Below are 95574 nucleotides of genomic sequence, written 5' to 3'. Positions count from 1 at the left end.
TTGGCAGCGTTGCAGTCCAACACAGCGGACTAACCCTGTAGGAGCGAGCTTGCCTCGCGATCTTTTCTCGCGATCTTTTGATCTTTTTAAAAAGATCGCGAGGCAAGCTCGCTCCTACAGAAGGGCATTAACTCAGCGGTATTCGCACAGGTAAGCCGTTTCTACTGCGACCTCAAGCTGAAACTTGCTGTTGGCCGGTACGTTGAACTGGCTGCCAGTCTTGAACGTTTCAAACTCGCTGCTGCCCGGCAGCTTGACCTTCAGTTCGCCCGAGACGACGTGCATGATTTCACGCTCAGCGGTGCCGAACTCGTATTTACCCGGGGCCATGACGCCAATAGTGGCTTTGCCTTCAGCTTGTGTGAACGCAATCGACTTGACGGTGCCGTCGAAGTATTCGTTGACTTTAAACATGGCGATTCCTCGGAATGGGTTAAAAAGGCTGGCCAGTATGCAGAAGCCGTTTTATCCCGTCACGCCCTTTTGTAGAGGCTCGGCGCTGCACTAAACCCGCAGCACCAAGGGCAATAAACGGGCTGTATTGCGCGCATCTTCCAGGGCGCGGTGCTGCTGCCCGCTGAACTGCATGCCGGCCAGTTGCAAGGCACTGTTAAGGCCCAGGGGCTGTTTTAGCTGGCGGACCTGGGCAAATTGTTGCTTGAGGTTCATATGCGGCAAACGTGCCAGGGCGCTGTCCAGCTGCTTTTGTTGCCATTCCTGTTCCAGTTGCTTGCGGTCGTACTCACCCCAACTGGCCCAACCTTCCAGTTTGGGCAGATGCTGGCCCAGCCAGCGCTCGAACTGCTCCCAAACCTGTCCGGTCGGGCTGGCGTTATCAATATTGGCTTGGGTGATATGGGTTAATTGACGGCAAAAAGCGGTCAGCAGCGGGCGCCGTTGCGGCCGTACAAAACGCTGAAAGTGGTCTATTTCGCGTCCGGCACGCGTGACCACGCTGGCACCGATTTCGATGACTTCCATTTCTTCCAGAGGCCAGCCGCCGTCATCGGTGGTGGCTTCCAAGTCAATTACCAGCCAGTGAGGCATGTGCAGCTTTCCTTAAACAACATCGGCATTGAGGATGCAGCGTAGCTAATGCGCAGCCACGGGGCACTTAATTTGTAGTGGGCCACACCACGTTTGCTTGCTAGTCTAAGCGCGCTTAAATTACGGTCGTACTCGATCTCAGGTCCTGTACCCATTAATAAGTTCCAGTCGCGGGCGTCCCCGATGTGCATAGCGTTTAAGTGTTTGCCAATGTGGATGGTCCGCAGTGTGTTGCTGGCGCTGAGTGTCACCTTGATGTCGCCGGTGTGGGCCGCGCAGGAAATTCGCGTCGGTGCGGCGCATTTTCCGCCGTATATCGTGCGCCCGGAACGCGGTTCCGACACGGGCTTGCTGCAAAAATTGCTGAGCGCGATGAATGAGTTGCAGAGCGATTATAAATTCACCGCCGTCCCCACTTCGCTGGCGCGGCGGGTGCGTGACTTTGATCAAGGGCGCGTTGACCTGATCCTCTTTGAAAGCTCCAACTGGGGCTGGCAGGGGGTCGATTACGATTCTGTCGACCTTGGCCTTGTTGACTCGGAAGTGTTTATTGCCAAGCAACAGCCGGGGCGTGACCAGTCTTACTTTGATGATTTAAAGGGGAAACGGCTGGCGCTTTTTTCCGGTTATCACTACGCCTTTGCAGACTTCAATCCTGCCCCCAGCTACTTGCTTAACCACTTTGACGCGACCTTGACCTACTCCCACGAAAGCAACCTGCAGATGGTTTTACGCGGGCGGGTAGACATGACCTTGATGACCCGGTCGAACCTCAATGACATGCTCAGACACAATCCGCAGTATAAATCTCGCGTGCTGATATCTGACCGTGCCGACCAGCGCTACCATCACTACGCCTTCATTCGGCCCCATGGCCCGATCAAAGCCGAAGAAGTGACCAAGCTGATCAAAACGCTCAAGGACAATGGCCAGTTAAAAGCGATTTTTGCCCCTTACAATATTGAACTCGTCGAGACCGAGTCCTAAATTTTGCCCCGCGGCCAACGTCACACAGCCTAACTGTTGACGATAATCGTGAGTCCAAAATGACTGCTTCCGTTTCGCACCCGCAGCGCCCGGCCAAACCCCAGGGCGAAGTTTATCGGCGCTTCGACCCACAGCTTGGTGCCTGGATCTCCTTGCGTACGCTGGACATCGAGCTTGACCTCGAACGCTTCAACCGCTGGCAAAACACCCCGCGAGTGTTGGCCTTCTGGGATGAAGGGGGCAGCCTTGAGGACCATCGCCAGTACCTCGAAAAACTGGCCAACGACCCGCACACCCTGACCTTGATCGGTTGCTTTGACGACCAGCCGTTTGCCTATTTCGAAGCCTATTGGGCTAAAGAAGATCGCATCGCTCCCTTTTATGACGCAGGCGACTACGACCGTGGCATTCATATGCTGGTGGGGGAGCAGGCCCATCGCGGGCCGCATAAGGTTGCCAGTTGGTTATCCGCCTTGACCGACTACCTGTTGCAGGATGACCCGCGCACCCGGCGCATCGTGGCCGAGCCCCGCGCCGACAACGCCAAAATGATTGGTTACATGCAGTCGCAAGGCTATAAGCGGATCAAGGAATTCGACTTCCCGCACAAACGGGCGGCCTTGATGGTGCTGGAAAGGACAATCGAAAACCAACGCTAAAGCGACGTTCATTTTGTAGGAGCGAGCTCGCCTCGCGATCTTTTGATCTTCTCTAGATCTTCAAAGATCGCGAGCCCTCTCACAAAGAAGCTGATTTCAGCGGCGACTAAAGGTATCTGGCTGGCTGCCCGAAACCTTGCGGCAGTGAATCAGCGCGTCGCGAATCATGAAGTTGACCAGTGTCGGCGACACCCCCAACTCTTTGGCGATGTCCTTTTGCTGCACACCGTGCAAGCGGTACATCTCAAACGCATAACGGGTGCGGCTTGGCAGCTCGGTCAGCGCGTCGGCGATGTTTTCCAGGGTCGAAAAATTGATATGCGAGGTTTCTGGCGAGGCGCCATTGATCACCACATTCAAGCCTTCCTCTTCTGTGCCCGAGTATTTCTGCTCCAGTGCCTGCTTGCGGTAGTGATCAATCGCCAGGTTGCGCACGATCTGGAACAGATAGCTCAGCTGCGCCTTGAATGATGAAGTGATCTGCGGCGCGGACTGCAAACGGAAGAAAGCGTCCTGCACCACGTCTTCGGCCCGAGATCGGCAGCCGGTGATCCGCGCTGCAATTTTGACCAGGATTAATCGGTTGTCGACAAAGGCTTGAAGTAAGGGTGAGTCACACCTGCTTGTGGACATTTGTTCCGTCATGGAGATCACCTGTGGCTAGTGAAAACGTGCGGGCCATTGCTCGGTTGGCGCCGTCACAGTGCGAAACAAACTAGGCTTAATGATAATGATTGTCAATTGAGAAAGGTAATTAATACCGATCCCTTCAAGAGATTGAGAAAAGCCTCACATCCCGTGCAGTTCGCTACAAATGGCCACTACCGGAAGGGCTAATTATTTGCCTAGGTCAACCGTTCACAAGGGGCGAAGGTCTGTGTTGCAGACCTGCGATGAACGGTTAACACAGGAGGGTGATATGGCGTTTGCATGTGTACGGGCGGCGTTTTACGGCGGTGGTGCAGACCATGACTGAAGTCATCCAGCTGCGCTTGTTTTGCCTGCCTTACTCCGGCGCCAGCGCCATGGCTTACAGCCGTTGGCGCCGCTTGCTGCCCACTTGGCTGCAGGTGCGCCCGCTGGAATTACCGGGGCGCGGGATGCGTATGGACGAGCCCTTGCAGAGCGATATTCGCGCATTGGCCGGCCAGTTGGCCGACGAAATCAGCCCGGAACTGGACCGCCCTTACGCGTTGTTCGGCCACAGCCTGGGCGGTCTGTTGGCCTTTGAACTGGCCCACGCCCTGCGTGAGCGCGGGCTGCCCGAGCCGCTGGCCTTGTTTGCATCTGCCACGGCCGGTCCGGCCCGCCGAGATGTCAGCGAGTACGCGGTGGCCAAGACCAACGCGCAACTGATCGAACGCTTGCGCGAACTCAACGGCACCCCTGAAGAGGTGCTGGCCAATGCCGAGCTGATGCACCTGATGCTGCCGATACTGCGCGCCGACTTCCTCTTGTGCGGCAGTTTCAGGCACGACCGGCGGGCGCCGTTGTCGCTGCCGATTCACGTGTTTGGTGGCAAGCAAGACAGCGTGCGCGCCGAGCAACTGCTCGATTGGCAGGCCGACACCAGCCGCGCGTTTTCCCTGGACATGTTTGAAGGCCATCACTTTTTTCTGCACCAGCAAGAAACCGCCTTGTTGCGTTGCCTGCGCCGCTACGCCGAAGAACACCTGCTGCGCCAGCGTCAGCAACAGGCTCGGCGGGTGCCCGGCTAAAGCGGCGCCGTGCTTTCTCGTCTCTCAAATACACCGAATTTATGCAAAGCCGACTTCAGGCAGGAAATCCCATGATGGACGCGTTCGAACTCCCTGGCACCTTGGCCCAAGCCCTGCAACAACGTGCAGCCCAGACCCCGGATCGACTGGCATTACGCTTTTTGAGCGATGACCAGAGTGCCAGCCAGGTGCTGACCTATGCTGACCTGGACTTACGTGCGCGGACTTTTGCCGCAGCCTTGCAGGCCAATGCAGCGGTGGGTGATCGCGCGGTCTTGCTGTTGCCCAGCGGCCCGGACTACGTCGCGGCATTTTTTGCCTGCCTGTATGCCGGAGTGATCGCCGTTCCGGCGTATCCGCCGGAGTCGTCGCGCCGCCATCATCAGGAGCGTTTGCTGTCGATCCTGAGCGACGCCGAACCGCGCGTACTCCTGACCAGCAGCCATTTGCGCGAGTCCTTGCTGGCCCTGCCCGAACTCACCTGCGCCGAGGCGCCCGCGTTGCTGTGTGTCGACAGCCTTGAACCGAGTCTGGCGCAAGGCTGGCAGCCGGTGGTGTTGCAGGCCGAAGACATCGCCTTTTTGCAATACACCTCAGGCTCCACCGCCATGCCCAAGGGCGTGCAAGTCACCCACGGCAATCTGGTGGCTAACGAGTTGCTGATTCGCCGTGGATTTGGCATCGACCTCAACCCCGACGACGTGATTGTCAGCTGGTTGCCGCTGTACCACGACATGGGCTTGATCGGCGGCCTGCTGCAACCGATTTTCAGCGGTGTGCCGTGCATCCTGATGTCGCCCGCGTACTTTTTGACCCGCCCGCTGCGTTGGCTCGAAGCCATCAGCGAATACGGTGGGACCATCAGCGGCGGGCCGGATTTTGCCTATCGGCTGTGCAGCGAGCGGGTCAGTGAAAACGCACTGGCCGGGCTGGACTTAAGCCGCTGGCGCGTGGCCTATTCAGGTTCTGAGCCGATCCGCCAGGACACCCTGGATCGTTTTGCCGAAAAATTTGCCCCGTGCGGTTTTGACTCCGCCAGCTATTTCGCCTCTTACGGGCTGGCCGAGGCTACGTTGTTTGTCGCCGGCGGGCAGCGCGGGCAGGGCATCCCGGCCCTGAACCTGAATGAGCTGGAACTGGCCAACAACCGCATCGTGCCGGGCGACGGCAGTGCGGTGATCAGCTGTGGCACTCAGCAGCCGCAACATGCGGTGCAAATCGTCGACCCGCACTCGTTCGAGCCCTTGGCGGATAACCGCGTCGGTGAAGTCTGGGCCTGCGGGCCAAGCATCGCCCACGGCTACTGGCGCAACCCGCACGCCAGCGCCCAGACGTTTGTTGCGCATCAGGGCGCCACATGGCTGCGCACCGGCGATCTGGGTTTTATCCATGAAGGCCAGCTGTACATCACCGGGCGCTTGAAAGACCTGCTGATCGTGCGCGGGCATAACCTCTACCCTCAAGACATTGAAGCCACCATCGAGCGTGAAGTCGAAGTGGTACGCAAAGGCCGTGTGGCGGCGTTCGCGGTCAATGTCAAAGGCGAGGAGGGAATCGGCATTGCCGCCGAAATCAGCCGCAGCGTGCAAAAAATCATGTCTGCGAACGCCCTGATCACGGCCATTCGCCAGGCCGTGGCCGAAGCCTGCCAACAAGCACCGAGCGTGGTCGTACTGCTCAATCCTGGGGCGCTGCCAAAAACCTCCAGCGGCAAACTGCAACGCTCGGCCTGCCGCAGCCGTCTGGCCGATGGCAGCCTCGACAGCTACGCGCAGTTTCCGTCAGACGACGCTCAGCCGGCCAACCATGATCTGGCGCAGCCAGCCCATCACTTGGAGGCGCTGATCGCGTGGATCTGGTGCGAGCATTTGCAGGTCGAGCAAGTGGCCGCTGATGATCATTTCTTCCTGTTGGGCGGCAACTCGATTCTGGCCACGCAAACCATCGCCCGCCTGCGTGAAGAACTGAAACTGGAACTTAACCTGCGCCTGTTGTTCGAGGCGCCGACCTTGAGCGCCTTCACGGCTCGGGTCGCGGCGTTGCAGCAGGATGGTGGTCTGGCCCAAGGCAGCATCGTCGGCTTGAGCCGCGATGAGGCGCTGCCACAATCGCTGGCGCAAAACCGTTTGTGGTTTATGTGGCAGCTCGACCCGCAGAGCAGCGCCTACACCATTCCCGGCGCCTTGCGCTTGCGCGGCGAGTTGAACGAAACCGCGCTGTGCAGCATCTTCGCGCACTTGGTCGAACGCCACGAAGCCCTGCGCACGCGCTTTTATGAGCGCGATGGCCAAGCCTGGCAGCGGGTTGAGGCCGCCGCAGATTTTGACTTGCAGGTCATCGACATCAGCGACTTGCCCGCCGCCGAACGAGAAGCGCGGGCGCAACAGATCCGCGAAGACGAAGCCCGCACCCAGTTCGACTTGAGCAACGGCCCGCTGTTTTGGGTCACCTTGGTCAAGCTCGATGACGAAGAGCACCAACTGCTGCTGACCTTGCACCACATCATCGCGGACGGCTGGTCGCTCAACCTGCTCATCGACGAGTTCTCGCGGCTATATGCGGCGGCCTGCCTGGAGCAACCGTTAGCGCTGGCGCCGCTGGCTTTGCAGTACGCCGACTACGGCAGTTGGCAGCGCCAATGGCTGGCCCAGGGCGAAGCCGAGCGCCAGCTCCGTTACTGGAAACAACAGCTGGGCGACGAGCAGCCGACCTTGCAACTGGCCACCGATTACCCGCGTTCGGCCACGCAGCAACACAGCGCGTCGCGCTACAGCGTGCGCCTGGAGGCACCGCTTGCCGAGGCGTTACGTGAGACGGCGAAGGCCCATGACAGCACGCCATTTATGCTGCTGTTGGCGACGTTCCAGACCTTGTTGTATCGCTATACCGGCCAGCGCGATATTCGCATTGGCGTGCCGAGCGCCAACCGTCCGCGTCAGGAAACCCATGGCCTGATCGGCTTTTTCATCAATACCCTGGTGTTGCGTGCGCAACTGGACGGGCGCCTGCCGTTTGCCCAATTGCTCCAGCAAACCCGCCTTGCCACGCTGGATGCCCAAGCGCATCAGGACCTGCCTTTTGAGCAGTTGCTGGAAGCCTTCCCGCAGGCCCGCGAACACGGCCTGTTCCAGGTGTTGTTCAATCATCAGCAACGCGACCTGAGTGCTTTACGGCGTTTGCCGGGCTTGCTCGCCGAAGAGCTGGAATGGCACAGCCGCGAAGCCAAATTCGACCTGCAGTTGCACAGCGAAGAAGACCGTCAGGGCCGCCTGAAACTGTCGTTCGACTACGCCGATGAGCGGTTTGAGGCCAGCACCATTGCGCAACTGGCCGAGCATTTTGTCAGCCTCTTGCGCCAAGTCTGCGCCGACAGCCATAAGGCCCTGGCTGACCTGCACCTGCTTAGCCCGCAGCAGTTGCTTGAACAGGCGCGCTGGAGCGAAGCGCCATGTGCTCCCGCGCAGCAATGGCTGCCCCAGCAGCTTGAACAGCAAGCACAGCTCACCCCGGACCACATCGCCCTGCTGTGGGACGGCGGCAGCCTCGATTACGCCCATCTGCATGGGCAGGCCAACCGCCTGGCCAACTACCTGCGTGACAAAGGCGTGGGCCCGGATGTGCCGGTGGCGATTGCCGTTGAACGCTCGCCGCAACTGCTGATCGGCCTGCTGGCGATTCTCAAGGCGGGCGGCGCCTATGTGCCGCTCGACCCGGACTACCCGCCCGAGCGTCTGGCCTACATGCTGCAGGATTGCGGTGCGGCACTGTTGCTGACCCAAAGCCATCTGCTGCCGCGTTTGCCCAATGTCGAAGCCCTTAGTGTGATCGCCATGGACGGCCTCAATCTCGACAGCTGGTCCGCCCATGCGCCGGGGCTGCACCTGCACGGCGACAACCTGGCCTACGTGATTTACACCTCGGGCTCGACCGGCCAGCCCAAAGGCGTCGGCAACACCCATGCGGCCCTGAGTGAGCGTTTGCAGTGGATGCAAGCCACCTACGGCCTGGGCGCCGACGATGTGCTGATGCAAAAGGCCCCGATCAGTTTTGACGTGTCCGTGTGGGAGTGCTTCTGGCCGTTGATCACCGGTTGCCGTCTGGTGCTGGCCGGGCCGGGAGAGCACCGCGACCCGCAGCGCATCGCGCAGTTGGTGCAGCAGTTCGGGGTGACCACCTTGCACTTTGTGCCGCCGCTGTTGCGCCTGTTTGTCGATGAACCGCAGGCCTTGCAGTGTCGCACGTTGCGTCGGCTTTTCAGTGGCGGCGAAGCCTTGCCCGCCGAGCTGCGCAATCGTGTGCTGCAACAATTACCCGACGTGCAGTTGCATAACCGCTACGGCCCGACGGAGACCGCGATCAACGTCACCCACTGGCAGTGTGCTCTTGATGACGGCGAGCGTTCGCCCATTGGCCGACCCTTGGGCAACGTGGTGTGCCGGGTACTCGACAGCGAATTGAACCCGCTGCCGGTGGGTGTGCCGGGGGAATTGTGCATCGGCGGCATTGGCCTGGCGCGGGGCTATCTGGAGCGTCCGGGGCTGACGGCTGAGCGCTTTATTGCCGACCCGCAGGGCGAGCCGGGTGCACGGCTGTACCGCACCGGTGATCAGGTGCGCTGGAACCGCGATGGCGCTCTCGACTACCTCGGGCGGCTGGATCAGCAGGTCAAACTGCGCGGTTTTCGCGTCGAGCCGCAAGAGATCGAAGCGCGCTTGCTGGCCCAGCCTGAGGTGGCGCAGGCGGCGGTATTGATTCGCGACACCCAGGCCGGGCCGCAACTGATCGGTTACTACACGGCGCTCGACGGGGCGCTGCCCGAGGCCGAGCACAGCATGCAACTCAAAGCCGCACTGGCCGCCGAACTGCCGGATTACATGGTCCCCGCGCAGTTGTTGCGTCTTGAGCGCATGCCCCTGAGCCCGAGTGGCAAGCTGGATCGCCGGGCGTTGCCGGAGCCCGTGTGGCACGTGCGCGAGCATGTCGAGCCACAGACTGAACTGCAACAACGCATCGCCGCAATCTGGCGCGAAGTGCTGGGGCAGGCCCGAATTGGCCTCAATGATGACTTCTTCGCCCTGGGCGGGCACTCGCTGCTGGCTACACAAATCGTTGCCCGGGTGCGTCAGGCCTGTGACGTTGAACTGGCCTTGAGAATCCTGTTTGAAGCCAGCGAGCTGGGCACATTTGTCGAGCAGGTAGAGCGAATCCAGGACAGCGGCCAGCGCAACACGCAACTGCCGATTCAGTTGGTGGATCGCAGCCAGCCAGTGGCGCTGTCGTACTCTCAGCAGCGCATGTGGTTCCTCTGGCAGATGGAGCCCGACAGCCCGGCCTACAACGTCGGCGGCATGGCGCGTTTGACCGGCTTGCTGGACGTCGAGCGATTCGAGGCGGCATTGCAGGCATTGCTAATGCGCCACGAAACCCTGCGCACCACGTTCCCCAGCGTCAATGGCGTGCCTTGCCAACAGGTGCACCGCGACACGCGCCTGAGTATGGGCTGGCTGGACCTCAGCACCCTCGACGACGGCGCCCGTGAGCAGCGTTTGCAGGCCCTGGCCGACAGCGAGGCGCATCAGCCGTTTGACCTGGAGCGCGGGCCGTTGCTGCGCGCCCACATGGTCAAGGCCGCCGCCCGCGAGCACTACTTTGTCCTGACCTTGCATCACATCGTCACTGAAGGTTGGGCGATGGATATTTTTGCCCGCGAACTGGGCGAGTTGTACGAAGCGTTTGTGGATGATCGCGCCTCGCCATTGTTGCCGCTGGCCGTGCAATACCTTGACTACAGCGTGTGGCAACGCCAGTGGCTAGAGTCGGGCGAGCGTCAGCGCCAGCTCGATTACTGGACCACCAAACTCGGCACCGAGCATCCGCTGCTCGAACTGCCCGGCGACCGGCCTCGACCTGCGGTGCAAAGCCATCAGGGCGGGTTGTACCGCTTTGACCTCAGCGACGAGTTGGCCGCGAAGCTGCGTGGGTTCAATGCCGAACACGGCCTGACCCTGTTCATGACCATGACCGCCACTCTGGCGCTGCTGCTCTACCGCTACAGCGGCCAGACCGACCTGCGCATCGGCGCGCCGGTGGCCAACCGCATCCGCCCCGAAAGCGAAGGGCTGATCGGGGCTTTCCTCAACACCCAGGTACTGCGCTGTGAGCTGGATGGCCACATGCGCGTGGCGCAATTGCTGGAGCAGGTGCGCCAGACCGTCATCGAAGGCCAGTCGCACCAGGACTTGCCGTTTGATCATCTGGTCGAAGCTCTGCAACCTCCGCGCAGCGCCGCTTACAACCCGCTCTTTCAAGTGATGTGCAACGTGCAGCGCTGGGAGTTCCAGCAAAGCCGGACACTGGCAGGCATGACCGTGGAGTTTTTGCCCAACGATGCGCGGGCGACCAAGTTCGACCTCAACCTGGAAGTCACTGACCTCGACCACCGCTTTGGCTGCTGCCTCACCTACAGCACTGAATTGTTTGATGAGCCGCGCATCGCCAGCATGGCCGAGCACTGGCGCAATCTGCTGCACGCGCTGCTGGCCGACCCGCAACAACGGCTGAGCGAGTTGCCGCTGTTGGATGGCGCTGAACAACAGCGCTTGCTTAACGGGCTGGCCCCTGCGGCGGGTGAGCAGCGTCTCGATCACTGCGTGCATGTTCTGTTTGCCGAGCAAGCCCGTATGCGCCCTGAGGCCATCGCCTTGACCTTCGCCGGGCAACACGTGAGCTACGCCGAACTTGAAGGTCGCGCCAATCAGTTGGCCTGGAAGCTGCGCGAGCTGGGCGTAGGCCCGCAGTTGCGGGTGGGGCTGGCACTGGAACGCTCGCTGGACATGGTCGTCGGCCTGCTGGCGATCCTCAAGGCGGGCGGCGCCTACGTGCCGCTCGACCCGGAATACCCGCTGGAACGCTTGCAGTACATGATCGAAGACAGCGGCATCAGCGTGTTGTTGAGCCATCACAGCCTGTTTGCCGCGCTGGGTGAATTGCCCTCAAGCGTCGTGCGCTGGAGTCTCGAAGACGACGGCCCGGAACTGGCCGCGTACCCGTCCAGCGAACTGCCGTTTATCAACCTGGCGCAGCATCAGGCGTATTTGATTTACACCTCAGGCTCCACCGGCCAGCCCAAAGGCGTGGTGGTGTCCCACGGCGAGATCGCCATGCATTGCCAGGCGGTGATTGAGCGGTTTGGCATGCGGGCGGATGACTGTGAACTGCACTTTTATTCGATTAACTTCGACGCCGCCACCGAGCGTTTGCTGGTGCCGCTGCTCAGTGGTGCGCGGCTAGTGCTGAGGGCGCAAGGGCAGTGGGACGCCGAAGCGATCTGCCAGCTGATCCGTGAGCAACAGGTCAGCATTCTGGGTTTCACTCCCAGCTACGGCAGCCAATTGGCCCAGTGGCTGGCCAGCCGTGTGCAGACATTGCCGGTGCGCATGTGCATCACTGGCGGCGAAGCACTGACCGGCGAGCACTTGCAGCGCATCCGTTCGGCCTTCCAGCCGAGCGTGTTTTTCAATGCCTACGGCCCGACCGAAACCGTGGTCATGCCGCTGGCCAGCCTGGCCCCGGAACAGCTGGCCGATGGTGCCGCCACTGTGCCAATCGGTGAGGTCATCGGTGCGCGGGTGGCCTACATTCTCGACAGCCATCTGGCGCTGGTGCCCCAAGGCGCCACCGGCGAACTGTACATTGGCGGCGCCGGGCTGGCGCAGGGTTATCACCAGCGTCCGGGGCTGACGGCCGAACGCTTTGTGGCAGACCCGTTTGCGCGCAATGGCGGGCGCTTGTACCGCACTGGCGATCTGGTGCGCCAACGCGCTGACGGTCTGGTGGAATACCTGGGACGGGTCGATCATCAGGTCAAAATCCGGGGTTTCCGCATCGAACTGGGCGAGATCGAAAGCCATTTGCTCGGGCATCCGGCGGTACGCGAAGCCGTGGTGCTGGCGCTGGACATGCCGGGTGGCAAGCAACTGGCGGCCTGGCTGGTGTGTGATGAACAGGCCGAGGCGGGTGCGTTGCGCGGAGCGCTCAAGGTCCGGCTCAAGGCGCAACTGCCGGATTACATGGTGCCCGCGCACTTGATGCTGCTGGACAGCATGCCGCTGACCGCCAACGGCAAACTCGACCGCCGCGCCTTGCCGGCGCCCGATGTTGAGCTCAATCGCCAGCATTACGTGGCCCCGCGCAATGCGCTGCAAGCCAGTTTGGCCAAGGTGTGGGGCGAGGTGCTGAACCTTGAACATGTCGGCCTCAATGACAACTTTTTCGAGCTGGGCGGCGACTCGATCCTGTCGATTCAAGTGGTCAGCCGCGCCCGGCAATTGGGGATTCACTTCAGCCCCCGTGACCTGTTCCAGCATCAAACCGTGCAAGCGTTGGCGAGCGTTGCGACCCAGACCGAGCAACTGACCGCCGAGCAGGGCGTACTCACTGGCGAATCGGCACTGACGCCGATTCAGCAGTGGTTCTTTGATACCGACATGCCGCAACGCGGGCACTGGAACCAGTGCGTGCTGCTGCAACCTGCCGAACCTCTTGAGCCTGCCTTGCTGGAGCGGGCGCTGCTGGCCCTGGTGATGCATCACGACGCCTTGCGCTTGAGCTTTGAGCAACGCAACGGGCAATGGCAGGCGCAGTACCTGGGCGCTGCGCCGCAACCGTTGCTGTGGCAAGCCTGCGTGGCGGACCTGCAAGACTGCGCCGGGCTGTTTAACGACGCGCAACGCAGCCTCGATTTGCACGCAGGGCCTCTGCTGCGCGCGGTACTCGTCGATGGCCCGCACGGGGAGCAACGCCTGTTGCTGGCGGTTCACCATCTGGCCGTCGACGGGGTGTCCTGGCGGGTCTTGCTGGAAGACTTGCAGGCGCTGTATCGCCAGCAGCCACTGCCCGCGAAAACCAGCGCATTCAGGGCGTGGACCAATCGTTTGCACGCTTATGCCAGCAGTGATTCGCTGCGTGAAGAGCTGGGCGTGTGGCAAGAGCACCTCAAGTGGCCAGCGGTGGAGCTACCGGGCGTTAACCGCCATGGCGGGCGGCAACATCTGCACGGGCAAACGCTCAGTGTGCGCCTCGACGAGACGCGCACCCGGCAACTGCTGCAACAGGTGCCCAGCGCCTATCGCACGCAGATCAACGATGTGCTGCTGACCGCGCTGGCGCGGGTGATCTGCCGCTGGACCGGCCAACCGTCGACCCTGGTGCAACTTGAAGGTCACGGCCGCGAAACCCTGTTCGATGACATCGACTTGAGCCGCACTGTTGGCTGGTTCACTAGCGCTTATCCGCTGCGCCTGACGCCTAACAGCAACCAAGGGCAGGGCGCTTCGATCAAGGCCATCAAGGAGCAACTGCGACGCGTGCCGCACAAAGGCCTGGGTTACGGCGTGTTGCGCTACCTGAGCGAGCCGGCCACGGGGCAAGCCCTGGCCGCGCTGCCCGAGGCGCCGATCACCTTTAACTACCTTGGCCAGTTTGACCAGAGCTTTGCCAGCGATGCACTGTTCCACCCGCTGGACGAGCCGACCGGCGCAGCCCACGATCCGCAGGCACCATTGCCCAACGAGTTGAGCATCGACAGCCAGGTGTATGGCGGCGAATTGGTTTTGCGTTGGACCTTCAGCGCCGAGCGCTATCAGCCCCAAGCCATTGAAGCGCTGACCCGGGACTACCTCGCGGAGCTTGAAAGCCTGATTGCCCACTGCCTGAGCAGCGATGCGGGCGGCTTGACGCCATCGGACTTCCCGCTGGCCAAGCTCAGCCAGGCGCAACTCGACAGCTTGCCGGTGGCAGCAGGCCAGATTGAAGACGTGTACCCCATGACCCCGATGCAAGAGGGCATGTTGCTGCACACCTTGCTCGAACCGGGCACCGGGCTGTACTACATGCAGGACCGCTACCGGATTGACAGCGCCCTCGACCCGCAACGTTTCGCCCAGGCCTGGCAAGCGGTGGTGGCGCGGCATGAGGCCTTGCGTGCGTCGTTCTGCTGGAACGCGGGCGAAGGCATGCTGCAAATCATCCATCGTCCCGGCAACACCGAAGTTGATTACCTCGACTGGAGCCGCGAGCCGCAAGAGAGCCATGAAGAGCGTCTGCAGGCGCTGCTCAAGCGCGAGCGCGAAGCCGGTTTTGATCTGCTCAATCAGGCGCCATTCCACCTGCGCCTGATCCGTGTGGGTGAGGCGCGTTACTGGTTCATGATGAGCAATCACCACATCCTCATTGATGCCTGGTGCCGTTCGCTGTTGATGAGCGACTTTTTTGAAATCTACAGCGCGCTGGGCGAAGGTCGCGCCCCGCAACTGGCCACGCCACCGCGCTATCGCGAGTACATCGGCTGGCTGCAACAGCAAGACCTGCAGCAGGCCAATGCCTGGTGGCAGCGCAACCTGCAAGGCTTTGAAAGGACCACTTACATCCCCAGCGACCGGCCTTTGCTGCGTGAACATGCGGGCGCTAGCGGCGGCATGCTGGTGGGCGACTGCTACACCCGGCTGGAGGTCAGGGATGGCGTGCGGTTGCGTGAACTGGCGCAGCAGCACCAATTGACCATCAACACCTTTGCCCAGGCGGCATGGGCGTTGCTGCTGCGGCGCGTGAGCGGTGAGCGTGACGTGGTGTTTGGCGTTACCGTGGCCGGGCGCCCGGTGCAATTGCCGCAGATGCAGCAGACGGTCGGGCTGTTTATCAACAGCGTGGCGCTGCGTGTGCAGATGCCCGAAGACGGTCAGGTGCTGAGCGTTCGGCAATGGTTGAGCACCTTGCTGGAACACAATATGGAGTTGCGCGAGTACGAGTACTTGCCGCTGGTGACGATTCAGGAGCGCAGCGAACTGCCCAAAGGCCAGCCGCTGTTCGACAGCCTGTTTGTGTTCGAGAACGCGCCGGTCGATATGTCGGTGCTGGACCGGGCCCAGAGCCTGAACGCCACCTCGGATTCGGGCCGTACCCACACCAACTTCCCGCTCACCGCCGTGTGCTACCCCGGCGATGACCTGGGCTTGCACCTGTCTTACGACCAGCGCTTTTTTGAGCGCAGCAGCGTTGAGCGCCTGCTCAGTGAGTTCAAGCGCTTGTTGCTGGCCTTGATGGACGGCATTAATGGCGACATGGCCGACTTGCCCTTGTTGGGCGAGGCCGAGCAGCAGTTCCTTATCGAAGGCTGCAACCAAAGCCAGAGCGAGTACCCGTTGCAGCACAGCTATGCCGAACTGTTCGAAGCCCAAGTGGCAGCGCATCCGCAGCGAATCGCGGCCGCTTGCCTGGAGCAGCAGTGGAGTTACCACGAACTGAACCAGCGCAGTAACCGCCTGGGCCATGCCTTGATCGCAGGCGGTGTGAGTATGGATCAACCGGTGGCGCTGCTGGCGGAGCGCGGGCTGGATTTGCTGGGCATGATCATCGGCAGCTTCAAGGCCGGTGCGGGCTATTTGCCGCTGGATCCGGCGCTGCCGGGGCCGCGTCTGAGCCGCATCTTGGAATTAAGCCGTACGCCGTTGCTGGTCTGCACCCAGGCCTGTCGCGAGCAGGCGCAAGCCTTGCTCGATGAGTCAGGTTGCGCCGTGCGTCCACGGCTACTGGTATGTGAAGACGTGCAAGCCGGGGAGTGGGCGGATCATAACCCGCAGGTCTACAGCGGCCCGGATAACCTCGCTTACGTCATCTACACCTCGGGTTCCACCGGGTTGCCCAAAGGCGTGATGGTCGAGCAACGCGGCATGCTCAACAACCAGTTGAGCAAAGTGCCGTACCTGCAACTGAGCAAGGATGATGTGATCGCGCAGACTGCTTCGCAAAGCTTCGATATTTCGGTGTGGCAGTTCCTCGCCGCACCCTTGTTCGGTGCGCGGGTCGAGATCGTTCCGAATACCATCGCCCACGACCCGCAAGCCCTGCTGGCGCAGGTCAATGCCCAAGGCATCAGCGTGCTGGAAAGCGTGCCGTCGCTGATTCAAGGCATGCTGACCGATGCCCCTGTTGAACTGAACGGCTTGCGCTGGATGCTGCCCACCGGTGAGGCCATGCCGCCAGAACTGGCGCAGCAATGGCTGTTGCGTTACCCCGAGATAGGCCTGGTCAATGCTTATGGCCCGGCCGAATGTTCGGATGACGTGGCGTTCTTCCGCGTTGATCATGGGGCGACTCAAGGCAGCTACTTGCCGATTGGCACGCCGACCGACAACAACCGTCTGTACCTGCTCGACGACGCGCTGCAACTGGTCGCACTCGGCGCGGTGGGTGAGTTGTGCGTGGCAGGCACCGGCGTGGGCCGGGGTTATGTCAGCGACCCGCTGCGCACCGCGCTGGCCTTTGTGCCGAACCCGTTCGGCGCACCGGGTGAGCGTTTGTACCGCACCGGCGACCTGGCGCGGCGGCGCAGCGACGGGGTGCTGGAGTACGTCGGGCGCATCGACCATCAAGTGAAAATTCGCGGTTATCGGATCGAACTGGGCGAAATCGAAGCGCGCCTGCATGAACAACCAGAACTGCGTGATGCGGCGGTCAGTGTGCAGGAAGGGCCCAATGGCAAATACCTTGTCGGCTATCTGGTGGCCGCGCAAACGGCCCTCGGCCTGAGCGAGCGGCTGGATCGGATCAAACAGCGCCTGCGCGCTGAACTGCCGGACTACATGGTGCCGTTGCATTGGCTATGGCTGGAGCGACTGCCCCTCAACGCCAACGGCAAACTCGACCGCAAGGCGCTGCCGGCGATAGACATCGGCCAGTTGCAGCGTGAGGACTACCTGGCGCCACGCACAGATCTGGAACATACCTTGGCGGGCATCTGGAGTGAAGTCCTGAGTGTCGAGCGGGTAGGGGTCAACGACAACTTCTTCGAGCTGGGCGGCCACTCCTTGCTGGCGACACAAATCGCCTCGCGGGTACAGAAAGTACTGCAACGCAACGTGCCGTTACGGGCGATGTTTGAATGCAGTTGCGTGGCCGAGTTGGCGGTGTACATCGAAGGGCTGGAAAGCAGCGAAATCAACGAGGAAAAAGTCGATCGCCTGAACGATCTGATGGCCGAACTCGAAGGGCTGTAACAACACCCCCTGTAGGAGCCGAGCTTGCCTCGCGATCTGTTGATTTTGAACATCAACAGATCGCAGCCTGCGGCAGCTTCAGTGTGAACTGCACGTTGAAAGTTGCTCGCTTCTCGCTACGCTTGGCATCTTTACAGCAAGCCAACGGAATTGTGCATGGAACACACTCATTACAGTGGCGGATGCGTTTGTGGCTCGATCCGGTATGAAGCCTTGGGCCCTGCAGAAAACGCTCATACCTGCTCATGCAAAACCTGCCAGCGGCATACAGGCTCACCGACCGTCGTGTGGGTTGAGTTTGCGCAAGAACGGGTCAAGTGGGTAGGGGCTGGGGGGGCTCCTTCGGTCTTCAGAACCTCGGATTACTCCAGCAGGGCCTTTTGCCCAACGTGCGGAAGTTCGATTGGCGCAATCGATGATGAGCCAACGATTGCATTGCTGATTGGCGGCTTTGATGACAATAACGGCGCCGAGCTGGCGCCGTTGTACCACTCGTTCGACGACATCCGACCACGCTGGTGGTGTTTGACGCCATTAACCCCGTAGTCGCTGCCGAGGTACGAGGCTGCGATAGTTACTTGGGCCCCAAAATCTGCACCAGCTTGTCTGGCGACGGCGCACCTTGCTGTTGTTGCAGGTTGCCTTGGTCGTCCAGATAGAAAATTGCCGGGGTTGCGGACAGTTCCAAGTCGTTCATGAGCTGGGCGTTGGCATCGAGCTTGGCCTGTACGTCAGCCGGGATTTTGCTCAGAGCCTTGAGGGTGCTGGCCTTGCCGGCTTTTTCGTGAGCCTGCAGGGCTTGCTGCGGGTCTTTGGCGGACAACAGGGCGGCAGACTTGCCCGGGCTGTCTTCGCGGATAATGCCCACCATGATGTGGCGCAATTGCACTTTGCCAGAGTCTACCCACGGGCGGGCCTGCTCCCAGAACATGTTGCAGTACGGGCAGTTCGGGTCGCTGAACAGGTAAACGGTGCGCGGCGCATCCTTTTTACCATCCTGGATCCAGTTGCTCTTCTCCATGTTGGCCCAGACCTCTTTGGCCATCGGCGCATAGACCAGCTTTTGCAGCGGCGCCAGGCTCAGGTCTTTGCCGTCGGCGTCATACAGGTTGCCGACCAGCACATTGCCGTCGGCGGTCAGGTACAAGGCCATGCCACGGTTCTGGTACTGCGCGGCATAGCCTTTCAAGCCGCTTGGGGCATCAAAGCTGCCGACGATTTTCGCGCCTTTGGCTTCGATTTTCTTGATGGCTGGAGGCAGTTCTTCAGCCTGCAACACAGGCGACTGCAGCAGGGCAGCGCCAATCAGAGAGGTCAGGCTAAGGGTTAACAGTTTGCGGTTAAGCATGTTTGCGTATTCCTTGCAGGGTCGACCTGTTGGGCCGACTTTGAATGTTCTTTGGTAAAACCTTGCATGGCCTGCGCCAGGCTGGCATCGGACAGTTCGCCCAGATGGCTGCGCAGCAAACGCCCGTCAGCGCTGTAGAAGAGCGTAGTCGGCAGCGCCATGGAGCCGACTTTCTGGGCCAGTTGCCCGCTGCTGTCGAACAGGATGTTGCTCAGGCTCAGACCCTGGGTTTCGAGGAACGTACTGACGCTCTGCATGCTTTCGCCCTGATTGACGAATAAGAACGTCACGTCTTGATGCTGCTTTTGCGCGTTCTGCAGCACCGGCATTTCCCGGCGGCACGGCGGGCACCACGTGGCCCACAAGTTGATGACCAGCGGGCCGCCCTGGTAACTGCTCAGTTGCACCGATTCGCCATTGGCTGTGCGCAAGGTGAGTTCAGGCAGGCGCGAACCCTGCTCATAGAGGCTGGAAGACAGGCTGGCCAAAATCCAGAAGGTCAGGCCGGTACTCAACCCCCAGGCCAATGGGCGGCGCAAGCCCGCACGGCGCCAACCCCAGAGCACCGCACCCGCCACCACGGCCACCAGGCCGGGCCAGACCATAAAACCGCCGTCACGCAAATCGAGCATTTTCAACGGGCTGTTCTGGAAGTGGGGCCAGAAGGCGAGCACAAAACCGATACGCGCCACGAGCAAGCCCAGCAAAAACAGGGCAAACAACACTGACTCAGGGTTCTCGCCGCCACGTTTGGCCACCCGCCAACCGACCAGCGTCGCCAGGGCGAGGGCCAGGATCAGCAGCAGGTGGTTAATTGCCAAGGCAAACGAACCGATGGTCAGGGTGAGCATTTATGGGGTTTCCCGAGTGGCATTCCAGTTTTTCAAAAAAGTCTCGGCGTTGACTTCGCCGGTGATCCGCTGCCCACGACGCTCAACCCCATTGGGCCCTATCCAGACAAAACTGGGCGGGCCGGGTACCTGGTAACGGCTGAGCAATTCGCGGCTGGCGACATTATCGGCGGTCACATCAAGACGCAACAGTCGTACGCCCTGCAAAGCCGATTGCACCTCTGGTTTGGCGAACACCTGTTTTTCCATGACTTTGCACGACACGCACCAGTCGGCGTAGTAGTCGAGCAACACCCATTGCCCCTCGGCCTTCGCGCTGGCCAGTTCACGGTCGAGACTAGCCGGGTCGTTGAGGGTAATGAAGTCGCCATGGTCATTGCTGACCGTGGTGCCGATCACGGTTTTAACGGTGTACACCTGCAACGGTTGCCCCAGGTCGGTGCCGCCACCGGCGGCCCCTATCAGCATCAAACCACCCCAAATCCCGGCCAGCAGGCTCAAGGGATTAAACAGCGGCTTGGCGCGGGCGAAGTGTTGCGCTTGTTGCCACAGGCTGCTGGCAAAAATAATCAGCAACACGCCCCACAGCCCCAACCACAGGGTTTCACTGACCACCGGGCGCAGCAACAGCAGGGCCGTAGCGAGGAACAGGAAGCCAAACAGCCCTTTGGTCAGATCCATCCAGGCGCCCGGCTTGGGCAAAAAGCGGCTGCCCACCGTCACCAGCAACAACAGCGGCATGCCAATCCCGACACCCATCACAAACAGCACGAGGCCACCTTCAACCGCATTGCCGCTCTGCGCGATGTACAGCAGGGCGCCTGCCAGCGGGGCCGTCATGCACGGGCCCACCAGCAAACCCGACAAGGCGCCGAGGATGCCTGCACCCAGCAGGCTGCCGCCTTTACGGCCACGGCCGGCGTTTTCGAGGCGGTCGCGTAAGGCGGCCGGTACTTGCAGTTCAAAAAAGCCGAACATCGGCAGCGCCAGTACCACGAACAGGGCGGCAAAGCTTGCGAGCAACCAGGGTTGTTGCAGTAGGGCCTGCAAGTTGGCGCCCAGCAGGGCGGCCAAAACACCCAGGCCTGCATACACCAGCGCCATGCTCACTACGTAACTGCTGGCGACGGCGAAACCGCGCCCGGCGCTGGCACCGCTGCCCACCACCAGCCCGGCCAGAATCGGCAGCATGGGCAATGAGCACGGAGTAAAGGCCAGCAACAAGCCCAGGCCGAAGAACAGCAACAAGCTCCAGCCCAACGAACGCTGCTGCAAGCTGGCCGCCAGTGACTGGTCCTGGGCCTGGCCTTGAGCGGCGACAGGTTGTGCGCCGCCCAGATCAACCACCTGGCTTTGCGGCGGGTAGCACAGACCGGCATCAGCGCAGCCTTGCCAGCTCACTTTGACCTGGCCGCTGGCACCCGCCGGGATCAGCACGTCGACCTGATTGCGATAGACCTGGCTGGCACCAAAAAACTCGTCATTGTGCTCCTCACCCTGGGGCAAGGCGGGGGTATGCGCAGCGTCCAGACCGTCAAACTTGAAGCGTTTTTGATACAAATAGTAGTTGTTGGCAATCTGCCAGCTCAGCCGGGTTTCGCCCGATGGCAACACTTCGCTGCTGAAGGCGAATGCCTTGGCCACCGGCAAGAAGTCGACTTTCTGGGCAAAAGGATCATTACTGGCTTGCGCCTGGCTGAAGCCCGTCAGCAGTAGAAACAAAAAAATAAACAAACGGTGCATACGCCCAGCCTTGGTCTTTATGAATAGGCAACACCTTGGCGACACATGATTAACCGAGTGTTAATAGGGTCGCGAAACTGACAAGCGCTTTAAACAAAGCAGGTGCACTACATTTATAGGGTGGATAATCCGCCCTTAATCCCATGATTTTTTAATCAGCCTATTTACGCGGGTATGAGCATGCACGTACTGGTTTGCGAAGACGATGAACTGATTGCCAGCGGCATTGTGGCCGGGCTGACGGCGCAGGGGCTGACGGTTGAACATGTCGGCACCGCCAGCGCAGCCAAAGCCATGCTCAAGGCCGCAGAGTTTGATGTGATGGTGCTTGACCTGGGGTTGCCTGACGAAGACGGCCTCAAGCTGTTGCAGCAACTGCGTCATCAAGGCTATGCACTGCCCGTGCTGGTGCTGACCGCCCGTGACTCGGTCACCGACCGGGTGGACGGCCTGCAAGCCGGGGCCGATGACTATTTGCTAAAGCCCTTTGACCTGCGTGAACTGGCTGCCCGCCTGCACACCTTGTTGCGCCGGGTGGCCGGGCGCAGCGTCAATTTGATCGAGCACGGGCAATTGAGCTACGACCCCAGCCGCCGCATTACCTTACTGGGCGGTCAGCCGGTCGACCTGTCGCGACGTGAGCAGGCGCTGCTGCAAGCTTTGCTGCATAACCGTGGGCGCGTGTTGTCGGCCGAGCAGCTCAAAGACAGCATCTACGGCTTTGGCGACGAACTGGAGAGCAATGCCCTGAACGTTCATATCCATCACCTGCGCTCCAAACTGGGCAAAGGTATCGTCGAAACCGTGCGCGGCCTCGGTTATCGTCTGGGCACTGCCGACGGTGCCGAGCGACCATGATGAGCATGCGTCTGCGTTTGAGCCTGACCATTGGCTCGGCGTTTGTGTTGATCTGGGCGCTGGCGGCGGCCTGGATGCTCAGTGACTTGCGTCAGCAAATGATGTTCTCCCTGGACCAGCGTCTGGTGGCGTCCGCGCGCATGGTGGCGGGGCTGCTTGAGCAATTGCCGCAGTTGCCGGTGAAGGGCGAGGGTACTCATTTCAGCGCGGAACAACTGACCATCCCGGGCGGTATGGCGTGCCAGGTGAGTTCGTTGCGCGGTGAAGTGCTGGCCCGCAGCCACAATAACCCTGACCAGCCGATGCACTCCGAGTCGGCGGGTTTTCATGACCAGACCATTGATGGCGCTGCCTGGCGCACGTTCACCCTCGACCGGGGCGATGTGCGCATTACCACCGCCGACCGCCAAGTCGAGCGCGAAGCCCTGAACCTTTCTGTGCTGCTCGCCGCCTCGGTGCCGGTGGGCATGGCCTTGATCGTGTGCTTGCTGCTGTTGTGGCTGGGCCTCGGCCAAGGGTTGGCGCCGCTCAATCGTATGCGTGATGCCCTGATGCGCCGCGATGCCGACTCGCTGCAACCACTGCAAATCAGCCCGCTGCCCAGCGAATTAAAGCCGTTGCTGGACTCCCAGAACCAGTTGCTGGCACGAATAGCCAAAGCCATCGAACGTGAGCGGCGCCTGACCGGTGATGCCGCCCATGAACTGCGCAGCCCGCTGACCGCTATCAAAACCCACCTGCAAGTGGCGCGCATGACCGATGGCGCGGCGCGCGAACAGTCCCTGGCCCACGCCGAAGCCGGGGCAGACCGTTTGCACCGGACCCTTGAGCAGTTACTGCTGCTGGCGCGGGTTGAAGGCAGCTTGTCGTTTGATGACGGCGTAGAGTGTTCGGCTGAACAAGTGGCGCGTCTGGCCATCAACGACGCGGCCAGCGGCGCGGCTGACCGTGTGCATTTGCAACTGGCCGATGACCTCCCGGACACCCGTCTGCACGTGCCTTCGGTACTGGCAATCGCCGCTTTGCGCAATCTGCTCGACAACGCCTTGCGCCATACCCCGGCGGACACCCAAGTGCAATTGAAGGTGCATGCCGAGGGCAGCCACGTCGTGTTCGTGGTGCGTGACCACGGCCCCGGCCTCGCGTCTGAGACCTTGCAACACATGACCCAACGTTTCTGGCGCAACGGCAACAGCAACGGTTGCGGCTTGGGCCTGGCGATTGTGCAGGCCATTGTTGAACGGTGTGCAGGCGAGCTGAATTTCGACAGCCAGGCCGATGGCTTGCGGGTTGAACTGCGCATGCCGTTGCAGACGGTTTGAACACCTCGATCCTTGTAGCCGCTGCCGAAGGCTGCGATGGGGCGCGAAGCGGCCCTGTTCTATGGGGTGAAGGTCTTTCGGCCCTTATCGCAGCCTGCGGCAGCGGCTACAGAAACCGGGAAACTTCGGGGCTTGGCTAAATCCTCACCACGCTGATGCGTTTTCAAAACAGGAATGTTTTGGTCAATCTCATCGGCGTATTGAGGGTCCCAGGAATGTCAGTCGCTACCAGCCTTGCTGAAAATCATCCGGTTGAAACGCTGTACGAGTTTGAAGAGTCTCCGTTGCTGGCCCGTCAAAGCCGCCAGGAGTCCAATGCGCGCAGTTACCCGCGGCGCCTGCCGCTGGCCCTCAAGCGTGCCAAGGGCTTGTACGTTGAAGACGTTGAGGGCCGCCGCTTTATCGATTGCCTGGCCGGTGCCGGGACTCTGGCGCTGGGGCACAACCACCCGGTCGTGATCGCCGCCATCCAGCAGGTGCTGAGTGACGAACTGCCCCTGCATACTCTCGACCTCACCACTCCGGTCAAAGATCAGTTTGTTCAAGACCTGTTCGGCCTGCTGCCCGGTGCTTTGGCCAGCGAAGCGAAGATTCAGTTCTGCGGCCCGACCGGCACCGATGCCGTCGAAGCCGCGCTGAAACTGGTGCGCACCGCCACCGGGCGCAACACCGTGGTGTCGTTTACCGGCGGGTATCACGGCATGAGCCAGGGCGCCTTGAGCCTGATGGGCAGCCTGGGACCGAAAAAGCCGTTGGCCGCCTTGCTCAGCAATGGCGTGCAATTCATGCCGTACCCCTACGATTACCGCTGCCCGTTCGGGCTGGGCGGCAAGCAGGGCGTGCAGGCCAATTTGCATTACCTCGAAAACCTCTTCAGCGACCCGGAAGCTGGTGTGCAGCTACCGGCGGCGGTGATTGTCGAAGTGGTGCAGGGCGAGGGCGGCGTTATTGCGGCAGATCTCGACTGGCTGCGCGGGTTGCGCCGGATTACCGAGCAAGCGGGCGTGGCGCTGATCGTCGATGAAATCCAGAGCGGCTTTGCCCGCACCGGCAAAATGTTCGCCTTTGAGCACGCCGGTATCATCCCGGACGTAGTAGTGCTGTCCAAAGCCATTGGCGGCAGCTTGCCGTTGGCGGTGGTGGTGTATCGCGAGTGGCTCGACACCTGGCTGCCGGGTGCCCATGCCGGGACGTTCCGTGGCAATCAGATGGCCATGGCCGCAGGTTCGGCGGTGATGCGCTACCTCAAGCAAAACAACGTCGCCGCGCACGCCACCGCCATGGGCGAGCGCCTCAGCGAGCACCTGCACATCCTCCAGCGCGACTTCCCGCAGTTGGGCGATATTCGCGGTCGCGGCCTGATGCTGGGGGTTGAACTGGTTGACCCCAACGGCAGCCCCGACGCCTTGGGCCACCCGCCAGCCTTTGCCCGGCTGGCGCCGCTGGTGCAGCGTGAATGCTTGAAGCGCGGCTTGATTCTGGAATTGGGCGGGCGCCAGGGCAGCGTGGTGCGCTTCTTGCCGCCGCTGATCATCACCGCCAGTGAAATCGACCAGGTCGCGGCCATCTTTGGCAATGCCATGGCCGCAGCGATCACCCGGCTCTAATTTCTGCCCGTGATCACTCGTTAGATTCATATCTTTTACAGCGACGGAGACCCGCACATGAGTTCAGTATTTGACCGCGACGACATCCTCTTCCAAGTGGTGGTGAACCATGAGGAGCAGTATTCGATATGGCCGGACTACAAGGCCATCCCCAACGGCTGGCGCGCCGTGGGCAAAAGCGGCCTCAAGCCTGAGTGCCTGGCGTATATCGAAGAAGTCTGGACCGACATGCGGCCCTTGAGCCTGCGCCAGAAGATGGATGCAGTGGCCACGCACTAAGCGCAATCACTGTAGGAGCGAGCTTGCCTCGCGATCTTTTGACCTTGAAAAGATCGCGAGCAACCGCGTTACAAGGCTTTTACAATCGCATCAATATTGCTCTGCAACTGCGCCACCGGATCTGCGCCGTCAGCGCCGATCACCACCAGTTGGCTGCCGCCTTCGGTAATCGCTGCCTTCAACTCGGGTGAAGGTTCGCGATGGTCCAGCACCAGCGCCACCTCGTTGTCCTTGAGGGTTTGCGTCAGCGCCTTGAGGGCTTGCGGTGTCCATGGGTCTTCACTGTTATGGGCCACGTCAACGCGTTCCAGATTCAGCCCGCTGATCAAGTAATCCAGCCGGTCTGACACACTCACGACGCTTAAATTATCGGCCTTGGCCAAGCGTGACTCGCTCTCGGCGCTGAGTTTGAGCAGGCGCTGTTTCAGCTCGGCCAGGTTGGCTTCGATCTTGGGTTTGGCTGCGGGGGCCAAACGTACCAGGTCCGCCGCAATCACGTCGGCCATACGCCCCATGTTGTTGCTGGACAGCCACGGCTGGCTATTCAGGCCATCGCTGTGTACGCCAGGTTGCACGGCAATGCCCGGTAAGCTGCCGTCCACCGGGCGTGCGGCGTCTACTTCGACGATGCGGATATTACTGCGTCGGGCCATCGGGTACAGCGGGTCGTCGCTCCACAGCGAGCGCAGGCCGACCACCGCATCGGCATTTTCTGCAAGCTTTTGCAGGGCCGGGGCGCCGCGACCACTGAAGTAGGCGCTTTGCCGACTGCCGGGCAGGTTGGCCGCCGCAGCGCGTTCAAGGGTCACGCCGCTGTCCTTGAGCAGCAGCTCGCTCAAGCCATAGGTAATCGGCAAGCTGGCGAGAATGCGCACCGGTTGCGGTGCCGGGGTGGCGGCCAGCAGCGGGGTGCTAAGAAGGCCGGTGATGGCAATTGCCAGAGTGAGTTTGCGCAGCGTGAACATTTATCCAATATTCCCTTTAAGGCTTGGCACCACGCCACGAGCAATGGCGGCCAGGGCGAAGGCGATACCGGCCACCAGAATGATCGCGGCGCCGGACGGAATCGGTAGGTCAAGAACGATAGGCAGCAAAATCCCGCACAAGGTACTGACCGTGGCGATCAGCACCGAAATCCAGAAAAAGCCCTTCAACGACTGGCTGAGCAAGCGCGCTGCAGCGGCCGGAATCACCAGCAGGGCGCCCACCAGAATCGCTCCGATCACCTTGACCGCCGCCACGGTGATCAGCGTTACCAGTATCACAAACAGGTAATCCAGGGATTTCACTGCCACCCCGCGCACGGCGGCCAGTTGCGGGTTGAAACTGGCCAGCATGATGCGGTTGTACAGCGGCAGGCTCAGGCCCAGCACCAGCGCACCGACCACCGCCAGCACCAACAGATCGTTGCCGTTGACGGTCAGCACCGAGCCAAACAGTACGTTCTCAAGGATGTGGATGTTGATCTTGCCCGCGAGAATCAGCAGCAGGCTGGCGCCCAGCGCCAATGACACCGAGAGGAAGACCCCGATCAGCGTGTCTGGGGCCAGGCCTGTGCGATTGCGCAGGTAATTGAGCGAAATGCCAAACAGCAGGCAATAGCCGAACAGGCTGCCATAAGGCCCGGTGTAGGGTTCGCCGAGCAGGATGCCGATGGCCACCCCGGTCAGCGCTGCGTGGCCCACGGCTTCGGAAAAGAACGCGAAGCGCTTGACTACCACCAGGGTGCCGAGCCCGCCCAGCACGGGGCCGATGAGTAAACCGGCGAGCAGCGCATTGACCACAAAACCGTAGGCCAGCACCTCAGGCAAATACCCGGCGGTGGCCCAACCTTGAATCATCAAACGGAAGGCTTCATAGCTCATGGCTGGGCGCTCCCGAAGGCTTTAGGGTGGGTTGAAAACAGGCTCAACAGGCGCTCAGGGCTAAGGGTTTGCGCAGGCGGGCCGTCGAACAGCACCTGGCGATTAAGCCCGGTGACGCGATCCGCCAGACGTTTGACGGCCGCCAGATCGTGCTCGATCCACACCACCGTGACGCCTGATTGCTGCCAGTCGTTGAGCAAACGTTCAAACACCTGCGCACCGGCTTCGTCCAGCGCCGACATCGGCTCATCCAGCACCAGCAATTGCGGAGCCGGGATCAGCCCCTGGGCCAGCAGCACCCGTTGCCGTTCACCGCCCGACAAGGCGCCCATGCGGCGCTTGCGTTTGTGTTGCATGCCCACCCGTTCCAGCGCATCGCCAATGGCCGGGGCAACCTTGCGCGACAAGCCCATAAAGGCCGGGCGCCGCTGGCACATGGCGGCCATGAAGTCGTCGACGGTCATGGGCAAGCCACGGTCAAATTCCAGCGCCTGGGGCACATAACCGATCAACCCCGGCTCGCCGTTCCAGCTCAGGCGCAACTCGCCTTGATGCGGCATTTGCCCGAGCAGGGTTTTGATCAGCGAGCTTTTACCGCCGCCATTGGGGCCTACCAGCGCATGCACGCTGCCCGCCTGAATGTTGAAACTGACGCGGTCCAGAATCGGCGTGCTGCCCAAGGTCAGCGATACCTGATCAAATTCCACACCCGGCCCGCGGGCCCGCACCGCAAGAGGTTCAGCCGCCGTCATGCCCCGGACTCCTGAATCGCCTTGACCACGGTATTGAGGTTGTTGTTCATCTCTTTTTCGTACTTGTCGGCGGTGTACTCGCCATAGGAAATATGCGACAGCGGGTACAGCTTGACCCCGGATTCGCGCTGGATGGTCTCAACGTACGTCGACGGGAAGTCCATCTCGGAGAAGATCACCTTCACATCCAGCTCGCGCAGTTGGTCGATGGTCTTTTTCAGCTGGCTGGGGCTCGGCTCAATACCGTGGGCGGGTTCAACCACGGCGGTTACTTCCAGGCCAAATTCGCGCAACAAGTAGTCATAGGCGGCGTGCACGGTGGCGACCCGCAAATCCGCGTTGGGGGCTTCGGTGAGTTTGGCCAGGGCGTCGGCGCGCATCTGGCGCAGGCGCTTGCCGTAAGCGCGGGCATTGGCGGTATAGGTTTTGGCGTTGGCCGGGTCGAGCTTGCCCAGTTCCCGGGCGATGTTGTTGACCTGGGCAATCGAGGCGCTGATCGACAAGAAGGTGTGCGGGTTGACCACCTTGCCAGCGCCCCGCGCGGCGGTGCCGGTGGCAGCCAGCAGCGGTACGTTCTGGTTGGCCTCGATGACCGGGATGTCCGGTTTTTCACTGGCTTCGATCATCTTGTCGGCGAAATCATCATGGCCTACGCCATTGAGCACGATCACGTCCAGCGTGCCGATGCGCTTGATGTCGTCAGCGCGGGGTTCATAGGCGTGCGGGTTAAAACCGGCCGGAATCAACGGCACCACTTCAGCCTTGTCGCCAACAATGTTTTTCACGTAGCTGTAATACGGGTGCAAGGTGATGCCAATGCGCAACGGTTTGGCCAGCGGCGCCGGGGCGGCGGTTTCAGCGTGCGTCAGAGGTGAAAGGCAGAGGGCCAGGAGGCCGGCCAGCAACAAGGTGCGGCGTCGAAACACAGATGAAATGGACATGGCGAGCAGTCTTCTCTCAGGTAAAGCGGTGGGTTCAGTGCCGATGCTGGCGAGTCACCCCGGCATCGAATTGGGCGATCACTTGCTTCCAGCCGTTCTGGAGCAAGGCGCCATCGCTGAAGTCGGTGGGGGCGCTGACGTTACTGTTGCGGTTGAGCCACACATCGGGCTGCTCGCTGATGCGCATCAAGAACGAGCCGGCCACCTCAGGGTTGGGGCTCACGCCCAAGTAGGCCTGGTCGCCCAGCAATTGCCAGGCATGGTTGCCACGGCTTTCCGAGCTGGCGTCGCTGGCAAAAGGCGCGAAGCCCTCTTCGGCCAACTGCGCGGGTTGGGGCAGGGCGCCGGTTTCTTCGTGCAGCAGGTTGATCTCGTCCAGGGTGACCCGCAGATCAGCGTAGATTCCTTGCTCGGCGGCATTCAGATCGAGCCGGGCATCCAGCTGGTGGGCCGCCACTGAGGTTGCCTCATGGGACTCGTGACGCCAGGCCACAACCGACCCCGCGACGCACAGAATCAACAGGCACAACAGCAGCACATAAAGGGTTTCATGCCCGGCACCGGCCGGGCGCACGACGTGAGTATTCATTCGATATCGGCTTGGTCGATTTCAACAATGTGGCCGGGGCCTGCGTCAAACAGCACGTAGAACTCGCCATCCGGGCGTTTGAAGGTCAGGGTCGAATCGCTGCCCAACTTGCCGGGCACCAGAATGGTTTCGTCATAACCGATCACATCCAGCGTCACCCCCGGTGCGCCACTGCCATCAGAAAACCCACCAGTGCAGCGGATCTGGTCGTCGCCCAGGCTTTTGCACTCACACATCGGGTTGTGCGCCAGGGCCTGGCCGCTGAACCCCAGCAAGGCCACAAAACCCGCGGCCATGACACGGCGTGCGGGGTGTTTGAACAGGTGCGAACTCATCGTTTACCTCCTTGCTGAGCCAGCCAGGCCATGGTTGCCGGTGAGGCCTCGCTCAGGGGGATGGATGCCTGATGCATTGAGCCGTCCCAGCCCTCAAGGGTGATCCACAACTCAGCATCGTCTTTGGTACGTTCCGGGATCGGCAAGGTGGCGCCCATACGGTACGGCGTGCCGAAAAAAATCACCCCGGCAGCGCGCAAGCTCCGCGGTTTGCCGATGCGTAAATAAGCCGCCTTGACCTGGTCGATGCAGGTGTCGCACAGGGCAGCAGTGAAGCTTTTCATATAGCCAGCGGGGCCATCAGGGCGTGGGCCCTCATTGCGCATTTCTGCCAGTCGCAGGCTCCAGGGGCCAACCTGCACCGTGCCGATTTCGCGCTCGCCCAGGCCGCTGTCACCCCGAAACAGTGACGCCTCATGAAAATATTTGGGCATAAAGCCCAGCGGGATCAGCAACAACAGAATGTTGATGTGAAACCGCCATTTGAGCCACCAGCGACCCAGTGCAGAAGAGGGCGCTACCGCCGCTGCCTTACTCATACATTGGCCTCCTCGGGCTGTGCGCTGCGCGCGGTGACGGTTTGCCTGCCGGTCGGTACACGGGCGGGTTTATGGCTGCGTTTAAGCGCGTTGGCGGTGGCCAGTGCGGTGCGTTTGGTCCAGATCAGCAGGCCGCTCAACACCATCATGCTCAGCACCAGACCGAAGAAGAACCAGATCAGCTTGACCCACAGCCCACCGAAATCACCGGTGTGCAGCGGGCGCATGGACTCGGTCACCAGCTCCAGCCCGGAGCGGTCGGCGATCATCCGCGAACCTTCGATGACGCCGTTGTACGGGTTGATGTCGGCGGTCTGGAACAGCAGCGGGTACCAGCCCGGGCCGCCCACTTCGATATGGCCGTAGGCGTTGCTTGGCAAGCTGACAAAGCTCGCTTCAAGGCCGGGAATGCTCTCGGCGGCAATCCTCACGGCCTGATCGAGGTTGATCATCGGCGCCGGTTGGCCGTCCGGCATGATCGGCACATCCTGACGCGCCACGACCGGCGGGTTGCCCGCAGTCGAGATTGAAATCTGGTTATCGAACATAAAGGCCTGAATTAAAAACCACACGCCAGTGATGGAAATCACCGCGATAAACCAGATCGACCAGATCCCGCACAGCCGATGGAAGTCGCCCCAAAAGATTCGCGCGCCGTGTTTTAACCGCAGCGTGGGTTTGAGGAAACCTTTCCAGAATTTTTTGTACACCACCAGCCCGGTAATCAGCGACGCCAGCAACGGCAGGCCGAGGAAAGACACCAAGTACCAGCCCCAGCTATATCCGTTGGTGAACGGCACCAGCCACCAGCCGTGCAGGGCGCGGGTGAACTGGCGGAAGTCAAAGCTAGAACTCTCGCCCTGAATGGCTCCTGTATACGGGTTGATGTACAGCGCCGGCGAGCGCCCGTCCGGGTACACCACGCTGGCGACCAGGGCAAAATGCGACTCATCCGGGCGGCTGATCGACTGCACCGCCAGCGCCGGTTCAGCCTTGTGAATGGCGCTCAACACCTGCTCATAAGTGAGCAACGGAGCATCGCTTGAAGGCTGTGTGGCACGGGCTTCAGGGGTCGCCAGCCAGACAATCTCCTGGCTGACCACCGCCAATGTGCCGGTGACACACACAATCAATACAAAGAACCAGATCGGCAGCGTTAACCAGCTGTGGACCAGGAACCAGACCTTGGAGCGGGATTTTTTGGACATGGGGAACGGCAGACTCACGGCTGAGCATGTTTAATCGCAACTGAGAATGCGATTGCTATCCATGTAGGACGTATGAGATGTCGAAAACCCGAAGGTAGAGTTGTAAAAAAGTGTTTCGGTATTCGGCGGGGCTGGCCAGGAACGCTCACAGGCAGAAATCAGGAAGTGTGAGCGCAATGCCCACTGCTGCTTCTGATAGACGTTGAGAACCGTTTGAAATTTACCCGGGACCGGTCGCAGCGGAGCTGTTTGTCGAAAGGCCACTGGCTAAACCTGCGAGCAATACGCGTGAGCGGTTTAGCCAGAGTGCGCGTTACTGAAACTGGCCTGCCTTGATGCAGTAGGTCAACAACGCCTGATCGCTTTCTACCGCCAATTTGCGCATGGCTGATACCTTTTGCGCGCTGACGGTCTTGACGCTGCGTTTAAGCAAGCGCGCCACTTCGCTGACGCTGTAGCCGGCAACAAAGATGCGCAGCACCTCCACTTCACGCGGGGAAAGGCTGGCAAAGCGCTCATCGACCTCCTGTTTATTCATGAGCACAGAGGTCGGCGCCGGAGCCGGGCTTTGATAGTTGCGGTTGGCAGCAACGGCCGCCAGGGCATTGAGGATTTCCTCGTGCAGGTGATTTTTCTGGATAACGCCCGCCACGCCCAACTCATGCAAACGCGACAAAATCAGGTTATTGGAGATCATGGTCAAGACCACGACCTGAATGTGGGGAAACTTGCGAATGATGTAGTCGATCAGCTTGAGCCCGTCGCCATAGGTCGCATCGCCCGGCATATTGAAATCGGTAATCACAACGTCCGGCTGGTATTGCTCAAGCTGAGCAATTAACTGGCTTGAATTGGTGGCCTCGGCAACGAGTTTGAACCGGGGGTCTCGCATGATGATTTCGCGTACACCAAACAGCACGATGGGGTGGTCATCAGCGATCACGACTTTGATTTCTAGCATGAGCTTCCTGTCATTCAATGAAACTCTTAAGTGATAAGGTCTTCGCTCAGGATGAGCAGAGCAGCGCGAAGTCGCGACATAAAAGCCACTAGCTCGCGCCGGGTATCGTCAGTAAGAGGGTGGCTGTGCAAGGTAAATTCCAAATGATTGCAGGCGGCGCAAAGGGCCTGGGCGCGAACCGAAGCCAGCGATCCATTCATCCTGTGCAAGTGGCGCACCAGACCCTGTACATCCTTGGCATGCAACGCCCGCTCGGTGTTGAGCAAGTCTTCGTTCATGGTGTCGATGAACAATTGGCGCATCTGGGCAGACAACGTAATCCAGTTGTCCATGTCGCCGGGTTGCAGTGCTGACGGGGCTTGCGCGGTCGCAGCATCAGTCGGGCACCAGGTGGTCAGGGTCTCGCGCAGTTGCTTGAGCGTGAGGGGCTTGACCACCCAGGCATTCATGCCGGCGGCCAGGCAAAGCTTGCCCTCTTCACGGAAGGCATTGGCCGTGACGCCGAGAATAGGGATGTCCGCGCCTTGCTGACGCAGCGCCTGGGCCAACTCATAACCATTCATGAACGGCATGTTCACATCGGTAATCACCAGATCAAAATCCAGCGCATTCCACAGTTTAAAGGCCTGTTCGCCATTGTCGGCGGTGGTGACTTCGGCCCCCAGCGCCTCCAGCTGTTCGCGAAGAATGGCCTGGTTGATGGGGTTGTCTTCTGCCACCAGAATGCGCAAGCCGATACGTACCGGGGCCAATGGGTGTTCAAGCCGTTTAGTGGGTCTGGCCCCCTGAAAAATCAAGGTAAGGCCGCGACCGATTGCCCGAATGTCATAGCTGTTGATCTCCAGGATCTGGGGGCTGTTGCCGTCTTTATCAGGCGAAGCCCCGCGGATGATCACCCGCTCACTGTGCGCAACAGCGCCCGTTGCCTGGGTTGTGACTTCCAGAAGGGTAAGGGTCGGGTCGTCCACGGCTTCCTGTGTGGCTGGCAAGGCGTAGGCTCCCCAGCGATTGAGCCAGTCGATCAGGCTTTGCTCCAGCTCCTTGAGCGGCGCCAGCACGCGCACCGGCATGCCCTGAATGTCGATATCGCGGCAGTCTGGCAGCTCTCCCGGGATGATCGGTAAACGTATGTTCAGTGAAAAACTGCTACCAAGCCCCGGTTCGCTGACCACGCGCAGGCTCGCGCCCATCAATTCGCTCAGGCGCGAGCAGATCGACAGCCCCAGCCCGGCACCGCCAGCAATGTTGTTTGCGGACAGTTGATTGAACGGCGTGAACAGGTTTGCCAGTGCTTTCTCGCTGATGCCGACACCGGTGTCGGACACTTGCCACTGCAGCGAGGCGTATGTGTCGTCTTGCTCGACGACCTTGACCCGCAACACGATTTGCCCTGATTCAGTGAATTTGATCGCATTGCTCAGCAGGTTGTTGATGATCTGCCGGATTCGCCCGGGGTCACCCAGCATCAAGGCGGGCAACGTGCCGTCAGCGCAGGCGTAAATCTTCAAGCCTTTATTGGTCGCCGCCGCCGAGTATGCGCGGATGCAATCTTCGAACAGATCCAGCGGGCAGAAAGTGACCGACTCGACAGACATCTGGCCGGACTCGATCCTGGAGACGTCGAGCACATCGCTGATCAACTGAAACAGCACCGAGGACGATCGTTCAATCGTGCTCAGGTAGTCACGCTGGCGCTTGTTGAGGTCGGTCAAACCCAGCAATTCAAGGTTGCCCAGCAAACCGTACAAGGGGGTGCGTATCTCGTGGCTCATGGTGGCCAGAAACAGGGTCTTGGCCTGGCTGGCCTCGTCAGCCGAGCGCCGCGCCTTGTTTAACAGGTTGGTCTGGTCAATGTGACGGGTAATGTCGTTAAAGCCACAGAGCACCACGTCCTCGCCTTTATAGCGGGTTGAGACAAAACACACTTGCAGATAGCGGCCGGCGACTTCCATGTGCATTTCGCCCTGAATATTGGTGCGACGATCGAGTTTGAGCACGTTGATCATTTCGGCCGTGCACTGCCATTCCATGGCACGCTGGTTTTCGATCAGTACCTGGTTGTTGTTGCGTTGCACCACACACAGCGCCACAGGGGCGTTTTCCAGAATGACCCGGTTAAACGCCTCGCTTTCAATCAAGGATTGGTTGGCCCGTTCTGCCGGTTCAACAATGCGGGTACGAAACCAGCGCGTAATACGCCAGCCCACCATCAACAACAGGCTGAACAACCCTATTACGCCCAGCAGCGGCCATAGCGCGTAACGAAAGAAGTTCTCATAGCTGATGCTGTACAGGCCCACCCACGGGTTGTCACCCGCGGATTTGAGCTTGAAGCACAGGCCATAACGATCGAGGCTGAAGCCATCGCTCACGTCCTCCACTCGGCTTGGCTCACCCAGCAACACATCGCCTTCGGGCGAAATCAGGGTGAAACGGTTGTTGATCGGGCGGACCAATAAACGTTCAAGCTCATTGATTTCACTGGCATCGAGCAAGGCGGTCAGGATCGACAACCCTTGATCTTTCCCCGAGGGCATCACCTCATTGGTCAGGTCGATGCCAATGTAGCCAACAATTGTTTTGGTGTCCTGGAACAGGCCATGTGGTGCGCGCATCCAGCCCACATGGGTTTCGCTGAGTTTATTGCGCTCAGCCGCAAGCTTTGTGTAAAGGCTTTGCGTCACCTCGAAAAAATTGCTTTTCTCCAGCAGGAGCTGGCGGCGTGAACTGCCCACGCCGGGAATGGCGACATTGAATTGTGGCGAAGGCGAGAACATGAACAATTGCGGCGATGAGTAAAACGAACTCGCCCAGAATGAACTGTAGAAGTCAGTGAGTTGCACCCCCCACGAGAGCGCCCCGCGCATGGCCTCATCCGAGTATTCGTTACGCTTGGCCAGCGTAAAGGGAATGGACATGGCCAGCCCCTTCACCTGATAGACCTCTTCATCGTCCCCCAGCATGATCAGCTTGTTGGAGAAGGGCTGCACATACGTGACCACATTCTGATGGGCACGGCTGTACCCCTGTGCTGCCAGCTTCAAGAAAGACTCGTGCTCATGAATGCTTTCGATGAGACGCGCAAAATGAAAGTCGACCTTGTCGCTTTCTTCTTCAAATACCCGGCCTACGGCCCAATAGCTCATGCTCACCAGCAACAGGGCGAGACTGGTCAGCAGCAACAACATTTTGTTGAGCCGCTGTGAGCTGGTGGCCAATGCTCGAAGGCGCGAGCTTTCATACTTCATGGTTCACACCGTAGAGGCTTAAGTAAAAGGTGCTTTAGGGAAGGCGCTAACAGCCGATTAAACCCGACAGGATAGCGCTTGAGAGGTGCAACTGAATGAATAGACAGCAGTGATTCAGGTAAGTGCTGGCTTAGGGCTATCTTCGAGTAACAATTCAATGAAATCGTCGGAGCGTATGGCGGCACAGATGATGAAGCCCTGAGCGAGGTCACACTCGATACGGCGCAGGAACTCCAGCTCTTCCTGGGTTTCAACGCCTTCTGCCGTGACAATCAGGCCAAGCTTGTGGCTCAGATCGACAATACTTTCCAGGGCGAGCGCCAGGCTTTCTCGCTCCAGACAGCCGTGAACCAGTGAGCGGTCGATTTTCAGTTCACTGAACGGCGTGGACACCAGGTTGAAATACGAGCTGTAGCCTTTGCCGAAATCATCCTGAGCCAAGCCAAAACCCATCATCCGCAGGCGACAGGCGCCAGCATAAAAGTTGCTGATTTTCTCGGTGGTCGAGCTTTCCATCAGTTCAAAGCAGATCGATTGCGGTTCGGCACCCGCGTCCAGTACCTTCTGGTAAAGGCGATCAGCCAGATCATTGCTGTCGAGCAAATGGGTGGGGAGGTTGACTGAAACGGGCACATCAAACCCTTCGCTGCGCCAGAGAGCCTGGGCCTTGAGGCTTTGCTCCAACATCAAACCGACAAGGGCGTCCTCCAGGTTGAACTGAGCGATAGCGCCCAAAAAATCACTGGGCGGCAGTACGCCCAGAGTGGGATGGCACCATCTGACCAAGGCTTCGGCGCTGCAGATCTTGCCGGTGCGCAGGGACTTTTTAGGTTGAAACCACGCTTGTATCTGCCCATTGCTCATGGCTTGAAGCAGGGTATTGCGCTCCAGGCTCAGAGAAATCGTTGCGTACTCTTGAGCTTGACTGGCCAGCGCATCGAGGCGCGAGCGCAGCTGGATCACCGCATTGGGCACGACCGGTTTGGAGATCAGGCCGACAACTTTCAACCCCAGGTTTTTCGCCGAAAGCCCGGCACTGACCAACAGGCGCCGCGAAGCAACGCTCATCAGGGCAATGGCCGGGCGTTTTTTAAGTGAAGTGATTTTCTGGAACAGTTGCACGCCATCCATCTCCGGCATGAACAGGTCGCTGACCATCAGATCGTATTCATAGCGTTGCAGCAGGTTCAAAGCGCTAGAGCCGCTCCAGGCAGAGTCCACTTCAAACCCGCCGTCGTTACGGAACAGTTTGAGCAAATACTCATGTTGAAACGGGTGGTCCTCAACAATGAGTACCTTATAGGGCTTCATCAGCGTTCCTCTTGTAGGCCAGCAGGCAGGTGTAAAGCGCGCGCATTGAAAAAGGTTTGATCAGGCACTGGTTCATGCCGGCTGCCCGACAGCGATCAGCCTCTTCGAGCATGGCGTTGGCCGTGGCGCCAATAATTGGAATCGAGCTGTTCAGTTCACGCAGCCGGGCAGCCAGTTCGTAACCATTCATACGGGGCATGTTGACGTCAGTGAGGACCAGGTCGAAGGGCGTTGTGCGCCATAACGCCAGGGCCTCCTGGCCGTCACCCGCCAGTTCGACTGTACAACCGAGGTCTTCGAGCTGATCGCGCAAAATCAGTTGGTTGATGACGTTGTCTTCGGCCACCAGAACATGAATACCCAGATGCCCATCCAGGCGATTTTCAGTGAGTGCGTTGATCTGAACCATGGATTGCCCCTGGGCCTCGCTGACGGCGTGATGCACGTCGGACAAGTTGTTGAGATTGACGTGGCGATGGTTGCTGGACGACTCCGTGCAGACATAGTCCTCCGTTCCGGCGATGACTTTTTGGCCCTGCCAGCCCGGAACCAGGGCATATTTAAACGCCCCGACATGCAACTCCAGCAACACTGCGCCGGGGGTGTAGGCGAGCAGGCCAGGGCGTCGCACTTCAGCGCGCGCGCCCCAACGGTTCAACCAGCCGCAGAAGTTTTCTGCCAATTCGCGCACGGTGGCGACCACGTAGACCGTTTCGGCCAGCAGAGGCTGGCAGCCAGGGTCTGTGGGCTGCGCATTCAACTGCTCAAGCGGCAGTTGCAAGGTGAAGCTGCTGCCGAGCCCGGGCTCGCTGACGACGCGCATCGAACCATTCATCAAATGCATCAAGCGCTTGCAAATGGACAACCCCAGGCCGGTGCCCGCGACCACATTGGTGGAGCCGCTGGCCTGATAGAAGGGCTCAAACAGAAACCGCTGGTTTTCCAGGCTGATGCCTTTGCCGGTATCGCTGACTTGCCAGTTCAGGGTGACGCGTTCGTCGTCACGGCTATCGAGCTTGAGGCGCAAGATGATCCGTCCATGATCGGTGAACTTCAGGGCGTTATTGAGCAAGTTGTTGAGAATCTGGCGAATGCGCGAGGCATCACCGTTCAGCCAGTCCGGCACTTTGGGGTCAATGCAGGCAAACAGTTGCACACCTTTGGCATGCGCTGCGCCGGCATAGCTCTGGACCACACCCTGAATCAGTTCCACGGGCGAAAAACGGTTGAGGGTCAGTGACAATTGGCCGGCTTCGATTTTTGAAACGTCCAGCACATCGCAAATCAATTGCAATAAATTGGCCGACGAACCTTCGATAGCTTGCAAGTAATTCTGTTGCTGGCGATTCAACTCAGTGCGGCCCAGCAGCTCCAAAGTACCCAGCACCCCATACAGCGGCGTGCGTATTTCATGGCTCATGGTGGCCAGAAACAGGCTTTTGGCTTCATTGGCGCTGTCTGCTGATTGCCGCGCCTGTTCAAGTGCCAGCTCGACCTGTTTGTGGGCGCTGATGTCGCTGAAGGCGCAAATCAGTACATCCTCACGCTTGTAGCGTGTGGGGGCAAAACTGAGGTACAGGTGTCGGCCATCGGCCATTTCGAATTCATCGGTGGTGTTTTGCTCTACATCTTCAAAGGCTCGTTTGATCCAGTCCCGACTTAACTGATTGCGTTCGTGACCGGCTCCCAGCCATTGCTGCGCGAGTGAGTTTTCCAGGACTACGCTGCCATCCACGCGACGCAGGACACACAGGGCCACGGGAGCGATATGAATAACCGTACGACTGAAGGCCTCACTTTCGATCAACCCTTCGATGCGGTCATTGGCCGGAGTAATCAGGCGCCGGTCTATGCGCCGAACAAGGCACAGCATGAGCCAGGCGAACAGGCTGCAGAGCAGGGTGGAGATCAACAGCGGACCTGCAAGCACCGGTAACAGCGATTTGATATTAAGGGCATAGACAATTTGCCAGTCGGAGTAATCCATGCGTTTGCGTATGGCCAGTTTTTCAGGGAACAGCCCGGTCCCTATAAAGCCAAATGAACGAATCGCTTGCAGTTGATGACGCAGATTGCCCACGGGTTCGTCTGAACTGCTGAACAGGACATTGCCGCGCCCGTCCAGCAACATGAAGTCACCAGCACCTTCGTGATGCAGAGCAGCCACCATGTCCGGGACCTGAACTTCCAGGCCGAGCCAGCCCGAGCCCAGCACCCGGTCGTCCAGCCGCGAAAAGGCATACAAGGGCGAATCGGTGAGCGAGGCATCCCGCAACCACACATCGTCGCGCAACGAGAAATCACCCTGGGTCTGAGCCATAAGCTGACGCAGTACAACGTCGGGAACCTTGTCCGGTGATGAGGTGACATTGAATAAGCGTGTGACTGTCGGCTGGCCTTTGTCCGAGACGTACAACAGATTGACCTGATGCTGGCGCAGGTAGTCGCGCATTCGGTTGGTCAGCCACAGGCTCCAGTTATGGCGGCTGTCACCCAAAACGATGTGCACCTCTTCGGTGCGTACTTCATTGCTGTTCGGGGTCGGCTGGGTGACGTTGCTGACCGCCGACAACACCAGGCTTTTCAGGAGCATTTCACGGCTGACAAAAAACAGCTGCGCTTCGGCAACGCCTTGGTTCATGTCACTGCGGCGTGCGGAAATTTCATCATTCAGCGTGGTGCGCACATAACTGAATGCAATGGCAATGACACCGCCCGTGAGGGCGATGGCAAACAGGTGAAGGAGTTTTCTGGCCGCTTTGGGAGTCGAGAATGAGGCGTCGAAAGGGCGGATAAATTGTTTTAGTTTCATCCGGGGGAAAGTAATCAATCCCCCTGTTTTGGGTAATAAGACGATTCCTAAACGTCACCGTCTTTTACCTTGTGTTCAGCGTATGGGCGCCTGACTGACGCCGTCTTGATAATGGCCACCGTCATCGATCAGCGTGTAATTCACCCCGACCGAGGTCATCGCACCTGCGTTGAATCCGTCCAGGGCGTAGACCTTGTCGCTGAGCGGCGGCGCCATCATGTCCAGGGTCTTGGACACCGGCAACTCGCGGCCTTGAACGCTCAGGCGCAGCGATGAGAATGACGCGTGAAAGGGCGTCGGGTTGTGGCACAACAGTACCCAGCCATCCCCGCGACGCTCGATGCTGAAAGTCAGCGCCGCCGCCATTTTTTCCGGGGATCCGGGCAAGTTGGCCGGGCGATAGAACACTTTCATCTGGGTGTTCATGGCCACGGCCACCTGAGTGGTGGCAAGCGGCACCTCGGTCTTGGTCGGGGGGATTTCGTAAATATTCAGCCAACTCACCGACTCGCGGTCCTTGGGTTGCGGGCTACCGTCGTAAACAATCCGCAAGCCCTGCACGGCGCCCGGTTGCATGCGAAATACCGAGGGCAGGGCGAGCATGGCGTTGCTGGCGTTTTCGGGGGCCTGAGTCCCTTCACCGTTGTCGATCCAGGTTTGCACCACCACCGGGTAGGAGTTGGTATTGGCCAGCATCAATGAGCGTTGTGAATCGCCTTCATGAATGATCAGGCGGGTCTGCTCGGGCATGATCCCGGCCTGGACACAATGCGCCGTGCCCAGCCCGAGGGCGGCAACGATGAGCATAATGACGAACATGAACCGGCTCATTGCACTTTCACCAGCACGTACGCGGTGGCATCGACTTTGCCGGGTGTGGCGCGCTTGCCCGGCAAGGTGCCGAGGGTCGCGGTGATGGTCTGCGAGTAGCTGGTGTACCCCGAAAGGTTGCTGCCCGTGGTGCTGGCCCCCGCCAGTACCGGGTACCAGCCACCGGTCGCGCCGGTCCCGGTGTTCGACCAGCCAAGAAAGTTCATCGCCGTACCATTGCTGGCATTGTTCAAGCTGATCCCCACCCCGGTGGCCACTGACGGGTCAGTCCCGTAACCGTTGGACACCAGGTAACTGACGCCGCCACCACTGGTCAGCAACCCCAGAGATTGCGCCTGGGCATAGGCGTTGTAGGCCACCTGAATGCCCAGCGCCGTTTGATTGGTCGCCGTGCCGGAGCGTGCATCGTTGCTGCACTCAAGGTTGATGGTGAAGTTGCTGCTGCGGGTGATGCCTTGATTCAGCTCTGAAGCCGTAATGGGCATGAAACTCACGACGGGCGTCACGTTTCGCGCTACACAGGTTGCGGTGTAACTGATGGATGAGGCCGAGCGCATGCCAAGAGCAATACCGTTGTATTGCCCCCAAAAAGCAATCGCTGTGTTGGCGTCTGACCCAATAGGGTCTGAATAAATGCCGCCCCCTCGGAAGACCACATAGCCGTTGGGCTGGGTGCAGTTGTAGGTGTAAACGCCACTGCCTGATGTAGCCGCGTTGTCCCAGCAGTAGTTACTGCCCGAGCCCGAGTTTGGCGGGCGGCTAGACACGCGGGCCAGGTCAGCCTGGATCATGCTGAGGTGTTTGGCCTTGATCTGGATTTTGTTGCCTACGGTGTCGTACTGGGTAATTTTTGATTGCTGCCAGTAACGGGTGAATACGCGCCCCGAGTTCAAGTGAGTCAGCTTGACCCCGACATAGGGGAACCAGGTGGCGTAGTAACCGGGCAAGCCATCGTTGACCGTAGTGCCGGCACCGTTGCCAATTTCCCAGTAGCCGCCCACACGGTCATCGCCATTGGTGGCAAACACTTCATAGATATCGTTGGCATCGCTGAGGTCGCATTGCCACAGCACAGTTTCGCTGTTGAGCCCCGGTGCCGAGGCGGGGGAGACCACCACCGACCCCAAGGGCGTACCCACGGGTTGAAGGTAGGTGGAGGTCAGGTTGACCCGGCCGAAGGGCAGCTGTGCCGAGTTGCCATCCAAAACCTGGACGCCGCTGTAGATGCGGGTGCAAGTGGCTTGAGCCACCGGCACCACTGCCGCACTCAATGTCAGCAACAGCAGAGACAGCAAGGGGCGAGATAGAGTCATGATTCGCTCGTCTGGAGAAGAAGTCTTGAGGGAAGTGCGCGGCATCATGGGATGCGGCACGCACTGTTGACCTTGATCAGGGCCTGGCTGACATCCTGCTGGGCAAGGTCAAAGTTCATGGTGCAGCGCTCGTCAGGGCCATCACCCCAGCGCACGGTCAGTGCACCTTTGAGCTTCTCGGTGCGCAGGTACGCCTGGCTGCCTTGGCCAACCATGCCAATGACACTGTTGCTGTCATCCAGAACGTCGGCACCCATCGGCACGGCCTGACCGTCACTGCGTTGCGCCTTGACCAGAATCGCATTACCGAGCCGGGTCTTGAACGCCACTTTGACCGCTGCCCCGGCGAACGGCGCGACACGGCGTTGGCCGTCATCAAGTTCGGCTTTTTCATTCATGCCTTCCGGGTTGATGGCCACGGTGTTGTAACGGTAGGGCGTTAGTGCCGGCACCAGGGCATAGCCGTTGCTGTCAATTTTGGAGCCCAGGCCGTTCATCACGGTTGCGCCGCTGGCGCCCTTGGCTTCGATCAAGGCAAAGGTATCGCCCAGATACGGCCCGAACGTGACACCACCGCTGTGAATGGCCAGGGCGCCCCGGGCGCTGCCGGAGGCTTGCCAGTAATCCTGGCCTTTGGACGCGCTGGCACTGAGCGATGTGTTGGGGAGGTACTTTTGAACGTTGCCGCTCCACACGTTCTGTTTTTGTTGCGCGTCATGGGACACGTCCATGCTGTAACTCAGCGATTGGTCATCCCCCTGTGTCCCGGACAGGGAGGTTTGGTACTGATTGCCCGAGTTGGTGCTGTGTGTCACCGACGTGCTCAGGGTCGGCACGTTGGCTTTGGCCGGGCTGCCGAGCGGGAACGACACCGACAGCATGGTCACGGTCTCGTTGCTGCCAGGGCTGCGCGTTGTGCCCACGCCGTTGTTGGGTACCGAGTTGCCCAGTTGGTCGTTGAAGCCGCCACTCTGGCGGTTCAAGTAACTGCCGGTCTGCTGTCTGGAGACCGACAGGTTGAGGTTGACGTTGTTGCTCAAGGTGTTGGCCCAGCCCATTTGTAACTGGGTGTCGCGCTCACGTCCGCTGCGGTAGTCTTGGGTCGAGCCCGAGACAAACAGGCTGCCATACTGGTTGAGGCTTTGATTGATCGACACTTCGAAGCGCGAGCGTTGCATGTAGCTCGTCGATTCCCAGGTCTCGTTATTGCGCAACGCTTCGCGAACCCCGAGCACGTCCCCGAGGTCTCGGTAACCTTCGGTGGAGTAACGGTAGCCGGCAATCGAAAGCGTAGTATTGGTCGGTTGGAAGGTACGGCTATAGGACAGACGCGCCATCCAGCCATCCAGCTTGCCTTCTCTAGGCAGGTCAGCTTTTGAATAGGTTGTGTCCAGGCCGAATGCGCCAATGCTGCTGGCATAGACACCGCCGACCACGAACGCCTGATAGCCCTCGGCAACCCGCAGGCCGCTGTTGGCGGTGATGCTGTTGGTCAGACCGTACTGATAGGTCATTTCACCGAACGGGTCGTGGTCGCCCAGGTCCCGGGTGCGGCCCACCGCCACGCTGTAGCGGGAGAGGCCGGGGCGTAGTGATTCTGGAATCGCCGAAAACGGCACGGTGAACGTACTGACGGTGCCGTCAGCTTCAATGACCGACACTTGCAAGTCGCCGTTGTAGCTGGTCGAGTACAGATCGCTGATCTCGAAGGGACCTGGCGCCACGGTGGTCTGATAGATGTCGTTGCCGTTCTGGCGCACGATCACCTGGGCGTTGGTCTTGGCAATGCCGCGCACCGTGGGCGCATACCCGCGCATGGACTCGGGCAGCATGCGATCGTCGGAGGCAACCTCCACGCCGGTATAGCTCAGGCCCGAAAAGAATCGGCCCGAGGTAAAGCCCTGGCCAGCGGTCATGTCGCCTTTAATATCCGGCAGAGCCCGCTGCACATACGTGCGCGTGGTGTTCCAGTGTTTACCGGCGTCGGTGTCGTAACGCAGGTTGCCTTGCTGGCGAAAACGCCACATACCGACGTTCAGGCCGCTGTTGAGCGCCAGGTAAGAAGAGTCGGAGTGGCCGCCATAGCTGCCGGTGCGGGTGACGTGGTATTGGCTGGCGCTGTAATTGACGAAGCCGATAGTGCTGCCTGAATCCAGGTTTTGCGGGGCCACGTAACCACGCGGAGTATTGAGCATCAAGCTCTGCGGAACGCTCAGGTCGAGGCGCATTTGGCCAAAGTCGAACGCCGTGGTGCCACCTTTCACGACCTTGGATAACACCAGGCATTGGCTGTTGTCGGCATCATCAATCGAGCTGGCGAGAACGCCTGAACTCTCCAGCAATGAAGCGGGCAGGCAAGGTTCAACGTCGCCCTGGCCCTGATCGGCAAATTTAAGCTCGACACGGTCGACAAAATGGCCGTTGAGAAAAAGGTCAACCTTGTATTGCCCAGGCTCCATGGCATTGACCTTGTTGAACCGCGACAGTGAACCACCACCAAACAGCATGTTGTCGTCAAACACATAAGGGTCATTCGAAGCCAGGCTGTCTGTCTGAGCCTGCGCCAGCTCGCTAAACAGCAGGCTGGCGGTTGCGAGCGTCACTATCTCAGCGAAACCGCGAACATGGCGGAGTTTCGTAACCCTGAGGTCCTTCTTGAGTTTTGAAACGTGATACGCAGTCATGACGTTCGTCCTGGGGTATCAATGCAGAGGCAAAACTGTGGTTACATCGGCACCAAAGTCATTCACCAAGGTCAGTTGCAGCGAGTCGCCCGCGCGAGCGCTGGTGCCAGCTGGCAGCGTCCATTGCGCCTGGCTAAGCGGGGCCACGATTTCAGCAGTTTTCAGCGGCTGTTTTTTGCCTTGGCTGACCACCTGTGCGTTGCGCACGATGGCGAAGTAGCCACTGTTGTTTGTGGTGATGATGGATTGGCCCTGTACTTTGAAATCCAGAGACTTGCTCAGGTTCTCGGGGTCACCGGCCAAGCCTTGAGGCCGATAAAACAGCTTCATTCGGCTGCTGACACTGAGCAGCAACTTGTTGGCTTGCAGTTCGCTGGCCTTCATCGCAGGTACCTGCAAGAAACTCAGGTAATACAAGGACTCCCGGTCCTTTGGCAGGTTGTTGCCGGTAAACACCACGCGCACGACCTGGCCGGCATTGGGGTTCATGCGAAAGACTTGCGGGCTGACGATAAATGGAGCCTCGGCCGTTTGTGCAGTGGCCTCGGGGTTACCGCTGTCGACCCACATTTGCACCAGATTGGGGTAGGCATCCTGGCTGGTCAGTTGCACCACTTTTTCTTGGGCTTGAGCCGGATAGATCACACGGGTGCCGGTCATTACGACACTGGCATTGGCAAAATGGGGCATAGCGGCCCCCAGTACCAAAGCCAGGCTTAAGGCAATTTTATTGAGGCGAGTCATGGGTTTTTCGTCCATCAGGCGCAAAACTTGCGACTTGAAAGGGCGGGGCTGGAACTGCCGGGCGCAGAGGCCCGGCAATGTATTTCGCTTACAGGTAATCCAGTGCGTATTGCGCGGTAGCAGAAACGGTACCGGCGCCAGCAGTGCCGGCTTCACTGACGTATTGCACGGCGAAATCGTGGCTGGCACTGGTATCTGTGCCGTTCAGGACCAGGCCAGCGACTGAAGTGATGCCATTGAGCGTTACGGCAGCACCGCCCGCGCCGTCGAGCAATTGAACCTGCACATTGGCTGCGGTGCCTGCGTTGACGAGGTTGCCGGCGCTGGTCACGTTGCTGCCCAGAAATGCAGTTTTAATGGCCAAGGTGTTACCTGCACCCGGAGCCTGGCAACCGCTGACACCGATGGTGAAAGGTGTTTCCCCGGCTTTGCTGTTTACAGCGGCCAGCGCAGCAGTGCTGACGGTAGGCATCAGAATCACTGGGTTGGCAGCGTTACCGTTGACAGTGACGGAACAGGTTTGAGCGGAAACCTGACCTTTGAAGGTGATGGTGTTCTGGGAGGCTGCGAAAGCCATGACTGGGAAGGTAGTAGCTAGGATCAAAGCAATGCGCTTCACGATGAAACTCCTGATGAAATGAGGTGGTGGTGCTGATGTGCTGACGCTGTCCCGCACTCGCCTTGCTTGGCATAAGCGGGCCTTGACCAGGCCTGACAACAGTAAGAAAAATCACCACCAGGAGTAATCAGACGATTCTTAAAAACCACGGGCACCGCTTTGCGCAAGGCCCTTGAGTGCGTGCTGATTGACCATGGGAAGACGCCACGAAGCTGCGCCCGGCAGATGTGCCAGGCGCAGTTTTGTGGTTTTGGGAGAGGAGGTTTTAGCGCGGTTGCAGCAAAGCGTTACTCAAGCGAACGTCCCAGTTTCCAGTAGCCCATCAACGTCAGCCCGTTGCGGTCAAGCCCGCATTCATTGATGAAAAACCGGCGAATATCCATGACCGCTGCGGATTCCCCGGCCACCCAGGCATAGAACTCGCTGCGCTTGGCGCTGGCCAGTTCCCACAGGCGCTGGCTGTTCAGGTCCAGCTCTTGCAATGCTGAGCTGTCGTTGAGGTTGGCCCGGGTGGGCGGCAAGCTCGCCAGTTCGCGGGCCGCGAGGATCATGCCTTCGCCATGCTGCTTGTGCAGTGTGAGGCGGGGCAGCCAGTGCACTTTGGTGTGCACGCCGCAGAGCAGCGGCATGCAATCGGCCTCTTCGGGCACTTCGATAAACGCCTGGACTTGGGGCGCGTCGGGATGGCTGGCCAGTTGTTCGAGGATGCCGGCGATGGCCGGCAGGGCGGTTTCGTCGCCGATTAGCAAGATTTTGCGCACGCCCTGCGGCGGCATCCATTCATAGCCGCCGGGGTCGGCGTGGTAGGCGGCGTTGGGGGCGACTATTTGTAACGGGTCGCCTGGCCTGGCGTGCACCGCCCAGCGCGAAGCGGGGCCGGTTTCGCCATGCAGTACAAAGTCGATGTCCAGTTCGTTTATGTCGGGGCGTAAAGCGCGAATGGTGTAAGTGCGCATCGGCGGCGCGTGCTCGGGCTTCAGTGTGCGGCGCGCGGCTTGCCAGTCGCCAACCTTGGGCAAGTCGGGCGCGCTGCCATTGGCGCTGGGGAAGAACAGCTTGACCCGCTGATCGGGGGCCAGCGTGTGCATCAGCGCCACATCCTCGCCCGTAAACACAAAACGCGTGAGTGAAGGGCTCAAGGCAATGCGCTGCTTGAGGTGAATGTCGAACAGTTGATAGCCGGTCGGTTTGCTGAGCCGTTTGCGCAGGGTTTGCACCAAAGCTGCGGGAGACATGGAGAGCACCCATCAATGAGCTGGAGACCTGTATAGAACGAGCTGCCCGGGAATAAATTTAAGCCCGGGTGGCTTATGGTGTGGGAGCGGGCTTGCCCGCGATGATATCGGCGCGGTGTAACAGATAAGTGAGCGTCGCCTGCATCGCGGGCAAGCCCGGCTCCCACAGGGCATGTGTCAAGCTCGCGGGCCTTTTAATTTTCCCCCCGCTTCATCCGTTCCGTAGGGATAGCCGAGCCAAAGCTCGATTGCCAACGTGTACGGAAGAAGTCAGATGAATGCTGAGAAGTCCCTCAAACTTGCCCGCCGATTCATCGAATTGCCGCTTGAAAAACGCCGGTTATTCCTCGACGGTCTGCGTGCGGAAGGGATCGACTTTTCACAGTTTCCGATTCCTGGCGATGTGCCTCAGGCGGATCGCCAGGCGCTGTCCTACGCACAGCGGCGCATGTGGTTCTTGTGGCAACTGGACCCGCACAGCGGTGCCTACAACTTGCCCGGTGCCGTGCGCCTGACCGGCGCGCTGAATCTCAGGGCGCTGGAGCAGGCGTTCGCTGAGGTGGTGCAGCGTCACCAGACCTTGCGCACGGTGTTCCGGCAGAACCCTGACGACAGCCTGGAGCAAGTCGAGCGCCTGGCGCCGATCACCGTCGAGCCTGTGGATTTCAGCCTGTTGCCTGCTATCGAGCGCGAACAGGCGGTGGCCGCTGAGGCCCAACAGCAGTCGCTGCAACCTTTCGATCTGGCCAATGGCCCGCTGCTGCGGATCAAGCTGCTCAAGCTTGGCGCTGACGAGCATGTGTTGCTGCTGACCTTGCATCACATCGTCTCCGATGGCTGGTCGATGAACGTGCTGATCGACGAATTTATCCGCTGTTACGATGCCTTTGCGCGTAACGAGGCGCCGCAGTTGCCCGAATTGGCCATCCAGTACAGCGATTACGCCCTGTGGCAACGCCGCTGGCTGGAGGCCGGTGAGCAAACGCGGCAACTGGCGTACTGGCAGGCCAAGCTGGGTGATGAGCACCCGGTCATCACCTTGCCCAACGACTACCCGCGCCCGGCCGTGCCCAGCTATCGCGGCACGCGCCATGAGTTCGCGGTGGCCCCGGAGCTGGTTGAGCAGTTGAGGGCCTTGGCGCAACAGCACACGGTCACGCTGTTCATGCTGCTGTTGGGCGCCTTTAACATCTTGTTGCAGCGCTACAGCGGGCAAAACGATCTGCGCGTGGGCGTGCCGATTGCCAACCGCAACCGCCGTGAAGTCGAAGGGTTGATCGGCTTCTTTGTGAACACCCAGGTACTGCGCACCCAACTGACGGCAGACACCACCGTGGCCGAGTTGCTGGCCGCGGTCAAAGAGACCGCTCTCGGTGCTCAAGCCCATCAGGAACTGCCGTTCGAGCAATTGGTAGAAGCCCTCAAGCTTGAGCGCAACCTGAGCCACAACCCGTTGTTTCAAGTGATGTACAACCATCAGCCGCAAGTGGCCGACATTGAAGCGATCCAAACGGCTTCGGGGCTCACACTGGGCCTGATTGAGTGGGAAGGGCGCACCACGCAGTTTGACTTGAGCCTGGACACCTACGAGAAATCTGGCCGTCTGCACGCAGCGCTCACCTATGCCAATGACCTGTTTGACGGCGCCACCATCAGCCGTATGGCGCGGCACTGGTGCAACCTGCTGCGAGCGCTGGTGGACCACCCCGAACGGCGGATCGGTGACTTGCCGATGCTCGACGCCAGTGAAATACAGACCCGTGTGCACGACTGGAACCGCACCCACGCTCAATACCCGACCCACACTGGCCTGCATGTGTTGATTGAAGCCCAGGTTGAGCGGATCCCCGATGCCACGGCGCTGGTGTTTGGCGCGCAGACCTTGAGCTATGCGCAGCTCAATGCCCGCGCCAACCAACTGGCCCATGAGTTGCGTGAACGGGGTGTCGGCCCGGATGTGCTGGTGGGGATCGCCGTTGAGCGTTCAGTAGAAATGGTGATCGGCCTGCTGGCGATTCTCAAGGCGGGCGGAGCCTATGTGCCGCTCGACCCGGAGTACCCGGCCGAACGTTTGAGCTACATGATCGACGACAGCGGGATCCAGTTATTGCTGACGCAGGAGCATTTGCAGACGGCATTGCCACAACACATCCCGGTCATGCGCCTTGATTGTTTAAACGATCAACAGATCGCGAGGCAAGCTCGCGCCTACAGTGCAGAGAATCTGGTTGATCTGACCCGGCCGCAAAACCTCGCCTATGTGATCTACACCTCTGGCTCTACCGGCAAACCCAAGGGTGCGGGTAACACCCATGCTGCGCTGGTCAACCGCCTGAGCTGGATGCAGCAGGCGTATCGGCTGACGGCCGACGATGCCGTGCTGCAAAAGACTCCGTTCAGTTTTGATGTGTCGGTGTGGGAGTTTTTCTGGCCGCTGCTCACCGGTGCACGCTTGGTAGTGGCGCAACCGGGGGAGCACCGCGAGCCGCTGCGCCTGATCGAAACCATTCGCCAGCAGCAGATCAGCACGCTGCATTTTGTGCCGTCGATGTTGCAGGCATTTATTCATGAAGTGGGCGTTGAGCAGTGCACCAGCCTGCGGCGGATTGTCTGCAGCGGGGAAGCGTTGCCGGTTGATGCCCAGCAGCAGGTGTTCAGCAAACTGCCCGATGCCGAGTTGTACAACCTGTATGGCCCGACCGAAGCGGCCATCGACGTGACGCACTGGACCTGCATCGATGAGGGTGCGGCCAGCGTGCCGATTGGCTTGCCCATCGCCAACCTGCGTACGCTGGTGCTGGATGCCAACCTCTCGCCCGTAGCCTTGGGCGTGGCCGGGGAGTTGTATCTGGGCGGGGCCGGGCTGGCGCGCAGCTATCATCGGCGCCCGGCGCTGACGGCAGAGCGTTTTGTGCCGTGCCCGTTTAATCAGGGCGAGCGCCTGTACCGCACCGGCGATTGGGTACGCCAGCGGGTTGACGGAGTCATTGAATACCTGGGCCGCCTTGATCATCAGGTCAAACTGCGCGGGTTGCGCATTGAACTGGGGGAAATCGAGGCGCGTCTGACCGAGCAGCCGGCCGTGCGCGAAGCCGTGGTGCAGGTGCTCGACGGCAAGCAACTGGTGGCCTACGTGGTGCTGCACGCGCAGGCGCCTGCCGACGCTTGGCAAACGGAATTGGCCAACCAACTGCAACTCGGCTTGCCGGACTACATGGTGCCCATCCACTGGGTCAGCCTTGAACGTTTGCCGCTGTCGCCCAATGGCAAACTCGATCGTAAAGCCTTGCCGCGCCCGGACATCAGCACCGTGCAGCAAGGCTACGTCGCACCGGCCTCTGAGCTGGAGCTGCGCCTGGCCGAGATCTGGCAACAGGTACTGGGCGTGGCGCAGATCGGTGTCGACGACAACTTTTTTGCCCTGGGCGGCGACTCGATCATCTCGATTCAAGTGGTCAGCCGTGCCCGTCAGGCCGGGATCGCTTTCAGCCCCCGCGACCTGTTCCAGCATCAAACCATCCGCAGCCTGGCCCGGATTGCCGCGCTGAGCACCGAGACCCTTGTTGATCAAGGGCTGGCCACGGGCGCGGTGGCGCTGGCGCCGGTGCAGCAGTGGTTTTTCAGCCTGGACATGCCCCAGCGCCAGCACTGGAACCAGTCATTGCTGCTGCACCCGCGCCAGCCGGTGGATGCCGGGTTGCTGGAGCAGGCGCTGAACACGCTGGTGAGCCATCACGATGCGCTGCGTTTGCGCTTTGTTCAGCACCACGGCCAATGGCAGCAAGCCTATGCCGAGCTGCCGAACGAGCCTCTGCTGTGGCAGCGTCAGGCCGCGTCAACTGACGAACTCAAAACCCTGTGCGAACAGACCCAATGCAGCCTGGACTTGCACAACGGCCCGTTGCTGCGGGCGTTGCTGGTGGACATGGCCGATCACAGCCAGCGCCTGTTGCTGGTGATTCACCACCTGGTGGTGGACGGCGTGTCGTGGCGGGTGCTGCTCGAAGACTTGCAGCAGTTCTACACCCAACCGGTGCAGGCGGCGCAGGCCAAAACCAGCGCCTATCAGGCCTGGACCGCCCGCTTGGCCGATGAGGCACAGGCGCGGGTCGGGGAACTGGCGCTGTGGCAGCGCCAACTGGCCGGCGCGTCCAGCGAGTTGCCATGGGATCGGCCTGATGCCGGCTTGCAAAACCGCCATGCCCGCACCTTGTCACTCACCCTCGACGCCGAGCTGACCCGCCAGTTGCTGCAAGTCGCCCCCGCCACCTATCGCACACAGGTCAACGACCTGCTGCTGAGCGCGTTGGCGCGGGTGATTTGCCGCTGGAGCGGGCAGCCCAGCAGCTTGATCCAGTTGGAAGGTCATGGCCGCGAAGACCTGTTTGCCGACCTCGACCTGTCACGCACCGTGGGCTGGTTTACCAGCCTGTTCCCGGTGCAATTGACTCCAAGTGCGGATCTGGGTGACTCGATCAAGGCGATCAAGGAGCAACTGCGCAGCGTGCCGGACAAAGGCGTGGGCTATGGCCTGCTGCGCTATCTGGCAGGCGAGGGCGTGGCTGAACAACTGGCCAGCCTGGCGACAGCGCGCATTACCTTCAACTACCTGGGCCAGTTTGATCGGCAGTTCGATGACACCGCGATGTTTGCCCCGGCCACTGAAAGCGCCGGGCTGGCCCAAGACGAAAACGCGCCGCTGGCCAACTGGCTGAGCATCGAAGGGCAGGTGTATGGCGGCGAACTCAACCTGCAATGGACCTACAGCCACGAGATGTTTGACGACGCCACCGTGCAGGCACTGGTGGACGATTATCGGGATGAGTTGACGTCGTTAATTGCCCATTGCGTCAACAGCGAGCAAGGCGGTATGACCCCGTCGGACTTCCCGCTGGCGCAACTGACCCAGGCGCAACTGGACGCCCTCAAGGTTGCGGCCAGTGCCATCGAAGACATCTACCCGCTATCGCCGATGCAGCAGGGCTTGCTGGTACACACCTTGCTCGAGCCCGGCTCAGGCATTTACTACATGCAAGACCGCTACATCATCGACAGCGAAATCGACCTGCCACGCTTCACCGCAGCCTGGCACGCGGTGGTGCAGCGTCATGATGCGTTGCGCGCTTCGTTCAGCCTCGACGATGACGGCCAGATGCTGCAAATCATCCACCGCGATGCCGCGCCCAACGTGCAAGTGCACGACTGGACGGATCGCCCCGAGGGCGAACACGAAGCGGCGTTGCAAACGTTGCTGGCCGAGGACCGGGCCCAAGGCTTTGACTTGCTCAACTCGCCGCCTTTCAGCCTGCGCCTGATCCGTCGCAGCGCCGGGCATTACTGGTTCATCCTCAGCAACCACCACATCCTGATTGATGCCTGGTGCCGCTCGTTGTTGCTGCAAGACTTCTTTGTCCTGTACAGCGGCCAGCGCAGCCTGCCACCCGCGGCGCGTTATCGCGACTTTATTGAATGGCTGCAAACCCAGGGCGAGCGTGAAGCGCTGCAGGCCTGGAGCGCTGAACTGGCCGGGTTTGAACAGCCGACGCCGCTGCCGTTTGACCGTGCCGTGCGCCGTCAGGGCGGGTTCTCGCAGATCGGTGATTGCTATGCCGACCTGGAGGTCAGCCAGGGCCGCGCCTTGCGCGAACTGGCCCAGCGTTACCACGTGACCGTCAACACCCTGACCCAAGCCGCCTGGGCGCTGGTGTTGCAGCGCTACAGCGGGCTCGACGAAGTACTGTTTGGCGTCACCGTGGCTGGGCGCCCGGTCAATCGCCCGGAAATGCAAGACACCGTTGGCCTGTTCATCAACAGCATCCCGCTGCGCATGCGTTTGCCGCAGGCAGGGCAGCGGGTCAGCGTGCGCGAGTGGCTGCAAGGGGTGTTTGCGCACAACCTGGCGCTGCGTGAACACGAGCATTTGCCGCTGTTGAGCATTCAGGCGTGCAGTGCGCTGGACAAAGGCCAGCCGATTTTCGACAGCCTGTTTGTCTATGAAAACGCCCCGGTGGAGAGCGCGGTGGTCAGCGGCGCCGAGCAGATCAGCGCCAAGTCCGACAGCGCGCGCACTCACACCAACTACCCGATGACCGTGGTGGTGTACCCCGGCGATGCGCTGGGCTTGCACCTGTCGTACGACAAACGCTTTTTTGATGAGGCCACGGTCGAGCGCTTGCTGGCGGACTTCAAGCGCCTGTTGCTGGCGATTGGCGAACACGCCGAAGGCAACGTTGCCGACCTGCCGTTAGTGGAGGCTGACGAGCGTGCGCAGTTGTTGCAGGCGGGCAACCAGACCGTCCGCGATTACCCGTTGGCGCAGGCTTATGTACGGCTATTTGAAGCGCAACTGGCGGCGCACCCGGAGCAGGTGGTTGCCACGTGCCTGGATCAGCGCTGGACCTACCAGATGCTGGATCAGCGGGCGAACCGGCTCGGCCATGCGCTGGTGGCGGCGGGCGTCACTGTTGACCAGCCTGTGGCCTTGCTGGCCGAGCGCAGCCTCGAACTGCTGGGCATGATGCTGGGCACCTTCAAGGCCGGGGCGGGCTACTTGCCCCTCGACCCGCACTTGCCGACCCAGCGCCTGTTGGCGTTGCTGCAACTGGGGCATGTGCCGTTGCTGGTAGCCAGTGCGGCGTGCCGTGAACAGGCCGAGCGCGTGCTGGCATTGCTCAGCCCGGCGCAGCGCCCGCCCTTGCTGGTGTGGGAGGACGTGCAAGGCGCCGGGTATTGCAGCACGTCACCGGGCATCTACACCGCGCCCAACAACCTGGCCTATGTGATATTCACCTCGGGCTCCACCGGCACGCCAAAAGGGGTGATGGTCGAGCAGGCCGGGATGCTCAATAACCAACTGAGCAAACAACCGTATCTGCACCTGAGCGCGGCGGACGTGATCGCCCAGACGGCGTCGCAGAGTTTTGATATTTCGGTGTGGCAGTTCCTCGCGGCGCCGTTGTTTGGTGCCCAGGTCGACATCGTGCCCAACGCCATCGCCCATGATCCGGCCGCGTTGCTGACGCATGTGGCCGCACGCGGGATCACCGTGCTCGAAAGCGTGCCGTCGCTGATCCAGAGCCTGCTCGACGAGCCCGAGGGTTCGCTGGCTGCGCTGCGCTGGATGCTGCCCACCGGCGAAGCCATGCCCCCGGAGCTGGCGCGCCGCTGGTTGCAGCGTTACCCGCAGATTGGTCTGGTCAACGCCTACGGCCCAGCCGAATGCTCGGACGACGTGGCGCTGTTTCGTGTTGACGCGGCGTCGGCCCAGGGCGCGTATTTGCCGATTGGCCTGGCCACCGACAACAACCGTTTGTATGTGCTGGATGGCGACTTGCAGCCAGCGCCGACCGGTGTGGTCGGTGAGTTGTACGTGGCCGGTACGGGCGTGGGCCGGGGGTATTTCGCCGACCCGCTGCGCAGCGCGGCGGTGTTTTTGCCTGACCCTTACGCCGCCAGGGCGGGCGAGCGTTTGTACCGCACTGGCGACCTGGCCCGGCGGCGCCCGGACGGCCAACTGGAATACGTCGGCCGTATCGACCAGCAGGTCAAAGTGCGCGGCTTCCGTATTGAATTGGGTGAAATCGAGTCGCGTCTGCGTGACCTGGCTGGCGTGCGTGAAGCCGCCGTGGTCGTGCAGGACAGCCCGACCGGCAAGGCGCTGGTGGCCTTTGTGGTGGCCGACGATGAAGCAAATGCCTGTAGCGAATGGCGCGAGACCTTGAAGGCTGCGCTCAAGGCGCAACTGCCGGACTACATGGTGCCGCTGCACTGGGTTCAATTGCAGGGCTTGCCACTCAATGCCAACGGCAAGGTCGACCGCAAGGCGCTGCCCCAGGCCCAAGCGGTTGACTGGCAGCGCGAGGTGATTGCGCCCCACGCCGGGATCGAAAGCCGTATTGCCGCAATCTGGCAAGAGGTGCTCAAGCTTGAGGCGGTCAGCCGCGACGACAACTTCTTTGAACTGGGCGGCCATTCGCTGCTGGTGGCGCAAGTGGTGTCGCGGGTGCGCCAGCAGTTGGGTATCGAACTGGCGCTGAGCAGCCTGTTTGAAAGCAGCGTGCTCAGCGATTTCGCTGCCCGTTGCGCCTCACAGCCGCCATCCCTCAGTCAGCCGCCATTGCGCCCGCGTGCGCCCGGCCAGCCCAGCGTGTTGTCGTATGCGCAGCAGCGCCAATGGTTGCTCTGGCAGCTCGACCCGCACAGCGCGGCCTACAACATTCCGGCGGCGCTGCGGCTTAAAGGTTCACTCGATCGCGAGGCCTTGCTGCGCAGCTTCAACGCCCTGCAACAACGCCACGAAACCTTGCGCACCACCTTTGTTCAGGACGGTGACCAGGCCCGTGGCGTGCTGCACGCACATTTGCCGCTGGCGCTGCGTGAATTGACCCTCGATCAGCCATCAGCCGCGCAGATTGACGCGCAGGTGGCCGAAGAAATGCGTCAGCCCTTCGACCTGCGCACGGGGCCGTTGCTGCGCGTGTTGCTGCTCAAGGTGGCGGACGATGAGCACGTGCTGGTATTGACCGTGCATCACATTGCTGCTGACGGTTGGTCGATGCAGGTGATGGTCGATGAATTCAGTCAGTTGTATCGGGGCCATGAACTGCCGCCCTTGGCCGTGAGCTACGCCGATTACGCCGCCTGGCAGCGCGACGGATTGCAAGCTGGCGAGGGCGAGCGCCAGTTGAACGCCTGGCGTGAACAGCTCGGCAGCCAGCATGCACCACTTGAGCTGCCCAGCGAGCTGGTTCGCCCGGCGATCCGCAGTGAGCGGGGGGCGCGAGTGGAGGTAGCTATTGAACCGGCATTGGCGGGTGCGCTGCGGCAGTTGGCGCAACAGCACAATGTGACGCTGTTTATGCTGCTGTTGGCCAGTTATCAGACCTTGTTGCATCGCTACAGCGGCCAGTCGGCGATCAATGTCGGGGTGCCGAATGCCGGGCGTGGGCAACTCGAAACCGAAGGCCTGATCGGCTTCTTTATCAACACCCAGGTGCTGCGCAGCGAGATCGACGGCCAGCAAACCTTTGCCAGCCTGCTGCAACAGGTCAAGCGCAACGCCCTGTGGGCGCAAGCGCATCAAGACCTGCCGTTCGAGCAACTTGTAGACGCGTTGCAGCCGCAGCGCAGCCTGAGCCACAGCCCGCTGTTTCAAGTGCTGTTCAACCATCAGCGGCAGATCGGCGAGAGCGTCGAGCGGCAACTGCCGGGCCTGAGCATTGAGCGCATGGACTGGCAGCAGCACACGGCGCAGTTCGATCTGGCGCTGGACACCGAAGAACAGGGCGAGCGCTTGCACGCCAGCCTGACCTACGCCTGCGATGTGTATGACGCCGCGACCATTGAGCGCTTGGCCGGGCACTGGCTGAACCTGCTGCGCGCGGTGGTGCAGGCACCCCAGCAACGTATCGCTGAGTTGGCCTTGCTGGGTCCGGACGAGCAACAGGCGTTGCTGACGCACTGGAACCCGCAGGTTGAGGTGCAGCCTGCCGGGCCAACCCTGCATCAACTGTTCGAGGCGCAGGCCGCCTTGCACCCGCACGCCCTGGCGTTGCGCTGCGGTGACGATTCGATGACCTATGCAGCGCTCAACGCCCAGGCCAATCGCCTGGCCCGCAGGTTGCGCGAACGCGGTGTCGGCCCGGAAGTGCGGGTTGGCATTGCCACTGAGCGGGCTGTGGCGTTGGTGGTCGGGGTGCTGGCGATTCTCAAGGCCGGGGGCGCGTATGTGCCACTCGATCCGCAATACCCCGCCGAGCGCCTGAGCTACATGATCGAAGACAGCGGCATTCAGTTATTGCTGACCCAGGAGCACCTGCTGGAAAACCTGCCGCCGCGGGTCGGCGTGCAGGCTCTATGTCTGGAACATGTGCAGTGGGAGGCGTTTAGCGCCGACAATCTGCTCAACCTTACCCGGCCCGACAACCTGGCGTATGTGATCTACACCTCGGGTTCAACCGGGCGCCCGAAAGGGGCGTTGCTGAGCCATGCCAACGTCGGCCGTTTGATCAGCGCCACCGCCGATGAGTTTGCCTTTGGTCCGAGTGATGTGTGGACGCTGTTCCATTCCTATGCGTTCGATTTCTCGGTGTGGGAGATGTTCGGCGCGCTGTGCACCGGCGGGCGTCTGGTGATCGTGCCGTACTTCATCAGCCGCGAGCCGCAGGCGTTCCATCAGTTGCTCTGCGATGAGCAAGTCACGGTGCTCAACCAGACCCCGACGGCGTTCCGGCAATTGCTGCCCATTGCCTGCAACAGCCCGCAAAAACTGGCCTTGCGCTGGGTGATCTTTGGTGGCGAAGCCCTTGATGTGGCGAGCTTACGCCCGTGGTACGCGCGCTTTGGTGATGCGCCCACCACGCTGGTCAACATGTACGGCATCACCGAAACCACGGTGCACGTGACCTGGCGCGCCCTGAGCACCCAAGACCTCGATGCCAGGGTACAAAGCCCGATCGGCCGGCCCATCAGCGACCTCAGCTGGTATTTGCTTGATAGCCAGTTGCAACCCGTGGCGCCAGGCTGTGCCGGTGAGCTGTACATCGCCGGAGCCGGTCTGGCCCGTGGCTACCACGGACGCGCCGGACTCACCGCCGAGCGTTTTGTGCCCAGCCCGTTTGCGCCGGGCGTGCGCCTGTACCGCAGCGGCGACCTGGCCCGCCAGCGCGCTGACGGCAACATCGACTACTTGGGGCGGATCGACCAGCAAGTGAAGATTCGCGGGTTCCGCATCGAGCTGGGCGAAATCGAAACGTGCCTTAAACAGCAAGTGGGCGTCAGCGATGCGGTGCTGAGCGTGCATCAGGGCCAGCTCTGCGCCTATGTGGTGGCCGAGCAGACGCCAATCGATCCGTTGGCGTGGCGCGAGCAATTGCGCACCGCGCTCAAGGTCGATTTGCCGGATTACATGGTGCCGAGCCACTGGCTGCTGCTGGAAGCCCTGCCGCTGACCGGTAACGGCAAGCTCGATCGCAAGGCGTTGCCACTGCCTGACGCCGAGCACTGGCAGCGCCCTTACAGCGCCCCGGTGGGCGACCTGGAAACCAGGCTGGCAACGATCTGGGCTCAGGTGCTGGAAATCGAGCGGGTAGGGCGTCACGACAACTTCTTTGAATTGGGCGGGCACTCGCTGCTCGCAGCCCAGGCCAACGCCCGGGTCGAACTGGAACTGGGCCTTGAAGTGGCGCTGCGTGCGCTGTTCGAAACCCCCGACCTGCACGCCTATGCCGCCCTGGTACAGGCCCAAACGCCTGCGGATAACGATGTTCGTCTGAGCGCACTTGAGTCGCTGCTCGACGAGATGGAGATCAACTGATGGAACACTCTACCGCCTGGCGTATTGCCAACCGCTTCGCCAGCCTTGCACCGCAGCAGCGCCGAGAGTTCTTGCACAAGATGCAAGAGCAGGGCGTCAGTTTCGGCCAGTTGCCGATCCCGCAGACCGCATCGCCAGACGCACCCTGCGCGCTGTCCTATGCCCAGCAACGGCAATGGTTCTTGTGGCAGCTTGACCCGCAAAGCGCGGCGTACCACATCCCGGCCGCCTTGCGTTTGCGCGGCGAGCTGAACGTGGCGGCGTTGCAGCACAGTTTTGATGCCTTGCTGGAGCGCCATCACAGCTTGCGTAGGGTCTTTGCTGAAGATGACAGCGAACATGCAGCCTCTGTAGCCGCTGCCGAAGGCTGCGATAAGGGCCGAAGGACCTTCGCTTTTGAAACTCAAAGCAGGGTCGCTGCGCAACCCATCGCAGCCTGCGGCAGCGGCTACAAAGTATTAATTGCCCGCCACGACCTGCGTGACCAACCGCAATCCGAACGCCTGAACCTGGCGCTGCGCCAGGTTGAGCAAGACATCGCGCAACCGTTTGATCTGCAACACGGGCCGTTGCTGCGGGTGAGTCTGTTGCAGCTGGACGCGCAGGATCATGTGCTGGTGCTGACCTTGCACCACATCGTGGCTGATGGTTGGTCGATGGGCGTGCTGGTCGATGAGTTTTCGCAGTTGTATGCGGCTCATGCCCAAGGCCAAACCCTAGAGTTGCCAGAACTGGCGATTCAGTACGCCGACTACGCCCTGTGGCAACGGCGCTGGATGGAGGCCGGGGAGCTGGAGCGGCAACTAGACTGGTGGCGCGGGCAACTGGGCAGCGAGCAACCGGTGCTGGAGTTGCCCAGTGACCGCTCACGCCCTGTGCAGCCAAGCCAGCAAGGTGCGCGATTGGATTTCGCGCTGCCAGCCGAGTTGGCCAAAGGCCTGCTGAGCCTGGCCAGGCAGCGTGGGGTGACGCCGTTTATGCTCTTGCTGGCCAGTTTTCAGGTGCTGCTGCACCGCTACAGCGGCCAGCAGGATCTGCGTATCGGTGTGCCGGTGGCCAACCGCACACGTGCGGAAACCCGTGGCCTGATCGGCTTTTTCGTCAACACCCAGGTGCTGCGGGCCGAGCTGGACGGGCGCATGCCGTTCAGCCAATTGTTGAGCCAGACCCGCGACCGCGCACTGGATGCCCAGGGTTATCAGGACGTGCCCTTCGAACGGCTGGTCAATGCCTTGCAGGGGGATCGCAGCCTGAGCCACAGCCCGTTGTTCCAAGTGATGTTCAACCACCAGCAAAGCCGCCCCGGCGCACTGCGCGGGATGCTCGCCGGCTTGCAGGTCGAGAGCCTGGAATGGGCGGGCCGCACTGCTCAGTTTGATCTGCAGCTAGATACCCATGAAGAAGGCGAGCACCTGCTGGCCAGCCTGACTTATGCCACTGATCTGTTCGATGCCCCGCGCATTGAAGCCATGGCCGCGCATTGGCGCACTCTGCTGGCAGGCGTGGTGGCGAACCCTGAGTGCGCGATCAGCGAGTTGCCGATGCTCGCCGCCCATGAAATCGAGGCCACGTTGTATGGCCTGAATGCCACCCAACAGCACTATCCCGGCCCTGCCTGCGTGCACCAGCACATCGAAGCGCAAGCGGCCGCCACGCCGGATGCTTGTGCACTGGTGTTTGCCGGGCAGTCGTTGAGTTATCGCGAACTCAATCAGTGGGCCAACCGTCTGGCGCATCAGTTGCGCGAGAGCGGAGTCGGCCCGGAAGTGCGCGTGGGCGTGGCGTGCGAGCGTTCGCTGGAACTGGTGATTGGCTTGCTGGCGATTCTCAAGGCCGGGGGCGCCTACGTGCCGCTCGACCCCGAATACCCGGCTGAACGCCTGGCCTATATGGTTGAAGACAGCGGCATCAGTTTGCTGCTGACCCAGGCGCACGTGCAGATGGCGTTGCCGCCACACATCCCCGTCATGATCCTGGACCCCACTGTAGGTGCGAGCTTGCCTCGCGAACTCTCAAACGATCATGAGCGCGCTGAAAACCTGACTAACCTGGCACATCCCGAGAATCTGGCCTATGTGATCTACACCTCGGGCTCCACCGGCCGCCCCAAAGGCGCAGGCAACAGCCATGGCGCGTTGTACAACCGGCTGGCGTGGATGCAACAAGCTTATGGCCTGAACGCTGCCGACCGGGTCTTGCAGAAAACCCCGTTCAGTTTTGACGTGTCGGTGTGGGAGTTTTTCTGGCCGCTGATGCATGGCGCGACGTTGGTGGTCGCCGCTCCTGGTGCGCACCGCGACCCGCAGCGACTGGCGCAACTGATCGTCGAACAGGGGATTACCACCCTGCATTTTGTGCCGTCGATGCTGCAAGCCTTCATCAACAGCGACGAGGCTGTGCAGTGTCACTCGCTGCGGCGGATTGTGTGCAGCGGCGAGGCGCTGCCGATTGCCTTGCAACGCCAGACAATGAGTAACCTGCCTCAAGCGGCGTTGTACAACTTGTACGGGCCTACCGAAGCGGCCATCGACGTAACCCATTGGACGTGCCTTGAAGAACAGCGCGACAGCGTGCCGATCGGGCGGCCGATTGCCAACCTGCGTACCTACGTCCTCAGCCCGGAACTGTTGCCCTTGCCGACCGGCGCCATTGGCGAGTTGTACTTGGCGGGCGCGGGTTTGGCCCGGGGCTACCATGCGCGCCCGGCATTGACGGCCGAGCGCTTTGTGGTCGACCCGTTTGGCAGTGGCGAACGGCTGTACCGCACTGGCGACCTGGCGCGTTATCGCGCTGACGGTGCTATCGAGTACTGCGGCCGGATCGACCATCAGGTGAAAATTCGCGGCCTGCGCATCGAGCTGGGCGAGATCGAAGCGCGCCTGCAAGAACACCCGCAGGTTCAGGAAGCCGTGGTACTGGCGCTGGACAGCCAGTTGGTGGCGTATCTGGTGCCCAGCGACGTGGCGCTGCTGGAACAGCCCGAGGCGCAAGCCGCCTGGCGTGACACCCTTAAAGCCCATGTACTGCTGAGCCTGCCCGATTACATGGTGCCGACGCAGTTGCTGTTGATCGAGCGCATGCCGCTGAGCCCCAATGGCAAGCTGGAACGCAAGTTGTTGCCGGCGCCGCAGGCCAGCGTCAGCCAGCGGGTTTTCGAGGCACCACGCAGCGACAACGAACGCCAGTTGGCGGCGATTTGGCAAGCCGTGCTGGGGCTTGAGCAGGTCGGCCGTCAGGACAACTTCTTTGAGCTGGGCGGCGACTCGATCATCTCGATTCAGGTGGTCAGCCGGGCGCGGCGTGCCGGGTTGCGCTTGCAGCCGCGTGACCTGTTTCAACAGCCGACCTTGCAGGCGCTGGCCGCTGTGGCAAGCCCGCTACAGGTTGCACACATCCCCCAAGGGCCGGTGGTGGGTACGCAAACACTGACCCCGGTGCAGCAGTGGTTCTTTGCCAATCAAACCGAGCAGCCCCAGCACTGGAACCAGTCGGTGCTGCTGGACGTGCGCGAGCCGCTGGACTTGCTGCGCCTGCAAACCGCCTTGCAGCAGGTGTTGGCCCAACACGACGCGTTGCGTTTGCAGTTCCGCGAGCAGGCCGGGCAATGGACGGCGCGCTATGTGCCGCTGGACAGCAGTGCGGCCACCGATTTGCTGTGGACCGCCCAAGTGCAAAGCAGCGAGGCGTTACAAGCCTTGTGCGACGAGGCGCAGCGCAGTTTGTCGCTGCACGACGGGCCGCTGCTGCGCGCGGTGTTGATCGACCACGAGCAAGGGGCCCAGCGTTTGTTGCTGGTGATTCATCACCTGGTGGTGGACGGCGTGTCGTGGCGGGTGTTGCTTGAAGACTTGCAGGCGGCCTATGCCGGGCAAGCCCTGGCAGAAAAAACCAGCGCCTTGCAAGACTGGGCCCGGCAGTTGTCGGCCTATGCGCAAAGCCCGGCATTGATGGCAGAACGCGACAGCTGGTTGCAGCAGTTGCAAGGCGCCAGCGCCCGGTTGCCCCATGCCCGCACGGAGGCCAGCCAAGCGTTGCGCTATCGCCAGGTGGTGAGCCTGGGCCTGGACCGGGAGCAAACCCGACACTTGCTGCAACAGGCGCCTGCGGCGTATCGCACGCAGATCAATGACCTGCTGCTGACCGCTTTGGCCCGCGCCCTGTGCGACTGGACCGGCGATTCGACGGCCTTGATCCAGCTGGAAGGCCACGGCCGTGAAGACCTGTTTGCGGGCATCGACCTGACCCGCACGGTGGGTTGGTTCACCAGCCTGTTCCCTGTCAAGTTGACCCCAGCGGCGGGCATGGCCGAGTCGATCAAAGCGATCAAGCAGCAACTGCGTGAGGTGCCGGGCAAGGGCCTGGGTTTTGGATTGTTGCGCTACCAGGGCGATGCCCAGACCCAAGCCAGCCTCGCGGCATTGCCGCAGGCACGGGTGACGTTCAACTACCTGGGCCAGTTTGACCAGAGCTTCAACGACGACGGGTTATTCGTCCCGGCTCAAGAGGCTAGCGGCGCGGCGCAGAGCCTGGATTCGCCGTTGGCCAACTGGTTGTCGGTCGATGGCCAGGTGTATGGCGGTGAATTGAAGCTGGACCTGAGCTTCAGCCAGGAATGTTTCGACACGGCGGATATCGAGGCCCTGGCCTCAAGCCTTAAGGCCCAGTTGCAGGCGCTGATTGAGCATTGCCTCAACCCGCAGCACAGCGGCGTGACCCCGGCGGATTTTGCGCTGGCTAACCTGACCCAGGCGCAACTTGACCAACTGCCCGTGCCGCCACGGCAGATAGAAGACCTGTATCCGCTGTCACCGATGCAGCGCGGTTTGCTGTTTCACAGCCTGTACGAGCCCCAGGCCGGAGCCTACGTCAACCAGCTCAGCGTCGCGGCGAGCGGGCTGGACGCCACCCGCTTGGCGCAGGCCTGGCAGGCGACGCTGGATGCACACCCGATTTTGCGCAGTGGTTTCCATTGGCCCCAGGGCGCCAGTGAGCCGGTGCAGGTGGTGCAGCGGGTGCTGGAACTGCCGCTGACCGTGCTCGACTGGCGCGGCCGCGCCGATCAAACCGCCGAGCTGGAGTTGCTGGCGCGCAGCGAGCGTTTGCAGTTTGATCCGGCGCAACCGCCGTTGCTGCGCCTGGCCTTGGTGCGTCTCGATGAGCAGCGCCAGCAACTGATCTACACCCATCACCATTTGCTGCTGGATGGCTGGAGCAATGCCTTGCTGCTGGGTGAGGTGTTGCAGCGTTATGCCGGGGTTGATGTGGCCACTCATCAGGGCCGCTTTGCCGACTACATCGGCTGGCTACAAGGGCAGGATGCCCAGGCCGATGAAGCCTTTTGGCGTGCGCAACTGGCGACCCTGGACAACCCGACGCTGTTGGCACAAAGCCTGGCGCACGGTGGTTCAGACAGCAGCGAGTACGCGGATCATCGGCAGGTGTTCGATGGGCCGAGCAGCGAGGCCTTCAATGCTTTTGCCCGCCAGCACAGCATCACCCTCAACACCTTGGTGCAGGGCGCTTGGGCGGTGTTGTTGCAGCGTTATAGCGGTCAGCAGACCGTAGCGTTTGGCGCCACTGTGTCCGGGCGCCCGGTGGACCTGCCGGGTGCAGAAAACCAGCTCGGGCTGTTTATCAACACCTTGGCGGTGATCACTCAGCCACAGGCGGCTGAAAGTGTGGCGCAGTGGTTGAGCCGTTTGCAGGCGCACAACCTTGAGCTGCGCGAGCATGAATTTACCCCGCTGAGCGATGTGCAGCGCTGGGCCGGGCGTGCCGGTGAGCCACTGTTCGACAGTTTGCTGGTGTTCGAGAACTTCCCCATCGGCGCGGCCTTGGAGCAGGGCGCGCCAGAGGGCTTGAGCTTTGCCGTGCCGGTCAACCATGAGCGCACCAACTACCCGCTGACACTGGCGGCGGTCAGTGAAGGCCAGTTGAGCCTGACCTGGAGCTTCTTGCGCAGCCATTTTGACCCGGCGGTCATTGCCCGCATGAGCGAGCACTTGGCGTGCCTGCTGCACGCCATGGTGGCGGCGCCGTTGTCTGCGTTGGGTGAATTGCCGCTGCTAAGTGCTGCCGAGCACACCCGGCAATTGCGCGAGTGGAACCCGCCACCCAAAGCCGCGACCGGGCAGAGCGTGCATCAGTTGATCGCCGCGCAGGCGGCGCTACGCCCTGACGCCACGGCGCTGATTTTTGACAGCAGCACCTTCACCTACGCCGAACTCAACCAGCGCGCCAACCGTTTGGCCCATCGCCTGCGTGAACTGGGGATCGGCCCCGAAGTACGGGTGGGGCTGGCGGTAGAACGTTCGCCGCAGATGATTATCGGCTTGCTGGCGATTCTCAAGGCCGGGGGCGCGTATGTGCCGCTGGACCCGGCGTACCCGCCAGAGCGCTTGAGTTACTTGATGCAGGACAGCGGCATTGCCTTGCTGCTGAGCCAGTCGTGGTTGCGCAAGCAGTTGCCGCAGATCGACGGCCTGCCGGTGCTGGAACTCGACCGTGAAGACGTCAGCTACTTGCCGGCCAGCAACCCGGTCAACCTGATCACGGCGCAGAACCTCGCGTACCTGATTTACACCTCGGGTTCGACCGGGCGGCCCAAAGGCGTGAGCGTGGCCCACGGCCCGCTGGCCATGCATTGCCTGGCCATTGGCGCGCTGTACGGCATGACCCCGGACGACCGCGAGCTGCAATTTGCTTCGATCAGTTTTGACGGTGCCCACGAGCGCTGGCTGACACCGCTGATGTTCGGCTCGGCGTTGATGCCCCGTGACGATGAGGTCTGGAGCGCGCAGCGTACCTGCGAAGAAATCGAGCGCCACGGCATCACCATCGCCTGTTTTACCCCGAGCTATTTGCTGCAAATGGCCGATTACATTGGTGAAGCCGGGCGCACGCTGCCAATACGTTCCTATACCGTGGGCGGTGAGGGCATGCCCAAGCACGCCTTTGATGAAGTGCAGCGGGTGTTGCAACCGCCGCGCATCATTAACGGCTACGGCCCGACCGAAACGGTGATCACGCCGTTGATCTGGTGCGCTTACCCGGACACCCAATTTGACTCGGCGTTCTTGCCGATCGGGCGCCCGGTGGGTGAACGCAGCGCCTATGTGCTGGATGCCAGCATGCAGCCGCTGCCAGTGGGTGTGGCGGGTGAGCTGTATTTGGGCGGCGAAGGCATTGCCCGCGGTTATCACCAGCGCCCGGACCTGACCGCCGAACGCTTTGTGCCCGACCCGTTTGTGCCGGGCGCGCGGCTGTATCGCAGTGGCGACCTGGCACGGCTGCGCGAAGACGGCGTGGTTGAGTACCTGGGGCGGATTGACCAGCAAGTGAAGATTCGCGGGTTCCGCATCGAGTTGGGCGAAATTGAAGCCTGCTTGCTGGAGCACGACGGCGTGCGCGAAGCTTGGGTGGTGGACCGCGAAGGCCCGGTCAGTCGCCAATTGGTGGGCTATGTGGTGGCCCGTGACCCGTTGGGCGACGAGGCGGCGTTACGCCAAGCGCTGGTCGATCATCTGCGCAGCCGTTTACCCGCGCATATGCTGCCCGCCCACGTGCTGTGCTTGGCGGCATTGCCACTGACCCCCAACGGCAAGCTGGACCGGCAGGCGCTGCCGTCACCGCAGGCCTGTCGGGAGGTGGCTGAACGTATCGCGCCAGGCACTCCGGCCGAGGTGTTGCTGGTTGAGATCTGGCAGGAGTTGCTGGGGCTGGAGGCGATTGGCGTCACCGAGAACTTCTTCGAGCTGGGCGGTGATTCGATCATCTCCCTGCAAGCGGTGAGCCGTGCCGGGGCCCGTGGGCTGGCCTTTACCCCCAAACAGCTGTTTACCGCACAAACTATCCGTGCGTTGGCGGCTCTGGCGCAGACTGCCGAGCCGCAACGGCTTGAAGCCCTCAACACTCCGGCGTTTGCCCTTGCACCCGGCACGCTGGCGATTGATCGCAATGAGCTGGACGATGTTTACCCGCTGTCGCCGATGCAGCAGGGCATGCTGTTCCATTGCATCGAGTCGCCCGAGCTTAATCTGTACGTCAACCAGTTGAGCGTGGCGGTTGAAGGGTTGCAGGTGGAGCGTTTTCGCGCTGCCTGGCAAATCTTGCTCGCACGCCATGAGGTGCTGCGCGCTGCGTTCCGCTGGCGCGACGGCGTGGCCGAGCCGATGCAAGCGGTGTATCGGCAAGCCGATTTGCCGATTGTCGAGCTGGACTGGCGCGATCATGCCGCGCCCGAAGCCGCCTTGCAGGCGCTGGCCGCGGATGAACAGGCCCGTGGTTTTGACCTCAACTGCCCACCGCTGATGCGCTTCACCCTGGTGCAGGTGGGTGAGTCCCGAGTGCAAATGATCTGGACTTACCATCACTTGCTGCTCGACGGCTGGAGCGCCTCGCGCCTGCTCGGTGAAATGCTCCGCGTGTACGCCGGGCAGGCGTTGCCTGCGCTGACCGGGCGTTATGCCGACTACATCAACTGGTTGCAGCGCCAGGACGCCTCGCAGGCCGAACACTTCTGGCGCGAGCGCCTGCAAGCGCTGGACGCGCCGAGCATTTTGGCCAAGGCCGCGAATACTCAAGGCAGCGGGCATGGCGTGTTGTACAGCTATCTGGACAGCGCGGCGACCCAGCGCCTGCATCGCTTTGCCAATGCCCAGCGCGTCACCCTTAACACGCTGATTCAGGGGGCCTGGCTGTTGCTCTTGCAGCGTCATACCGGGCAGCGCAGCGTGGCTTTTGGCGCCACCGTGGCCGGGAGACCGACGCAATTGGCCGGGGCGCAGGACATGCTGGGGCTGTTCATCAACACCTTGCCGGTGATCCAGACCCTCGACCCGCAACAGGCGCTGGGCGACTGGTTGCGTCAGGTGCAGGACTACAACCTGGCGATCCGCGACTTTGAACACACGCCGCTGGCAGATATTCAGCGCTGGGCCGGGCAGGGCGGGCAGGGGCTGTTCGACAGCATCATCGTGTTTGAAAACCACCCGGTAGACCGCGCCTTGCGCGGCGAGCAGGACGGTGAATTGCGCTTTGCCGAGGTCGGCAGCGGCGGGGTGACCAACTTCCCGATGGACTTGATGGTCAGCGCCAGCGAGCAAGGCCTGGAGGTGGAATACCTATACCTGCGCGAACGCTTCAGTGCGCCTGAGGTCGAGCGCATTCGTGCGCAACTGGAAGGGTTGCTGGCACAGTTGCCGCAAGACGCCGAGCGTGTGATCGGTGACATCGGCTTGCCCGATGCCCGTATCGAACCGGCGCAACCCGCTTTGCCGGTGATTGATCTGGTGCAGAGCTTTAGCCAGCAGGTGTTGCGCCAACCGCAGGCCAGGGCGCTGAGCTGTGACGGTCGCGAACTGAGCTATGCCGAGCTTGAGCGTCAAGCCAATGGTCTGGCGTGTGAGTTGCAGGCCCAAGGCATCGGCCCGGAGCAGGTGGTGGCCGTGGCGCTGCCGCGCTCAGAGCACACCGTAGTGGCGTTTTTGGCGGTGCTCAAGGCGGGCGCGGCCTACCTGCCGCTGGACCTGGATTACCCGGCTGAGCGTCTGGCCTTTATGTTGGCGGACTCAGGCGCGAGCCTGTTGCTGTGCCGCAGCGACGTCGATCAGCGGGTGGCGTTTGATCCGGCCCTGGCGCGGCTGGAGCTGGACACACTGGCGGACGTTCAAGGCACGCCGCACCCGGTGCAGCCATTGGCCGGGCACCTGGCGTATTTGATCTACACCTCGGGCTCCACCGGCCAGCCCAAAGGCGTGGCGGTGGCCCGCGAGCCGATTGCGCGTCATTGCCAGGGAATTATCGAGCTGTATGAACTGAGCCCGGCAAGCCGTGAATTGCACTTTATGTCGTTCGCGTTCGACGGTGCCCAAGAACGCTGGCTCAGTGTGTTGTTGGCCGGTGGCAGCCTGGTGATTCGTGGCGACCACCTGTGGACTCCCGAGCAGACCTTGCAGGTGTTGCATGAGCAGCAGGTCAATGTGGCGTGCTTCCCGCCGGCTTATCTGCAACAACTGGCCGAAGTGGCGCTGACCCAAGGGCCGCCGCCAGCGGTGCACACTTACTGCTTTGGCGGCGATGCGGTGCCGGATGCCAGCTTTGAACTGGTTAAACGCGCCTTGCAACCGCAGCGTCTGGTCAATGGCTACGGCCCGACAGAAACAGTGGTCACGCCGCTGCTGTGGCGCGCCGAGGTGACGCAGCAATGTGACGCCGCCTACGCGCCGATTGGCCGCAGCGTGGCCGGGCGAGGTGTGTACGTGCTGGATGCGGACATGAACCCGTTGCCGGTAGGTGTCAGCGGCGAGTTGTACTTGGGCGGTGAGTGCCTGGCGCGTGGCTACCATCACCAGCCCGGTTTGAGTTCCGAGCGCTTTGTGCCGGACCCGTTCGATGCCAAGGGCGGGCGCATGTACCGCACCGGAGATCTGGTGCGCCAGCGCGAAGACGGCATAGTCGACTACCTGGGTCGTCTGGACCAACAAGTGAAGATCCGCGGTTTCCGCATCGAGCTGGGCGAAATCGAAGCGCGCCTGCGTCAATGCGAGGGCGTGCAGGACGCCGCAGTCAACGTGTTCGAGGGTGTGACCGGTAAGCAGTTGGTGGGCTATGTGGTTGCCGCGCCCGGCCAGGGCCTTGAGCGCGAGGTGAAAGAACAGCTCCAGGCGCAACTGCCGGACTACATGGTGCCGTCGCAGATTGTGCAACTGGCACGGTTGCCGCTGTCGGCCAACGGCAAACTGGATCGCCGCGCCTTGCCTCAGCCCCAGCGTGCCCAAGACCATTACCGCGCGCCGCGCAATGCGCTGGAACAAGCCTTGGTGCAGATCTGGCAAGACGTGCTGGGCCTGGAGCAAGTCGGTATCGACGATAACTTCTTTGAGCTGGGCGGCGACTCGTTGCAGGTGTTGAAAGTCATCTCGCAGGTCCGTCATCAGGCGCATTTGGGCTTCAGCCTGAAACTGCGCGACCTGATGCAAAAGCCCTGCATCGCGCAACTGAGCGGTTATGAACCGCACATTGCGGCTTTTGCGCCGGACCCCTTGTTGGCGCTCAACAGCCGGGTCAGTGACGTACCGCCGTTGTTTTGCCTGCACGCGGGGTTCGGCACGGTGTTCGACTATGAACCGCTGGCCCGTAAATTGGACGGGCGCCGCAGCGTCTATGGAGTGCAGTGCCGAATGTTGCTGGACCCGGCATGGCAGGACGACTCCTTGCAGGCCATGGCCCAGGCCTACGCCGGGCACATCCGCCAGCAGCAGGCTCACGGCCCGTATCACCTGCTGGGTTGGTCGCTGGGCGGGGCGTTGACCTTGCTGGTGGCGCAAGAGCTGGAGGCCCAGGGCCAGGAAGTGGCGTTTGCCGGGTTGGTCGACAGCTACGTGGCGGGTACGGCGCAAGCCGGTGACGGGCGTGAAGATCTACAAGACTTTTTGCGCTTCGTGTTGGGCGTGACGCAGGCCGAGGCGCAGATGCTAATGGCGGATGAACAGCATAGCGCCGAGCAGGTGATTGAAGCAGCGCTGGCCACCCATGAGCATGGTGTGTTGGGGGCGGCAGAACTGAGCCAGATCTTCGCCGTGGGTGCACAGCTCAAGCACTTGGCGTTGGCCCAGCGCAGCTTGCCGCAGACTCGGGTGCAAGCTCACCACTGGTGGGTGGCAGGCCGTGAAGACGAGCGCCGGGTGCACGCGGCACACATCGGCGCGGGCGCCAGCCATGAGGTGCTGAGTGGCGGCCATTACGACTTGTTGCGCCATGCGCGATTGCTGGCGCAACTGGATGACCTGTTGGCTGTGCAGCTTGATCTGGCTTGAACGGGTGCGGAGCAAAAAATCGTTATCAAATATTAACTAAGTGATTGATTTTAAAGTCCCTGTAGGAGCGAGCCTGCTCGCGAGCTGTTGATCTTGATCTGGCTTTTGATCTGAGAGGCCCCGTTAAACCACGCTGGCCGAACGCAGGTTTTGCGCAGAGGGTAACCCGGCAGGACGCCGGGTTAGCCGCGACACGGCCAAGGATGGCCGATCGCGGCGGGCCCACGGAGTAAGGCCTGTGGTGAGGGCATGCCGAGCCGCAGCGAGGCACCGAGGGGTTGGGGCAAAAAGCGTTTGGTTACTTTGCGCTTTTCAAAGTAACGCGGCGTAAGGCCGGAACCCTAAGTGGCCGTTGCCGCAGCAACGGATATGTACTCAAGCCAAAAGCCCCTCACCCTAGCCCTCTCCCGAAGGAGAGGGAACCGATTGGGGGATGCTGAAGAAAATCGGCGGCCTGTTTGCTGCGCGACAGCGCGGCGCCGACGACGGGCGGCCCCACTAACAGTGTGTTATTGAGGAAAGTAGAAATGTCGGTGTTGCCCGAACTGGAAGCATTTTTAGAATTGGCTGAATTCAGCCGCATGACCGGCAAGACCCAGCCCATGCATGCGCTGACCCCGGCCCAGGCCCGCAGCGAGTTCGAGCAAAGCGCCAGCGTGTTTGATGTGCCGGTGACGGCAGTGGACAGCTACGACGTGCGGATTCCGGCGCGTGATGGTTTCAGCCTGTCGGCGCGGCTTTATCGTCGGCCTGGCCTTGAGGTCGGGCCGTTGCCGGTGGTGGTTTATTTTCACGGCGGTGGCTATGTCATTGGCAGCCTCGACAGCCATGATTCGCTGTGCCGCCGGTTGGCGGCGGCCGGGGATTTTGCCTTGCTGGCGGTCAATTACCGGCTAGCCCCGGAGTGGGTGTTTCCCACGGCCGTGCATGACGCCTGCGATGCAGTGAACTGGCTGCTGCGTGAGGGCCGTCAACATGGGCTGGACGCCTCGCGGGTGGCCTTTGCCGGAGACAGTGCGGGCGGAACCTTGAGCACGGTGTTATCGATTCTCGCGGTGCAGGAACCGCAAGAAGTCGCCATCGTGCCCCGCGCTCAAGTGCTGCTTTATCCGGTGACCGATGGCAGTTGCAAGCGTGACTCCCATCAGCGTTACGCCCAAGGCTACCTGCTCGAAACCGCGACCATGGACTGGTTTTACGGGCATTACGCCAAGGGTGAACAGGCGCTGCAGGACTGGCGGATTTCGCCGTTACTCGCAACAGATGTCAGCGGCCTGGCCCCGGCACTGGTGTACTTGGCCGGCTACGACCCGTTGTATGACGAAGGCCTGGCGTATGCCCGCAAGCTTGAACAAGCCGGTAACGACGTGTTGTTGCTGGAAGAACCCGGCATGACCCACGACTTTATGCGCATGAGCGGCTTGCTGGAACAGGTGCCGCAGATCCATGGGCGGGTGGCGGGTTGGTTGGATAAACAGCTTACACAATCCTGAACCTTGCGAATCACCTGTAGCCGCTGCCGAAGTATGAGGCTGCGATGGGTTGCGAAGCGACCCCGGACGGCGGTCCTGCGGCCCGCATCGCAGCCGTCGTACCTAGGCAGCGGCTACATAAATCGTTTTCAATCCCCAAACCCGATCTGCGCAATCAACCACACATTCGCCCCGCTGATCACGGTAAACAGGAACCACGCCAGCAGCTTTGTTGGCAGCCGATTTGCGAAAGGCCCCATGAGCGTCGGGTCGCTGGTCATGCGGATCAGCGGGTAGAGCGCAAAGGGCAGTTGCAGGCTCAGTACGACCTGGCTAAGGATCAGCAGTTTGCCCACAGCGTCATCGCCCATCAGCCACACCCCGAGGAACGCCGGGATCAATGCCAGGCCACGGGTGATCAGGCGGCGCTGCCAGCAGGGGATGCGCAGGTTCAAGTAGCCTTCCATGATCACTTGCCCGGCGATGGTGCCGGTGAAGGTCGAGCTTTGCCCCGAGGCCAGTAATGCCACGCCAAACAGCACGCTGGCCATGGCGCCGCCGACCAGCGGGTCGAGCATGCGGTAGGCGTCCTGGATCTCGACGATGTCCGAATGGCCGGTCTGGTGGAAGGCGGCTGCGGCGAGGATCAGGATAGCGGCGTTGACTAGCAGGGCCAGGGTCAGCGAACCGATGGTGTCGATGCGCGACAGGCGTACGGCGTCGAGTTTGCTGGCGTAGTCGCAGCCGGTCAGGCGGGTTTGCACGATGGAGGTGTGCAGGTAGAGGTTGTGCGGCATGACCGTGGCGCCAATGATGCCGATGGCAATGTACAGCGGCGCGGCGTCGCTGATGGCGGAAAGGGATGGTTTGAAGCCTTCGAAAACATCCGGCCAGTAGGGTTTGATCAGCACCAGTTCAACGAAAAAACACGCGGCGATGGTCATCACCAAGGCCAGCATGATGGCTTCGAGGCGGCGGAAGCCTTTGCCTTGCAGGGCCAGAATCAACAGGGTGTCGAAAGCAGTCAGGGCGATGCCGAAGGTCAGCGAGCAGCCCAGCAACAAGTGGAAGGCCAGCGCGCAGCCGAGCACTTCGGCGAGGTCGGTGGCGATGATCGAGATTTCTGCCAACACCCATTGAAACCGTGCCGAGCGCTGGCTGTAGCGCTCGCGGCAAAGTTGCGCCAGGTCACGCCCGGTGGCGATGCCCAGGCGTGAGCACAAACACTGCACGGCCATGCCGGCGAGGCTGGCTAGCAATACCACAAACAGCAAGCTGTAGCCGTAGCGTGAGCCGGCTTCGATGGCTGTGGCCCAGTTGCCCGGATCCATGTAGCCGATGCTGATCAACAAGCCGGGCCCGGCGAAGCGCAGCGCGCGTTTCCAGAACGGCGCCCTGGCGTCGACGGGAACGCTGCCGCTGACTTCAGGAGGGCAGAAGGGCGCGGTGGCGATTTTTGGCAGGCTGAATTTCAAACGCGGGCTCCGGGGCTTTTATAAATCAGGGTTAGCGAGGTGCAGGCAGTTGCAGTGGCGTCAGTAACGGCTGGCCACTAAAAAACGCCTGCAGGTTGTCGACCACCAATTGCACGGTGTCTTTAGCCGCTTCAGGCGATTGGCCCGCCACGTGCGGGGTCATGACCACGTTGCTGAGGGTTTTCAGGCCGTCGGGGACCAAGGGTTCGCCGTCAAACACATCCAGCCCGGCACCGGCGATGGTGCCCGCGGCCAGGGCGGTGATCAGGGCTTGAGTGTCGACCACGCTGCCCCGGCCAATGTTGATCAGGTAGCCGTCGGGGCCCAGCGCTTGGAGTACTCTGGCGTCGACCAAGTGTCGCGTGCCAGCACCGCCGGGGGTCGCCAGCACCAGAAAGTCCACCGAGCTGGCCAGGTCGTGTACGTTGGCGCGGTAGGTGTACGGGCTGTCCGGGCGGGGTTGGCGGGTGTGGTAGCTGACGCTCATGTCAAAACCCAGTGCGGCCCGTTTGGCGATGGCTTGCCCCACTGCGCCAAGGCCCACAATGCCCAGGCGTTTTCCGGACAGGCTCGGCTGGCGTACTTTGATCCACTCGTTGCGGCGCACGCTGGCGTCCGCCTGGGGGATGCCGCGCACCGTGGCCAACAGCAGCGCCAGGGCATGGTCAGCCACGCACGAGGCGTTGGCCCCGGCGCCATTGGTCACCTTGATCCCGCGATTGCTGGCGGCCTGCAAATCGACTTCTTCATAACCGGCGCCAATCACGCAGATGATGTTGAGCAAGGGCAGGGCGGCCATTTCATCATCGCGCAAACCCAGCGGGCCGCGGGTCAGCACGACGTCGATACGCGCGCCGTGAGTGGTGATGGCCTCGGCGCGGCTGGCGGCGCTGGGCGCAAGAATCAGTTCATAGCCCTGGTCTTCCAGCAGATACAGACAGTCGTTAACCGTTTCAACCAGCACCAGCACTACGTGGCCCATGGCGTGACTCCAGACAGGGATGACCGAGAATGAGGCGAGATTAGCACCTCTGTCCCGGGGTTTTCCCTGTATCAACTTGATACAAACGCTCTATTTCGAGGTTTTTTCATCTGTGCGTCGGATGTTCGGCCTTTGCCTGCGTGCTGCGCTGGAGCCGAGCCGGGTCGGCCTGTTAAGATTCGCCCTTTGTTTTATCTTCACTTCGAGATCGCTCATGACCACCGTTCGCACGCGCATCGCGCCATCACCGACTGGCGACCCCCACGTAGGTACCGCTTACATCGCTTTGTTCAACTACTGCTTTGCCAAGCAGCATGGCGGCGAGTTCATCCTGCGCATCGAAGACACTGACCAATTGCGTTCGACCCGCGAGTCGGAACAGCAGATCTTCGACGCCCTGCGCTGGTTGGGGATCACCTGGAGCGAAGGTCCGGACGTAGGCGGCCCGCACGGTCCGTACCGTCAAAGCGAGCGCAGTGACATCTACAAGCAATACACCCAGGAGCTGGTCGACAAGGGCTATGCGTTCCCGTGCTTCTGCACCGCAGAAGAGCTGGACCAGATGCGCGCCGAGCAAATGGCCAAGGGTGAAACCCCGCGTTACGACGGCCGTGCCTTGCTGCTCTCGCAAGAAGAAATCGACCGCCGCCTGGCCGCAGGCGAGCCACATGTGATCCGCATGAAAGTGCCGACCGAAGGCGTGTGCGTGGTGCCGGACATGCTGCGTGGCGACGTCGAGATCCCGTGGGACCGCATGGACATGCAAGTACTGATGAAGGCCGACGGCCTGCCAACGTACTTTTTGGCCAACGTGGTCGATGACCACCTGATGGGCATCACCCACGTGCTGCGTGGCGAAGAATGGCTGCCATCGGCGCCAAAACTGATCCTGCTGTACGAATACTTCGGCTGGGAACAACCGCAGCTGTGCTACATGCCGCTGCTGCGTAACCCGGACAAGAGCAAGCTGTCCAAGCGCAAGAACCCGACGTCGGTGACGTTCTACGAGCGCATGGGCTTTATGCCTGAGGCCATGCTCAACTACCTGGGCCGCATGGGCTGGTCGATGCCGGACGAGCGCGAGAAGTTCTCGCTGCAAGAAATGGTCGATAACTTTGATCTGTCCCGTGTCTCTCTGGGCGGGCCGATTTTCGATATCGAGAAGCTCTCCTGGCTCAATGGCCAATGGCTGCGTGACCTGCCGCTGGAAGAGTTCGCCAGCCGCGTGCAGCACTGGGCGTTGAACCCCGACTACATGATGAAGATCGCGCCGCTGGTGCAGGGCCGGGTTGAAACCTTCAGCCAGATCGCGCCGTTGGCCGGGTTCTTCTTTGCAGGCGGTGTACAGCCGGATGCCAAGCTGTTTGAGCACAAAAAGCTCTCCGGCGATCAAGTGCGCCAGTTGATGCAGTTGATTCTGTGGAAGCTCGAAAGCCTGCGTCAGTGGGAGAAAGACTCGATCACGGCGTGCATTCAGACCGTGGTGGAATCCCTTGAGCTGAAGCTGCGTGATGCCATGCCGCTGATGTTCGCTTCCATCACAGGCCAGGCCAGCTCGGTGTCGGTACTGGATGCCATGGAGATCCTGGGCCCGGACCTGACGCGCTTCCGTCTGCGTCAGGCGCTGGACCTGCTGGGTGGCGTGTCGAAGAAAGAAAACAAAGAGTGGGAAAAGCTGTTCAGCGCAATCGGCTGACATGTGTTGAAACACCCGTAGCAGCTGCCGAAGGCTGCGTCCGGCGGCGTAGCCGTCGTAAGTGCTAATTTCGCGGTTTTATTGAAAGACCGCGAGTCGAGGATTTACGATCGCTGCGCAATCGGACGCAGCCTGCGGCAGCTGCTACGGGTGAGTAGGCCTGCCAAAGGCCGTGTTTTCGGGGTTTTAAGGGTAAGTGGTTGTTCTCACGGCAAATTTTTTTAGAAATTTTTAAAAATAAGTTTGACAGCCTACCGATCCAGTCTTAATATGCGCCCCGTCCACACAGCAACACGCAACACTGACTGTTTGGGGCTATAGCTCAGCTGGGAGAGCGCTTGCATGGCATGCAAGAGGTCAACGGTTCGATCCCGTTTAGCTCCACCAAATTTTAGGTTCACTGCCTGGCCACACCGGCATTGAATCGATCAGCACTCAGCGCTGATCAAGTAGAAGGTTTGTGTCCCCTTCGTCTAGTGGCCTAGGACACCGCCCTTTCACGGCGGTAACAGGGGTTCGAGTCCCCTAGGGGACGCCAGTTTCACAGAAGCAGCATTTCGGTGTTGCTCCGCCGCCAGGCGATAAATCGGGGCTATAGCTCAGCTGGGAGAGCGCTTGCATGGCATGCAAGAGGTCAACGGTTCGATCCCGTTTAGCTCCACCAATTTACAGTTCAATGCCGGGCCACACTGGCATTGAATCGATCAGTACTCAGCACTGATCACTGTTAGAAGGGTTTGTGTCCCCTTCGTCTAGTGGCCTAGGACACCGCCCTTTCACGGCGGTAACAGGGGTTCGAGTCCCCTAGGGGACGCCACGATTACCCGCTCTGCGGGATTTTTAAGGGTCATTCATTTATTGAATGGCCCTTTTGTTTGTCTGGCGTTCGGCCATTTCCATTCCTTTTATCTTTGCTATCAGTCCGGGCCTGCCTCAGCGCAGATCGGGTGCGTTACACTGCGCGCTTTATTTGTAGGCAGGGAGACAGGCATGAATTGGGATCTGGCGACGCCGTTCATCATTGATCTGCAGGTGCAGAGCGAAGACATCGACGGTTTTGGCCATGCCAATAACGCCGCCTATGTGGTTTGGCTGGAGCGCTGCGCCTGGCGCCATTCCCAGCGCCTTGGGCTGGATTTGACCGAATACCGCAGGCTCGACCGGGCCATGGCAGTGGCGCGCCACGAAATCGATTATCTGGCCAGCGCCTATGAAGGGGATGAGCTGCAGCTCGCGACCTGGATTGTCGATTTTGACAAGCGCCTGCGTCTGACCCGGCACTTTCAATTGATCCGGCCAAGCGATGGCGCGACCTTGCTGCGTGCGCAAACCACGTTTGTCTGCATCGAACTGTCGACGGGCAAGCCCAAGCGTCTGCCGCCAGAGTTTCTCGAAGGCTACGGTTCGGCGGTCGTGGGGCCCTGATCAAGATACCGATTGGTCGCATAACCCCGTAAACTGCCGCACGTTTTTTTATGAGAGTCACCCATGCAAATTGCTTTGGCGCCGATGGAGGGGTTGGTCGACAACATCCTGCGTGATGTCCTGACCCGCACCGGCGGTATTGATTGGTGTGTGACCGAATTTATTCGGGTCACTGAACGGCTGTTGCCCGAAGCCTATATCCACAAGTTCGCCCCTGAACTGCAACACGGTGCCAAAACCCGTGCTGGCGTGCCTCTGCGCGTGCAACTGCTGGGTTCTGACCCGGCGTGTCTGGCGGACAACGCCGCGCTGGCCTGCCAATTGGGCAGCGAGGTCATCGACCTCAACTTTGGCTGCCCGGCCAAGACCGTGAACAAGTCCCGTGGCGGAGCGGTGCTGCTCAAAGAGCCTGAGCTGCTGCATGCGATTTTGCTGCAGGTGCGCCGTACGGTGCCGGCGCATATTTCGGTAACGGCCAAGATGCGCCTGGGCTTCGATACGCCTGACAGCGCCAATGAATGCGCGATTGCCTTGGCAGAGGGGGGCGCCAGCCAGATCGTGGTGCATGCGCGGACCAAAATGGACGGCTACAAGCCGCCAGCGCATTGGGAGTACATCGCCCAGGTGCAAGAGGTGGTCAAGGTGCCGGTGTTTGCCAATGGTGACATCTGGTCGGTTGAAGACTGGCGCCGTTGCCGCGAAATCAGCGGGGCTGAAGACATCATGCTCGGTCGCGGTCTGGTGTCGCGCCCGGACCTTGCCCGGCAAATCGCCGCTGCGCGGGCGGGCGAAGAGGTGGTTGAAATGACCTGGGCGGATTTACAACCGATGATCCGCGACTTCTGGGCGCAAGCTGAGGCGCAACTGACGCCGCGTTCGGCGCCGGGGCGGCTCAAGCAGTGGTTGGCTATGTTGACGCGCAACTACCCTGAAGCGGTGGTGCTGTTCAATGCCATGCGCCGCGAAACCGACTGTGAGAAGGTTCGGCATCTGGTCAACAACCCGCCTGTGGATGGCGCGTAAAAAATTTCAAAAAAGCCTCTTGAAATGATTTTGCCGATCCCTACTTAGGGGGTAAGCGATGCCGAAACCGGGTCGCGAAGACAAAATCTCGCTGAAATCAGGAGGCTAAATTATGAACACTGCATTTTCTCTGGCGCCACTGTTCCGTAATTCTGTCGGTTTTGACCGTTTTAGTGATCTGTTTGAAACCGCGCTGCGTAACGACTCCAGCGCTGGCTATCCACCCTACAACGTTGAAAAGCACGGTGATGACAGCTATCGCATCGTGATCGCGGCGGCAGGGTTCACCCAGAATGATCTGGACCTGCAAGTTGAAAAAGGTGTGTTGAGCGTCAGCGGCAGCAAACGTGAAACCTTCGGTGACAACACCGAAAGCAGCGCTGAAAAACCAGCATCAGGCGTGACCTACTTGCATCAGGGTATCGCGCAACGGGCATTCAAACTGTCCTTCCGCCTCGATGACCATATCGAGATCAAAAACGCGAACTTGAGCAATGGCTTGCTGAGCATCGACCTGCAGCGGGTGGTGCCCGAAGAAGCAAAAGCCAAACGCATCCCGATCAATAGTGGGGATCAACAGCCTGCTCTGCAAAACTGATGTGAGTCAGTGCTGGAACCCCGTCTTATAGGCGGGGTTCTTTTTTGCAGGAGGAGGGGGAGATTGCAACGGATCTGCAAGCGCGTGTTTCTATCGCCCGAAAGGGCCCAAAGCTTCAACTAGTCTGCCAAGACAGGCCTCAACATCGGGGCATTGACTGGAGCTTTAGATGAAAAACAAACGCGCACGTGATTCAGAAACAGGTCTGTTTATTCCGTTGGAGGAGGCCAAGCGCCGCCCGAAAGAAACCACCGTCGAAACCATCAAGAAAACACCCAAGCCTTCACCCAAGCGTTAACGGGCAACACACAGGCACTTGCTCCGACTCTCTCCCCGGGGCAGGTGCCTGTTCTTTAGCGAGTGCCGTGTTACTCGGCGACATGCGCCGTTTTAGGTTGATGCTGTTGCAGGTTTTTGTCGGCTTTATAGCGCAGCGCTACGTCAGGCACGCTGCTGGCTTTACCGGTTTCAACCCAGTTACGGATACGCCCGGCATCGGCAAAGTGAGTGTATTTGCCGAATGCATCCAGAATGACCAATGACACGGGGCGATTGCCCATTTCGGTCACCAGCACCAGACAATGGCCTGCCTGATTGGTGAAGCCGGTTTTAGTGATCTTGATGTTCCATTTGTCTTTGTTGATCAAATGGTCGGTGTTGTGAAAGCCCAGGGTGTAGTTGGGTTTGCGGAACGTCACCGATTTTTCTTTGGTAGTACTCAACTGGCTGAGCATCGGGTAGTGGCGCGCGGCGGCGAGCAGCTTGCTCAGGTCGCGAGCCGTCGAAACGTTGCGCGGCGACAGGCCGGTGGGTTCAACGTAATGGGTGTGCATCATGCCCAGGCTCTTGGCCTTGGCGTTCATGGCGGCAATAAACTTCACATAGCCGCCCGGGTAGTGGTGCGCCAGGCTGGCCGCCGCGCGGTTTTCTGAGGACATCAAGGTGATCAGCATCATTTCGTGACGTGACAACTCACTGCCCAGCTTGACCCGCGAGAACACGCCTTTCATTTCCGGGGTGTCGCTGATGTTGACCGAGATGTACTCGTCCATCGATTGCTTGGCGTCCAGCACCACCATCGCGGTCATCAGTTTGGAAACCGATGCGATGGGCACGACCACGTCCGGGTTGCTGGCGTAAATGACTTTATTGGTTTGCAGGTCGATCAGCAGCGCGCTGCCAGAAGCAATGTGCAGTTTCGACATGTCCCGGGGGGACATGGTGCCTTCCGTCGCTGCGGCGATTGAAGGAGCGGCTGTGCCTGTCAGAACTAAAAATAGGCTCAAAATCGAAAGATGAATTTTCACGCAGATTGACTCAATGATGGTTAGGGAATTCTAAACGGCAACCGTTGGTATACATATAACGTTACATTTTTGGAGTATGGATTAATAACGTTAGAAATGCCTGTATTTGCAGGGGGTTAGCAGAGAAATTTCACGCGGTAGGTGAGCCTGGGTATTGGGCGCCGTGCCAGTGAGGATTTTGCTGCTTCACACGCCCGTGAAGCGTGCATCGCACGAGCCTAGCAGCGCAATGCTGTTGGCTGGCTGAACAGACCTTGCAGCGGGGAATCAAAGGGCTTTAAAACGCAAAACGCCCATGAGGTGTCAGGCTCATGGGCGTTTTGCAGTTTAGGTGCCAGGGAGGGGCGGGTTAGGGCTCCGGTTGAAAATGCAGCAAGTCCCCGGGTTGGCAATCCAGAGCGGCACAGATGGCTTCGAGGGTGGCCAGCCTTATGCCTTTGACTTTTCCTTGCTTGAGCAGTGAAAGGTTCTGTTCGGTTATCCCGATCATTTGCGCGAGGTCTTTGGACTTCATCTTGCGTGTGGCCAGCATGACGTCCAGTTTTATGGCTATCGGCATCGTGCCCTCTTAGACAAACTGCTCATTCTCTCTTGCCAACGAACACGCGTTGGACAAGCTGCGAGCGATGATCATAAGAGAGGCTGAGAGAAAAAACGCAACAATATGTGACGGCTCAAAGTTTATGCTGAGCAACCGTTCCCCCACAGGTCGGGTGAAGGTGATCCATACACTCATCACCGGTGTCAGCACCAGGCTGGCCAGTACCCAGAGCAACACGCTCTTGCCCACTTTACCCAGCAGATCTGCCGACTCTGACGAAAAGTATTCGCCTTTGCTGTAGGCCAGAAACAGGCTGCGCAGTGCCAGTAAGCCTTTTGCCAGTATCAGCAGCGGGATACTGGACAGGACGATCCCGCCAGCCGCTTGCCACCAGGGCATGAGCGAGATGTTGGCGTTCAGTTGGCCAATCATCGCGGTCAAGTTGAAGCCGCCCATAAAACTGCCGAGTGCGTCAGGGAAAATCCAGTAAGCGATATTGGCCAGCAGCATGCTGACCACCAGTACCAATGTGGCGGTTGCCAGGACCCGGCTGCGATTGGCCAAGAGATCTGTTGTCATCGAACAATCCTTCTGTGCGTAGTCATCGATTTAAGTGTCCGGAGGCTGCGCAGTCCTTCCGGGTAGGTCTGTGCAGTGGCTGTATCGTAAATCGATAATAAATGATTGTAAAACGATAATTTCATAACGACTGAATGCAACTCGATAGCTGCGTTGTCGACGTGTGCCCAGGGCGGGGCCGTGTTGTTTAAGTGCCACTGCGCAATTGTGTAAAATGCCGGCCTTTGAAATTGACCGGCCAGCCTGATGACCCCTGAAGCGTTAACCACTTTGCACCTGCACTTAATCACCGCCCTGGAGACTGCGCCGGCTGAAACACGGCGTATCTTCCATGGGCGCGGCCGCTGCTGGCCGAGCCTGGAGCAGTTGACGGTGGACTGGCTGCAAGGTGTGGTGTTGGTCTCGTTGTTTAAAGAGCCGGAGCCTGCCCAGCTTGAAGCTCTGAAGCAGATGCTGTTGACGATTGTGCAGTCGCCGGTGTGGCAGGCCTGTGGCGCCCACACGCTGGTGATGCAGCATCGCTACACGTTGCAAAGTGATACTGAATGGCTAGCAGGTGAGCCGGTAGATGAGTGGACGCTTACTGAAGGCGGGTTGCGCTATCAAGTGGACTTGGGCCGCAAGCAGAACAACGGGCTGTTTCTGGATATGCGTTATGGCCGTAACTGGGTGCGGGAGAATACTGAGGGTAAGCGGGTGTTGAATCTGTTTGCCTACACCTGCGGGTTTTCTGTCGCGGCCATTGAAGGCGGCGCCGAGCATGTGGTGAACCTCGACATGTCACGTGCGGCCCTGAGCCGTGGCCGGGACAATCACCGGTTAAACGGGCATGACACCGGCAAGGTGAGCTTCCTTGGGCATGAGTTGTTCAAGTCCTGGGGGAAGGTCAAAAGCCTGGGGCCTTACGATGTGGTCATCATCGACCCGCCTTCGTTCCAGAAGGGCAGTTTTTTGCTGACCAAGGATTACCAGCGCGTGCTGCGGCGCTTGCCGGAATTGCTCACTGAAAACGGCACGGTACTGGCGTGCATGAACGATCCTTCGCTGGGCTCCGAATTTTTGATCAATGGCGTGACCGCCGAGGCGCCGAGCCTGCGCTTTGAGCAACGGCTGGAAAACCCGCCGGAGTTTCCGGATTCCGATCCTGAGTGCGGGCTGAAAGCACTGGTGTTCAAGCAAGGCGTGTGACAGGCAAAAAAAAGCCCGCGGGAGAGTGCGGGCCAAGGTTCATTGAATGAGCGGGGTCACTATACAAGTCGTCTGTTGTGACCACCGTGAAACAAAATTCATGAGCCCGGCTGAATCTGCATGCCCTGTAGGAGCGAGCTGGTCTCGCGATCTTTAGATCTGATATTCCCTCTCCCGAAGGAGAGGGAATATCGGCGAGGACGGTGGCCTCCCGCGGCTCACACGTTAGCGAGTGCGCGACGACTCAAACAGGAACCAGACGCGGCGTTCGGCTTCGTCGATCCAGTTTTCCAGCAGGCTGGTGGTGGCCACGTCACCCGACTCAGAGCACAGCTCGTGGGTGGCGCGCATGTAGGCGGCCAGTTGAATGTTGTCTTCGCGCAATTCGGCGAGCATGTCTTCCGGGGTCACGAAATCAGCATCGTTGTCCAGCAGGCGCTGGAGCTTTTTGATATGCCCGATCGAGCGGATTGTGGTGCGCCCCAGTTTGCGTACGCGCTCGGCAATGGCATCGGTGGTGGCAAAAATCTGATCAGATTGCTCATCCAGCAGCAGGTGGAAGTCACGGAAGTGCGGGCCGGACATGTGCCAGTGGAAGTTCTTGGTTTTCATGTAAATGGCGAACGTGTCGGCGAGCAATGCATTCACTTCTGCAGCAATGTTGATGCGTGCTTCTTCGCTCAGCGCCGAAGGTGTCCGCAGATCGGCCTTTCTGCTTTCCTTGGCGGATTTCAGGTCTTTCATGGTCGTTCCTCGTGTTGGCTGTGAATAGGCTTAAACGAATGAATAGTGGGGCTGACTAAAGACCACGAACAGTGGTTCGTCAAACCCGCCGGGCGGCTCAATAAGGGCGGCTAAACGTTACGACCTGACGAAGAGCAAGATCGTTCAAGACTTTCATTGATCAAGTTGCGACCCTTTGTCGCTGCTTACTGCCGGGATGTTTTTTGATGCCTACTTCGCTTCCTCGCGTCGCTTTTACTCGTGGCGCGATTGCTTGTCTGCCCTTGACGCTGGCGTGCGCGCCCTGGGGGCTTTTAGCCGGTTCGACGGCGATTGATGCGCAATTGACACCGATGCAAGCCCAAGGGCTGTCGCTTTTTGTGTTTGCCGGGGCGGCTCAATTGGTGGCCATTGGCATGATCAAAGGGGGCGCCAGTGCGCTGTCCATTTTGATCACCACGCTGCTACTGACTTCGCAACACATCCTCTATGCCATGCATTTGCGCCCCATCGTCGCGCCCATGGAGGCCAAGTGGCGTGCCAGCCTTGGCTTTTTGTTGACCGATGAGTTTTTTGCGTTGGTCAGCCCGTATGACCAAAAAACCTTCAACCGCTGGTATGCCTTGGGCGTTGGCTTGTGCATGTATGTGGGCTGGAACCTGTTTACCTGCCTGGGGGTGATTGTCGGTAAAAGTATTCCGGGGCTGGATCAGTTGGGGCTGGAGTTCTCGATTGCCGCAACGTTCATTGCCCTGATCACGCCGATTGTGCGCAATGTGCCAACGCTGATTTGCGTCGCTGTCTCGTTATTGAGCGTGGTGCTGTTCAGTTATTGGCAATGGGAGTCGGCAATTGTGCTGGCGGGGTTGGCGGGTATGACCGTCGGGTATCTGTGCAAACGACTAGGAGCGTACTTCGCATGACGGTATGGCTGATTATTGGCGGGATGACGCTGATTCTGTTTTTTAACCGCTATCTGTTTCTCGAGCCGCGCTTGCCGATTCGCTTGAACCGCGGGGTTCGTGAGTTTCTGGGGTTTGCGGTGCCAGGCATGTTAACGGCGATTTGCGGGCCGATCATTTTTATCAAGGATCACACCCTTGATCTGAGCCCCACCAACCCGTACCTGCTGGCGGCTGTGTGTGCGATAGGGCTGATGCTCTGGACCCGCAATGTGTTGCTCAGTGTCGTGTTAAGTGTGGCGTTGTTCTATCTGTTTCGTTGGTGGCTATAACTTGCGCTGCGGCGCGTGATTTGAACGGGCCGCTGACGGGAACACCGTCAATGACCACATACCAGCACGCCAGCAGACCGTCCGCGCGAAGCGGTTCGGGGACTGCGCTGCCGACAACCGACATGATATGGACCTTTGGCATAGGAACCTCCTGCTATCAAACAATGGCGCCACTTTAAGGCTTGGGCCCATGCGTAAAAAATCATTACGCGTGATAGTCGCCATTGATGCGGGTGAGGTTGTTTCTACGCAGTCTAGTCGACAACTTGATCAAGCATCTGCATCACTTCATGGTCACTCAGCAAACCCTGGCTGACCAGGTGTTGGGCCAGCAGTGCAACCAGCTTGGCGGTGCGGTGGCCTTCAAGCTGTTTGAGTTCGGTCAGCGTGTTGTAGACCTTGCTGGAAGTGCACAGCCCTACAGTGCGGTGCGGGTTTTGTGTCGGCATACAGGTCGTCCTTGTTTTTATAGTGTGCGAAGTGTCACGGCCAGAGCGTTCAAAGTGTGTGCATGCTGATGCCGTAGTTTCAGCCAATACTGTGTCCAGTGCGTGACAATCGCAACCTCAATTCAAACCTGGCGGCAACTGAACAAGCTTGCCGCTGGGGTGTTGACTGCGATTACCAGCGTGGTGGGCCGTAATAACCGCGGGGCGGGCCGTAGTACACCGGTTGTGGTCGGCCGTAATAGGCGGGTGCATAAACCGGTTGTGGTTGTACGTAAACTGGCTGCGCCTGGTAGTACACCGGAGGTGCCTGCACATAAACCGGTTGTGGTTGCACATAGACCGGGTGTTCAACGTAAACCGGGCGCTGTTGGCTGGCGACTATCGAGCCAACAACCGTAGCACCGACCACTGCGCCAAGTAGCGCCGGGCCAGCACCCCAACCGCCATGGGCGGATGCCTGGCCAGCGACAGCCAGGGCGCCGATCAGCAAAGCAACTTTGGGGAAGGTACGCATCATGACGATTCCTCTGGTTTCAACCCCGCGTCTTGGCCTGCACCAGGCCATATGAAATACCGGGGATAACATTGAGACAATCTTTTTAGAAAAAATTGCAAAATGTTTCGGTAAAGTTTGTGTAAGGTCTTGGGCTCGCTGACACGTTTCAGCGAGGTCTATGATCCTGCAAATTTATCGCGGCGGCTTGAGCCGTATATCCGAAAGCACGAGGAGATGAACATGCAAATGAATCCGAACAAAGACACCCGGCTGTGCATATCAATGTCAGGCAGACCCGGGAATTTCGGACTGCGTTTTCATAATCATCTGTATGAACAGTTGGGCCTGAACTTTTACTACAAAGCTTTCAGCCCCAAAGACCTCGCCGGGGCCATTACTGGCATCCGGGCTTTTGGTATTCGCGGTTGCGGGGTGTCGATGCCCTTCAAGGAGGCGAGTATTGCGCTGGTCGACGAACTGGACGCCTCGGCGCAGGCCATTCAGTCGATCAACACCATCGTTAATACCGACGGACACCTGAAGGCTTACAACACGGACTACATCGCCATTGCGCAATTGCTGCGTGATCACCAGGTTGCCAAGGACACTACGTTCGCCTTGAGCGGCAGCGGCGGCATGGCCAAGGCCGTGGCTTCGGCCTTGCGCGATGGCGGGTATCACAATGGCGTGATCGTGGCCCGTAACGAAGTCACGGGTTCTGCGCTGGCGAAAAACCTCGGCTACTCATGGCAGGCAGAACTGGGTCAGCAGCGGCCGCAAATGCTCATCAACGTTACCCCGGTTGGCATGGCGGGCGGTGCTGAGGCCGATGATCTGGCGTTTGCCGCTGAGGCGATCGATCAGGCCGAGATCCTGTTTGATGTGGTAGCGATCCCCGTCGAAACGCCGATGATTATTCGTGGCCGTGAGCAAGGCAAACGGGTCATTACGGGCCTGGAAGTGATTGCCATCCAGGCGGTTGAGCAATTTACCCTGTACACCGGCGTGCGCCCAACCCCAGAGCAGTTCCAGGCGGCCGTGGCGTTTGCCCGCAGTTGATGGTTGAGCCATAAAGGCCGAGATTCGGCCTTTATGGCGCTTAGCGCTTAAAGGTGCGCCAGTCGCACACCATTTTCGTCAACACGCAGGCTCACGGTGCCGCCGATGATCAGTGGGCGCATGTCCGGGATATGGCCATTGGGAAACCCGAACACTTTGGGGAAGGAATACTGGGCCACGCGTTCGGCAATGATTGATTGAGCAATGGGGCTGTGCGGCGACGTGTCATCCGCGATGTTTTTCATGCCGCCAATAATCAGGCCTTTAATCTTTTCAAAAGCCCCTGTCTGTTCGAGGCTTTTAAGGTAGCGGTCAATCTTGTAGTAAGCGTTCTCACCGATTTCTTCGAGAAACAGAATGGCGTTGTCGTAATTGAAGTTAAAGCGGGTGCCAGAGAGTGCGGTCACGACGGTCATGTTTCCGCCAATCAGGGTGGCGCACGCCGAGCCCGGTTCATTGAGCAGGTTATTGTCCAGTTGGTACGTCGGTTTGATGCCTTTAAAGAGGTTGAAAATATTCTGATAAGAATCGGCTGACGGGGTTGGCGTGCTGATGATGTTTTGGCCGTGTACCGACTCAATTCCGTACCTTGCCAGCAGGCTCTGCAAGAAGGTGATGTCGGAGTAGCCGATTAACCATTTGGGATTATGTACGAAACGGCTCAGGTCGATGTGCTCCAGCAGTTGAACGCTGCCATAGCCGCCACGGGTCGCCCAGATGGCATCAATCGAGTCGTCGTCCAGCGCCCACTGCAAGTCCCTTAGTCGTTGTTCGGGCGTGCCCGCATAGGTGTAATGATGCGCATGTCTGGCGAGCGCAAACTCACCGTAAACAGGTGTATAGCCCTGCTCAATGATCATGTTGTGAGTGTGCGTCAGCAGGTCTGGATTAGACACAGCCCCGGCCGGGGAGACGATGGCGATCCGGCTGCCGGGTTTAAGGTTTTTAGGTGTTATTGAACACAAGGTCATTACTGAAGCACTCCATGACGCCGTCGTTTTACGATATGAAGTGTTTAGCCTAGTCCTCGATCATCGGATGTATTTAAAGACGAGTCGCTTTAACGCGCCGGAAGATTCCTGATAATGAGTGGCTTTTTTATAAGAGTGGCCGCCCCGTCTACGACGCCGCGCTGTCGCGCAGCAAACAGGACAGCGAGTATCTTCAGCATCCCCCAATCGGTTCCCTCTCCTTCGGGAGAGGGCTAGGGTGAGGGGGGCTCTTAGATCAAGATCAAAAGATCGCGAGCAAGCTCGCTCCTACAGGGCCTTTAGAATCAATCACTTATTTTATGTTTGATAGGAGCCCCCGATGCCTGATTGAGCGGCGTGGCATCTGATGGGGGCTATGCAGGGTGCTACTCCAGTTCGCTCAAACGCGCTTCCAGTGCTGCAATGCGTGCTTCGAGTGCTTCAAAGCGCTCAAGGGACACACCTGAAGGGCTGCGCTCGGCGGGTTGCTGGCGGGCTGCAATGATTGCGTCTATATCGGCAGGGTCGCCCAGTGCGTGGGTGTAGCGATCTTCGCGCTGGCCCGACTGGCGCGGAATAAGCAGCGCCAAATCACGGGCAATCAGCCGTTCGAGCTGATGCTGGACTTGGTCTGTGTCTTCAAAGTCATGCATGCGGTTACTACGGGTGAGCAATTCGTTAAGGGTTTGCGGGCCGCGCAGAAACAGCAAACCCAGCAGAACGACCTGGGCCGGGACCAGCTCCAGTGCCTTGTCGACTTTGTGCTCCCAACGATCAGCGCGACTGCCCATGACCAAACGGGTAAAGCCCTGGCCCTCAAGCGCACGCAAACTCTGGCCGACCTGGCCTTGGGTCAGGTTCATCACCGGCTCGCGGCTGGTTTTCTGGTTGCAGGCCAGCACCAGCGCATTGAGGGTCAGGGGGTAGGTTTCGGGGTTGGTGGCCTGCTTCTCGATCAAGGAACCGAGGATGCGGATTTCCGTGCTGTTAAGCCGAGCTCCGGTGTCGCTGTCGTGTTCAGTGCTCATCACGCTTTCCTTGTGCGTTTAAAAGGAGATCAGAGTGTTGCGATCACACTCAATTGTCATCCGCCCCTTATAGGTTCAACACTGACTAAAAGACAAGCCGCTTCTTGCGCGGCGTATGCCTATAATCGCCGCACATTCACTTCCCGCCCACAGACTGTCGAGACTTTCATGACTATCTCTCTGTACGCTGCTTCTGTTCCTGTGTTCAAACAAATGCTTAACGCCCTGAGCGGTGTGCTGAGCAAGGCTGAGGCTCACGCTGCAGCCAAGAACATTGACCCGAGTGTGTTCCTGCAAGCACGTCTGGCTCCGGACATGTTCCCGCTGGTGCGTCAGGTGCAAATCGCGGTTGATTTCACCAAAGGTGTTTCGGGCCGTCTGGCTGAGATCGAGCTGCCTAAATACGATGACAGCGAAGTGACCTTTGCTGACCTGCAAGCCCTGATCAGCAAGGTGCTGGCGTTTGTTGACGGCATCACACCTGCGCAAATCGACGGCAAGGAAGGGATCGAAATCATCACCCGTCAGGGCACACCGAAAGAAAAACGCTTCACCGGCCAGGCTTACCTGCTGACCTACGGCCTGCCGCAGTTCTTCTTCCACGTGACCACCGCTTACGCGATTCTGCGCCACAACGGCGTTGAAATTGGCAAGCGTGACTACATGGGCGCGTTCTAAGCATTGCGCTAAGCCACGCGTGACAGACTCAGGAGCACCTGCGCGGGTGCTCCTGTTTTGTAAGGCCTAGGCCTGTTCTTCTTCGGCCAGGCACACAGCAGCGGTAAACAGCACGTCGGTTGACGAGTTGAGTGCGGTTTCAGCGGAGTCCTGCAGGATGCCGATGATGAAACCGACCGCCACCACCTGCATAGCAATTTCGCTCGGGATACCAAACAGGCTACACGCCAACGGAATCAACAGCAGCGACCCCCCGGCAACACCCGAAGCGCCACAGGCGCACACGGCGGCCATCACGCTGAGCAGAATAGCGGTCGGCACATCCACATCAATCCCCAGCGTATGCACGGCTGCCAGCGTCAAGACGGTAATGGTGATGGCCGCACCCGCCATGTTGATGGTCGCGCCCAATGGGATCGACACCGAGTAGGTGTCTTCATGCAAACCCAGACGTTCGCTTAACGCCATGTTGACCGGGATGTTGGCCGCCGAGCTGCGGGTGAAGAACGCGGTGATCCCGCTTTCACGCAAGCACATGAACACCAGCGGGTACGGGTTGCGACGCAGCTTCCAGAACGCGATCAGCGGGTTGACCACCAGGGCCACAAACAGCATGCAGCCGATCAGCACGGTGAGCAGGTGCAGGTAGCCCAGCAGCGCGCCAAAACCGGAGGTGGCGAGGGTCGAGCTGACCAGTCCGAAAATACCCAATGGCGCGAAGCGGATCACCACACGCACGATCAAGGTCACGCCGTTGGACAAGTCATTGAGCACGGTGCGGGTGGTTTCGCCCGCATGGCGAACAGCAATGCCCAGGCCAATCGCCCAGGCCAGAACGCCGATGAAGTTGGCGTTCATCAGGGCGCTGACCGGGTTGTCCACCGCGCTCAACAGCAGGCTTTGCAAGACCTCGCTGATGCCCCCGGGAGCGGACACGGTGATGTCTTCAGTGAGCAGAATCAGGCTGGACGGGAACAGCATGCTGGCGATGACGGCGACAACTGCTGCGGCAAACGTGCCGATCAAATACAGCACCAGGATTGGGCGGATGTGGGTGACCTGGCCTTGTTTGTGGTTGGCAATCGAGGCCATGACCAGCACAAACACCAAAATCGGCGCCACGGCTTTCAGGGCGCTGACGAACACCTTGCCGACAAAAGCCACCGAGAGTGCCGCCGCAGGTGCCAGCCAGGCCAGCAAAATACCGGCAATCAGACCGATGACAATTTGGGTCACCAGGCTGGTGCGTTTGAGCGTTTGCAGCAGGGTAGGTGGAGCATCAGTCATAAGGAGTGTCTCTAGTTGTTGTGGGTAGCGCATTCAACGACTCTGGCGTTGACTCAACCTTTAGCCGGCAGGCAATAACGGCCAGCAGCCGCGCTTAAACGTGATGAGTTAAGCAGAGTAGGGGCGGATTCAGTCATGCGTGCAGAGCACGCTTGTCTGACTAAGGTCAGAACGGGGGGCGGACTTTACCATACAGATGTAGGAGCTTTCCTACGTAAGGGCGATCTGCCGCACCTTGGCGCGTAGGTCTATTACGCCAACTCCCCATCATGCAGAAGCATTCTGTTACCATTGCGCATCCCCCACTTTCTTTAAATCAGCGGGCCTTTCGGGCTTTCGCTGGCGTTGTCGTCTTTGGAGTTATTCATGCTGTTGCCCATCCTGCTGCTGTCTGCGGCCGGTTTCACCGTGCTCACCACCGAGTTCATTATTGTCGGGCTGTTGCCTGCGATCGCCCGTGACCTTGAAGTCAGCGTGTCGCAGACCGGTTTGCTGGTCACGTTGTTCGCCTTCACCGTGGCGGCATTAGGGCCGTTTTTGACGGCCTACTTCGCCCGCTTTGAGCGCAAGCGCTTGTTTATCGGCATTTTGCTGATGTTTGCCTTCGCCAATACCGTGGCCGCGCTGGCGCCGAATATTTGGGTCATGGCGTTTGCGCGATTGCTGCCTGCGCTGGGCTTGCCGGTGTTTTGGGCGCTGGCCAGCGAAACCGCCGTCAACATTGTCGGCCCTGAATACGCGGGTCGGGCGATTGCGAAGATCGGCTTCGGGATTGTCTGTGCGACGGTGTTTGGTATCCCGGTCGGGACGTTGATCTCGGATGCCTGGGGCTGGCGCAGTGCGTTCGCAATTCTGGCCGTGATTGCCCTGGCCAAGGCTTTGCTGCTGTGGGTGTACCTGCCGGCAGTCAAAGGCGTCAAAGAGGGTGTCACCTTGCGCTCACAGTTCGGCTTGCTGCGCAGCCCGCTGATGATCGGGCATATCATGCTCTCAGTGCTGGTGTTCAGCGGCATGTTCACGGCCTACACCTATCTGGCCGATATCCTGGAGCGCCTGGCCGGGTTTGACGGCACGCTGGTGGGGTGGTGCTTGATGGGCTTTGGCGCTGTTGGCCTGATTGGCAATTCGTTGGGCGGGCGCATGGTAGACCGCCATCCGCTGATTGCGTCGATGGTGTTTTGCGCGTTCATGATTGGCGGCATGGTGGCGCTGGTGCCGAGCATTCACTCCACGCTGGGGCTGGCGGCCGCGATGGGCGTTTGGGGGGTGACCCAGGCGGCGCTGTTTCTGGTCAGCCATGTGCGGCTGATGAAAGCCGCGCCCCAGGCACCGGCCTTTGCCGCATCATTGAACATTGCCGGGGCTAACCTGGGGATCGGCCTTGGCGCGCTGTTTGGCGGGCATGTGATTGATACCTACGGCCTAGGTAGCCTGGGATTCGCCGGGGCCGGTTTTATTCTGGTATCGATCATCCTTGCATCGCTGCTGATGGCGATGAAGCCGCGGGCAGCCTGCGCCTGATCAGCGGCTTTCGGTAAACAGCTCCCGTCGTGCCCCCTCGGTAATCGCCACGATGCCGGGGTGGAGGATCTTGCGCTCGACGGTAATGGCATAAAACGATTCGGTGACGGCCTCGGTCTGGCCGATCAATTCAACGTCAAACTGGCGCATGACTTCGTCGGCGATCACGCTGGGTGCGATAAACACGCCGGTGCCGGATTGGCCAAACGCCTGCATCAGCGCGCTGTCATCGAATTCACCGACAATTCTCGGCTGGATTTTCAACTCTGCCAACCAGCGCAACAGGCGCGTGCGGATCACTGTTTCCGGGCCCGGGATCAGCAGGGGCGCGTCTTGCAGGCTCTGCGGGAAGTGTTCGGCATACGCTTGGGCGAGGCTTGCGGTGGCAAAAAAACTGATTCCACATTCGCCAAGCTTTTGGCTTAGGCCTTTAATGTCTAGATGGGGAGGCATCGGGCTGTCGGAAATGACCAAATCAAGCCGTTGAATCGCCAGGTCTGCCAGCAGCCGGTCGAGCTTGTCTTCGCGGCAGGTAATGCGAACGGGTTTGTCCAGCTCCATGGTCGGGGCGATCAGCCGATACACAATCGACTTGGGCACCACATCGGCAACCCCGACCCGCAAGATAACCTGTTGCTCCTTGGGCGCCATGCGCAGCATGCTTTCCAGCTCGGCGCCCACCTGGAAGATCTGTTCGGCATAGGGCAACACCTGGCGCCCGGTTTCGGTCAGCTCCAGTTGGCGCCCGACCCGGCGAAACAAGGGCAGGCCGTAGGTGTCTTCCAGCAGGCTGATTTGCCCGCTGATGGTTTGTGCTGTCAGGTTCAATTGCTCGCAGGCGCGCACGATGCTGCCGGTTTTGGCAACGACCCAAAAGTAATGGAGTTGGCGGTAATTGAGCATATGATTGGCAACACTTCGTAAAAACCGAAGTATAACGCTTAAAAATACGAATTTTCCTGAAGTGTCTAGCTCTCTAAAATCGCGCGTTATTCGCAGGCCACGTTGCTGGCCGCAGGTTTAAAGAGGACACGTCACGATGAATATGCAAAAAGCAGGTTATGCCGCGCTGTTGGCGTCCACCTTATTGCTGATAGGCGGTTGTGATCAGGCAGAAAAAGCCGCGCAGCAGATGCTCAGCAAAACCGCTGAGGCTGCCAAGCAGGCCATTGATGACACCCACAAGGCGGCTGAGCAGGCGCTCAACGACGCAACCGGCGGGCGCTTGATTGAACAGCAGCCACCGGCTGAAGAAAATAAAGAAACATCGCACACTATTTAAGTTGTCTTACAGAAGGGTCAGAACACACCTATGGAATACCTTTTAGAACTGGCGGTCAGCCCTACGGCCTGGATTGCACTGGCCACGCTGATCGTGATGGAAGTGGTGCTCGGGATCGACAACCTGATCTTTATCTCGATTTTGACCAACAAGCTGCCCAAGCAATTTCGTACCAAGGCCCGCCGTATCGGTATCGGCCTGGCGCTGATTCTGCGCTTGGGCTTGCTCAGCACCATCGCTTACATCGTGCAGTTGACCACGCCGGTATTCGAAGTCTTGGGGCAGGCGTTCTCCTGGAAGGACATGATTCTGATCGCCGGTGGCCTGTTCCTGGTCTGGAAAGCCACCAGTGAAATTCACCACAACATGACCCCTGACGCCGAGGACAAGGCCGAGAGCGTGTCGTCCAAAGTGGCTGTAGGTTTTGCCGCTGCGATCGGTCAGATCCTGATGCTGGACCTGGTGTTCTCCATCGACAGTATCGTGACGGCGGTAGGTATGACCGAGCACTTGCCGATCATGGTGATTGCGGTCGTGGTGGCGGTGATGGTGATGTTGCTGGCTTCGGAGCCTCTGGCTAAGTTCATCAACGAAAACCCGACCGTGGTGATGCTGGCGCTGGCGTTCCTGATCATGATCGGCATGACCCTGATCGCAGAAGGTTTTGGCGCCCATGTACCAAAAGGCTACGTGTATGCGGCAATGGCGTTCTCCGCCACCGTAGAAACCCTGAACATTCTCGCGCGTCGGGCTCGGGAAAAACGTCAGGCTGGCGTGACCAAGTAAGCGCAGGTTGCCACTTAAAAACCGTCCATCCTTGTCAGGGTGGACGGTTTTTTTGCATTTAGTGCGCGTTGGCGGTGGTAGCGGCCGGTTGAGCGGTTTTTTGCTTGGGTTCTGGCTGCGGGTGCGGATGATGATGACGGCTGATGCGCATCAGGCCCCAGAGCATGGCGGCGGCAACGGCCAGCCATCCGGTGATCAGCAAGATAATGGTCAATGTCGGGCTCATAAGTGCCTCCTTTGCCCACGACGGGCATAAACACACTTCAGATGACAGTCTAGCTTGAGCAGTGTTTCAGTCTATTGACCAAAGGTCGTGCTGCACCAACTGATTGGCTCTATGTAGGAACTTTCACTGTGCTTTAAGGCTATACCAGACCCTGTTGGCGCCCTATGATCGTCGACCATGGCAGACCTTGCGGTCTGGCGTTCATTCAAAGCGAGGGCGTATGCAGGGACTGAGTGGATTGAAAAGGCTGCGTCTATGGCTGCTGGCCGCATTGGCCGTGACCGTGGTGGGCTGTGCCAGTGTTGACCAGGCGCAAATGCGTCATCTGCCAGAGCGGGTTGAGCTTAACGGCGTGCCTTTTTTTCGCGGTAACGCCCATCAAAGCGGCCCACAGGTGTTGGCCAGCATGCTGGGTGAGCAGCGCATCAGAATCACTCCGGGCCTTTTGACCAAGCCACTCAAACTGCCAGAGGCCGAAGCTTCGCTGCAAAGCAACATGGAACAACTGGCCGGGCAATACGGGCTCATGGTGTACCGGCTGGATCCTGCGCTCACAGCGCTGTTGACCCAGGTTGCCGCAGGCCACCCGGTGATGGTGCGCTTTATGGAGGGGCGAGTCTGGAGCGAGCCGCGTTATGCAGTGCTGGCGGGTTATGACCGCAACAAACAAACCGTATTGTTGCGTGCGGGCATGGATCGCCGGCGGATCATGGAATTCAGCAAGTTTGAGTCCAGCTGGAAAGATGCCGGCAGCTGGGCTGTGCTGATTTTGGCCCCGGACCAACTGCCGGTGAATGTCGACAAAGAACGCTGGTTAAAGGCGGCTAACGACCTGTCCCGCTTGGGTCAGGAACAAGCGGCGAGCAAAGCCATCAAAGCCCTGCAATAACAAACACCCACTGTAGGAGCGAGCTTGTCTCGCGATCTTTTAAAAGATCAAAAGATCGCGAGACAAGCTCG

At 60.2% G+C, this 95574-nt stretch carries 63 protein-coding genes, 4 tRNA genes and 1 pseudogene; 30 read left to right on the top strand and 38 right to left on the bottom strand.

Annotation, left to right across the window (positions count from 1 at the left end; genetic code table 11):
* Window positions 1-132: 132 nt before the first annotated feature.
* Both QMX84_RS05040 and QMX84_RS05035 read right to left on the bottom strand, forming a co-directional pair.
* Complete coding sequence (locus tag QMX84_RS05040) at window positions 133-414, bottom strand: pyrimidine/purine nucleoside phosphorylase (RefSeq protein WP_153334837.1); 282 nt, start codon at window positions 412-414, stop codon at window positions 133-135.
* A gap of 90 nt (window positions 415-504) precedes the next feature.
* Complete coding sequence (locus QMX84_RS05035) at window positions 505-1047, bottom strand: exonuclease domain-containing protein (RefSeq protein WP_048368844.1); 543 nt, start codon at window positions 1045-1047, stop codon at window positions 505-507.
* A 210-nt stretch (window positions 1048-1257) separates the two neighbouring features.
* Here QMX84_RS05035 and QMX84_RS05030 point away from each other — a divergent pair, with 210 nt between their 5' ends.
* Together QMX84_RS05030 and QMX84_RS05025 are read left to right on the top strand one after the other, a co-directional pair.
* The gene (locus QMX84_RS05030; protein ID WP_262123978.1) at window positions 1258-2034 is read left to right on the top strand and encodes a transporter substrate-binding domain-containing protein; all 777 of its coding nucleotides are present in this window, start codon (window positions 1258-1260) and stop codon (window positions 2032-2034) included.
* Between the two features lie 77 nt (window positions 2035-2111).
* Window positions 2112-2693: pseudogene (locus QMX84_RS05025) on the top strand (GNAT family N-acetyltransferase); the annotation flags it as partial.
* A gap of 96 nt (window positions 2694-2789) precedes the next feature.
* On the opposite strand, the gene QMX84_RS05020 reads toward QMX84_RS05025, so the two are convergent.
* Window positions 2790-3338, bottom strand: a complete 549-nt coding sequence (locus tag QMX84_RS05020; protein WP_048368846.1) for an RNA polymerase factor sigma-70 — start codon at window positions 3336-3338, stop codon at window positions 2790-2792.
* Between the two features lie 323 nt (window positions 3339-3661).
* Between QMX84_RS05020 and QMX84_RS05015 the strand changes: the two genes are divergently transcribed.
* The 3 genes from QMX84_RS05015 to QMX84_RS05005 all read left to right on the top strand — a co-directional run bounded on the left by QMX84_RS05015 (window position 3662) and on the right by QMX84_RS05005 (window position 18009).
* Complete coding sequence (locus QMX84_RS05015; RefSeq protein ID WP_282363340.1) at window positions 3662-4411, top strand: alpha/beta fold hydrolase; 750 nt, start codon at window positions 3662-3664, stop codon at window positions 4409-4411.
* Between the two features lie 71 nt (window positions 4412-4482).
* Window positions 4483-17463, top strand: coding sequence for a non-ribosomal peptide synthetase (locus tag QMX84_RS05010; protein WP_282363339.1), 12981 nt, complete (start codon window positions 4483-4485; stop codon window positions 17461-17463).
* Window positions 17464-17619: 156 nt separating this feature from the next.
* Complete coding sequence (locus QMX84_RS05005) at window positions 17620-18009, top strand: GFA family protein (RefSeq protein ID WP_082158110.1); 390 nt, start codon at window positions 17620-17622, stop codon at window positions 18007-18009.
* 28 nt (window positions 18010-18037) lie between these two features.
* Here the strand turns inward: QMX84_RS05005 and dsbG are convergent, their stop codons facing one another.
* From dsbG to dsbD, 3 genes are read right to left on the bottom strand one after another with little or no spacing between them, the layout of a single operon-like run.
* Entirely contained in the window at window positions 18038-18811 is a 774-nt protein-coding gene (gene dsbG / locus QMX84_RS05000) for a thiol:disulfide interchange protein DsbG (RefSeq protein ID WP_282363338.1), read from the bottom strand.
* The gene (locus QMX84_RS04995; protein WP_048368849.1) at window positions 18790-19662 is read right to left on the bottom strand and encodes a TlpA disulfide reductase family protein; all 873 of its coding nucleotides are present in this window, start codon (window positions 19660-19662) and stop codon (window positions 18790-18792) included. The genes dsbG and QMX84_RS04995 overlap by 22 nt, the downstream gene beginning before the upstream one ends.
* A complete protein-coding gene (dsbD, locus tag QMX84_RS04990; protein ID WP_282363337.1) occupies window positions 19663-21405 on the bottom strand; it encodes a protein-disulfide reductase DsbD in 1743 nt (580 codons plus the stop codon).
* A 180-nt stretch (window positions 21406-21585) separates the two neighbouring features.
* On the opposite strand from dsbD, the gene QMX84_RS04985 reads away from it, so the two are divergent.
* The 4 genes from QMX84_RS04985 to QMX84_RS04970 all read left to right on the top strand — a co-directional run bounded on the left by QMX84_RS04985 (window position 21586) and on the right by QMX84_RS04970 (window position 25471).
* Window positions 21586-22263 carry a response regulator gene (locus QMX84_RS04985; protein WP_282363336.1) on the top strand — a complete coding sequence of 226 codons (678 nt, stop codon included), beginning with the start codon at window positions 21586-21588 and terminating at the stop codon, window positions 22261-22263.
* The gene (locus tag QMX84_RS04980) at window positions 22260-23585 is read left to right on the top strand and encodes an ATP-binding protein (RefSeq protein ID WP_282363335.1); all 1326 of its coding nucleotides are present in this window, start codon (window positions 22260-22262) and stop codon (window positions 23583-23585) included. Before QMX84_RS04985 ends, QMX84_RS04980 begins: the two co-directional genes overlap by 4 nt.
* Before the next feature lie 215 nt (window positions 23586-23800).
* Entirely contained in the window at window positions 23801-25192 is a 1392-nt protein-coding gene (locus QMX84_RS04975) for an aspartate aminotransferase family protein (RefSeq protein WP_282363334.1), read from the top strand.
* 57 nt (window positions 25193-25249) lie between these two features.
* Window positions 25250-25471 carry an MbtH family protein gene (locus QMX84_RS04970; protein ID WP_048389352.1) on the top strand — a complete coding sequence of 74 codons (222 nt, stop codon included), beginning with the start codon at window positions 25250-25252 and terminating at the stop codon, window positions 25469-25471.
* A 68-nt stretch (window positions 25472-25539) separates the two neighbouring features.
* Here the strand turns inward: QMX84_RS04970 and QMX84_RS04965 are convergent, their stop codons facing one another.
* From QMX84_RS04965 to QMX84_RS04880, 18 genes are all read right to left on the bottom strand, one after another.
* The gene (locus tag QMX84_RS04965; RefSeq protein ID WP_262123988.1) at window positions 25540-26436 is read right to left on the bottom strand and encodes a metal ABC transporter substrate-binding protein; all 897 of its coding nucleotides are present in this window, start codon (window positions 26434-26436) and stop codon (window positions 25540-25542) included.
* Window positions 26437-27336 (bottom strand): metal ABC transporter permease, encoded by a 900-nt coding sequence (locus tag QMX84_RS04960; protein ID WP_048368854.1) that lies wholly within the window; start codon window positions 27334-27336, stop codon window positions 26437-26439.
* Window positions 27333-28088 carry a metal ABC transporter ATP-binding protein gene (locus QMX84_RS04955; RefSeq protein WP_282363333.1) on the bottom strand — a complete coding sequence of 252 codons (756 nt, stop codon included), beginning with the start codon at window positions 28086-28088 and terminating at the stop codon, window positions 27333-27335. The genes QMX84_RS04960 and QMX84_RS04955 overlap by 4 nt, the downstream gene beginning before the upstream one ends.
* Entirely contained in the window at window positions 28085-29029 is a 945-nt protein-coding gene (locus tag QMX84_RS04950) for a metal ABC transporter substrate-binding protein (RefSeq protein ID WP_153334824.1), read from the bottom strand. Before QMX84_RS04950 ends, QMX84_RS04955 begins: the two co-directional genes overlap by 4 nt.
* A gap of 34 nt (window positions 29030-29063) precedes the next feature.
* Window positions 29064-29618: a DUF6162 family protein gene (locus QMX84_RS04945; protein WP_282363332.1), complete on the bottom strand. Its 555-nt coding sequence runs from the start codon at window positions 29616-29618 to the stop codon at window positions 29064-29066.
* Window positions 29615-29914, bottom strand: a complete 300-nt coding sequence (locus QMX84_RS04940) for a hypothetical protein (RefSeq protein ID WP_282363341.1) — start codon at window positions 29912-29914, stop codon at window positions 29615-29617. The genes QMX84_RS04945 and QMX84_RS04940 overlap by 4 nt, the downstream gene beginning before the upstream one ends.
* A gap of 35 nt (window positions 29915-29949) precedes the next feature.
* Window positions 29950-30492: a thiamine pyrophosphate-binding protein gene (locus tag QMX84_RS04935; RefSeq protein WP_153331885.1), complete on the bottom strand. Its 543-nt coding sequence runs from the start codon at window positions 30490-30492 to the stop codon at window positions 29950-29952.
* On the bottom strand, window positions 30489-31700 hold the full coding sequence (locus QMX84_RS04930; protein WP_282363331.1) for a PepSY domain-containing protein: 1212 nt from the start codon (window positions 31698-31700) through the stop codon (window positions 30489-30491). Before QMX84_RS04930 ends, QMX84_RS04935 begins: the two co-directional genes overlap by 4 nt.
* 313 nt (window positions 31701-32013) lie before the next feature.
* Window positions 32014-32661, bottom strand: a complete 648-nt coding sequence (locus QMX84_RS04925; RefSeq protein WP_153334820.1) for a response regulator — start codon at window positions 32659-32661, stop codon at window positions 32014-32016.
* 26 nt (window positions 32662-32687) lie between these two features.
* Complete coding sequence (locus QMX84_RS04920) at window positions 32688-35909, bottom strand: hybrid sensor histidine kinase/response regulator (RefSeq protein WP_282363330.1); 3222 nt, start codon at window positions 35907-35909, stop codon at window positions 32688-32690.
* Window positions 35910-36023: 114 nt separating this feature from the next.
* Window positions 36024-37220, bottom strand: a complete 1197-nt coding sequence (locus tag QMX84_RS04915) for an EAL domain-containing response regulator (protein WP_282363329.1) — start codon at window positions 37218-37220, stop codon at window positions 36024-36026.
* Complete coding sequence (locus QMX84_RS04910; RefSeq protein WP_282363328.1) at window positions 37207-40032, bottom strand: ATP-binding protein; 2826 nt, start codon at window positions 40030-40032, stop codon at window positions 37207-37209. The genes QMX84_RS04915 and QMX84_RS04910 overlap by 14 nt, the downstream gene beginning before the upstream one ends.
* 75 nt (window positions 40033-40107) lie before the next feature.
* Entirely contained in the window at window positions 40108-40851 is a 744-nt protein-coding gene (locus QMX84_RS04905) for a molecular chaperone (RefSeq protein ID WP_282363327.1), read from the bottom strand.
* 8 nt (window positions 40852-40859) lie between these two features.
* Window positions 40860-42176: a fimbrial protein gene (locus QMX84_RS04900; RefSeq protein ID WP_282363326.1), complete on the bottom strand. Its 1317-nt coding sequence runs from the start codon at window positions 42174-42176 to the stop codon at window positions 40860-40862.
* A 44-nt stretch (window positions 42177-42220) separates the two neighbouring features.
* Window positions 42221-44860: a fimbria/pilus outer membrane usher protein gene (locus QMX84_RS04895; RefSeq protein ID WP_282363325.1), complete on the bottom strand. Its 2640-nt coding sequence runs from the start codon at window positions 44858-44860 to the stop codon at window positions 42221-42223.
* A gap of 18 nt (window positions 44861-44878) precedes the next feature.
* A complete protein-coding gene (locus QMX84_RS04890; protein WP_282363324.1) occupies window positions 44879-45604 on the bottom strand; it encodes a molecular chaperone in 726 nt (241 codons plus the stop codon).
* Between the two features lie 88 nt (window positions 45605-45692).
* On the bottom strand, window positions 45693-46223 hold the full coding sequence (locus tag QMX84_RS04885; RefSeq protein ID WP_206540855.1) for a fimbrial protein: 531 nt from the start codon (window positions 46221-46223) through the stop codon (window positions 45693-45695).
* 287 nt (window positions 46224-46510) lie between these two features.
* Window positions 46511-47458: a siderophore-interacting protein gene (locus QMX84_RS04880; RefSeq protein ID WP_282363323.1), complete on the bottom strand. Its 948-nt coding sequence runs from the start codon at window positions 47456-47458 to the stop codon at window positions 46511-46513.
* Between the two features lie 274 nt (window positions 47459-47732).
* Between QMX84_RS04880 and QMX84_RS04875 the strand changes: the two genes are divergently transcribed.
* The 3 genes from QMX84_RS04875 (at window position 47733) to QMX84_RS04865 (ending at window position 72081) form a co-directional block, all read left to right on the top strand.
* Window positions 47733-58772, top strand: coding sequence for a non-ribosomal peptide synthase/polyketide synthase (locus QMX84_RS04875; protein ID WP_282363322.1), 11040 nt, complete (start codon window positions 47733-47735; stop codon window positions 58770-58772).
* Window positions 58772-70588, top strand: coding sequence for a non-ribosomal peptide synthetase (locus QMX84_RS04870; RefSeq protein WP_282363321.1), 11817 nt, complete (start codon window positions 58772-58774; stop codon window positions 70586-70588). The genes QMX84_RS04875 and QMX84_RS04870 overlap by 1 nt, the downstream gene beginning before the upstream one ends.
* A 527-nt stretch (window positions 70589-71115) precedes the next feature.
* On the top strand, window positions 71116-72081 hold the full coding sequence (locus QMX84_RS04865; protein ID WP_282363320.1) for an alpha/beta hydrolase: 966 nt from the start codon (window positions 71116-71118) through the stop codon (window positions 72079-72081).
* A gap of 128 nt (window positions 72082-72209) precedes the next feature.
* On the opposite strand, the gene QMX84_RS04860 is transcribed toward QMX84_RS04865, so the two are convergent.
* A complete protein-coding gene (locus QMX84_RS04860) occupies window positions 72210-73535 on the bottom strand; it encodes an Nramp family divalent metal transporter (protein ID WP_262124015.1) in 1326 nt (441 codons plus the stop codon).
* Window positions 73536-73566: 31 nt separating this feature from the next.
* Complete coding sequence (locus QMX84_RS04855) at window positions 73567-74517, bottom strand: 2-hydroxyacid dehydrogenase (RefSeq protein ID WP_262124017.1); 951 nt, start codon at window positions 74515-74517, stop codon at window positions 73567-73569.
* 214 nt (window positions 74518-74731) lie between these two features.
* On the opposite strand from QMX84_RS04855, the gene gltX reads away from it, so the two are divergent.
* From gltX to QMX84_RS04810, 9 genes are all read left to right on the top strand, one after another.
* Window positions 74732-76213: a glutamate--tRNA ligase gene (gene gltX / locus QMX84_RS04850; protein ID WP_282363319.1), complete on the top strand. Its 1482-nt coding sequence runs from the start codon at window positions 74732-74734 to the stop codon at window positions 76211-76213.
* A gap of 311 nt (window positions 76214-76524) precedes the next feature.
* Window positions 76525-76600 (top strand) — tRNA-Ala (locus QMX84_RS04845).
* Between the two features lie 75 nt (window positions 76601-76675).
* Window positions 76676-76751: transfer RNA gene (locus QMX84_RS04840), tRNA-Glu, on the top strand.
* Between the two features lie 50 nt (window positions 76752-76801).
* Window positions 76802-76877 (top strand) — tRNA-Ala (locus tag QMX84_RS04835).
* A 77-nt stretch (window positions 76878-76954) separates the two neighbouring features.
* Window positions 76955-77030 (top strand) — tRNA-Glu (locus tag QMX84_RS04830).
* 173 nt (window positions 77031-77203) lie between these two features.
* Entirely contained in the window at window positions 77204-77638 is a 435-nt protein-coding gene (locus QMX84_RS04825; RefSeq protein ID WP_282363318.1) for a thioesterase family protein, read from the top strand.
* 63 nt (window positions 77639-77701) lie between these two features.
* The gene (locus QMX84_RS04820) at window positions 77702-78661 is read left to right on the top strand and encodes a tRNA-dihydrouridine synthase (protein ID WP_282363317.1); all 960 of its coding nucleotides are present in this window, start codon (window positions 77702-77704) and stop codon (window positions 78659-78661) included.
* A gap of 112 nt (window positions 78662-78773) precedes the next feature.
* On the top strand, window positions 78774-79259 hold the full coding sequence (locus QMX84_RS04815) for an Hsp20 family protein (RefSeq protein ID WP_048368873.1): 486 nt from the start codon (window positions 78774-78776) through the stop codon (window positions 79257-79259).
* A gap of 169 nt (window positions 79260-79428) precedes the next feature.
* Window positions 79429-79557, top strand: coding sequence for a hypothetical protein (locus QMX84_RS04810; protein WP_256665494.1), 129 nt, complete (start codon window positions 79429-79431; stop codon window positions 79555-79557).
* A 70-nt stretch (window positions 79558-79627) separates the two neighbouring features.
* Here QMX84_RS04810 and pbpG read toward each other — a convergent pair whose 3' ends face one another.
* The 3 genes from pbpG to QMX84_RS04795 all read right to left on the bottom strand — a co-directional run bounded on the left by pbpG (window position 79628) and on the right by QMX84_RS04795 (window position 81686).
* Window positions 79628-80566: a D-alanyl-D-alanine endopeptidase gene (gene pbpG, locus QMX84_RS04805; protein WP_048368874.1), complete on the bottom strand. Its 939-nt coding sequence runs from the start codon at window positions 80564-80566 to the stop codon at window positions 79628-79630.
* A gap of 349 nt (window positions 80567-80915) precedes the next feature.
* Complete coding sequence (locus tag QMX84_RS04800; RefSeq protein WP_153336197.1) at window positions 80916-81125, bottom strand: helix-turn-helix transcriptional regulator; 210 nt, start codon at window positions 81123-81125, stop codon at window positions 80916-80918.
* 9 nt (window positions 81126-81134) lie between these two features.
* The gene (locus tag QMX84_RS04795; protein ID WP_262124022.1) at window positions 81135-81686 is read right to left on the bottom strand and encodes a DUF2975 domain-containing protein; all 552 of its coding nucleotides are present in this window, start codon (window positions 81684-81686) and stop codon (window positions 81135-81137) included.
* Between the two features lie 246 nt (window positions 81687-81932).
* On the opposite strand from QMX84_RS04795, the gene QMX84_RS04790 reads away from it, so the two are divergent.
* The gene (locus QMX84_RS04790) at window positions 81933-82874 is read left to right on the top strand and encodes a class I SAM-dependent methyltransferase (protein WP_282363316.1); all 942 of its coding nucleotides are present in this window, start codon (window positions 81933-81935) and stop codon (window positions 82872-82874) included.
* Between the two features lie 225 nt (window positions 82875-83099).
* Here the strand turns inward: QMX84_RS04790 and QMX84_RS04785 are convergent, their stop codons facing one another.
* On the bottom strand, window positions 83100-83618 hold the full coding sequence (locus QMX84_RS04785) for a DNA starvation/stationary phase protection protein (protein WP_123750503.1): 519 nt from the start codon (window positions 83616-83618) through the stop codon (window positions 83100-83102).
* A 206-nt stretch (window positions 83619-83824) separates the two neighbouring features.
* On the opposite strand from QMX84_RS04785, the gene QMX84_RS04780 reads away from it, so the two are divergent.
* Entirely contained in the window at window positions 83825-84520 is a 696-nt protein-coding gene (locus QMX84_RS04780; protein ID WP_048368879.1) for an AzlC family ABC transporter permease, read from the top strand.
* Complete coding sequence (locus QMX84_RS04775) at window positions 84517-84831, top strand: AzlD domain-containing protein (RefSeq protein ID WP_048368880.1); 315 nt, start codon at window positions 84517-84519, stop codon at window positions 84829-84831. The genes QMX84_RS04780 and QMX84_RS04775 overlap by 4 nt, the downstream gene beginning before the upstream one ends.
* Here QMX84_RS04775 and QMX84_RS04770 read toward each other — a convergent pair.
* The 3 genes from QMX84_RS04770 to QMX84_RS04760 all read right to left on the bottom strand — a co-directional run bounded on the left by QMX84_RS04770 (window position 84779) and on the right by QMX84_RS04760 (window position 85797).
* Window positions 84779-84973 (bottom strand): hypothetical protein, encoded by a 195-nt coding sequence (locus QMX84_RS04770; protein ID WP_153336199.1) that lies wholly within the window; start codon window positions 84971-84973, stop codon window positions 84779-84781. The genes QMX84_RS04775 and QMX84_RS04770 overlap by 53 nt on opposite strands.
* Before the next feature lie 112 nt (window positions 84974-85085).
* Window positions 85086-85280, bottom strand: a complete 195-nt coding sequence (locus QMX84_RS04765) for a hypothetical protein (RefSeq protein ID WP_153336200.1) — start codon at window positions 85278-85280, stop codon at window positions 85086-85088.
* 172 nt (window positions 85281-85452) lie between these two features.
* Complete coding sequence (locus QMX84_RS04760; protein WP_153336201.1) at window positions 85453-85797, bottom strand: hypothetical protein; 345 nt, start codon at window positions 85795-85797, stop codon at window positions 85453-85455.
* A 219-nt stretch (window positions 85798-86016) separates the two neighbouring features.
* Here QMX84_RS04760 and QMX84_RS04755 point away from each other — a divergent pair, with 219 nt between their 5' ends.
* On the top strand, window positions 86017-86835 hold the full coding sequence (locus tag QMX84_RS04755; protein WP_153336202.1) for a shikimate 5-dehydrogenase: 819 nt from the start codon (window positions 86017-86019) through the stop codon (window positions 86833-86835).
* Window positions 86836-86882: 47 nt separating this feature from the next.
* Here the strand turns inward: QMX84_RS04755 and QMX84_RS04750 are convergent, their stop codons facing one another.
* Entirely contained in the window at window positions 86883-87806 is a 924-nt protein-coding gene (locus QMX84_RS04750; protein WP_262124027.1) for an LD-carboxypeptidase, read from the bottom strand.
* A 386-nt stretch (window positions 87807-88192) separates the two neighbouring features.
* Entirely contained in the window at window positions 88193-88834 is a 642-nt protein-coding gene (locus QMX84_RS04745) for a DUF480 domain-containing protein (RefSeq protein ID WP_153336204.1), read from the bottom strand.
* 168 nt (window positions 88835-89002) lie between these two features.
* Between QMX84_RS04745 and QMX84_RS04740 the strand changes: the two genes are divergently transcribed.
* Window positions 89003-89512 (top strand): DUF1993 domain-containing protein, encoded by a 510-nt coding sequence (locus QMX84_RS04740; RefSeq protein ID WP_123750508.1) that lies wholly within the window; start codon window positions 89003-89005, stop codon window positions 89510-89512.
* 66 nt (window positions 89513-89578) lie between these two features.
* Here the strand turns inward: QMX84_RS04740 and sstT are convergent, their stop codons facing one another.
* Window positions 89579-90799, bottom strand: coding sequence for a serine/threonine transporter SstT (sstT, locus tag QMX84_RS04735; RefSeq protein ID WP_282363315.1), 1221 nt, complete (start codon window positions 90797-90799; stop codon window positions 89579-89581).
* A 366-nt stretch (window positions 90800-91165) separates the two neighbouring features.
* Between sstT and QMX84_RS04730 the strand changes: the two genes are divergently transcribed.
* Window positions 91166-92320: an MFS transporter gene (locus QMX84_RS04730; RefSeq protein ID WP_282363314.1), complete on the top strand. Its 1155-nt coding sequence runs from the start codon at window positions 91166-91168 to the stop codon at window positions 92318-92320.
* Here QMX84_RS04730 and nhaR read toward each other — a convergent pair whose 3' ends face one another.
* Entirely contained in the window at window positions 92321-93223 is a 903-nt protein-coding gene (gene nhaR / locus QMX84_RS04725; protein WP_282363313.1) for a transcriptional activator NhaR, read from the bottom strand. It abuts the gene before it with no gap.
* 136 nt (window positions 93224-93359) lie between these two features.
* On the opposite strand from nhaR, the gene QMX84_RS04720 reads away from it, so the two are divergent.
* A complete protein-coding gene (locus QMX84_RS04720) occupies window positions 93360-93602 on the top strand; it encodes a hypothetical protein (RefSeq protein WP_282363312.1) in 243 nt (80 codons plus the stop codon).
* Between the two features lie 30 nt (window positions 93603-93632).
* Window positions 93633-94388: a TerC family protein gene (locus tag QMX84_RS04715; RefSeq protein WP_282363311.1), complete on the top strand. Its 756-nt coding sequence runs from the start codon at window positions 93633-93635 to the stop codon at window positions 94386-94388.
* 58 nt (window positions 94389-94446) lie between these two features.
* Here QMX84_RS04715 and QMX84_RS04710 read toward each other — a convergent pair whose 3' ends face one another.
* The gene (locus QMX84_RS04710) at window positions 94447-94614 is read right to left on the bottom strand and encodes a hypothetical protein (protein WP_282363310.1); all 168 of its coding nucleotides are present in this window, start codon (window positions 94612-94614) and stop codon (window positions 94447-94449) included.
* Window positions 94615-94834: 220 nt separating this feature from the next.
* On the opposite strand from QMX84_RS04710, the gene QMX84_RS04705 reads away from it, so the two are divergent.
* A complete protein-coding gene (locus QMX84_RS04705; protein ID WP_282363309.1) occupies window positions 94835-95503 on the top strand; it encodes a PA2778 family cysteine peptidase in 669 nt (222 codons plus the stop codon).
* Window positions 95504-95574: the final 71 nt, after the last annotated feature.

The organism is Pseudomonas sp. PS01297 (genome assembly GCF_029959305.1).
Classification (GTDB): domain Bacteria; phylum Pseudomonadota; class Gammaproteobacteria; order Pseudomonadales; family Pseudomonadaceae; genus Aquipseudomonas; species Aquipseudomonas helleri.
This window is presented reverse-complemented; position numbering and strand designations above follow the sequence as displayed.

Coding starts and splice junctions, on each gene's coding strand:
- QMX84_RS04825 (WP_282363318.1), top strand. CDS start 77,204: ATGAATTGGGATCTGGCGACGCCGTTCATCATTGATCTGCAGGTGCAG.
- nhaR (WP_282363313.1), bottom strand. CDS start 93,223: ATGCTCAATTACCGCCAACTCCATTACTTTTGGGTCGTTGCCAAAACC.
- QMX84_RS04900 (WP_282363326.1), bottom strand. CDS start 42,176: ATGACTCTATCTCGCCCCTTGCTGTCTCTGCTGTTGCTGACATTGAGT.
- QMX84_RS04985 (WP_282363336.1), top strand. CDS start 21,586: ATGCACGTACTGGTTTGCGAAGACGATGAACTGATTGCCAGCGGCATT.
- QMX84_RS04775 (WP_048368880.1), top strand. CDS start 84,517: ATGACGGTATGGCTGATTATTGGCGGGATGACGCTGATTCTGTTTTTT.
- QMX84_RS04720 (WP_282363312.1), top strand. CDS start 93,360: ATGAATATGCAAAAAGCAGGTTATGCCGCGCTGTTGGCGTCCACCTTA.
- dsbG (WP_282363338.1), bottom strand. CDS start 18,811: ATGCTTAACCGCAAACTGTTAACCCTTAGCCTGACCTCTCTGATTGGC.
- QMX84_RS05005 (WP_082158110.1), top strand. CDS start 17,620: ATGGAACACACTCATTACAGTGGCGGATGCGTTTGTGGCTCGATCCGG.
- QMX84_RS04750 (WP_262124027.1), bottom strand. CDS start 87,806: ATGACCTTGTGTTCAATAACACCTAAAAACCTTAAACCCGGCAGCCGG.
- QMX84_RS04870 (WP_282363321.1), top strand. CDS start 58,772: ATGGAACACTCTACCGCCTGGCGTATTGCCAACCGCTTCGCCAGCCTT.
- QMX84_RS04895 (WP_282363325.1), bottom strand. CDS start 44,860: ATGACTGCGTATCACGTTTCAAAACTCAAGAAGGACCTCAGGGTTACG.
- QMX84_RS04910 (WP_282363328.1), bottom strand. CDS start 40,032: ATGAAACTAAAACAATTTATCCGCCCTTTCGACGCCTCATTCTCGACT.
- QMX84_RS04935 (WP_153331885.1), bottom strand. CDS start 30,492: ATGAGTAAGGCAGCGGCGGTAGCGCCCTCTTCTGCACTGGGTCGCTGG.
- QMX84_RS04770 (WP_153336199.1), bottom strand. CDS start 84,973: ATGCCAAAGGTCCATATCATGTCGGTTGTCGGCAGCGCAGTCCCCGAA.
- QMX84_RS04790 (WP_282363316.1), top strand. CDS start 81,933: ATGACCCCTGAAGCGTTAACCACTTTGCACCTGCACTTAATCACCGCC.
- QMX84_RS05030 (WP_262123978.1), top strand. CDS start 1,258: ATGTGGATGGTCCGCAGTGTGTTGCTGGCGCTGAGTGTCACCTTGATG.
- QMX84_RS04925 (WP_153334820.1), bottom strand. CDS start 32,661: ATGCTAGAAATCAAAGTCGTGATCGCTGATGACCACCCCATCGTGCTG.
- QMX84_RS04945 (WP_282363332.1), bottom strand. CDS start 29,618: ATGAATACTCACGTCGTGCGCCCGGCCGGTGCCGGGCATGAAACCCTT.
- QMX84_RS04820 (WP_282363317.1), top strand. CDS start 77,702: ATGCAAATTGCTTTGGCGCCGATGGAGGGGTTGGTCGACAACATCCTG.
- QMX84_RS04710 (WP_282363310.1), bottom strand. CDS start 94,614: ATGAGCCCGACATTGACCATTATCTTGCTGATCACCGGATGGCTGGCC.
- QMX84_RS04965 (WP_262123988.1), bottom strand. CDS start 26,436: ATGTTCACGCTGCGCAAACTCACTCTGGCAATTGCCATCACCGGCCTT.
- QMX84_RS04780 (WP_048368879.1), top strand. CDS start 83,825: ATGCCTACTTCGCTTCCTCGCGTCGCTTTTACTCGTGGCGCGATTGCT.
- QMX84_RS04875 (WP_282363322.1), top strand. CDS start 47,733: ATGAATGCTGAGAAGTCCCTCAAACTTGCCCGCCGATTCATCGAATTG.
- QMX84_RS04715 (WP_282363311.1), top strand. CDS start 93,633: ATGGAATACCTTTTAGAACTGGCGGTCAGCCCTACGGCCTGGATTGCA.
- QMX84_RS04785 (WP_123750503.1), bottom strand. CDS start 83,618: ATGAAAGACCTGAAATCCGCCAAGGAAAGCAGAAAGGCCGATCTGCGG.
- QMX84_RS04915 (WP_282363329.1), bottom strand. CDS start 37,220: ATGAAGCCCTATAAGGTACTCATTGTTGAGGACCACCCGTTTCAACAT.
- QMX84_RS04920 (WP_282363330.1), bottom strand. CDS start 35,909: ATGAAGTATGAAAGCTCGCGCCTTCGAGCATTGGCCACCAGCTCACAG.
- QMX84_RS04880 (WP_282363323.1), bottom strand. CDS start 47,458: ATGTCTCCCGCAGCTTTGGTGCAAACCCTGCGCAAACGGCTCAGCAAA.
- dsbD (WP_282363337.1), bottom strand. CDS start 21,405: ATGCACCGTTTGTTTATTTTTTTGTTTCTACTGCTGACGGGCTTCAGC.
- QMX84_RS04745 (WP_153336204.1), bottom strand. CDS start 88,834: ATGAGCACTGAACACGACAGCGACACCGGAGCTCGGCTTAACAGCACG.
- QMX84_RS04815 (WP_048368873.1), top strand. CDS start 78,774: ATGAACACTGCATTTTCTCTGGCGCCACTGTTCCGTAATTCTGTCGGT.
- QMX84_RS04995 (WP_048368849.1), bottom strand. CDS start 19,662: ATGCTCACCCTGACCATCGGTTCGTTTGCCTTGGCAATTAACCACCTG.
- QMX84_RS04760 (WP_153336201.1), bottom strand. CDS start 85,797: ATGATGCGTACCTTCCCCAAAGTTGCTTTGCTGATCGGCGCCCTGGCT.
- QMX84_RS04950 (WP_153334824.1), bottom strand. CDS start 29,029: ATGTCCATTTCATCTGTGTTTCGACGCCGCACCTTGTTGCTGGCCGGC.
- sstT (WP_282363315.1), bottom strand. CDS start 90,799: ATGACTGATGCTCCACCTACCCTGCTGCAAACGCTCAAACGCACCAGC.
- QMX84_RS04765 (WP_153336200.1), bottom strand. CDS start 85,280: ATGCCGACACAAAACCCGCACCGCACTGTAGGGCTGTGCACTTCCAGC.
- QMX84_RS04755 (WP_153336202.1), top strand. CDS start 86,017: ATGCAAATGAATCCGAACAAAGACACCCGGCTGTGCATATCAATGTCA.
- QMX84_RS05015 (WP_282363340.1), top strand. CDS start 3,662: ATGACTGAAGTCATCCAGCTGCGCTTGTTTTGCCTGCCTTACTCCGGC.
- gltX (WP_282363319.1), top strand. CDS start 74,732: ATGACCACCGTTCGCACGCGCATCGCGCCATCACCGACTGGCGACCCC.
- QMX84_RS04730 (WP_282363314.1), top strand. CDS start 91,166: ATGCTGTTGCCCATCCTGCTGCTGTCTGCGGCCGGTTTCACCGTGCTC.
- QMX84_RS04705 (WP_282363309.1), top strand. CDS start 94,835: ATGCAGGGACTGAGTGGATTGAAAAGGCTGCGTCTATGGCTGCTGGCC.
- QMX84_RS04975 (WP_282363334.1), top strand. CDS start 23,801: ATGTCAGTCGCTACCAGCCTTGCTGAAAATCATCCGGTTGAAACGCTG.
- QMX84_RS04810 (WP_256665494.1), top strand. CDS start 79,429: ATGAAAAACAAACGCGCACGTGATTCAGAAACAGGTCTGTTTATTCCG.
- QMX84_RS05040 (WP_153334837.1), bottom strand. CDS start 414: ATGTTTAAAGTCAACGAATACTTCGACGGCACCGTCAAGTCGATTGCG.
- QMX84_RS04930 (WP_282363331.1), bottom strand. CDS start 31,700: ATGTCCAAAAAATCCCGCTCCAAGGTCTGGTTCCTGGTCCACAGCTGG.
- QMX84_RS04855 (WP_262124017.1), bottom strand. CDS start 74,517: ATGGGCCACGTAGTGCTGGTGCTGGTTGAAACGGTTAACGACTGTCTG.
- QMX84_RS04955 (WP_282363333.1), bottom strand. CDS start 28,088: ATGACGGCGGCTGAACCTCTTGCGGTGCGGGCCCGCGGGCCGGGTGTG.
- QMX84_RS05035 (WP_048368844.1), bottom strand. CDS start 1,047: ATGCCTCACTGGCTGGTAATTGACTTGGAAGCCACCACCGATGACGGC.
- QMX84_RS05020 (WP_048368846.1), bottom strand. CDS start 3,338: ATGACGGAACAAATGTCCACAAGCAGGTGTGACTCACCCTTACTTCAA.
- QMX84_RS04740 (WP_123750508.1), top strand. CDS start 89,003: ATGACTATCTCTCTGTACGCTGCTTCTGTTCCTGTGTTCAAACAAATG.
- QMX84_RS04795 (WP_262124022.1), bottom strand. CDS start 81,686: ATGACAACAGATCTCTTGGCCAATCGCAGCCGGGTCCTGGCAACCGCC.
- QMX84_RS04970 (WP_048389352.1), top strand. CDS start 25,250: ATGAGTTCAGTATTTGACCGCGACGACATCCTCTTCCAAGTGGTGGTG.
- QMX84_RS05010 (WP_282363339.1), top strand. CDS start 4,483: ATGATGGACGCGTTCGAACTCCCTGGCACCTTGGCCCAAGCCCTGCAA.
- QMX84_RS04980 (WP_282363335.1), top strand. CDS start 22,260: ATGATGAGCATGCGTCTGCGTTTGAGCCTGACCATTGGCTCGGCGTTT.
- QMX84_RS04940 (WP_282363341.1), bottom strand. CDS start 29,914: ATGGCCGCGGGTTTTGTGGCCTTGCTGGGGTTCAGCGGCCAGGCCCTG.
- QMX84_RS04960 (WP_048368854.1), bottom strand. CDS start 27,336: ATGAGCTATGAAGCCTTCCGTTTGATGATTCAAGGTTGGGCCACCGCC.
- QMX84_RS04890 (WP_282363324.1), bottom strand. CDS start 45,604: ATGACTCGCCTCAATAAAATTGCCTTAAGCCTGGCTTTGGTACTGGGG.
- QMX84_RS04905 (WP_282363327.1), bottom strand. CDS start 40,851: ATGTTCGTCATTATGCTCATCGTTGCCGCCCTCGGGCTGGGCACGGCG.
- QMX84_RS04800 (WP_153336197.1), bottom strand. CDS start 81,125: ATGCCGATAGCCATAAAACTGGACGTCATGCTGGCCACACGCAAGATG.
- QMX84_RS04865 (WP_282363320.1), top strand. CDS start 71,116: ATGTCGGTGTTGCCCGAACTGGAAGCATTTTTAGAATTGGCTGAATTC.